The sequence below is a fragment of the Variovorax sp. Soil_C_19 genome (assembly GCF_057657255.1).
Window position 1 is genome coordinate 670,775 of sequence record NZ_JBDGIV010000001.1, and the last position, 110,566, is coordinate 781,340.

Consider the following 110,566-nt stretch of genomic DNA (forward strand, 5'->3'; position numbering starts at 1 on the left):
GTCGCCGCAGACGAGCGACGCCGATCCGCCGCAGCATTTTGATGTGGCCGACATCCTCCAGCTCGACCGCGCGGCCGCGATCATCGTGGCAACCTACCTCGCGGCGCTGCCGCGGCTCTGAAGAAGAGGCCCGCCGAGCGCGGCGTCAATGCCGCCCGCGCGCGTCCACGGGCCAGATGGCCACCAGCGTGTCGCCATCGAACACATGGTAGGCGTCGTGCAGGTTGACCGTGGGATCACAGTGCGGCGTGACGAACTCCACCCGGGCGCCAAGCGCGGGCCGCTCGCCGGCGAACAGCAGCTTGCCGTGCTCGTCGCCGAAGAAGGCATAGCGGCTGGCCGGGTCGGCGCCGCGCGCCACCAGGGGAACGCCGCTGTCGGTGGCAAAGCACTTGGTGCCGCCGTCCACCGTGACCCAGTCGGCCGCATGCGTGCTGACCACCGCCGTCTGCACGAACAGCGACACCTCGAATGGAGCGGGCTGCCCGGCACCGCCGAGCACCTGTGCGTACTCGGCGTCCATGAACACATAGGAGCCCGCCTGCAGTTCCGTGAATGCGTCGCGCCCGGCGTCGAGGTCGTGCGTGCCGGTGCCGGCGCCGGTCACGATCTCGAAATGGATGCCGATGCGCCGCGCCTCCGCCACGATGTGCGCGATGTCCTCGCGCAGCCCGGCGGCTGCGGCACTGCGCTGCTCGCGTGCGACGATGTGCTGCAGGTTGCCGGCATAGGCCTGCAGTCCGCGCAGCTTGAGCCGCGGCTCCGCCATGACGTGGCGCGCGAGTTCGAGCACCTGCGCTTCGTCGGCGGCACCGGTGCGGTTGTAGCCGGCGCCGTAGTCGACCAGCACTTCGAGCGGATGCGGCAGGCCCAGCGTGGCCGCCGCGAGGTCGGCGGCGTTTCGCGGGTCATCGACCACGACCATCATGCCACCGGGGCCCGCGAGCCTGGCGAGCCGGACCAGGCGCGCGATCTTGCTGGGCGTGACGGCCGGCGAGGTGATCAGGACGTCGGGGATGCCCGCCCTGACCATGACCTCCGCCTCGCCGAGCGTGACGCAGCTCACGCCGACCGCGCCTGCTGCCACCTGGCGGCGCGCGATCTCCACCGACTTGTGCGTCTTGACATGCGGCCGCAGCGCGACGCCACGCGCCTTCGCGAAGGCGGCCATGCGCTCGATGTTGCGCGACAGGGCGCCCAGGTCGACCAGCAGAGCCGGCGTGTCGAGCGACAGGCGGCCGCCGGCCAGGCCGATCAGGGGCGTGTTGACTTGCTGCGTCTCAGGGGGCATGGCGCACCTCGTTGGTGAAATCGGGAGAGCCGGCGTAATGTTGTCGCGGCGCGGCCGGCGAAATGATCGCACTGAAAGCGCGGCGTGTTTCAGCTTTCGCGCGCCGAAGTGTGCCGGCGGCCGCGGCGCAGCGCCAGCCACCACAGCAGCGCCGCATTGATGCCCCAGCTGCCCGCCAGCAGCAGCAGCGCGGCCTGTGCCACGCCCGGCGCAAGGTCGAGCGTCAGCAGGCCGAGCGACCAGGGCAGGCCGCCCGCGATGGTGGCGAGCATGGCGATTTCGCTCTCGGGAAACATCGCGCACGCCACGATGCCGGCCACGCCCGCGGCCGTGTAGGTGAGCGCGGCCATGCGCCAGCAGGAAGGGAGGGGCGATCGCGCGTCGGGGGCGTCGGCGGTGTGCATGGCGCGACCTTGGCAGGGCGCGATCCCGCCGTGCGACAGCCGCCTGCGCGAGGCGCTGTAAGCCTTCAGGCGGGCAGGCGCGAAGAGCGGCCGACACGCCCGACCCAGCGCCTGAGCCAGTTCGTCATCGGCAGTTCCACCAGCTTGTAGAGCAGGAACGAGAACGCGACGGCGGCCACGCACCCCGCCAGGGCGATCAGCAGCACCGCGACGGCCGAATGCTGCAGCCCCGTGAGGCGCACGGCGATCGGAATCAGCACCAGGACGAACGGATGGAACAGGTACAGCGAATACGAGCTGTCGCCGATCCGCAGCATCCAGGGAGCGCCGCGCCAGAGCGGTCCGGCCAGCACGATGCCCAGGAACATCATCGCCACCGGCACCAGCAGCACGAAGCCGCGCAACGGCGAGTTCGACATCCCGCCCTCGACGGCCGCGAAAGCCAGCACCGTGCCGACCAGCAGGAGCAGGGCGGACAGGCCCCGGTTCGGCCGCAGCCATCGCTTGTGGAAGGCGACGCCGGTCAGCACGCCGGCCGCGAACTCCACGAACAGCGAGAGGTTGAGCACCTTCGGATCGATCGCCATCACCGGCCCCGCGATGGCGATCGCCAGCAGCAGCGCGCAGGCGACCACCGCGCGTCGATCGGTCGCCATCGGCAGCGCGACCAGGCCCCACAGGATGTAGAACAGCACCTCGTAGGTGAGGGTCCAGCCGTTGTTGACGAGGTACGGCGCCACCGTGGGCCACAGCAGGAAGGACGCGGCCACGTCGGTCGGCACGCTCGCGTTGCTGTTGATGAGCCCCGGCTTCACCAGGAAGATGGCCAGCGCCATCAGCGTGAGCCCCCAGTACAGCGGGAAGATCCGCACCAGCCGCTTCTCGAAGAACTCGGCATGTGTCGCCGGCTTGTGCACCGTGACGAAGTAGATGATGAAGCCGCTGATCATGAAGAACAGATCGACACCGACGATGCCGAAGTCGAAGGACGGGATCGCCCCGTTCGACAGCGCGGCGGCCTTCTGCGCGGCATGGTGCACCACCACGAGCAGCGCGGCGATGCCCCGTCCGGCCTGGATCGACTCGAGGTAGCGAGAGGGGTCTTCGACGATGGCTTGGGATTTCACCGGAGCTGGGCCCCTTGCGGGACCGGGGTTGTTGTGGTTGTTGCTGCCGCTGCGGCGGCGGCGGCCAGGGCTTGCTGGATGCGCGCGCGGCGCAGCCGGCGGTTCTGCACCCGCTCGGCCTGCTGCACCAGAGCCATGGCCGAGAAGATCAGCGGGCTGACCATCGCGAAATGGCGTGCGAAGGAACCGAAATCGGGCTCGAAGATGCCTTCGACGATCAGGAAGGACAGCGGTGCGAGCGCGACCTTGCCGGCCTGGATCATCCGCGGGTCGGTCGATTTCACGCCCTTGACGATTGTCCGGATCATCCAGATGTAGGTGAAAGGCATGATCGCGATGAATGCCAATTGCCCCACCGAGCCAAATCGCAGCAGTTCCAGCGGAAATGCCAGGCGGAAATAGGTGATCAGCGCATTGAGGGCTTGCGCAATCGGGTTTTCGGAGGCGATCACGGCCTGGATGATCGTGCGGGACCCCTCGGCGCCTATTTCGCGGTTTTCGTTCACCTGCGAGCGCGCGAAATCAAGGGAAACGCCGAGCGCAAACTGAAAGATCAGCGCCATGGCGATATAGACCAAAAGAATCAATAAGACCAGGCGAAATACGGTGAGTCGGCTGCGCAGCAGCCAGAGCCCGACCCACACGGCGCTCACGAGCAGCCAGTATTTGCGCACCATCCAGCCGTAGAGCGTTGCGGTGGCGAGCCAGACCCAGCCGAAGCTCGAACTTCGCGCCGCGAGCACGCAAATCAGCACCACGGTCGCCGACAGCATGTCCTTCGAGAGCACCGATAGAAAAATGGCCCGGATGAAGCCCCAGCCGAGTGAAACCAGGAACACCCCGAGCGTGACGCGCCGGAACTGCAGCAGCGGGATGATCGTGAGCGCCACGCTCAGGATCGCGCCCGCAAGCGGTGCGGTGGCGGCGCTGAGGCCGGCCGATTCGAGCAGAAAAGCGCTGCACGCGTATGAATTGCGTTCCTCCACCGTGGTGGAAGTCAATTGGCAGGCGTCCTCGCCGAAAAAGCTCAGCAGCGTTTCTTCGTCGGGGAAAGTCGCGGCCGCCGTGTCATGGTAGGCAAAAGGTATGACGCCGACGACGATGGAGAAGAAAATGAAAATGAGCGCCGATATGCCAGGGTTCACCGGCTTTCCGCGGACGGTCAGGATCGCTAATTTCATTGGTTCGGGAAGGACGGCGCGCACCTGATTGGCGGCCAGAAAGGATACACGGGCTTTGCAACATGCATGCCGCGTTGCACACGTTTACACCGAGGCCAATTCGCCACACTCGATGTGACCGCATGCAATAGCTGCACGCGTTTGCGTCGTTGCAATTGGAATTGAACACGCGCGCGGACGCGCGAGCAGCTTGCCGAATTGAGGAATCCGTGCCGATGAACGAAAGAGGGAGGGGGAGAGGTGGCCTGCCCGGAGGGGATCGAACCCCCGACAACCTGCTTAGAAGGCAGGTGCTCTATCCAACTGAGCTACGGGCAGATTCCGGGCCGGACAGAAGCGAAAACGAGATACGAGAAGAAAACTTGGTCGGGGCGAAAGGATTCGAACCTTCGACCCTCTGGTCCCAAACCAGATGCGCTACCAGGCTGCGCTACACCCCGACAAGCCTTCCATTCTAGCCCGGATATATAGCGATCAGCGACGCTCGTACTGCGTCTTGCCAAAAAGAATTTCGCGTTCCTTGTCACCGGTGATCGGCTGGCGCAGGTCGGCCAGCACCTTCACGCCACGCTGCACGGCGGGGCGGGCCTCGATCCCGTCGAACCAGGCCTTCAGATGCGGATAGTCGGTGAGCGTGATGCCCTGCTTCTCCCAGCTGCGCAGCCACGGGAAGATCGCGATGTCGGCGATCGAGTAGCTCTTGCCCGCGATGAAGCGGTTCTTCGACAGCTGCCGCTCGATCACGCTGTAGAGGCGCTTGGCCTCGTTGCTGTAGCGCTCGATGGCGTAGGGGATCTTGTCGGGCGCATACATGCGGAAATGGTGCGCCTGCCCGAGCATGGGGCCGACGCCGCCCATCTGGAACATGAGCCACTGCAGCACGTCGTAGCGTTCGCGGTCGCCCGTGGGCAGGAACTTGCCGGTCTTGCCCGCCAGGTAGACCAGGATGGCGCCCGATTCGAAGAGCGAGATCGGCTGGCCGTCCGGACCTTCGGGATCGGTGATCGCCGGGATCTTGTTGTTGGGACTGATCGCGAGGAAGTCGGGCGCGAACTGGTCGCCCTTGCCGATGTTGATCGGGTGGGCGCGGTAGGGCAGGCCGCACTCCTCCAGCATGATGTGAACCTTGTGGCCGTTGGGCGTGGGCCAGGAATAGACGTCGATGGTGGGCGAAGCGGACATGTCGCGGCTCTCCGTTATGCGGGTTGTGATTCGGAAAAGGCAGCATAGCCGCGCCGGACAGTTCGATGTCGCAGAGGGGCTTGCCCGCCGGCCGGCGCAGCGCCGTCGTCAGGCCACGGCGGAGGCGGACGAGAGGTGCTGGTGGATCAGCGCCACCACGGCCGCACCTTCGCCGATCGCGCCGCCCACGCGCTTGACCGAGCCCGAGCGCGCATCGCCGACCGCGAAGACGCCCTGGACGCTCGATTCGAGCGCCGCGGCCGGCCGTGCCGGAAAGCCGCCGCTCGCCGCATCGCCGGTCCGCACGAAGCCGTGCTTGTCGACCGAAACGCCGCAGCCTTCGAGCCAGCCGGTCTCGGGCTCGGCGCCGACGAACAGGAAGATGTTGCGCGCGTCGCAGTCGTGCTCCTGGCCGGTGGCCCGGCAGCGCCAGGTCGCGCCGGTGAGGCCTTCGTCCGGTCCGCCGTTGAGCTTTACGAGTTCGGTGTGTGGATGCAGCTCGATGTTCGGCGTGGCCTCGATCCGGTCGATCAGGTAGCGCGACATGCTCGCGGCCAGCGAGGGGCCGCGCACCAGCACGTTGACCTTGGCCGCATGGCGCGACAGGAACACCGCGGCCTGGCCGGCGGAATTGCCGCCACCGACGAGCGCGACCTCCTGCTGCGCGCAGAGCTTGGCTTCGATGGCCGAGGCCCAGTACCAGATGCCGCGCCCTTCGAATTCGGCGAGCCGGGGTACTTCGGGCCGCCGGTAGCGTGCGCCGCTCGCGATGACGACCGTGCGGGCCTCGATGGCGCGGCCGTCGGTGAGCGCGATGCGCAGGCTGCCGTTCGCGTTGTCGCGCGTGCAGTCGAGCGACACGGCCTTGGCCGGAATCAGCATGTCGACGCCGAACTTCTGCGCCTGCACGTAGGCGCGGCCCGCGAGCGCCTGGCCCGAAATGCCGGTGGGAAAGCCGAGGTAGTTCTCGATGCGCGCACTGGCGCCGGCCTGTCCGCCGAACGCGCGGCAGTCGAGCACGATCACGCGCAGCCCTTCCGACGCCGCATACACCGCGGTGGCCAGCCCGGCTGGACCTGCGCCGACCACGGCCACGTCGAACACCTCGTCGCGCGGCGCGGTGTCGAGCATGCCGAGGCAGCGGGCGAGCTCGTCCTCGGAAGGATTCACCAGCACCGAGCCGTCGGGGCACACGGCGAGCAGCTTGCAGGCGCCGTACTGTTCGAGCAGCGCCGCGGCGTCGGGGTCGTCGGCCGCATCCACCAGGTGGTAGGGGTGCCCGTTGCGGCGCAGGAAGTTCTCGAGCCGTGCCATGTCGGGCGAGGCCGGCTGGCCGATCAGCACCGGCCCGCTCGCGCCCGATTCGATGAGGGCCACGCGCCGCAGGATCAGCGCGCGCGTGATGCGCTCGCCCAGGTCGGCTTCGGCCACCAGGAGCGCGCGCAATTGCGCGGGCGGCACGAGCAGCGCCTCCACGTCCTCGTCGGCATGGCCGTCGACGAGCGCGGGCTGGCCGCTCAGCTGGCCCACTTCGGCGAGGAATTCGCCCGGTCCCTGGCGCACGATCGGCACCACGTGGCCCAGGCCGTCGCGTTGCGTGACAGCGACCACGCCGCGCAGCAGCACGAACATGCCGGGGCTGGTTTCGCCGGCGGTGAAGAGACGCTCGCCGCGCGCGAAGCGCTGCACCGTGCCGAAGCGCGCCACGCGCGCGACTTCGGCGTCGCTGAGCACCGGAAAGGCCTGGTGAAGGCGGTTGTCGAAACTGCTGCTGCTTGTGTTGTTGCTGGTTGCGGCTGTCGCCATGTCGGACGCTCCATGTCGGGGAACCCGCATTAAACCTTCAAGCAAGGCCATTCATGCGCTGTAACACGGTCATGCAAATGCCATGCCGTTGACATGCCGGTTTCACCGCGGGTGCCGAGACTCCGTCGCAGAAAGGGTTCCCCATGAAAGAACTGCCCAATCCGACGTTCCCGCTTTCGCAGATCGGCCTGCGCGCCGCGCTCTGGCCCACGCCCGGCCTTCCGCGCGTGCCGGTCGCCGAGGTGCCCGCCGCCATCCTGGTGCCGCCGGTGGTCGATGCGAAGCAGGGCATCACGGTGGGCTGGGCACGCCACCTCGACGACGTGCGCGCCGCGCAGCGCCTGCGCCACGAGGTGTTCGTCGGCGAGATGGGCGCCCGCGTGAGCACGCCGCTGGCGGGCCACGACATCGACCTGTTCGACGATTTCTGCGAGCACCTGCTGGTGCGCGATGCACTGACACAGCAGGTGATCGGCACCTACCGCGTGCTCACGCCGGCGCAGGCCCGGCGCGTCGGCAGCACCTACAGCGACACCGAATTCGACCTGACCCGCCTGCGCGACCTGCGCGAGCGCATGGTCGAGCTCGGCCGCAGCTGCGTGCACCCGGCGCATCGGCAGGGCGGGGTGATCCTCGCCCTGTGGGGCGCGCTGGCGGGGTTCATGCACCGCAACAAGCTAGACACGATGATCGGCTGCGCGAGCATCCCGATGTCGCACAACGGCGTGACCAGCGGCGACGCCGCGGCCAGCATCTGGCGCCAGCTCTCGGCCACCCACATGGCACCGATCCAGTACCAGGTGCAGCCGCGCCTGCCGCTGCCGGTCGAGCGGCTCGACAGCGCGCTTGATGTCGAGCCGCCTGCACTCATCAAGGGCTACCTGCGCCTCGGTGCCAAGGTGCTGGGCGCGCCGGCCTGGGACCCGGACTTCAACACCGCCGACCTGCCGATGCTGATGCGCATCGACGACCTGCCGCCGCGCTACCGCAAGCATTTTCTCGGCGCATGAAGCCAGCGGCGATCCGGCCCGAGGGAGGGCCGCCGGGTTCCTCGCCCAGCCTGGCGCCGGAGGCGGGCGGACCGCTGGCGTCACGGGTGCGTCACGAAACCGTCACGAACGACGGTGACACTGTCATATTCCCGTCTTCATGTACTGCCGTGCCGCTTGCCCCAGAATCATTGCCCATGGAATCTGTTTCCGCTGGCCCGCCAGTCGCGGCTTCGGCATTCAAACTCCTCGACCGCGACCACAGCATCCTGTCGTTCAACGAGCGCGTGCTCGACTGGGCGCACCGGCCCGAAGTGCCGCTGATCGAGCGCCTGCGCTACCTGTGCATCGTGTCGTCGAACCTCGATGAATTCTTCGAGGTCCGTGCCGCGCCGCACCTGATCGCCAGCGGTGCCGGCGACCGCAAAGGCGTCTACACCGTCGGCTCGTTCGAGCGCCTGGCCGAAACCGCTCATGCGCTGGTGGCGCGCCAGTACGCGCTGTACAACGACGAGCTGATGCCAACCTTCGCGACGCACGGCATTCACATCATTTCGCACGGCGAGCGCAACGCCGCGCAGCGCAAGTGGGTCAGCGAGTATTTCGAGCGCGAGGTGCGCCCGCTGCTGATCCCGGTGGGCCTCGATCCGGCGCATCCGTTCCCGCAAGTGGCCAACAAGTCGCTCAACTTCATCGTGCGGCTCGGCGGCAAGGATGCCTTCGGGCGCGAGAACCCGATTCAGATCGTCAAGGTGCCGCGCGTGCTGCCGCGCGTGATCCGCATGCCGGCCAAGGTGTCGGAGGGCAAGACGCTGTTCGTGGCGTTGTCCAGCGTGGTGCGCGCGCACCTGTCCGGCATGTTCCCCGGCCGCGAGGTGGGCGACTTCTCGCAGTTCCGCGTCACGCGGCATTCCGATCTCGCGGTGGACGAGGAAGACGTCAAGAACCTGCGCACCGCGCTGCGCCAGGGCCTGCAGCACCGCCACTTCGGGCAGGCGGTGCGGCTCGAGGTGTCGGCCAGCTGCGCGGAGTCCCTGGCGAGCTTCCTGCTGGCGCAGTTCAACCTGCCGCCGCAGGCGCTCTATCGCGTGCACGGGCCGGTCAACCTCGCGCGGCTGACGCAGCTGATCGACCTGCTCGAAGAGCCGCAACTGCGCTTTCCGCCTTACGCCGCCTCCTATCCGGTGACGCTGTCGCCGGCGCAGTCGTTCTTCGAGCGCCTGCAGCGCGGCGACGTGCTGATCCATCAGCCCTTCGAGAGCTTCGACGGCGTGCTCGCCTTCCTGCGCGAGGCGGTCGACGACCCGCAGGTGCTGGCCATCAAGCAGACCATCTACCGCACCGGCCCCGACTCCGAACTGATGGACCTGCTGCGCGAGGCCGTGCGCAAGGGCAAGGAAGTGACGGTGGTGGTGGAGCTCAAGGCCCGCTTCGACGAAGAGGCCAACATCAACTGGGCCGAGATGCTCGAATCGATCGGCGCGCAGGTGGTGTATGGCGTGGTCGGCCTGAAGACGCACGCCAAGATGCTGCTGGTGACGCGCCGCGAGGGCAAGCAGATGCGTCGCTATGGGCATCTCTCGACCGGCAACTACAACCCGCGCACCGCGGGGCTCTACACCGACATCAGCCATCTCACGGCCGATCCACTCTTGACGGCTGACATGGAGGCGGTGTTCGTGCACCTGGCCAGCCAGAGCCGGCTGCCGAAGCTCAACCGCATGTGGCTTGCGCCCTTCGACCTGCACCGCAACCTCGTGGCGCAGATCGACGCGCTCGGCGTGGCGGCGGCTGCCGGTGAGCCCACGCGCATCGTCGCCAAGATGAATGCGCTGACCGACGAAGAACTGGTCGCCGCGCTGGTGCGCGCCGGGCAGAACGGCGTGAAGATCGACCTCATCGTGCGCGGCGCCTGCACGCTGCCGGCGCAGGTGCCGGGGCTGACCGACAACATTCGCGTGCGTTCGGTGATCGGGCGCTTCCTCGAACACTCGCGGGTCTTCTATTTCCGCAACGGCGAGGACGAATCGCTCTACCTGTCGAGCGCCGACTGGATGAACCGCAACATGATGCGGCGCATCGAGCTGGCCTGGCCCGTGACCGACCCGAGCCTGCGCCAGCGCCTGATCGACGAATGCCTGGTGGCCTACCTGCACGACGGACGCGATGCCTGGGACCTTGGCGGCGACGGCGTCTACACCCGCGTCGACCGCGACACCCACCCCGGGGAGGCCGGCGCCTCGCGCGCCATCGAGGCGCACGGGGCGCAGACCGCGCTCATGAACCGGTACGGCGCGCGTGGTGGGCACGCCGAGGCCTCCGGCAGCTGACGAAGACCGAAAGGCGATGACCATGGACCTGATCTTCTGGCGCCATGCCGAAGCCGACGACTGGACCGAGGGCTGCGACGACCTGCAGCGTTCGCTGACTGGCCGCGGCGAAAAGCAGGCCAAGCGCATGGCCAGTTGGCTGGACCGCCAGCTGCCCGACGGCACGCGCATCATCTGCAGCCCGTCGCGGCGCTGCGAGCAGACTGCGCTGGCGCTCGGCCGCAAGTACAAGCTGCGTTCGGAGCTCGCGCCCGACACCACGCCCGACGCTTTGCTGAGCGCGGCGGGCTGGCCCAACGGCAAGTCGGTCGTGCTGATGATCGGCCACCAGCCCTCGCTCGGCCAGGCCATCTCGCTGCTGCTGGGGCTGAAGCAGGACAGCTGCCCGGTGCGCAAGGGCTCGGTGTGGTGGATCCGCACGCGCGAGCGCGATGGCGATGTGCAGACGGTGGTGGTCACGGTGCAGTCGCCCGAGCTGCTCTGAGTTGGTGGGGCGCGTGATCTGCCCCAATATGTAAACTAATTCACCAATTTCGCGGGGACGCGGCACGGTTATGTAGGCACAATGGCCGTGCCGGATGCATTTAGAAACATATGCATCTATAACTTACAACTACAAGGCGATTGCGCAGCAAGCGCCTTGTGTGCCGCGGAATTCCGGGCAGGCGGGTGAGCAGGCTGTACAGCCGCCTTTCACCCGCGAATGCCCATGAAAGCGCTTGTGCCGCTGCTGGCCGCAGCAGTCCTTCTCCTGTCGGGATGTGCCGCCACGCGCCCCCCCGAGCCCGCCCCGCAGGTTCGACACGACGCGACCCGCACCGTCACCCGGATCGAACTCGTCTACAACGACGAAGACCTGCTGAATGTCATGGACGGCGGCGGTTCCGCCATCGTCGGATGGGCGGGTGTCTTTGGCCCGGTCGGCACGCTCGTTGCGCTCGGCGTGGAGGTCGGCACCCGCGTCACGCGGGCCGATCGCATCGAACGCCGCACTGGGGAGTTCACCACCCGTGTGAAGCAGGGCGGGGCGGTGCCGCTGAATCGGCATTTCGCCGACCTGGTGGCGGCACGCCTGCGGGCCAGTGGCCGAGAGGTCAAGTTGACGCCGGTCGCTCGCGTCGACAGGCCGGACGACGTGTTGCAGGCGCCGGGGTTCGAGCCCACCCCTGGCTACAGCACGCTCATCATGCGGGTTACCACGACCTACGGCGCGGCCGACATGACCTCGAGCTACAAGCCCTTCGTCGCGATCGAGCAGGCGCTCAAGAACGAGCAGCAGGCGGTGCTCCACCAGACCACTCACACCGCCGACCTCGAAGAGCCGGCCTTCCTGGCCTACGACGGCCTGCTGCAGGACACGGCCAAGGCCCAGGAGGGCCTGCGGCGCGGGCTGTCGCAGATCCTCTGGCTGGCCTACGCCGGCATGTTCGGCGACGATGCGCTGCCCCGTCTTGCCCAAGCCGATCCGAAATAAGACTGCGCGGGGCCGGCAGGGCGCTCGTTCTAGCTGAGTTCGATGCGCCAGTTGCTGGTTTTTTGCCACGCCAGCACTTCTTCGCGCAGCAGATGCGCGGACTGCGGATAGGCCTCGGCCCAGTCTGGCGCGCACGCGATCGTGAACGCCCGTGCGCCCAGCGCCGCCAGATGCAGCGCTTCGGCGTCGGGGTCGCGGCGCGCGTGGCACAGGATGACGGCCAGCCGCAGCGACAGCAGCTGCATCACGAAGGTCTCGTCATCGAGTGCCGCCTCGAGCTTGCGCAGCTTGCCGCGCTGGCCCAGCACCAGTTGCGCCAGTGCATGCAGTTCGTTGACCGCGAAGCCGGGCGCGTCGGTGTTGTCGAGGATGTAGGCACCGTGCTTGTGGTAGTCGCTGTGCGACACCAGCGTGCCGATCTCGTGCAGCTGCGCTGCCCAGCCGAGCTTGCGCAGCGCGCGCCCGGCGCGGCTGCCGGTGCTGCCGCCCCGGGCTGCGGGCATGAGCTGCACGAACAGCGCCGCCGCGGTGTCGCCCACGCGCCGTGCCTGTGCCGCATCCACCGCGAACCGGCTGGCCAGCCGCGCCACCGTGGCCGTGCGCATGTCGGCCACGCTCTCGTCGCGCTCCAGCAGTTCGTACAGCACGCCGTGGCGCAGCGCGCCCTGGGCGACCTTCATCTGCTCGATGCCGAGCAGGTCGAACACGGCGCGCAGCACGCTCACGCCGCCGCCGATCACGGCCTTGCGGTCTTCGCGCATGCCGTCGATGCGCAGCCGGTCGGTGCTGCCGGCCTTGAGCAGGCGGTCGACGAGCCAGTCGAGCCCTTCGCGCGTGACGAGCCCCGGCTCGCCGCCGGCCGCGGCCAGCATGTCGCCCACCGCGCCGATGGTGCCGGAGGCGCCATAGGCCACGTCCCAGCGGTCGCGGCCGTAGCCGGAGAGCGCATCGTCGAGCACCGCCTTGGCGGCCACCTCGGCGGCGCGGAAGGCGGCGGGCGTGAAGAGCCCTTCGGCGAAGTGCTTCATCGACCAGGCGACGCTGCCCACGCGGTAGGACTCCACCAGCTCGGCCTCGAGAGCGCGGCCGATGATCATTTCGGTGGAGCGCCCGCCGATGTCGATCACCAGCCGCCGTTCGCGGTCGGAGGCATCGGTGTGCGGCAGCATGTGCGCCACGCCCTGGTAGATCAGGCGCGCTTCCTCGCGGCCCGGGATCACGTCGATGCCGAACCCCAGGATGGTGCGCGCACGCAACAGGAATTCTTCTCGGTTGCGCGCCTCGCGAAGCGTCTGCGTGGCCACGGCGCGCACCTGCGAGCGCTTGAAGCCGGCCAGCCGCTCGCCGAAGCGGGCCAGGGCGTCCCAGCCGCGCTGCATGGCTTCGGGTGTGAGGTTGCGGGCGCTGTCGAGGCCGTTGCCTTGGCGCACGGTTTCCTTGAGGTATTCGGTGCGGTGGATCTGGCCGTGGTCGACCTGGCCGATTTCGAGCCTGAAGCTGTTCGAACCGAGGTCGACAGCGGCGAGGCGGGTGCCGTTTTGCATGTAGTTCTGTGAGAGGAGCAGTGACATGGATCGTAGCGCCGTATGGCGCGCCGAAGGTCCACGGCGGGCATCGGCAGAGGCTAGGCGTGACAAATGACGGTTCCGTGACAGCGTCACATGCGCCAGGGGAGAGCAACCGCTTTTTCCCTCGACAGCGAGGTGTCACACCGATGTCACACAAGCTTTTTAGAGTCCGTTCCAAGCCCGAAAGGGACTACTTCTTACTTCTAAAGGACGCCTTTGATGAATACGACCTTCAAATTCGCCGCCGCCGGCCTCGTGACCGCGCTCTTCGCCCATGTGCCCGCCTTCGCGCAAGACGTGACCGGCGCCGGTGCCAGCTTCCCGGCACCGCTCTATGCCAAGTGGGCCTCCGATTTCAACAAGGCCACCGGCGTCAAGATCAACTACCAGTCGGTGGGCTCGGGCGCCGGCCTGAAGCAGATCGAGGCCAAGACGGTCGACTTCGGCGCTTCCGACGCGCCCCTGAAGGACGAGGACCTCCAGGCCAAGGGCCTGATGCAGTTCCCCACCGTCATCGGCGGCGTGATCCCCGTGGTCAACATCCAGGGCATCAAGCCCGGCGAGCTGAAGCTCAACGGCCAGGTGCTCGGCGACATCTACCTGGGCAAGATCACCAAGTGGAACGACCCCGCCATCAAGGCGCTGAACGGCTCGCTGGCCCTGCCTGACGCCACCATCGCACCGGTTCGCCGTGCCGACGGTTCGGGCACCAGCTTCCTGTTCACCAACTACCTGAGCAAGGTCAACGCCGAGTGGAAGACCAAGGTCGGCGAGGGCACGGCCGTCAACTGGCCGACCGGCGCGGGCGGCAAGGGCAACGAAGGCGTCGCAGCGTTCGTGAACCGCCTGCCGAATTCGATCGGCTACGTCGAGTACGCCTACGTCAAGCAGAACAAGATGACCTACGCCCAGCTGCAGAACGCGGCCGGCAACTTCGTCTCGCCGGAAGCCGATGCCTTCAAGGCCGCCGCTGCCAACGCCGAGTGGAACAAGAGCTTCTTCCAGGTGCTGACCAACCAGGCCGGCAAGGACGCATGGCCCATCACCGGCGCCACCTTCATCCTGATGCACAAGGTGCAGGACAAGCCCGCCAATGCCACCACGGTGCTGAAGTTCTTCGACTGGGCCTACAAGAGCGGCGACAAGACGGCCGACGACCTCGACTACGTGCCGATGCCCGACAACGTGAAGGCCACGATCGCCAAGGCATGGGGTGAAGTGAAGGACGCATCGGGCAAGCCGGTCGCATCCAAGTAATTCCAACCATCACAGTCCAGGACGGCGCACCGTGAGCAACAGAACGCTCGACGGTGCGCCGCTTTCGTCATTGCCGGAGCGACCCGTGTCATCCACTTTCCCTGCTTCCGCAGCCGCGCTCGACCGTTCAGGCGATCGTGCGCGAACCAACCCGCCACCGGCCAAGGCGCCGCGTTCCGGTCCCATGGCCGACCGCCTGTTCGGCTGGGCGGCCAAGGGCGCCGCGTTGCTGACGCTCGCGATGCTGATCGGCATTTTGCTGTCGCTGATTGCCGGCGCATGGCCAGCGATCGCGAAGTACGGCCTCGGCTTCCTGACGAGCAGCGTGTGGGACCCGGTGAAGGACGAGTACGGCGGCCTGGTCATGATCTACGGCACGCTGGCCACCTCGCTCATCGCACTGGTGATCGCCGTGCCGGTGAGCTTCGGCATCGCGCTTTTCCTGACAGAACTTTCGCCCAACTGGCTCAAGCGCCCGCTGGGCACAGCCATCGAATTGCTCGCCGCCGTGCCGTCGATCGTCTACGGCATGTGGGGCCTGCTCGTGTTCGGCCCCATTCTTTCCACTTATGTGCAGCAGCCGCTGCAGAAGCTGTTCGAGGGCGTGCCATACCTGGGCGCCCTGGTGTCCGGCCCGCCCGTGGGCATCGGCATCCTGTCGGCCGGCATCATCCTCGCGATCATGATCATTCCGTTCATCGCCTCGGTGATGCGCGACGTGTTCGAGGTGACGCCGCCGCTGCTCAAGGAGTCGGCCTACGGCCTCGGCTCCACCACCTGGGAAGTGGTTTCCAAGGTGGTGCTGCCCTATACCAAGGCCGGCGTCATCGGCGGCATCATGCTCGGCCTCGGCCGGGCGCTCGGTGAAACGATGGCCGTCACCTTCGTGATCGGCAACATGAACCAGCTCAACTCGCTGTCGGTGTTCGAGGCGGCCAACAGCATCACATCGGCACTCGCCAACGAGTTCGCCGAAGCCGGCGCCGGCCTGCACCAGGCTGCGCTGATGTACCTCGGCCTGGTGCTGTTCTTCATCACCTTCGTCGTGCTGACGCTGTCGAAAGTGCTGCTGGCCCAGATGAAGAAGAGCGAAGGAACCAAGTCGTGAGCAGCACCGCACAGAACCTCCTCAACGCCAAGGCGTTGGCGGAAACGCGCCAGGCCAGATTCGCCTCGCGCAACCGCGTGAACAAGGTCGCGCTGACGCTGTCGCTCGCGGCGATGGCGTTCGGCGTCTTCTGGCTGGTCTGGATTCTCTGGGAAACGCTGCGCCTGGGCATCGGCGGCCTGGCGCTCGCCACCTTCACCGAGATGACGCCGCCGCCGAACGAGGCGGGCGGCATTGCCAACGCGATCTTCGGTTCGTTCGTGATGGTGATGATGGCGACCTTCGTGGGCACGCCCATCGGCATCATGGCCGGCATCTACCTGGCCGAGTACAACCCGAAGGGCTGGCTCTCGTCGGTGACGCGCTTCGTCAACGACATCCTGCTGTCGGCACCGTCGATCGTGATCGGCCTGTTCGTGTATGCCGTCGTGGTCGCGTACTTCAAGACCTTCTCGGGCCTGGCCGGTGCGCTGTCGCTGGCGCTGATCGTGATTCCGGTGGTGATCCGCACCACCGAGAACATGCTGCAGCTGGTGCCCCCGGGCCTGCGCGAAGCGGCCTATGCGCTCGGCACGCCGAAGTGGAAGGTCATCCTGAGCATCACGCTGCGCGCCGCGCGCGCCGGTGTGGTGACGGGTGTGCTGCTGGCCGTGGCACGCATCGCCGGCGAAACGGCACCGCTGCTCTTCACCGCGTTGAACAACCAGTTCTGGACCGCCGATGTGAGCCAGCCGATGGCCAGCCTGCCGGTGACGATCTTCAAGTTCGCGATGAGCCCGTACGAGAACTGGCAACAGCTGGCCTGGGCCGGCGTGTTCCTGATTACCGTGGCCGTGCTCGCCCTCAACATCCTGGCGCGAGTACTGACGCGCAACAAATTCTGATCCAACAAGTAGCCACCATGCCAAACACCGCCGCACAACCGTCGCGCTCGAAGCTCTCGGTCAAGGACCTGAACTTCTACTACGGCAAGTTCCACGCGCTCAAGGGCATCAACCTCGAGATTCCCGAGAACAAGGTCACGGCCTTCATCGGCCCGTCGGGCTGCGGCAAGTCGACCCTGCTGCGCACCTTCAACCGCATGTTCGAGCTCTATCCCGAACAGCGCGCGGAAGGCACCATCGCGCTCGACGGCGAGAACCTGCTCACCTCCAAGCAGGACGTCGCGCTGATCCGCGCCAAGATCGGCATGGTGTTCCAGAAGCCCACGCCGTTCCCGATGTCGATCTACGACAACATCGCCTTCGGCGTGAAGCTGTTCGAGAATCTCTCGGCCAGCGACATGGACGACCGCGTGGAGTGGGCCCTGAAGAAGGCCGCGCTCTGGACCGAAGTGCGCGACAAGCTGCAGCAGAGCGGCTCGGGCCTTTCGGGCGGCCAACAGCAGCGCCTGTGCATTGCGCGGGGCATCGCCATCAAGCCCGAGGTGCTGCTGCTCGACGAACCGTGCTCGGCGCTCGACCCGATCTCGACCGCGAAGATTGAAGAACTGATCGCCGAACTCAAGAGCGAGTACACCGTGGTCATCGTCACGCACAACATGCAGCAGGCCGCACGCTGCAGCGACTACACCGCCTACATGTATCTGGGCGACCTCATCGAGTTCGGTGCCACCGAGCAGATGTTCTTCAAGCCGCAGCGCAAGGAGACCGAGGACTACATCACCGGCCGCTTCGGTTAAGTCAAAGGAGACAACATGACCGAGAAACACCTTTCCAGCCAGTTCGACAGCGAACTCAACGGCGTCTCGTCGCGCGTGATGGAGCTCGGCGGCATGGTCGAATCGCAGATTCACCAGGCCGTGTACGCGCTGCTTCAGTTCGACCCCGAGGCGGCCGATCGCGTGATGGAGACCGAAGTGCGCGTGAACGCGATGGAGATCGAGATCGACCGCGAGCTGTCGTCGATCATCGCGCGGCGCCAGCCCACGGCGCGCGACCTGCGCCTCTTGATCGCCATCTCCAAGACCACCGCCAACCTCGAGCGCGTGGGCGACGAGGCCCACAAGATCGCGCGCATGGTCAAGTCGATCATCGAGAGCGGCTCGGCCCGTGCGCTGCCCTCGAACGAGCTGCGCATCGCCGCCGACCTGGCCTCGGGCCTGCTGCGCACCGCGCTCGACGCGTTTGCGCGCCTGGACACGGCCGCGGCGCTGTCGATCCTCAAGGACGACGACCTGATCGACAAGGAGTTCGACGGCTTCGTGCGCAAGCTGGTCACCTACATGATGGAAGATCCGCGCACCATCTCGGCCAGCCTCGACCTGCTGTTCCTGGCCAAGGCCATCGAGCGCATCGGCGACCACGCGAAGAACATTGCCGAATTCATCATCTACATCGTCAAGGGCGCCGATGTGCGGCACACTTCGATGCAGGAAATCGAGTCGGCGCTTCAATGACCCACCCCCGTTCCTTGCTCACTTCGTGTAGCCGACTCCCCCCTCAAGGGGGCAACACCAGCGGCCCGGCAAAGCCGGTTCCGCGGTGTTCCCCGCCTAGGCCATTGGGCGCGGGGGCTTGTGCAGCATTTCAATCTCTCTCATGAAGAAGCCACGAGTCCTGATCGTTGAAGACGAATCCTCGATCGCCGAGCTGATCGCGGTCAACCTGCGCCACAACGGCTTCGAGCCGATCTGGTCGGAAGACGGCGCCGCAGCCCAGCGCGAGATCGACGCCTTTCTGCCCGACCTGATCCTGCTCGACTGGATGCTGCCGGGCCAGAGCGGCCTGCAGCTCGCACGCCAGTGGCGCAAGGATGCGCGCACCAAGGGCATCCCGATCCTGATGCTGACCGCGCGCGGCGACGAGCCCGACAAGGTCGCGGGCCTCGACGCGGGTGCCGACGACTACATCACCAAGCCGTTCTCCACGCAGGAAATGCTCGCCCGAATCCGGGCCGTGCTGCGCCGCCGCGCGCCCGAGGTCGTGACCGAGCGCGTCGAGATCGGCGAACTGGTGCTCGACACCGCGACGCACCGGGTCACCTGGCAGGGCAATGCACTCAAGGTGGGCCCGACCGAATTCAAGCTGCTCGCCTACCTGATGCAGCATGCCGAGCGCGTGCACAGCCGCGCGCAGCTGCTCGACAAGGTATGGGGCGACCACGTCTACATCGAGGAGCGCACGGTCGACGTGCACGTCAAGCGCCTGCGCGAATCGCTCGGTGCGGCTTCGCCGATGGTCGAGACGGTGCGCGGCGCCGGCTATCGTCTGACCGCCCAGGTCACGGTTTGAGCCGGCGCGCCGTTCGCTCCGGCCACGGGCGCGGATAATCGCGCGCCATGCCGTTTCGCATTGCCACGTTTCTGCTCGCGTCCCTCCTGGTCGGGGCGGGTGTCGGCGCGGTTCTCGGCTGGAAGTACTGGTGGCTCGGCGCCTGGCTGGGCGCGGTGCTGTGGCTCGGGCTCGACGCCTGGCGCGCAGAACGACTGCTGCGGGTGCTGCGCAACGATGCCGCCGGCCTGCCCACGCGCGGCCCGGGGGTCTGGGGCGAATTGGCGGAGCGCATCCGCAAGCTGCTGCGCGAGCGCGAGCAGCAGACCCGGCAGGCTGAAGAACGGCTACAGGAGTTCCTTGCGGCGATCCAGGCTTCGCCCAATGGCGTGATCCTGCTCGACGAGCAGGGCCGCATCGAGTGGTGCAACCAGACGGCCGCCGGCCAGTTCGGCATCAACGCCGAGCGCGACCTGCTGCAACACCTGGCGAACCTGGTGCGCGACCCGGCTTTCGTCGCCTACCTGGCCTCGTGGAACTACAGCCGCGACGTGGTGATCGATGCCTCGGGGGCCGGACCCGCGCAGCAGCGCAGCCACTCGATCCGGCTGTCGGTGCAGGTGCATCCCTATGCGGGCAACCGCCGCATGCTGCTCACGCGCGACATCACCGCGCTCGAACAGGCCGAGGCGATGCGGCGCGATTTCGTGGCCAACGTCTCGCACGAGATCCGCACGCCGCTCACGGTGCTCGCGGGCTTCGTCGAGACGCTGCAGAACCTGCCGCTCGACGCCGAGGAGCGCGCGAGGTACCTCGCACTCATGAGCCAGCAATCTCACCGCATGGAAACGCTGGTGAATGACCTGCTGACGCTGTCGCGCCTCGAAGGCAGCGCGCCGCCTTCGGGCAGCCAATGGGTCCGCATGCGCGCCTTGTTCGCGCAGTGCGAGGACGAAGGGCGCGGTTTGTCGGGCCGGCTCGCGCCGCTCGGGCACCGGCTCTCGTTCGAGCTCGGTGCGGAATCCGAGATCTCGGGTGCGCCGACGGAGCTGCAGAGCGCGATGTCGAACCTTCTGACCAATGCCATCCGCTACACGCCCGGCGGCGGCGATGTGGCGGTGAGCTGGCGGCTGCTGCCCGACGGGCGCGGCGAATACGCGGTGCGCGATACCGGGCCCGGCATCGCGGCCGAGCACCTCCCGCGCCTGACCGAGCGCTTCTACCGCATCGACCGCAGCCGCTCGCGCGAGACCGGCGGCACCGGCCTGGGCCTTGCGATCGTCAAGCACATCGCACAGCGGCACGGGGCCGAACTGCGCATCGAAAGCACCGTGGGCAAGGGCTCGCGTTTTGCGCTGGTGTTTCCCGCCAGCCGGGTGCGCGAGGCGCGGCTGCTGGCGAAATCGCCTACGAGCCCATCGGGCCCATCGAGCGCCGCATCGTCCAGCGCAGCAGCGCGCCGAACAACAACGCCGTGACCGCGAGCGCACCCGCGCTCATGAGCCAGAACGCCAGCGGCGACTGCATGGCGGGCCACGGACCCAGGCCTCGGTAGGCCAGCAGGTAGCTGCCGCCGAGCCCGACACCCCAGAGCAGCGTGCAGTAGATGGCGAGCGGCATGAAGGTGACGCGGTAGCTTCGCAGCACGAACACGCACAGTGTCTGCAGCGCATCGGCGAAATGGTAGGCCGCCACCACCAGCAGCAGCGACGCGGCCAGCGCGGCCACGGCGGGGTTGTCGGAATACACCTGCGCCAGCTTGAAGCGCAGCGCCACCATCGCGCCCGCGAAGAACAGCGCGCACAGGGCGGTGAGTTCGAAGCCGAGGCGGCAGGCGCGGCGCGCCCGGTGCGCCTGCCCGGCGCCGAGCCAGAAGCTCACTCGCGCGCTGGTCGCGATGGCCAGCGAGAGCGGCACCATGTAGGCTACGGCCAGCAGGTTCGACGCGATCTGGTGTGCCGCTGCCGCCGCGGTGCCCAGCCGTGCAATGAACAGCGCCATCAGCGTGAACGAGGTCACTTCCACCAGCACCGCGAGGCCGCCGGGAATGCCCAGGCGCGCGAACTGGCGGATCTGCTGCCAGTCGGGCCGCTCGATGCGCTCCCAGAGCTGGTAGCCGCGGTAGAAGCTGCTGCTGCGCAACAACCACGCTGCGCATCCGAGCATCGCCCAGTTCACGAACAGCGTGGCCCAGGCGCAGCCCACCAGGCCCATCGCGGGCAGACCGACGCCGCCGAAAGTGAACCAGACCGAGAGCGGCAGCTTCACGGCCAGCGAGCCGATCTGCAGCCAGGTCACGACCTGCGGCTTGCCGAGGCTCTGGCTGAGCGTGCTGAACAGGCGGAACAGCAGCGCCGGCGGCAGCGCGAACGCGAGCACCGCCAGGTACGCTTCCACCACGGCGCGCATCGCGGGCGGCACCTGGGTCCATTGCAGCACCGCACCGGGAAAGAGCAGCACCGCCATGCCCACGGCGATGGCGATGGCCGCCAGGTAGAGCGACTGCCGCACCGAGCGGCCGACCTCGCTGGGACGGCCAGCGCCGTGGAGTTCGGCCCACACCGGCAGCAGGGCCTGCAGCACGCCCATGAGCGACACGAACACGCTGATGAAGATCGCCGAGCCCACCGACAGCGCGGCGAGCGCGCCTTCGGCATAGCGGCCGGCGACGATGGTGTCGGTCACGCCGAACGCCATCACCGCCAACTGGCCGACCAGCACCGTGCCGGCGTGCCGTGCGATCAGACCGCGTTCGCCGATCACTGGGCGGGCGCGATCTTCTGGTAGAGCAGCAGGTCGTCGCTCGCGCTGCTGGGGCGCCGCAGGGTGCCGCTGAACCGCCAATGCTCCAGCGGCACGATGGTGTGCAGCCGGGTGATGACGTCGGGGCTCACGAGCAGCCAGGGGCAGTCGGTGCCGAGCAGCAGCGGGCGCAGGTTGAAATGACCGTGATGCCTGAGCGCCGCGATGTGCGCGCGGCTGAGCGCCAGCTCGGCCACGCAGACCGGCTGGCCGACGCGCTCGGTCACCGCGCGCACCTGTGGGACATAGCTGCGCGCATAGTCGATCGAAGGCAGCCACAGCGTCATCAGCAGCATCCAGCACAGCGCGGTGCCGCCGGCCGGCAGCACCAGCGTCTTCCAGAGTGCCGCGCGGTGGCGCCCGGTGCGCCAGCGCACCAGCCAGCACCACGCGATGGTGGCAGCCAGCGCCAGCACGAACGGAACGAGCGCGAACTCGGGCACGAAGCCGGGCACCAGCCGCGACACGCTCGCTGCGGGCTTTGGCGGCACGCCGGTCTGCATGGCGATCCAGTAGATCCAGCCGAGCACGGCGAGGCCGCTGAAGAACAGCACGTTGAACCAGTCGATCAGCGCGGCAGCGCTGCGCCTGAAGGTCGGTAGCGCAAAGGCCGCGAGCGTGGCGAAAGCCGGCAGCGCCAGCAGCAGCGAGCGGTCGGAGTAGCTCGTGGTCAGGGTGGCAGCCAATGGCACCAGCGCGAACCAGAAGGGCAGCGCCACGTGGCGCGCGGTGAGCTGGCGGCGCCAGCGCCAGAGCGTCCAGAGGGCCAGCGGCCAGACCGGCCAGGTGAACCAGACCAGCAGCTTGGCATGGCTGCGCAGGTCGCCGAGCACCGATGCGCTGTTGGAATGATCGCCCGGCAACTCGATCTTCCATTGCAGCAGCCCCAGCCCCACGGCCAGCGCCGCCGCCGCAAGCGAGACGCCGGCTGTCGCCGCGAGCGCGCCACGCGTGTAGCCGGGGCTTTCGTCATCGTCGGCGTAGGTCGGCGCGGTCTTGCGCGCGGTGCGCCGTTCGTAGGCCATGAACAGCGCGCTGCCCGCCGCCAGCGCCAGGCCGATCGTGGGGCCGCCGCTCAATGTCATGCCGACGGTGCCGACGACGAGCGCGATCGTCGGCCCAACCCGGCGGTACGGCAGCGCGGCGACGCCGTAGAACAGGTGCGATGCGAAATACAGCTGCGCCAGGGCCGGCGTGGTTTCGTGGCCGAGCTGCGCCAGGCCCAGGCAGGCGATCAGCGCGAGCAGGCCGCCGTCGGCAATGGCGCGTGCGTAGTCGGTCGGCCGTGCTTCGCCGCCGAAGGCGAAGGCCACAGGCTGGGCGCGCGACGTGCGGGCCAGGTAGTAGACGGCGTACCAGGTGGCGGTGAAGGTGCCCCAGAGCATCAGCGCGAAGACGAAGCGCACCGCGAAGTCGGGGTGCACCCACGCGGGCGCGATCTTGATGGCCCAGGCGCCGATCCAGTAGGGGATCAGCGCCGGCGTCTCGGGCCGCAGGCCGAGCAGCATGGGATCGAACCAGCGCGCGATGCCTTCGGTGCTGGCGGCGAGTTCGGCCATGTAGCCGAAGGCCGAGATGTCCGCGCTCTTCCAGGGGCCGCGCCCGACGAGGCCCGGCAGCAGGTAGGCGGCGCACAGCAGCAGCAGCGCCACGCGCGGCAACCGGCGCACGGCGCTCTGGGCAACGATCGCAGGAGTGGGCTGGTTCACGTACGAAGTAGGGCGGCAGTCGTCGACAAGAAAAAGGGCAGCGCGGTAAACCGGGCTGCCCTCGATGCGAAAGCGCGTGCCTTACTTGGAAGCAGCGCCAGTGGTCTTGCCGAAGCGGTTGCGGAACTTCTCGACGCGACCGCCCATGTTGTCGACCGACTTCTGCGTGCCGGTGTAGAAGGGGTGCGATTCGCTCGTGGTGTCGAGCTTGAACAGCGGCAGTTCGCGGCCGTCGTCGGCCTTGGCCATTTCCTTGGTGTTCGCGCACGAACGGGTCACGAACTTGAAGCCGTTCGACATGTCGACGAACAGGATTTCGCGGTAGTTCGGGTGAATGCCTTCTTTTGCCATGGTATTTCCTTTGGGGTCGATGCGAGAGCCACAAGACGCCTGGGCCGGCACACGCCGGGTCGACGACCGTTCCGTCGAGCTTGACGGAATCGCAGGGCAAGACGCCCGGCTGCACTTTTCGCGGAGCCAGCGATTATCGCATACTGGGCGCTTTCAGCGGAAGACGCCCCGATGACCTCCAGAATGCTGCGCGCCGGCCTCGTCGGCTACGGTTTCGCCGGCCAGACCTTTCATGCGCCCGTGCTCTCGGCCGTGCCGGGGCTCGAATTGGTGGCGGTGGCGAGTTCGCAGCCGCACAAGGTCCAGGCCGACTGGCCCGGCGTGGCCGTGGTGCCCGACGTGGCGGCGCTTGCCGCGCGCGCGGACATCGACCTGGTGGTGGTGGCCACGCCGAATGCCCAGCACCATCCCGTCGCCCGGACGGCGCTCGAGGCCGGCAAGCACGTCGTGGTGGACAAACCCTTCACGCTCGATGTGGCCGAAGCGCGCGACCTCGCATCGTTGGCGGAGCGCAACAACCTGGTCCTGTCGGTCTACCAGAACCGGCGCTTCGACGCCGACTTCCTCACGCTCAAGGACCTGCTCGCCGCCGGCGAACTCGGCCGACCGGTCTACTTCGAATCGCACTTCGATCGTTTCCGTCCCGAGGTCAGGGCGCGCTGGCGTGAACAGGCGGTGCCCGGCGCCGGCCTCTGGGTCGACCTGGGTGCGCACCTAATCGACCAGGCGGTGCAGCTGTTCGGCCGCCCGGACACGCTCCAGCTCGACACGGCTGCGCTGCGGGACGGCGCCGTGGTCGAGGACTACTTCCATGCAGTGCTGCGCTACGAGGCGGGGCCGCATGCACCGTTGCGCGTGGTGCTGCACGCCACCACGCTCGCGGCCCATGCCGCGCCGCGCTACATCGTGCACGGCACGCGTGGGAGCTTCGTCAAGCATGGCGTGGACACGCAGGAAGACGCGCTGCGCGCCGGCCGGCGTCCGCCGGGTGAGGATTGGGGCGCCGACCCGCTCGACGGCGAACTCACGGTGCCCGGTGCCGATGGCATCGCGCGCATGCGCAGGGTGCCGACACGGCCCGGCAACTATGCCGACTACTATGCTGCGGGGCGCGACGCGATCCTCGGCCACGGCCCCAACCCCGTTCCGCCCGAAGAAGCCGTCGCGCTCATGGAGCTGCTGGCGCTCGGCACGCGCAGTGCCGCCGAGGGCCGGGCGCTGCGCACCTGAAAGAAAAATGCCCGCGAGCAGCGGGCATTCTTCCGGGGCAGCGAGCAGCTAGCCGCCGCGACGCATCATGTCGAAGAACTCGACATTGGTCTTCGTCGCCTTCATGTTCTTGAGCATCAGCTCCATCGACTCGATCTCGTCCATGTTGTACATGAGCTGGCGCAGGATGCGGGTCTTCTGCAGGATCTCGGGAGCCAGCAGCAGCTCTTCGCGGCGCGTGCCGCTGCGGTTGAGCTGGATCGAGGGGAACACGCGCTTTTCGTAGAGGCGGCGGTCGAGGTGGATTTCGGAGTTGCCGGTGCCCTTGAACTCCTCGAAGATCACTTCGTCCATGCGGCTGCCGGTGTCGATCAGCGCGGTGCCGATGATGGTCAGCGAACCGCCTTCTTCCACGTTGCGCGCCGCGCCCAGGAAGCGCTTGGGGCGCTGCAGCGCGTTGGAGTCGACGCCGCCGGTGAGCACCTTGCCCGACGAGGGCACGACGTTGTTGTAGGCACGGGCAAGGCGGGTGATCGAGTCGAGCAGGATCACGACGTCCTTCTTGAGCTCGACCAGGCGCTTGGCGCGCTCGATGACCATTTCGGCCACGTGCACGTGGCGCGCCGCGGGTTCGTCGAAGGTCGACGCGATGACTTCGCCCTTGACGGTGCGCTGCATCTCGGTCACTTCTTCGGGCCGCTCGTCCACCAGCAGCACCATCATGTGCACTTCGGGATAGTTGGCGCTGATCGCGTGGGCGATGTGCTGCATCATCACCGTCTTGCCGCTCTTGGGCGGCGCCACGAGCAGGGCGCGCTGGCCCTTGCCAATGGGGGCGATGATGTCGATGACGCGGCCGGTGATGTTCTCTTCGCTCTTGATGCCGTCGCGCTCGAGCTTCATCTGCACCTTGGGGAACAGCGGCGTCAGGTTCTCGAACATCACCTTGTGCTTGTTCTGCTCGGGCGGACCGTCGTTGACCTTGTCGAGCTTGGTCAGCGCGAAGTAGCGCTCGCCGTCCTTGGGCGTGCGCACCTCGCCTTCGATCATGTCGCCGGTGTGCAGGTTGAAGCGGCGCACCTGGCTCGGCGAGATGTAGATGTCGTCGGTGCTGGCGGTGAAGCTGGTGTCGGGGCTGCGCAGAAAGCCGAAGCCGTCGGGCAGGATTTCGAGCACACCGTCGGCGAAGACCTGCTCGCCGGCCTTGGCGCGTTTCTTGATGATCGCGAACATCAGCTCCTGCTTGCGCATGCGGCCGACGTTTTCGATTTCTAGAGCCTCGGCTTGCTTGAGGACTTCAGACACGTGGAGTGCCTTGAGTTCGTTTAAGTGCATGGAATGACCCCTCGCGGGGTAATCGATCGAACAAACGGGGGGAGGTTTGATGTGCGGCGAGAGTTGCCGCACAAACCGGGGAATTCGACCGGACCTGAATGATCCGGTGATCTGCGGGAGATTATGACAGGAAAAAAAGCGCAAGGGCCAGCGCGTTGCGCGCTGGCCGCCCGAAATGCATCAGGCGAGTTGCTGGTCGATGAACGCGGTGAGCTGTGCCTTGCTCATGGCGCCGACCTTGGTGGCGGCCAGCTGGCCGTCCTTGAACAGCATCAGCGTGGGGATGCCGCGGATGCCGAATTTGGCCGGGATGTCGCGGTTCTCGTCGACGTTCATCTTCGCGATCTGCAGCTTGCCTTCATAGGCGGTCGAGACTTCGTCGAGGATCGGGGCGATCATCTTGCACGGGCCGCACCATTCGGCCCAGTAGTCGACCAGCACGGGCTGGCTGGACTTGAGCACGTCGGCTTCGAACGAGGAATCGGAGATGTGTTTGATCAGGTCGCTGGCCATGGATGTGTCCTTGTGCGCGGAGAGGTTTCGGTGCAGCTAAAGTGCTGGTCATTGTGACAGAAACCAAGGGGCGGCGTGGCTGGCGGAACGCTATCGCGCCGATAGCAAAAGCCCTTGGTGCGACGCTCTTCCCACGCTTTCCCCACGCTTCAAACCCCCCGAGAGAACATGAACGAAGGACACTCCGTCCAGGCCCTGTGGTGCGACCCCGCCGACGGCGTGATCGCGCGCATTGCGCGCGTCGTCGCCGAGCGCGAGCTGCATGCGGCGCGCACGGTGGTGCTGGTGCCTTATGCGCAGCTCATGGGCGTGGCGCACGCGATGTGGTCGCGCTGCGGCCATGCCGGCTTTGCGCCCCGCTTCGAGACCACACGCAACTGGGCGCGCAGCCTCGAGGGCTTCCTGCCCACCGGCTACGACATTGCCTTCGACATGGCGCGCGATCTCGTCACCGCCCAGGCGCTGCTGTCACAGGCCGGCTTTGCCGCCGAGCGTTTCGCGCTGGCGGGGCGCGTGGTCGAGCTGGCCTACCAGCTCGCACCGCTCGCGGCCGCGGCATCGCCCGAGGCGCGCGGCGGCGAATGGGCGCAGCGCGCGGCGCGCGTGGCCGAAGCGGGCAGCGAGTCGGAGTGGTTCCGCCTCGAGAGCGCGCTGGTCCGCGTGGCCGTGGCCTGGGCGGCCAATTCGGGCTACGCCACCGACGTGCTGCTGCGCGACGGCGTGCGCACGCGGGTCGATGCGCTGATCGCGCTCGAGGGCTTCCAAGCCGATCCGCTGACGCAGACGTTGTGCGGCCTCTGGGGTGATCGCGCGGTCCACCTGTCGCTGGTGCCCGCAGCGTCTGCGGCCACGGCGGTCCGCGCGCATGTGGCTGTCGATGCCGAAGACGAGGCTCAACTCGCGGCCGCTTGTGTGCTGCGGCACCTGGCCGAGGGCCGCGCGCCCGTCGCGCTGATCGCGACCGACCGCGCGCTCACGCGCCGCATCGGCGCGCAGTTGCAGGCCCGCGGCGTGGTGGCGCACGACGAGACCGGATGGAAGCTGTCGACCACGCGCGCCGCCGCCGCCCTGATGAGCGCGCTGCGCGCCTGCGCGCACGATGCCGGCAGCGACGCCGTGCTCGAATGGCTCAAGAGCGGAGCCGATGGCGATGCGATGGCCGTGCAGGCGCTCGAGGCGCGGCTGCGGCGCGAAGGCGTGCGCGAATGGTCGGCCTGGTGCGCGCAGGTGGCGCGCAGCGAGAAGCCGCAGGACGTGGCCTTGCTCGCGTTCACCGAAGGCATCGAAGGCCGCCGCATGGCCATGGCCCGGGCGCGGCCGCTGGCCGACTGGCTGCGCGCGCTGCGCGAGCTGCTCGACGCCGGTGGCCAGTGGGCGCCGCTCGCGGCCGACATGGCCGGCGCCAAGGTGATCGCCGCGCTCTGGCTCGATGCCGACGCGCACGGCGAAGAGGGCGATTTTCCGGGCGGACGCCACACGCTCGCCGAGTTCACCGCCTGGGTCCGCGACGTGCTGGAAGACGCGAGCTTCGTGCCGCCCGCGGGCAGCGAGCTGCCGCAGGTCGTGGTGCTGCCGCTGCACCAGCTGCTGGGCCGCACCTTCGCCGCCGTGGTGATCCCCGGCTGCGACGACCGGCGCCTGCCCGCATCGCCCGAACCACCCGTCAACTGGAGCGCCGCGCAGCGCGCCGAGCTGGGGCTCGCCGCGCGCGAGACGCTCGAGGCTGCGCAGCGCTCGGCCTGGGCCGCGGCGCTGTGCAATCCCTGCTGCGAAATGCTCTGGCGCCAGTCGGACGCCAGCGGCGAACCGGTCCGCCCGAGTCCGCTGGTGCAGGCGCTGCAGCTCGACCACGCGCTGCAGCCTGGCGACGATCCGCGCCTGCCGCGCGAGGTCGCGCTTGACCCGACCCCGTGTCCGACACCCTCGGGCGCACTGTTGCCGCTCAAGAACATCTCGACCAGCGTCTACGAAGACCTGCGCCGCTGTCCGTACCGCTTCTTCGCCTTGCGCCAGCTGGGACTGCGCAGTGCCGACGAGCTCGACGCCGAGATCGACAAGCGCGACTTCGGCAACTGGCTGCATGCGGTGCTGGGCCATTTCCATGACGCGCTCAAGACCGCGCCCACCAGCGAGCTGCCGGAACGCGTGGCGCTGATCACCGCAGCGTCGGAACGCGCCACGCGCGAGTTCGCGCTCTCGGACGCCGAGTTCCTGCCGTTCGCCGCGGCCTGGCCGGCGGTGCGCGACGGCTATCTTCAATGGCTGGCAGGCCACGAGGCGAGCGGCGCGGTGTTCGACGAATCCGAGCCCTGGAAGGAACTGCCGCTCGGCAACCTGCAACTCGTCGGCCGGCTCGACCGCATCGACCGGATGCCCGGCGGCCAGGCCTTCGTGATCGACTACAAGACCGAGTCGGCCGCGGTCACCAAGGAACGCGTGAAGGACCCGGCCGAGGACACGCAGCTCGCGTTCTATGCGGCACTGCTGGCCGACGACACGCTGCGCGCGGCCTACGTCAATGTCGGCGAGAAATCGTCGGGCACGCAGACGGTCGAGCAGCCGCTCGTCGGGCCGGCGCGCGACGTGCTCGTGGCCGGCATCCTCGACGACTTCACGCGCATCGCCGAGGGCGCGCCGCTGCCGCCGCTGGGGGAGGGCGCCGTGTGCGAGTACTGCGCGGCGCGCGGCCTGTGCCGCAAGGATTTCTGGGCCGATGCGGCACCCATCGTTGCAGGAGGCCGTGTATGAACGATGCCGCCTACGAACACAACGGCCGCCACGTCACGCGCGAGGCGTTCTACACCGTCGCCTGTGATCCGCGGCGCTCCGTCGCGGTCGAGGCCTGCGCCGGTGCGGGCAAGACCTGGATGCTGGTCTCGCGCATCCTGCGCGCGCTGCTCGAGGAGGGCGACTCGGCCTGCGAGCCGCACGAGATCCTCGCGATCACCTTCACCAAGAAGGCGGCCGGGGAAATGCGCGAGCGGCTCGACCAGTGGCTCGAACAGTTCGCCGAGCGCAACCCCGAGGAGCTGATGCGCGAACTCGTGGTCCGCGGTGTAGCGCCCGATGCCGCGCTGGCCGCCGTGCCGCGCCTGCAGGGCCTCTACCGGCGCCTGCTCGAAGGCGGCCGGCCGGTGCAGTTCCGAACCTTCCATGCCTGGTTTGCGGGCCTGCTGCGCAACGCGCCGCTCGCGGTGCTGCGCGAACTCGGGCTGCCCGCGAACTACGAACTGCTCGAGGACGATGCCGAGGCGCGTGCACGCACCTGGCGTCCGTTCTTCGAAGCCGTGACGGCCGACCGGCAGGCATTGGCCGACTATTACGCCGTGGTCGCGACCTATGGCCGCTCGCAGACCGCCAAGGCGCTCGGCGAGGCGCTCACGCGACGCGTCGAGTTCTCGCTGGCCGACCCCGCCGCGGCGGTGGAGCCTTTCGGCGTGCGATTTTCATCGCTCGCGGGACTCGACGAGCCGACCGACGCGCTGCGCGGCGAGTCGGCCCGGCGGCGCTGGCTCGACCGCGCCGCCGCGCTCGGCCGCGAGGCCAACAAGACGCCGCAGAAGGCGGCCGAGGCGATCATCGACGTGTTCGGCACCGGCGAGCCGGCGCGCGATTCGCTCGCGGCCGCGCTGTCGCACCTGCGCAAGAACTTCTTCGTCGCGACCGAAGACCGCCTCAACAAGAACCTGCAGAAATTCCCCGCCGCGCAGGAGGCCGAAGCCGAACTGCAGACGCTCTGCGCCGCGCAGGCGCAGCATGCGGCCTGGCTCTACCAGCAGCGCATGACGCGGCTCACGCGGCTGCTGGTGGCGGCCTTCGCCGACGTCAAGCGCGCCCACGGCTGGGTCGACATGAACGACGTCGAGCAGGCCGCGCAACTGCTGCTGGGCCAGTCGGCGCTCTCGGGCTGGGTGCAGGAGCGGCTCGATGCGCGCGTGGCGCACCTGCTCATCGACGAATTCCAGGACACCAACCCGCTGCAGTGGCAGGCGCTCTACGGCTGGCTCAGCGCCTACACCGGCGCCGGCGGCAGCGCGCCGCGCGTCTTCATCGTCGGCGACCCGAAGCAGAGCATCTACCGCTTCCGCCGTGCCGAGCCACAGGTGTTCATCGCCGCGAAGAAGTTCGTGCGCGAGGGCCTGGGCGGCGAGCTGCTCAACTGCGACCACACGCACCGCAACGCGCGCAAGGTCGTCGGGTTGGTCAATCAGGCCATGCTCGTCGCGCAGGATGCAGGCGAGTTCGATGGCTACCGCGCGCACACCACCGAACGCCAGGACGAAGGCGAGCTGCTCAAGCTACCGCCCATCGAACGCGATGCGCTCGAAGCAGCCATGGCCCAAGCCGGGCCACCGCCCGACGAAGGCATGCTGCATTGGCGCGACAGCCTCGTCACGCCGCGCGTGCTGCCCGAGGAGCAATTGCTGCAGAAGGAATGCGAGCAGGCCGCGCGCTGGATCGCGCAGTGCATTGCCGACGGCACCGCGCCGCGGCAGATCATGGTGCTCGCGCGCCGGCGCAGCCGCCTCGCGGCCATGCAGGACGCGCTGCGCAGCCTTCACATCCCCGTGCAGCAGCCCGAGAAGAACGAACTGCACGACGCGCCCGAGGTGCAGGACGTGGTGGCGCTGATCGATGCGCTGGTCTCGCCCGCGCACGACCTCTCGCTGGCGCGCGCGCTCAAGTCGCCGCTCTTCGGCATCGACGACGACGCGCTCGTGCAGCTGGCGCTGCGGCAGCGCGAGTTGCCGTCGGTGAGCTGGTTCGGACTGTTGCAGAAGGGCGAGAACCTGCCGCAGGCGCTGGTCGAGGCGGGCATCCGGCTCAAGCGCTGGCAGCGCTGGCTCGTGAACCTGCCGCCGCACGATGCGCTCGATGCGATCTTCCACGACGGCGACGTGCTGGCGCGCTTCGGCGCCGCCATGCCGCCGGCCATGCGGCAGGGCGCGCTCGCCAACCTGCGCGGCCTGCTCGCGGCCTCGCTCGAGATCGATGGCGCACGCTTCACCACGCCGTATGCACTGGTGCGTGCGCTGCGCGCGGGCGGGGTCAGGGCGCCCTCGGTGGCCGCGCCCGACGCGGTACAACTGCTCACGGTGCATGGCGCCAAGGGCCTCGAAGCCGACACCGTGCTCATGCTCGACTGCGACGCGCCGCCGTCGCGTGCGCAGACCATGGGCGTGCTCGTCGAATGGAAGGGCAGCGACAGCGCGCCGACGCGCTTCGTGTTCCTCGCGAGCGAAAAGACGCCGCCGGGCTGCGCCGCCACGCTGCTCGACGAGGAACAGCAGGCGCGCCACCGCGAGGAGCTCAACGGCCTCTACGTGGCCACCACGCGCGCGCGGGAGCGGCTGGTGCTGTCGTCGGTGCGCCCGGCGCGCGCCAACGAGGGCAGCTGGTGGACGCGGCTCGCGCCGGCCTGCACGCACGTCGAGGCCGACGAGCCGGTCGCCGCGCTGCCGCTCGAGACGCCGACGGGCAGCTTCGTGCTGAAGCAACTGCCGCTGCTGCCAGCCGGGCTTTCCGCGCCGGCAGCCGCCAGGAAGGCAGCGGCCGCCACGGCCGATGCGCGCGCTGCCGCGTTCGGGCAAGCCATGCACCGCCTGCTCGAATGGGCCGTGCCGGGCGAGGCGCTGCCGGCTGCGCATGTGCGTGCCGTGGCGCGCGAATTTATGCTCGAGCCGCAACAGGCACGCGGCGCGGCCGTGCTGGCCGAACGCATCCGCGCGGGAGCCGGCGCCTGGGTGTGGGACGATCGGAGGATCGACTGGCACGGCAACGAGGTCACGCTCGTGCACGAAGGCGAAACCCTGCGCATCGACCGACTCGTGCGCGAGCGCGACAGCGGCGCCTGGTGGATCCTCGACTACAAGTCGGCCGCGCGTCCCGAGCGGGATGCGCTGCTGATCGCACAGATGCAGCGCTACCGCGCGGCAGTGCAACATGCCTATCCTGGTGCCACGGTGCGCGTCGCGTTCCTCACCGGGCAGGGCGAACTGGTGAATCTCGAATGACTGTTTCTCCCACCGTCGCCGTCATTGGCGGCGGACCCGCCGGCCTCATGGCGGCCGAAGTCCTGAGCGCTTCCGGCGCACAGGTGCACCTGTACGACGCCATGCCCTCGGTGGGCCGCAAGTTCCTGCTGGCCGGCCGGGGCGGGCTGAACCTCACGCACTCGGAGCCCTTCGAGGTGTTCGTGACGCGCTTCGGCGAACGGCGCGCGCAGCTCGAACCGATGCTCGCGGCTTTCGGTCCGCAGCAGGTGCGCGAATGGGCGGCCGGGCTTGGCATCGACACTTTCGTCGGTACCTCGGGCCGGGTGTTCCCGAGCGACATGAAGGCGGCGCCGCTGCTGCGCGCGTGGCTGCACCGCTTGCGCGCGGCGGGGGTGCAGCTCCACATGCGGCATCGCTGGGGGGGTGAGGGGGCATTCGATGCGAACGCGTTGCGCTTTGCCACGCCCGCTGGCGAGGTCATGGCCAAGGCGGATGCCGTGGTGTTGGCGCTGGGCGGCGCGAGCTGGGCCCGCCTGGGTTCCGACGGCGCGTGGGCACCGTGGCTGCAGGCACAGGGCGTGGCGGTGGCGCCGCTGCTGCCCGCCAACTGCGGCTTCGACGGCGCAGGCTGGAGCGAACATTTTTCGAGCCGCTTCGCGGGGCAGCCCTTCAAGTCGGTCGCGATCGCTTTCTCCGACAGTCAGGGGCGCCACTTCGCCCGCAGGGGCGAGTTCGTCGCCACGGCCACGGGCATCGAAGGCAGCCTGGTCTATGCGGCGTCGGCGCTTCTGCGCGACGAGATCGCCGCGAACGGCACTGCGACGTTGCTGCTCGACTTGCTGCCCGACCGCAGCGCCGAGCAGGTGCTCGCTGCGGTGAAGCATCCGCGCGGCGCGCGTTCGCTGAGCAGCCACCTCAAGAGCCGCCTCGGCATCGAAGGCATCAAGTCGGGCGTGTTGCATGAAGTGCTGAGCAAGGAAGCGATGCAGGACCCGGTGCAGCTCGCAGCCACCATCAAGGCGGTGCCGCTGAAGCTGGTCGCGACGCGGCCGGTCGACGAGGCGATCAGCACGGCGGGCGGGGTGCGCTTCGATGCGCTTGATCCGGCGCTGATGGCAACGGCATTGCCCGGTGTGTTCGCGGCAGGGGAAATGCTCGACTGGGAGGCGCCGACCGGCGGCTATCTGCTGACCGCGTCGATGGCGAGCGGGGCGGCCGCGGCGCGTGGCGCGCTGCGTTTCGTTTCACTCGCGTGAGTGATGAAACGAGCGGCTGAAGAAGTTGACGAGCCTTACCCCTGGCACTGACTACGCAGTTAGGGCTGCTTGGTTCCCCACCTGACCCGGTTGGCCACTTCACCATGCAGGGAGGCCCGTCAGGGTCGATTCTAACCGCGTGAACTTGCCCCCGCCGCGAGGGCGTGAATGCGATTTCGGTGGCACCGTGCGGTAACAAGCGTGAAGTCGCCGGTCCGCGGCTTTTAGAATGCCCCCAATGTCCTATCTCGTGCTCGCTCGCAAGTTCCGTCCCAAAACCTTCGGTGAGATGGTCGGCCAGGGGCACGTGGTGCAGGCGCTCGAGAACGCGCTGACCACGCAGCGCCTGCACCACGCCTATCTCTTCACCGGCACGCGCGGCGTGGGCAAGACCACGGTGTCGCGCATCCTGGCCAAGTCGCTCAACTGCCAGGGGCCGGACGGGCAGGGCGGGATCACGGCCACGCCCTGCGGCGTGTGCCAGGCCTGCAAGGACATCGACTCGGGTCGCTTCGTCGATTACACCGAACTCGACGCGGCCTCGAACCGCGGCGTGGACGAGGTGCAGTCGCTGCTCGAGCAGGCGGTCTACAAGCCGGTGCAGGGGCGCTTCAAGGTCTTCATGATCGACGAAGTGCACATGCTCACCAACACCGCGTTCAACGCGATGCTGAAGACGCTCGAGGAGCCGCCCGAATACCTCAAGTTCGTGCTCGCGACCACCGATCCGCAGAAGGTGCCGGTCACGGTGCTGTCGCGCTGCCTGCAGTTCAACCTGCGACCGATGGCGCCCGAGACGGTGCTCGAACACCTCACGAGCGTGCTGCAGACCGAGCAGGTGCCGGCCGAACCGCAGGCGCTGCGCCTGCTGGCGCGCGCCGCGCGCGGATCGATGCGCGATGCGCTCTCGCTGACCGACCAGGCGATCGCCTTCGGCAATGGCGAGCTGGTCGAAGCCGGCGTGCGCCAGATGCTCGGCAGCGTGGACCGAGGCCATGTGTTCAAGCTGATCGAGGCGCTGGCGCTGGGCGACGGCCGGACGGTGGTCGACACCTCGGAGGCGTTGCGCGTCGACGGCATGTCGGCGGCTTCGACGCTCGAGGAAATGACGGCGGTGCTGCAGGCCATGGCGGTGCTGCAGGCGGTGCCCTCGCGCGCCGAAGCGGCCACCGATGCCACCGATCCCGACGCGGTCGACACCGCGCGCCTTGCGGCCCTGATGCCGGCCGACGAAACGCAGCTGCTCTACAGCCTCTGCCTGCACGGCCGCGGCGAGCTTGGCCTGGCGCCCGACGAGTACGCCGCCCTCACGATGGTGTTGCTGCGCTTGCTGGCGTTCAAGCCGTCAGCGGGCGCTGCCGCCACCCCGGGCCCTTCGGCCTCCGCGGAAAAAAAAACTCTGAATGACGCCCCGCGCGCGGCTGCGGCCCCCGTGGCTGCACCGCCGCTGCGCCAGATCGCCGATGCCCCGGCGCCCGTGCCGCCGCCCGCTGGCACCCCGGCGGTGCAGCGCCTGACGGTGGTCAGCGAGCCGGTCCGGCGCCACGAACCCCGGCCGCCGGTGCCCGCAGGGGCGGTGCCGGTGGAGGGCGAGGCCAAGGTGGTCGCAGTGCCGATGCGCGTGCAGCCGCCGCCGGGCCAGCGCGATGTGCCGCGGCCCGAGGCGCAGCGCGGCCCCGCGGCGCCGATCCCGCCGAGCGAGGACGGCGACTTCTGGCATACCACGGTCACGCAGATGGTGGCGGCCGAAAGCATCAGCGCGCTCGCACGCGAACTCGCGCTGCAGTCGCAGCTCGTGGCGCGCGACGTGGACCAGTGGATACTGCGCGTCGAACGCGAACTGCTCAACCAGCCGTCGGCGCGCGAGAAGCTCACCGATGCGCTGGCCGCGCTCGGGCACGGCGTGAAGCTCGCGATCGAGATCGGCGCCGTGGTCGACAGCCCCGCACGCCGCAACAAGCAGGCCGCCGACGAGCGGCAGCGGGTCGCCGAAGAGGCCATCCGCAACGACCCCGAGGTGCAGATGCTGATGCGCGAATTCGATGCGAAGATCGTGCCCGGAACGCTCAAGCCGGCCTGACCCGGCCGCATCGGCGCACGACGCACCGGGCGCTCACTCACTTATCCTTTCTTCATTCATTCATCCCAACCATTCAGGACCAACGATGTTCAACAAAGGACAACTGGCCGGCCTCATGAAGCAGGCGCAGGCAATGCAGGACAACCTCAAGAAGGCCCAGGAAGAACTGGCCACCATCGAGGTCGAAGGCGAGTCGGGCGCGGGCCTGGTCAAGGTCGTGATGACCTGCAAGCACGACGTCAAGCGCATCACGATCGACCCGAGCCTGCTGGCCGACGACAAGGACATGCTCGAAGACCTGGTGGCCGCCGCCTTCAATGCCGCGGTGCGCAAGGCCGAGGAGACGAGCGAGCAGAAGATGGGCAAGCTGACGGCCGGCATGCCGGGCCTGCCGCCCGGCATGAAGCTGCCGTTCTGAGCCACGGATGGCCGACGCCAGTTCGCTCGACGCGCTGGTCGATGCATTGCGCCGCCTGCCGGGTGTGGGGGTCAAGTCGGCCTCGCGCATGGCCTTCCATCTGCTGCAGCACGACCGCGAGGGCGCACAGCTGCTGTCGCGCGCCTTGCAGCAGGCGGCCGGCAGCGTGCGCCACTGCGAGCGCTGCAACACCTTTACCGAAGCGCCGGTGTGCCATGTGTGCCTCGACCCGCGACGCGACGCGACCAAGCTCTGCGTGGTCGAGACACCGGCGGACCAGGCCGCGCTCGAACGCACCAATGCGTTCCGTGGCTACTACTTCGTGCTGATGGGAAAGCTCAGCCCGCTCGACGGTATCGGGCCGAAGGACATCGGCTTGCAGAAGCTGTTCGAGCGGGCGCTCGACGGCACGGTCAGCGAGGTCATCCTGGCGACCAACTTCACGGCCGAAGGCGAGGCCACCGCGCACGTGATCGGCGAAACGCTGAAGCAGCGCGGCCTCAACGTCACGCGGCTCGCGCGCGGCGTGCCCGCCGGCAGCGAACTCGAATACGTGGACCTCGGCACCATCGCGCACGCGCTGGTCGATCGTCGATAGCAAGCAGCCGCCGCTGCGCAATGAAGACAACCCCATGACCTTCTCGTCTCTCACCATCGCCTACTGGTGTGTCTTCATCGCCTGCGGTTTGCCGTACCTCGCCGCATGGACCGCGAAGGCCGGCAGCTTCGGCCCGCACGACAACATGCATCCGCGCGACTGGGCGAGCAAGCAGAGCGGCTGGCGCGCGCGTGCCAACAGCGCCCAGGCCAACAGCTTCGAGGGCCTGCCGTTCTTCATCGGCGCGGTGATCATCGCGCATCAGCTCGGTGCCGCGCAGGCTCGGCTCGACATGTTCGCGGCGGCCTACGTGGTGCTGCGGCTCGCCTACATCGCGCTCTACATCAAGGGCCTCGGCGGTGCACGCAGCGCGGTGTGGGCGCTGGGTTTCCTGGTCAACATCGCGATCCTTTTTATCGCGCCGTAAGAGGGCCTCGGCCCGCTCTGCAGAGGCCTCGTTAGAGGCCTTCATGCTTACGTGGAAACCCGCACGGGATGACCCCGATGCCGAGCGCAGGCACGCGCCCCTAAGCTCGATTCAATTCAAGAATCCAAGAGCCCCGCAGGACCGCGCCATGCTTCATCGCAGAACCCTTATCACCGCATCCGCAGTCGCTGCCGCCTCGGTCGCACTGCCGCGGGTCTTTGCGCAAGCCAAGCTCGAGAAGACGAAGATCTCCATTGCAGTCGGTGGCAAGGCGGCGTTCTACTACCTGCCGCTCACCATTTCCGAACAGCTCGGCTACTTCAAGGCCGAAGGGCTCGAGATCGAGATCTCTGACTTTGCCGGCGGCGCGCGTGCGCTGCAGGCGGTGGTCGGCGGCTCGGCCGACGTGTGTTCCGGTGCCTACGAGCACACCATCAACCTGCAGGCGAAGAACCAGTTCTTTCAGGCCTTCGTGCTGCAGGGTCGCGCACCGCAGATCGCCGTGGGCGTGTCGACCAAGAACATGGCGGGCTACACGGGCATCGCGGATCTCAAGGGCAAGAAGATCGGCGTCTCGGCACCGGGCTCGTCGACCAACATGGTGGCCAACCTCGTGCTGTCGCGCGGCGGCCTCAAGGCCAGCGACGTGAGCTACATCGGCGTGGGCGTCGCGGCAGGGGCGCTCACGGCGCTGCGCTCGGGTCAGATCGACGCGATCAGCAACACCGACCCCGTCATGACCATGCTCGAGCAGAAGGGCGACGTGAAGATCATCAGCGACACGCGCACGCTGAAAGGCACGCAGCAGGTATTCGGCGGCCCGATGCCCGCGGCGTGCCTCTATGCGCCGATGGACTTCGTGCGGAAGAATCCCAACACCTGCCAGGCGCTGGCCAACGCGATCGTCCACGGCCTCAAGTGGCTGCAGACGGCGGGGCCCGGCGACATCATCAAGACGGTGCCCGAGACCTACCTGCTCGGCGACCGTGCGCTGTATCTCGCCTCGTTCGACAAGGTGCGCGAGTCGATCGCCACCGACGGCCTGGTGCCCGAAGAGGGCCCCAAGACCGCACTGGCTGCGATCGCGAGCTTCGACACCGCTGTGAAGGCCGACCGGATCGACCTGGCGAAGACCTACACCAACGATTTTGCAAAGCGCGCGAAGGACAGGTTCAAAGCCTGATTTCGAACGCCTTCGCGACCCGGCTCCGGCCGGGTTTTTTCTTGCGGTGCCCGGCACCAGAAATTTGCCCGACATGTCCGACCACGCACTCGAGCTTCTTTCGATTCACTGCATCTTCCATTCGCGCGACGATCCCGGCCAGCGCTACACCGCGGTGGCCGACACCACGCTGCGCGTGCGCGCTGGCGAGTTCGTCTCGGTGGTGGGACCGACGGGATGCGGCAAGTCGACGCTGCTCAACGTGGCCGCGGGGCTGCTCGCGCCGTCTTCGGGCACCGTGAAGGTGTTCGGCCAGACGCTTGCCGGCATCAATGCGCGCGCGGGCTATATGTTCCAGACCGAGGCGCTGATGCCGTGGCGCAATGCCATCGACAACGTGATGGTGGGGCTGCAGTATCGCGGCGTGCCTGATGCCGATGCACGTGAACAGGCCGAGGCATGGCTTTCACGCGTGGGGCTCTCGGGCTTCGGCGATCGCTATCCGCACCAGCTCTCGGGCGGCATGCGCAAGCGCGTGGCGCTCGCGCAGACGCTGGTGCTCGACCCGGACATCCTGCTCATGGACGAACCCTTCAGCGCGCTCGACATCCAGACGCGTCAGCTGATGGAGAACGAAGTGCTCGATCTCTGGAATCTCCGCAAGAGGGCGGTGCTGTTCATCACGCACGATCTCGACGAGGCGATCGCGATGAGCGACCGCGTCGTGGTGCTCTCGGCCGGCCCGGCCACGCACCCGATCGGCGAGTTCGAGATCGACCTTGCGCGGCCACGCAACGTGGCCGAGGTGCGCACGCACCCGCGCTTCGTCGAGCTGCACACGCGGATCTGGGAGGTGCTGCGCGACGAGGTGCTGAAGGGCTATGCGCAGCAACTGAGAAAGGCCGCATGATGTCTCGCTTCGGCCTGAACGAACGCAATGCGCGCTTCTGGCAGTTGATGCTGCTGGTGGCGCTTCTCGCGACATGGCATCTCGCGTCGCGCAACCAGCAGATCGCCTTCTTCCTCGGCGAGCCGGTGCAGGTGGCGGGGCGCATCTGGAGCTGGTTCCTGCCGTTCGCTGTGCCGCCGAACCCGCTGTTCCCCGACGGCCTGAAGGGCAACGCCGACATCTACCGCCACCTGGGCACCACGCTGCTCGAAACGGTGCTGGCCTTCGGCATCGGCACGCTGCTCGGGCTGGCCTGCGGACTCTGGCTCGCGCTGGCGCCCACTGCGAGCCTCATCCTCGATCCGTACATCAAGGCGGCCAACTCGATGCCGCGCGTGATCCTGGCGCCGATCTTCGCGCTGTGGTTCGGCCTTGGCATCTGGAGCAAGGTGGCGTTGGCGGTGACGCTGGTGTTCTTCATCGTCTTCTTCAACGTCTACCAGGGCGTGCGCGAGGTGAGCCCGGTGGTGCTGGCCAACGCGAAGATGCTCGGCGCCAACCAGCGGCAACTGCTGCGCACCGTGTACCTGCCGAGCGCTACCAGCTGGGTGTTCTCGAGCCTGCACACCTCGGTGGGGCTGGCGTTCGTAGGGGCGGTGGTCGGCGAGTACCTGGGCTCGGCGCGCGGGGTGGGGTACCTGATCCTGCAGGCCGAAGGCACCTTCGACGTGAACACGGTGTTCGCGGGCATCGTGGTGCTCACGGCCTTTGCGCTGCTGCTCGATGGGCTGGTCGGCTGGATCGAGAGGCGCCTCATGAAATGGCAGCCGCGCAGCGGCGAGACAGAGAAGCTGTAAGCGGGGAACAGAGGCCGGATTGACCGCTGCCAATGCAAGTCAACTACCGGATCTGTCTACTTCTTCACGCTGCTGAATTCATGTAGCCCTTTAGACTTCATGGGTTCGGCAACGGACGTCGAGGCTGCGCCACCGCGTGCAGCCATTGCCGTCCACGAGTCCGACGCCCTTGCTGACGGCCCCGTCGCCGCGTCCCCGGACGCGCACACGACAGGCGTGCTGCCACATCGGGCCTCCTCGCTGCCGTTCCATTCGACCGCCATATCGCGCCGGAAGCCCGTGCTTCCCGCCGCCGCTCCAGGATGTCCCTGGACGGCGAGGCCGGTCACCAAGGGAAAAAAACATGCAACTCATCGTCTCGGCCGGATTGATCCTGGCCATCGTCCTGTGGGGCATCGTCGCGCCCGCCCACCTGGGCGCCGTGTTCGACGGCGCACTGGCCCTCATCACGCACAACTTCGGCTGGTTCTACCTGTGGGTGGTGCTGGGCCTGGTCGTGCTCGCACTGGTATTGGCATTCAGCCGCTTCGGCGATTTGAAGCTCGGTGCCGAAGACGAAGAGCCCGAGTTCTCCGTCGGCGCCTGGTTCGCGATGCTGTTCGCCGCGGGCATGGGCATCGGCCTGGTGTTCTGGGGCGTGGCCGAGCCTGTCTCGCACTACGGCGCACCGCCGCCGGGCATCGCGGCGCACACGCCCGAGGCCGCGCATGCGGCCATGCGCTACAGCTTCTTCCATTGGGGCGTGCACCCCTGGGCGGTGTACAGCGTGGTCGCGCTGGCGATCGCGTTCTTCCAGTTCCGCCGCGGCGGCTCGGCGCTGGTCAGCACGGCCGTCGAGGCGCTGCCCTGGGCGCCGATGAAGCACCTGGGGCCGGTCGTCAACGTGCTGGCCGTGATCGCGACGGCATTCGGCGTGGCGGCCTCTCTCGGCATGGGCGCGCTGCAGATCAACAGCGGCCTCAACGCGGTGTTGGGGTTGCCGGTGGGGCAGGGCTCGCAGCTCGGAATCATCGCCGTCACCACGGTGCTGTTCCTGGTTTCGGCCGTCAGCGGCGTGGGCCGCGGCATCAAGTGGCTGTCGACCTTCAATCTCGTCCTGGCTGCGTTGCTGGCCATGGCCGTGTTCATACTCGGGCCGACGGTGGCCATCATCGACACGCTCACGACCACGCTGGGCACCTATGCGAGCGAATTCGTGCGCATGAGCCTGCGCATGACGCCGTTCCGCGACAGCGGCTGGGTCGGGGGGTGGACCATCTTCTACTGGGCGTGGTGGGTTTCATGGGCGCCGTTCGTGGGCCTGTTCATCGCCCGCGTGTCGCGCGGGCGCACGGTGCGCCAGTTCATCCTCGGTACCGTGGCCGCGCCTGCCGCAGCGGCCTTCCTGTGGTTCTCGGTGTTCGGCGGCGCAGCACTCAACATGGAGATCATCCAGCACCTGCCGATCGCCGACGCCGTCAAGGCCGACGTCTCGACCGCGCTGTTCGCGATGTTCGACCAACTGCCGCTGGGCACGCTGATGTCGGGCCTGGCGACGGTGCTGGTGGTGGTGTTCTTCGTCACCTCGGGCGATTCGGCGGTGCTGGTGCTGGGCATGATGACCAGTGGCGGCGACCCGAACCCGAGCGCCCGCGTGAAGATCACCTGGGGCCTGCTGGTCGCCGGCATTGCCGCCAGCCTGCTGCTGGCCGGCGGGTTGAAGTCGGTGCAGACGGCGACCATCGTGTTTGCGCTGCCGTTCACCGGCGTGATCGTGCTGATGGCGATTTCGTTGTGGCGCGGCCTGAGCGAAGATTACGAGGCCGAGCGCCTGCGAGAACGCGCGCTGCGCCAGCGCATGCGCGATATCGTCGAGCATCAGCCCGGTCTGCGCTGACCAAAGGAGCCGTACCGTGACACTCGAATTGTTTGGCGCATTTGGCAAGGGATTCCTGTTCGCTTTTGCAACGCTGCTGCCGATCCTGAATCCCGCGGCGACGGCGCCCATCTTCCTCGGCCTCACCGAAGGGGCTTCGGCACCGACGCGCGCGCTGCTGGCCCGGCGCATCGCACGCAACGCGTTCTGGCTGGTGCTGGGCGCAATGCTGGTCGGGGTCTACGTGCTGGAGTTCTTCGGCATCTCGCTGCCCATCGTGCGCGTGGGCGGCGGCCTGATCGTGGCGGCCAATGCCTGGCGCATGCTCTCCGCCTCACAGCCCGCCAGTACCAGCCAGAGCGCGCTGGCCGAGGCCTACACGCCCGAGATGGCGAGCCGGCAGGCCTTCTATCCGCTGACGTTCCCGATCAGCTGCGGCCCAGGCTCGATCGCGGCCGCGATCACGATCGGCGTGTCGCTGGCCGGGCCGCGGCTGTCGTTCACGCTCGCGCGCACAGGTGGTGCGGTGCTGGCGCTGGTGGCGGTCGCGGTGCTGATGTACCTGGCCTTCCGCTATGCGCAGCGCCTGCTGCGGCCTTTGGGCGAGGCGGGCGCTGTGATCTTCCTGCGCCTGTCGGCCTTCATCCTGCTGTGCCTGGGCGTGGAGATCGTGTGGGACGGCGTGCACGAACTGGGCGTCGAGCTCCTGCGTGACGCGCGGGCTGCGAGCTCCTAGCGCTTCTTCTTCGCCGACGCGCCACTGCGCGGTGCGACCGGTCGCTTGCTCGCCGGCCGTGACTTGATCATGTTGCCGCGTGCTGCCACGGGCTTTACCGCGCTGTTGCCGCGTTTAGCGACCCGGCCGCCCACCGCACGCTTGGCGCCCGAGCCGACATGGGCGCCGCGTGCGGCACGCACGGGCAGGTACACCACCACGCTTTCGCCGCGCTTGAACGCATGGTTGACCTTGACGTCGTTCCAGTCGGCCACGCTGGCGGACTGCAGCCTGTAGCGGCGCGCGATGCTCGCGACACTGTCCCTGCGGCCGGCCTTGACGGTGGTGCGGCGGGTGATGATCTCGGGCTGGAAGCTCAGTTGGCCGGTCTGGGCCACCACGGCGGTCACGTCTTCCTTGACGCGGGCGCCGCGCGGCACGATGAGCGTCGAGCCGGCCCGGATCAGCATGCGCGGCGGAATGTTGTTGAGCGCGCGCAGGTCGGCCTCGCTCATGCCCGCACGCTGCGCCGCGTCGGCCACCGTCATCGTGCCGGGCACGACCCAGGCGGTCCAGCTCGCATACTGGCCCTGCGTGTAGGCGTCGAAGTTGCGCTGGAACACCGCTGCGTTGTCCCAGGGCAGCAGGATCTGCGGCGTGAGCGCGGCGATCAGCACCGGCTTGTGGGCGGCAGGATTGAGCGCACGGAAGTCTTCGATGCGCACGTCGGCCAGCTTGGCCGCGAGTTCCACGTCGAGGTCGCGCGTCAGCGTGACGGTCTGGAAATACGGGTGGTTGGGAATCAGCGGCAGTTCGGTGGCGAAGGCCTGCGGATTCGCGACGATGTTCTTCACCGCCTGCAACTTGGGCACGTAGTAGCGCGTCTCGTTCGGCATCGAGAGATCGCTGTAGGTGGTCGGCAGGCCGAGGCGCTGGTTCTTCGCGATGGCGCGGCTCACGCTGCCTTCGCCCCAGTTGTAGGCAGCGAGCGCCAGCTGCCAGTCGCCGAACATGCCGTAGAGCTTCTGCAGATAGTCGAGTGCCGCGCGGGTCGAGGCAACCACGTCGCGCCGGTCGTCGCGGAAGAGGTTCTGCTTCAGGTCGTAGTCGTTGCCGGTGGCCGGCATGAACTGCCACATGCCCGCCGCACGTGCGCTCGAGACGGCTTGCGGGTTGAAGGCGCTTTCGATGTAGGGCAGCAGTGCGAGCTCGGTCGGCATGTTGCGCCGCTCGAGCTCTTCGACGATGTGGAAGATGTACTTGTTCGAGCGCTCGGCCATGCGCTGGATGTAGTCGGGCCGGGTGGCATACCACTGTTCGCGGTCGCGCACGATGTCGCTCTCGAGGTTCGGCATCTTGAAGCCGCGGCGAATGCGATCCCACATGTCCGCAGGCGGCGCCAGCGTGACGACACTCTGCGAATGGGCTTCGCTGCTCGTGATCGGCGTGAGCGGGCCGCCGGGGAAGACCGGTGCCGCGCTGCGCGACGCGGCGGCGCCGGCACCTCCGGCAGTGGCATTCTGGTTGGCGGCCGTGGAGGAAGAAGAGCCGGTGGTGCCCGCGCACCCCGCGAGCAACAGGGAGCCTGCTAGGCAGACGGCAGCGATAAATTTCATCGGAAATCGTTTTTCCATTGGCGCAGCGCTGCGAACACCTCGGCTTCGGCCGCATTGGCGGAAAGCTCGGCATGTTCGCGCACCGCTTGGAGCACAGTGGCTTCGCGGCTGCGAAGAAATGGGTTGATCCGGCGTTCGGTGTCGAGTTGCGCGGGCAGCGTGGGCTGCCCTTGCGCGCGCAGGCTTTCGCAATGCGCGATGTACTGAGTCAGATCGGTGTTGGCGGGTTCCACCGCCTGCGCGAAACGCAGGTTAGAAAGTGTGTATTCGTGGGCGCAGCAGACGCGGGTGTCGCCCGGCAGCGCCGCGAGGCTGTCGAGCGATGCGAGCATCTGTGCAGGCGTGCCCTCGAACAGGCGTCCGCAACCGCCGGAGAACAGCGTGTCGCCGCAAAAGAGCAGCGGCGTGCGGCCTTCGCCGGCCGGAAGAAAGTAGGCAATGTGCCCGGCCGTGTGGCCCGGCACGTCGATGACCGCGAAACGCAGCCCGAGCACTTCGGCGCTGTCGCCATCGTGCAGCGGCTGGAAGGGTTCGGGAATGCGCTCGCGCGCGGGACCGAACACCGGTGCGCCGGTCGCAGCGTGCAGCGCGGCCACGCCGCCGGTGTGATCGGCGTGATGGTGCGTGACTAGAATCGCGGCGAGCTGCAGCTTGTCGCGCGCCAACGCGTCGAACACCGGTTGAGCGTCGCCCGGGTCCACCACGATTGCGTGGGGCCCGTCCTGCAGCATCCAGATGTAGTTGTCGGCGAAGGCGGGCAGCGGAACAAGGGTCATGAGCGGTCAAATTATAGGTTTGCAGGATTGGTTCGCGACCCCCCCTGGCCGCTATCTTCTGGCGTGGGAACAGGCTCAGTTCGACGAAGCCGTGGCGGACATCTTCGGCTATCACGCGCTGCAGCTCGGCGCTGCCGAGGTCGATGCCCTGAGCACCAATCGCATGCCGCACCGCTGGCTCGCGCTGGCCGAGCCGCACGCAGAGCACAAGGCAGCGCTCATCACCGACTTCGCCGCGCTGCCGTTCGCGGCCAACAGCCTCGACCTCGTGGTGCTGCCGCATGCACTCGAGCTGAGCCAGGACCCGCATGCGACGCTGCGCGAAGTCGAGCGCGTGCTGGTGCCCGAAGGCCGTGTGGTGATCTGCGGCCTGAACCCGACCAGCCTCTGGGGCATGCGCCAACGCCGCGCGCACCTCTACCGCAAGCTCGGTTTCGGCGAATTGTTTCTGCCCGAGGGCGGCGAGTCCATCGGCTACTGGCGCATGCGCGACTGGTTGCGGCTGCTGAGCTTCGAAGTGGAGTCGGGCCGTTTCGGCATCTACCGGCCCGCGGTGCGCAGCGAAGCATGGCTCGAGCGCTGCCACTGGATGGACACCGCGGGCGAGCGCTGGTGGCCCATCTTCGGCGCGGCGTACTTTCTGGTGGCCGTCAAGAGGGTGCGCGGCATGCGCCTGCTGAGCGCCGACTGGCGCCGCGCCGCGGCGCGCGCCACCGCACCGGTTCCCATCGCAGGCAAGATGCACAGCACCACCGGTCAGCCGGTCGAATACCGAAGAACAGAGAGAAGGAAAGAAGAGTCTTGAACGAAGTTGTGATCTACACCGATGGTGCATGCAAAGGCAACCCCGGCCCCGGCGGCTGGGGCGCGTGGCTCAAGTCGGGCCCCACCGAGAAGGAGCTGTTCGGCGGCGAACTCAACACCACCAACAACCGCATGGAACTCACCGCGGTGATCGAGGGCCTGGCCGCGCTCAAGCGGCCCTGCAAGGTCATCCTCTACCTCGACAGCCAGTACGTGCGCATGGGCATCACCGAATGGATCCGCGGCTGGAAGGCCAAGGGCTGGCTCACCTCGACCAAGCAGCCGGTGAAGAACGTCGAACTCTGGCAGAAGCTCGACAAGCTCGTGGCCGAGGGCGGCCACGTGATCGAGTGGCGCTGGGTCAAGGGGCATTCGGGCGACCCCGGCAACGAGCGCGCGGACATGCTCGCGAACAGGGGCGTCGACAAGGCGCTGGGCCGAAGAGCCTGAGGCTGTCTCGGCTTCGGGGTGGACTAAATCACCCCTTCGAACATCATCACGTCGACTTCGTCCCCCGCGGCCACGTCGCCCTGGGCGTGGTGCAGCACCACGAGTCCGTTGGCCTCGACCATCGAACTCAGCACGCCCGAGCCCTGGTTGCCGGCAATGCGGACCTCGGGCAGCGCGCCGGCGACGGCCTGAACGAAGCCGCGCTGGTATTCGGTGCGGCCGGGCTTCTTGCGGATGGCGCTCGCGGCGCGCGCGCGCAACATGGGTGGCGGCGCGGCGGCGGTGTCGTGGCAGCCCATCATGCGCAGCAGGGCCGGCCGCACGAAAGCAAGGAAGGTGACCATCACCGCCACCGGGTTGCCCGGCAGGCCGAAGAGCGCGGCGGCGCCGCGTCCTGCCACAGACTGCTGGCGTGGGATGAGGCCGACCGCCATCGGCCTGCCGGGCCGCATGGCGATGCGCCAGAACGCCATGTCGCCGAGCTGCTGCATCACGGCGCGCGTGTGGTCGGCCGCGCCGACGCTGACGCCGCCGCTGGTGATGATGGCGTCGGCCTGGTCGGCGGCCCGCTGCAGCGTGTCGGCCAGTGCGGCCGGGTCGTCGCCGACGAGGCCGAGATCGATCACTTCGCAACCGAGCCGCGTGAGCAGGCCGAACACCGTGTAGCGGTTGCTGTCGTAGACCGCGCCTTCGCGCGGCGGCTCGCCAAGGCTCAGGATCTCGTCGCCGGTGGAGAAGTACGCCACCCGCAGCCGCCGCAGCGCGGGCACCGATGCGATGCCGAGGCTTGCGACCATGCCGAGCGCGGCGGGTGACAGCCGTTCGCCGCGGCGCAGCGCGGGCTGGCCCTGCATCAGGTCCTCGCCCGCGAAGCGGCGGTTGTCACCGCGGCGCAGCACCCGGGCCGGAAAGCTCACGCGCTCGCCGTCGATCTTGCAGAACTCCTGCGGCACCACGGTGTCGAGCCCTGCGGGCATGACCGCGCCGGTCATGATGCGGACGGCCTCGCCGGCTGCGACCGTGCCACGCCAGGCTGCACCCGCGAGTGCAGTGCCCACCACGCGAAATTCGACCGAGGCGTCGATCGGCGCGTCGGTCGGCAGCGCGGCGCCGTCGAATGCAAAGCCGTCCATTGCGGAGTTGTCGTGCGGCGGCACGCTGACCGGCGAGACGATGTCTTCGGCCAGCACCCGGCCGAGCGCCTCGCGCAGCGGCACCGGTTCGGTTTCCTTGACGACGGCGGGCGCGACCAGTTGCGTGAGGAAGGACTGGACGCCTTCGACGCTCAGGGCCTGGGGGTCGTAGCCCGCGAGGGCGGAGGCAATGTCGGCGATGCGGCTCATCGGTTCTCGAGGGCGTGCAATTCGGCCAGCGTGTTGGCGTTGAAGAAAGCGTCGGGCGCATCGCCCGGCCGGTCGAAGGGCACGAGCACGGTGCGATGCTGCGCGGTCCAGGCGTCGATCTTGCGCCCGCCCGCGTGCGTGAACTTCACGAGGCTCTCGAGCAGCGTGGTGCGCAGCAGGCAGAACACCGGCTGTGGCCGCAGCACTGACGCTGCGCCGGGCTCGGGCGCAGCTTCGGGCGCGCTGACCATCGCGATCTCGGCGTCGTCGGCCGCCATGGCCTCGGACAAGCGGCTGGCCAGGTCGAGCGGAAAGAGCGGCGTGTCGCACGGCACGGTGAGCAGGTAGGGCGTCTCGCAGCGCTCGAGCCCGGTCAGGAAGCCCGCGAGCGGACCCGCGTAGTCGGCCAGGCTGTCGGGCCAGACCGGCACGCCGAAGGATTCGTAGGCCGCGAGGTTGCGGTTGGCGTTGATCATGACCTCGCCGACCTGCATGCCCAGCCGCAGCACCGCATGCATCGCGAGCGGCGAGCCGTTGAAGTTCTGCAGGCCCTTGTCGATGCCGCCCATGCGCGAGCCGCGGCCGCCGGCGAGCAGCAGTCCGGTGATTTCGCCGGGGGGAATGTTGGTGTTGTCAGGTGTGGGGTTCATCCGCCGATGTAGCTCATTTCGACGCGCCGCGGCGCCCGGTCGCCGGCGTCGTGTTCGCCGCTGTCGGGGCCGCGTAGCGCGCGCAGTTCGGAATAACGGTCGGCGCGGCCCTGCCAGATGTGGCCGATGGCCGAGCCGATCTCCTCGTCGCTGGCCGTGCCGCGCAGCAAGGGGCGCAGGTCGTGGCCCGCGCTCGCGAAGAGGCACAGGTAGAGCTTGCCTTCGGTGGACAGGCGCGCGCGGCTGCAGTCGCGGCAGAAGGCCTGCGTCACGCTGCTGATCACGCCGACCTCGCCGCCGCCGTCGGCATATGCCCAGCGCTGCGCCGTTTCGCCGGCGACGCTGGGGTCGAGCGGCACGAGCGGGAACTCGGCCGCGATCCGGGCGATGACGTCGGCCGAGGGCAGCACCTCGTCCATGCGCCAGCCGTTGGTGGCGCCCACGTCCATGTATTCGATGAAGCGCAGCACCACCTTGCCGCCGTGATGGTCGCGGAAGTAGCGCGCCATCGGCAAGATCTCTTGCTCGTTGGTGCCGCGCTTGACGACCATGTTCACCTTCAGCGGCCCGAGCCCGGCCTCCTGGGCAGCCTCGATGCCGGCCAGCACGTCGGCAACCGGGAAGTCGACGTCGTTCATGCGGCGGAACACCGCGTCGTCGAGGCTGTCGAGGCTCACGGTCACGCGCTTCAGGCCGGCATCCGCCAGCGCCCGGGCCTTGCGCCGCAGCAGCGAGCCATTGGTGGTGAGCGTGAGTTCGAGCGGTTCGCCGTCGGGCGTGCGGAGTTCGGCGAGTTGCCCGATCAGCACCTCGATGTTCTTGCGCAGCAGCGGCTCGCCGCCGGTGAGGCGGATCTTGCGCACGCCATGCGCTGCGAACAGGCGCGCGAGCCGGGTCATTTCCTCGAAGCTCAGCAGTGCGCTGTGCGGCAGGTACTGGTAGTCCTTGTCGAACACGTCCTTCGGCATGCAGTAGCTGCAGCGGAAGTTGCACCGGTCGGTCACGCTGATGCGCAGGTCGGTCAGCGGCCGGCCCAGCTGGTCGAGCAGGCTGCCCGTGGCGGGCACGGCGATCTCCGGCACCGAGACGGCGGGTCGCGCGCGGCCGACTTCGGAAAGCGGAATGACGGTGGTGCTTCGGGTGTTCATGGGGCTGGAGCCAATTTACCCGATCGGGGCAGGGGCAGGGCCGGCAAGGGCTACTTGAGTACCGCGGCGTAAACCATGTTGCGCAGCAGGCTGCGGTAGTGCTGGCGGTGTTTTGGTGACTGCAGCATCAGCACCACGAAGAGTTCGTTCTTCGGGTCGACCCACATGTAGGTGCCGCCCGCGCCGCCCCAGTTGTATTCGCCGGCCGCCGACGGGTAGGGCGCCTCGCCGTCGCTGCGGCGCACCGCGAAGCCCAGGCCGAAACCGTAGCCCGGGCCCGGCAGGTAGAGCGGGCCGGGGACGATGCCGGCGCCCGCGTTCGAGTGGTCGGCGGTCATCAGCGCCAGCGTGCGGGGGCCGAGGTAGCGCTTGCCATCCAGCGTGCCGCCGTTCAGCAGCATCTGCAGGAAGCGCGCGTAGTCGCTCGCGGTCGACACCAGCCCGCCACCGCCCGATTCGAACCTGCGCACCATGCGCGGGTCGTTGAGTTCGGCTCCTACGCCGAAGCTGCGGTCGGTCGGCAGCGGCTCGGCGATGCGGGGCTGGCGTGCCGCTTCGGGCACGTAGTAGCTCGTGTCCTTCATGCCGAGCGGGTCGAACAGGCGCGCCTTCTCGAACTGGTAGAGCGACTGGCCCGAGACCACCTCGACGAGCCGGCCGAGGATGTCGGTCGAATAGCTGTAGTCCCAGGTTGTGCCGGGCTGGTAGGCCAGCGGCAGCTTCGCGAGCCGCTGGGAGAACTCGGCATTGTCGGGATCGCCCGCGCCGAGGCCGGCCTCGTTGTAGGCGCGCTTGACGAGGCCCGGACCGAAGAAGCCGTAGGTCAGGCCCGAGGTGTGGCGCATCAGGTCCTGCACCGTGATCGGCCGGCGGGCGGGCACGGTCTCGAGCACGGGTTTGCCGTCGGCACCGGGCTTTTCCACGCCGACGGTCATGCGGGCGAACTCGGGCAGGTACATCGAGATCGGATCGTCGAGCTTCAGGCGCCCGTCTTCGACCAGCATCATTGCCGCCACCGTGGTGATGGGCTTGCTCATCGAATAGATGCGGAAGATGCCGTCGCGCGGCATCGGCGTGCCAGCCGCCGGATCGAGCGCGCCGACCGGCTCGAACCACGCCACCTTGCCCTGGCGCGCCACCAGCAGCACGGCGCCCGGGATCTTTCCGGCGGCCACATCGGCCTTGAGCCGGTCGGTGGCCATCTGCAGGCGCTCAGTGGAAAGGCCGACCTGCTCGGGCCGCGCGGTGGGCAGCGACTGCGCCGAGGTCAGCTGGCCGGCCGCGAGGCTCAGGCCCACGAGGGCCGTGCGCAGGCCGCATGCGAAGAGGAACTTCATCGTCGTTGTCTCCTGGATGTTCTTTGCCGCGGGGCAGTGTATCGGCGCAGCGGCTGGACGAGCTTGATGAGAATTACTATCATTCTCCTGCCTGACTACGCAGCAATCCGCATCGACGCAAAGGGCTCTTTTCAAGGCAGAAGGGCTTGCGAACCGTGTTTTTCCCCATGTTGCCGCTTGGCGATCTCTCGTTGCGCCAACGGATCGGCCTGGCGATCGTTGCCGCGGGTGTGCTCGCGCTGACCGTGCGCTTCTGGCAGTTCGTCGCGGGCGATCCCATCGCATCGAGCGCGCTCGCGGGCGGCCTGGTCGCCGCACTGGCCACCGCGCTCGGCACGCTGCCGGTGCTGTTCTCGCAGAAGCTCCCCGACCGCCTGCAGGACACGCTGTTCGGCTTCGGCGCGGGCGTGATGCTCGCGGCCTGCGCGTTCTCGCTGATCATCCCGGGGCTGGAGGCGGCGAAGGCGGCGCAGGTCTTCGGCGGCGGCGCGTGGGCCGCGGGCGGCGTGATCGGCGCGGCGATCCTGCTCGGCGGCGCGGCGCTGATGCTGCTCGACCGCGTGCTGCCGCACGAGCACTTCATCAAGGGCCTCGAAGGGCAGGGCGCGCACCGGCTGCGGCGCACCTGGCTGTTCGTGTTCGCGATCGCGCTGCACAACCTGCCCGAGGGCCTGGCTATCGGCGTGGGTTACGCGGCCGGCAACGGCGTGCAGGCGGACGCGCTGGCCACCGGCATCGCGATCCAGGACGTGCCCGAGGGGCTGGTTGTCGCCGTGGCGCTGCTCACGGCCGGCTACCGGCGCGGCTTTGCGGTGGCCATCGGCATGGCTTCGGGGCTGGTCGAACCCGTGGGTGCGGTGCTCGGCGCCGCCGCCGTCGGCCATTCGGCCGCGCTGCTGCCCTGGGGCCTGGGCTTCGCGGCCGGTGCGATGCTGTTCGTCATCAGCCACGAGATCATTCCCGAATCGCACCGCAAGGGGCACGAAAGCTTCGCGACCAGCGGGCTGATGCTCGGCTTCGTGCTGATGATGCTGCTGGACACGGCGCTGGGCTGAGTGTCCGGCAGCGGCTGGCTTCAGCCGTGCTTGATGGCCACCGTCTTGAGCGTAGTGAAGCCGTAGAGCGCCTCGAAGCCTTTTTCGCGGCCGTAGCCCGACGACTTCACGCCGCCGAAGGGCAGCTCGACGCCGCCGCCTGCGCCGTAGTTGTTGATGAACACCTGGCCGCTGCGCACGCGCTTGGCCATGCGGAACTGGCGCGCGCCGTCGGCGGTCCACACGCCCGCCACCAGCCCGAACTGGGTGGCATTGGCCAGTGCGACCGCTTCGTCCTCGTCGGCGAACTGCATCGCGGCGAGCACCGGGCCGAACACCTCTTCCTGCGCCAGCCGGTGGTTCACCGGCACGTCGCGCAGCAGGGTGGGGGCCTGGTAGAAGCCGGTTTCAGGCGCCTCGTCGACCACGACGCCCTGCGCCACCATCGGAATGCCGGCCACCTGGGCGTCGCTCAGGAAGTCCCACACGCGCTGCTGCTGGGTCTGGCGGATCAGCGGGCCGACGTCGAGGTCCATGGCGGCGGGGCCGACGCGCAGCGCCTCGAAGGCATGGCCGAGGCGCTCGAGCAGCGGCTCGTAGATGCCGCGCTCGATCAGCACGCGCGAACCGGCCGAGCAGGTCTGGCCTGCGTTCTGCACGATGGCATTGATGAGCACCGGAATGGCCGCGTCGAGGTCGGCATCGGCAAAGACGATCTGCGGGCTCTTGCCGCCGAGTTCGAGCGTGACGGGGCAGTGCCGCTCGGCCGCCACCTGCTGGATCAGCGTGCCGATCTTCGGGCTGCCGGTGAAGCTGATGTGGTCGATGCCGGCGTGTCGCGCGAGCGCATCGCCCACTTCGTGGCCGTAGCCGGTGACGATGTTGATCGCGCCCGCCGGAAACCCGACCTCGGCCGCGAGTTGGGCCACGCGGATCAGCGACAAGCAAGCGTCTTCGGCGGGCTTGACCACGCAGACGTTGCCCGCCGCCAGCGCGCCGCCCACGCTGCGCCCGAAGATCTGCATCGGGTAGTTCCAGGGAATTACGTGACCGGTCACGCCGTGCGGCTCGCGCCAGGTGAACACGCTGTAGCCCTCTTGGTAGGGAATGGTTTCGCCGTGCAGTTTGTCGCAGGCGCCCGCATAGAACTCGAAATAGCGCACCAGCGCCACCGCGTCGGCGCGCGCCTGCTTCACGGGCTTGCCGCAGTCGCGCTGCTCGATATAGGCAAGCTCGTCGACATGCTCGGCGATCTTCTGCGAGAGCTTGTGGAGCAGTCGGCCGCGGTCGGCGGCGCTTACCTTGTGCCAGACGCCTTCGAAGCAGGCGCGGGCAGCGCGGACCGCGGTGTCGATGTCGTCTGCATTGCTGCGCTGGATTTCGTCGAAAGGCTGGCCGTCGGAAGGATCGAGCACCGGCAGGGTGCGGCCCGAAGCGGACGGAACGTTGGCGTTGGCGATGAAGTTGAGTTGCATGGGGCGGGATTTTGCGCGAAGCGGCGCGGCGCCGCCGGGCGCGGGCGTCATCTCGCGCGACAGCATGAAACCGGCGCGGCCTCGCGTGCGTACCTGTACAACGACGCACATACAAAACAGAACGAGCGGGATCTTCATGACGACAGGCTGGAATCGACTTTGGCGCGCGGCGCTCGCGGGGCTGCTGCCCGCGCTGCTGGCCGCCTGCGGCTCGCTTCCGCCGGTTCGCGAGCGGCCGGCGGAACATGCGACTGCGCCCGACCCGGGCACCGTGCTGGCAAGGATCGCCGCGGCCTCGACGCCGCCGGGCGGGCACTCGGGCTTCCGGCTGATGCCGCTCGGCGTGTATTCGCTCGATGCGCGTGTGCAGCTGGCGCAGCGCGCCCAGCGCTCGCTGGTGGTGCAGTACTACCAGCTGGAGAACGACGCCACGGGACGCCTGCTGATGCGCGCCCTGCGCGAGGCCGGCGCGCGCGGGGTCAAGGTGCGCCTGCTGGTCGACGATCTCTACACCGCCAAGAGCCAGCAATTACTGCTGGCGCTGTCGGACGCGCCCAACGTGGAGGTGCGGCTTTTCAATCCGTTCTGCTGCGGCCGCGGCGGGCTGCTGTCGCGCTTCGCGGCGTCGCCGCACGAGATCGTGCGGCTCAACCATCGCATGCACAACAAGCTGTTCATCGCCGACGGTGCAATGGCGGTGGTGGGCGGGCGCAACATCGCCGACGCCTATTTCATGCTCAGCGAGGCACAGAACTTCATCGACATGGACGCGCTCGCGGTCGGCAAGGTGGTTGCGCAACTCGAATCGATCTTCGACGCCTACTGGAACAGCCAGCAGGTCTGGCCCGTGGCGGAGATCGTGCGCGGGGAGGGCGGCCGCACGCCGACCGGCGCCGACTTCGACGCCGCGATCGGCATGGCGGCGCCGCCGCCTCGGATCGTGTTGCCGTCGGCCGACGTGCTGGGCTATGGACCGATCTCCACAGAGCTGGACGTCGGGCGCATGGGGCTGTTGTGGGGCGAGGCACGCGCGATCGCCGATCCGCCGACCAAGCCGACGACCATGACGGCCAAGGAAGCCATTGCCACCAGCGTGACGATGCAGGTGTGGACGCTGCTGATGGATGCCAAGGTCCAGGTCGACCTTACCTCGCCTTACCTGGTGCCCGGCGAAGGCGGCATGGCGGCCTTCGAGGACCTTGCGCGGCGCAAGGTCAAGCTCACGCTCCTCACCAATTCGCTGGCCGCCAACGACGAGCCCCTGGTTCACACGGGTTACGTGCGCTACCGTGAGCGGCTGCTCCGAAGCGGCGCCGACCTGTACGAGCTGAGCCCGCAGCGCAGGCTGGCGGGCGATCGCTCCGGCATGTTCGGCAAGTCGCTCGGGCGGCTGCATTCGAAGACCGCCGCGATCGACGGGACGCGCATCTTCGTCGGCTCGATGAACCTCGATCCGCGCTCGGCGAGCCAGAACACCGAGATGGGGGTGGTGGTCGACAGCCCGCAGCTTGCAGGCGAGATGCTCCGGGTCATCAACATCAGCAAGCTGCAGAGCGCCTACCGTCTGCGTCTTGCCAAGGACACCGGTACGCTGCAATGGCTCACGACCGACGGCGAGAAGGAAATCGTCCTGACCGCTGAGCCGGAATCGGGCTTTTTGCAGCGGTTCTACAACATGCTCATCGCGCCCCTGGTGCCCGAAATGCTGCTGTAGCCAGCAGCCCCACCGGCGGGGCAGGCACTTGCATAGGCGTATGCTGCCCCCAGATGCAAACCATGAACACGACCCAAAATCCGTCTCCCAAGACCGATCTGGCAGTGACCCACGTGCTGGCTCAACTGCTGGAGCGACTCGAGCACAGCGCCGTTCCCGTTGGCGCCGAGCAGTACCGCTCGGTCGTCGAGCACCTGGTGCAGGAATTCAGCGACATCGAGCCCGGCGCCGAACTCGGCCGCCTGCTCGACGCTTATCCGGCCGCCGCCGAGGTGTACGAGAACCTCAACTACCAGCATGCCGGCCTCTGCCGCTCGGGCCTCGACGCGGCGCTCGCCGCCGAAGTCATCGCCAGCAAGGCCATCGAGCGCGCCAAGCGTCTCGCCATCGAACCCAGGAAAGACGAAGCCAATGGCCAAAGCTGAGGTCAAGACCGCCGTCGTCGAAGACGGCCTGCGTTACAAGTCCAAGACACCTGGATCGCCGTTTCGCGCTTCGGCGTCGTTCAGCGGCGCCACGATGTCCTGCTTCATGTGCGGCAAGCATCGCGTGCGCTCGCAGTTGCGCACGCGCCAGGTGCTCGGCAAGTCGCAGACCGTCTGCGCGCCGTCATGCAAGGCGCTCGACGAATCCTTGGGTTGACTGCCTCCTAGCAGCCGCGGGCGGCACTGCCGCGACATGCCCCGCGCGAGCATTGCGGTTCTTCTTCCAAATCGAACGTGTTGGATATACAGTTAGACACAATTGATGCATTTCATTGCATCCATCAAAAGTTCTAACTCAACGACGGTCATGATTCTGGAATCGAGTCGAGGGCGCATTGCGCCATCCGACGCGCAAAGGACCTGCAATGAATAAATCGCGCCATGTGGTCATGCAGGTCGTCCGACGTTCGTCGGGCAGCGCAACGCACCATGTCGAATTCGCCATGGACGACATCTTCGCCGAGCGCCTGCGGCAATTGCGTTCGCTCGTTCCGCCGCTGGGCAGCCTCAACAGGCAGCGTGACCTGGTGATCGACAAGGTGCGGGTGCGGCTGCCCAACGCGGTGTGGCGCAGCGGGCGCGAGATCGACCAGGGGGTCGAGGGCTCCTGCATCGTCATTTCGTCCGAAGGCGCGTTCAATTGCGGTGGCAAGGACCGCCAGACGCGCGAAAAGCTCGTGACCTACAACTTCTCGATTTCGCGTTTGATCGAATTGCATGCCGAGCGTCCTGAGGGCGAAACGCTCTACATTCGCGACGGAACCTTCGCGAACGACGAGCCGGCCGAATCGGCCGCGGGGGGCTGGGTGGCGTCGCTGCACGAACTCGAAGCTGTGATGCGGGTGCCGGATGCCCCTTCGGACTTCGACACGTTGCACGACCTGGGCCTGCGCCCCGAGCAGAGCGCGGACACCCCCACGCGCGGCGCCATCTTCTACTGAACTACAGCCGCCGCGCCGGCGGCAGCGCCGACTGGCGTGTACTGCGCGCGGTTGTCCTCGAGCCAGCGCGCCGCGAGGCTGCTGTCCTGCTGCGCCGGGTGGAAATCAGGTCGGAAGTAGCTGCGCCAGGCGCGCCAGTTGCTGCGCAGCAGCCCGCCCCGGCCGAGCAGCACGCGCGCCGCGCTCTTCCAGGTCGCCCATTTCCAGAGTTGCCCCTCATGGCGCAGGTTGTCGACCGTCTGGCGCAGCAGGTCGCCGAGAAACATCACCGTCACGCGGCGGAACCAGCGCGTGCGCCAGGCATCGGAGCCGGCCGCGGCCTGGTAGATGTCGAAGGCGACCGTCTTGTGCTCGAGCTCTTCGGCGCTGTGCCACAGCCACATGGTGCGCAGGCGGGGCTCGGCGCCGTCCAGCACCTCGGGATGGACCAGCAGCCATTCGGCGAACATGGCCGTGAAATGCTCGGTCGCGGCGGTCACGGCCAGTGCGTGGCGGGGATCGGCACCTTCCATCAGCGCCAGCCGCCGGTTGGCACGCTCGGTCCAGCGGTCCACCAGGCCCTGGTTCTGCAGGTGCCCGTTGAAAAGCGCGTGGATGCGCCGGTGCGTGGCCTCCTGCCCGATGAAGCCGCGCACTTCTTCGCGGTGCTTGTCCTGCAGATCGGGTGGCAGTGCTGCGACAGCGTCCCGTACCGCATCGATGAAGAACTGCTCGCCGAAGGGGAAGCTCATCGACAGCGCATTGAAGAAGGCGGTGGAGAATGCATCGCCGCCGCACCAGTTGCGGCCGAACGGCGTCTGCAGGTCGATCAGGAGGCGGCGAACGACGAGTGCGGTCATGAAACCATCCTTGGAAAATAAGTTGGTACATGTGCGTACCAATAGTCTGATGGTGCCGGCGATAACTGGTACGGTCAAGTACCAATGCGTAGGAAAATGTGCAATCCATGAGCAGCATCGCATTTGAAGAAGCGTCTCCGGCGGTCCCAGACAGTGAGTCGGGGCACTATGGCCGCTTGCTCGAAGGCATGGCGCGCGCAGTGGCGGCCAAGGGCTATGCGGACACGACCATCGCCGACATCGTCCGGGAGGCGGCAGTTTCCCGGCGCACCTTCTACGAGCACTTCACGACCAAGGCCGAATGCCTGGTGGCGCTCTACGAGGCGGCGAGCAAGCTCGCTCTGCGGGCGGTCAGCGAAGCCTTCGATCCGGCGCAGCCCTGGCACGCGCAGGTGGAGCGCGCGATCACGGCGTATTTCCAATACCTCGCGCAGGACCCACTGCTGCTGCGCACGCTGTTCGTCGAGATCCTGGGCCTCGGCATGCCCGGCCTGGCAGCCAGGCGCCGCGTCAATGCCGAGATCGCGCGCTTCATCCAGGACGCGATCAACGGCAGCGGTGGCGCCAAAGGCGGGCCGGCCGCGCACCTGACGGGCGAGATGGCCATGACGGTCGTCGGCGGCATCAATGAACTGGTGCTCCAGGCGATCGAAGAGGACCGCGTGGGCGACCTCGAGCGACTGGTGCAGCCGGCCACGCGCCTGGTGCGGGCGGTGGCGGCGGAGAGCGCGCGCTGAACGGCGCGGCGCGGCGGCAGGCTCAGATCGGCTGGCGCTGCGCCGGGTCGTAGAAGAACTGCTCCTCGGCGATGCGCTCGCCATCCCAGCGCTGCCAGGCGAGCTCTTCCATGCGCATGGTCTTGCCATTCTTGAAGTGGAACTCGAACACCCAGCGGATCACCACGTGGCCGCCATTCACGAACACGGGCCGCACGCAGGTCGAGGCCACCGACGCGGTGCGGTCGAGCACCGCCTGCTCATGGGCGACGAGCGCGCTGCGGCCGCGCCGGGGCTCGGCCTGGTTCTCGCGCATCGTCGCGTCTTCGGTGTAGTAGTCCTCTATCGCCTGTGCATGGGCGCCGCCCTGCACAGCGGCGATGAAGGACTCGAGCCGTTCTGGCGTAGGCATCAGCTGTGGAACTTGACCACCAGCGGCACGATCAGCAGCGCGACGATGTTGATGATCTTGATCAGCGGGTTCACCGCGGGGCCGGCCGTGTCCTTGTAGGGGTCGCCCACGGTGTCGCCCGTAACGGCCGCCTTGTGCGCCTCGGAGCCCTTGCCGCCGTGGTGGCCGTCCTCGATGTACTTCTTGGCGTTGTCCCATGCGCCGCCGCCCGTGCACATCGAGATCGCGACGAAGAGGCCGGTGACGATGGTGCCCATCAGCAGGCCGCCCAGCGCCTTCGGTCCGAGCAGCAGGCCGACCAGGATCGGCACCACCACCGGCAGCAGCGAGGGGATCATCATCTCCTTGATCGCCGCGCCGGTCAGCATGCTCACGGCCTTGCCGTATTCGGGCTTGCCGGTGCCTTCCATGATGCCGGGGATGTCGCGGAACTGGCGCCGCACCTCTTCGACCACTGCGCCGGCTGCACGGCCGACCGCTTCCATCGCCATGGCGCCGAACAGGTACGGGATCAGGCCACCGATGAAGAGGCCGACGATCACCATCGGGTCGCTCAGGTTGAAGCTGATGTTGAGCCCGAAGCTCTCGAGCTTGTGCGTGTAGTCGGCAAAGAGCACCAGCGAGGCGAGGCCCGCCGAGCCGATCGCATAGCCCTTGGTCACCGCCTTGGTGGTGTTGCCGACGGCATCAAGGGGATCGGTCACGGCGCGCACGCTGTCGGGCAGGTCGCTCATCTCGGCGATCCCGCCGGCGTTGTCGGTGATCGGGCCGTAGGCGTCGAGCGCGACCACGATGCCGGCCATGCTCAGCATGGCGGTCGCGGCCACTGCGATGCCGTACAGGCCGGCGAGCCAGTACGAGGCCATGATGGCCACGCAGACGCAGATCACCGGCCACGCGGTCGAGCGCATCGAGACACCGAGGCCCGCGATGATGTTGGTGCCGTGCCCGGTGGTGGAGGCCTGCGCGATGTGCCGCACCGGCTTGTACTGGGTGCCGGTGTAGTACTCGGTGATCCATACCAGCGCGGCCGTGAGCGCCAGGCCCACGAAGCAGGCGCCGAACAGCTTGAGTTGGCTGCCGGTCGGAGCCACGGCATTGTCGGGAATCAGCCAGGCCGTGACGAACCAGAACGCGATCAGCGACAGGATGCCCGCGACCGCCAGGCCCTTGTAGAGCGCCGGCATCACGTTCGTCATGCCCGGCGAGGCCTTGACGAAGAAGCAGCCAATGATCGAGGCGATGATCGACACGCCGCCCAGCGCCAGCGGATAGAGCACCGCGTTGACCGGCGCAGCGACGATCATCAGCGAACCCAGCACCATGGTGGCGATGAGCGTGACCGCATAGGTCTCGAACAGGTCGGCCGCCATGCCGGCGCAGTCGCCCACGTTGTCGCCCACGTTGTCGGCGATCACGGCCGGGTTGCGCGGATCGTCCTCGGGGATGCCCGCCTCGACCTTGCCCACCAGATCGGCGCCGACGTCGGCGCCCTTGGTGAAGATGCCGCCGCCGAGCCGCGCGAAGATCGAGATCAGCGAGGAGCCGAAGGCGAAGCCGATCAGCGGGTTCAACAGGACCGAGAGGTTGCGGTCGGGCGTGAGGTTGCCGTTGCCGGCCAGGAACCAGTAGAAGACCGAGACGCCCAAGAGCCCCAGCCCGACCACCAGCATGCCGGTGATCGCGCCGCCGCGGAACGCGACGTCGAGCGCCGGGCCGATGCCCTGGGTGGCCGCCTGCGCGGTGCGCACGTTGGCGCGCACCGAGACGTTCATGCCGATGAAGCCGCAGGCGCCCGAGAGCACGGCGCCGACCACGAAGCCAACGGCCGTGGTCACGTCGAGGAACAGGCCGATGAGGATGGCCAGCACCACGCCGACCACCGAGATGGCGGTGTACTGCTTGGCGAGGTAGGCCGAGGCGCCGGCCTGGATGGCGGCCGCGATCTCCTGCATTCGGGCATTGCCCGGGTCCTTGGCGAGGATCCAACTTCGGGCCCAGAAACCGTAGCCCACGGCCACGAGGCCGCAGACGATGGCGAGGATGAGGGGGGCGTTGCCGATCATGCTTAGCTTCTCCATTCGTTCGTTGTGACTTGTGGAGACGGAAAGCGCAGGCCCGGGCGTGCGTGCAACGCGTACGGGACTGAGTTTTCCGCCGCGTTGCTTCCTCGAAGCTCGCTGCACCTGGGTGCGGAGCCGATTGGCCAACGACGGCAATTTACAGGCAAAAGCGCAAACGTGTGCGACCGGTCCGTGACGCGGAAAGTAAACTTCGGGTTTGTCCCCATCCCTCAGATACTTTCCAACTACTCGACAACGACATGGCCTTCGACAAAGTTTCCCCCGGCAAGAATGTTCCCGATGACTTCAACGTCGTGATCGAGATCCCCATGAACGCCGACCCGATCAAGTACGAGGTCGACAAGGAGTCGGGCGCGATCTTCGTCGACCGTTTCATGACGACCGCCATGTACTACCCGGCCAACTACGGCTATGTGCCGCAGACGCTGTCGGGCGACGGCGACCCGGTCGACGTGCTGGTGATCGCGCCATACCCGCTACTGCCCGGCGTGGTCGTGCCGTGCCGCCCGCTCGGCATCCTCCTCATGGAGGACGAGGCCGGCGTCGACGGCAAGGTGCTTGCCGTGCCGACCGACAAGGTGCTGCCGATCTACAGCCACTGGAAGTCGGTCGACGACGTGAACCCGATGCGCCTGAAGGCCATCAGCCACTTCTTCGAGCACTACAAGGACCTCGAAGTGGGCAAGTGGGTCAAGGTGATCGGATGGGAAGGCATCGACGCCGCCCGCAAGGAAATCGTCGACGGCATCGCCAGCTACAAGAAGTAGCCGCAGGCGCTCCTGCGAGGCCGCGCCGTTTCAGGCGGCCTTGAACGGACTGCGCTCGCCCAGGTGGTCCATGTAGTTGTCGATGCCTTCGCCTTCGCGCTCGAGAAAGCGCTCGACCGCATCGGCAAACGACGGATGGGCGAGCCAGTGCGCGCTGGTGGTCTTCACGGGCATGAGGGCGCGGGCCATCTTGTGCTCGCCCTGGGCACCGCCCTCGAAACGGCGCACGCCGTGTTCGATGCACCACTGCAGCGGCTGGTAGTAGCACGCCTCGAAGTGCAGACAGTCGACGCGTTCGAGCGCACCCCAGTAACGGCCGTAGGCCACCGTGGCCGCGCCATCCGACTGTGTGGCCAGCGCGATCAGGCTCGACGCGATCGGCCGTCCCTCGCGTTCGGCCACGAACAGCAGCCAGGCGCCGGGCATGGTGTCGGCCATGCGCTGGAAGAAGTCGCGCGTCAGGTAGGGCGGATTGCCGTGCTCGCGGTAGGTGCGCGCGTAGCAGCGGTAGAAGAAATCCCAATCGGCCGGCGCGATGTCGGCGCCGCGTGACCAGCGGAAGGTCACGCCCGCGTCTGCGACCTTGCGCCGCTCCTGGCGGATCTTCTTGCGCTTGTCATGCGACAGGCTCGCGAGAAAAGCATCGAAGCCCGCATAGGCCGCGTTGGTCCAGTGGAACTGCACTGTGTTGCGCAGCATCAGGCCCGCCTCGGCACACGCGGCAATGTCGGCGTCGGCACCGAACAGCAGGTGCAGCGACGAGAGCCCTTCCTGCTTGCACCATGCGACGAGCGCCTGCACCAGCAAGGCACGGCTCGGCGCATCGCGCGCGAGGAGGCGGGCGCCGGGCACCGGCGTAAACGGTACCGCCACCACCGCCTTGGGATAGTAGGCCAGCCCATGCTGCTCGTAGGCGTTGGCCCAGGCCCAGTCGAACACGTATTCGCCGTAGGAATGCGCCTTGACGTAGACCGGGCAGGCCGCCATCAGCGCCTTGCCGCGCCAGAGGGTCGCGAAGCGCGGCGACCAGCCGCTTTGGGGCGAGGCGCTGTCGCTCTCGTGGAGGGCTGCGAGGTATTCGTGGCGCATGAAGGGCGACGGCTCGTCCTGGCTGGCGAGCAGTGCGTTCCACTCGGTCGGGCTCAGGTCCGACGGCGTCCCCAGCACCCGAATGACATAATCGTTCAAGCGTTTTTTCTTCCTTGCGTATGACGCGTTACCCTATCACCAGCCAGTTCAACGAAACCGCCGGAGCGCAGAAACCATGAAGCAGATCACCGCCATCGTCAAACCCTTCAAGCTGGAGGACGTGCGCGAGGCTTTGGCCGAAGTCGGTGTCACCGGCCTCACGGTGACCGAGGTGAAGGGTTTCGGTCGCCAGAAAGGCCACACCGAGCTCTACCGCGGTGCGGAGTATGTGGTCGATTTCCTGCCCAAGATGAAGGTCGAGGTCGTCGTGAACGAAGGCGACGTGGAGCGCTGCATCGAAGCCATCGTCAGCTCGGCGCGCACCGGCAAGATCGGCGACGGCAAGATCTTCGTCACGGACGTGGAGCGCATCGTGCGCATCCGTACCGGCGAAGAAAACGAAAACGCGGTCTGACCGCCTGCCCGCTGGCCGGCGCCTCGCTCAGAGGTTTTCAGCCAGGCGGTCGTCGCGCGGGTGCAGCGGCACTTCGGCGCGCAGCGCCGTCAGCAGTTGGGCGGCGTCGGTGCCGGTGCGGATGAGTTCCATCTGCCATTCGCCCATGAAGCCTTCGCGCACGCTGTGCGCCAGAAAGCCCAGCAGGCCGTCGTAGTAGCCCGCGGTGTTGAGAATGCCCGTGGGCTTGTCGTGGTAGCCGAGCTGGCGCCAGGTCCAGATCTCGAACAGTTCCTCGAAGGTGCCGATGCCGCCGGGCAGCGCGATGAAAGCGTCGGCGCGTTCGCCCATCATCGCCTTGCGCTCATGCATGGTGTCGACCACATGCAGTTCGTCGCAGAGCGTGTTGGCCAGTTCCCTGTCGACCAGCGCCTTGGGGATGATGCCGACGACGCGGCCGCCGGCATCGCGGGTGGCTTCAGCCACGGTGCCCATGAGGCCGGTTCGTCCGCCGCCGTAGACCAGCTGGCCGCCGTGGCGGCCGATCCATTGGCCGACGGCTTGCGCCGCTTTCGAGAACTCGGGCCGCTCGCCGGGGCGCGAGCCGCAATACACACAGATCGAAAATTCAGGGGTCGTCATCGCACCATCATGCCTCGGACAGCGGGCGCTTTCATGACGCGAAGCGCTGCCACAGCGCGGCCAGCCAGATCGCCCCGCAGAGCGTGAGCGACAGCAGCACCGCGGCGCTGCCCATGTCCTTGGCGCGCTTGGAGAGGTCGTGCCATTCGGGTCCGATGCGGTCGATCGCGGCCTCGACCGCGGTGTTGAGCAGCTCGACGATCATCACCAGGATGGCGCTGCCCGCGAGCAGCGCCACCTCGACCCAGCTGCGGCCGAGCCAGAAAGAGGCGGGAATCATGACGATCGCCATGATGGCCTCTTGCCGGAAGGCCGGCTCGCTCCAGCCCGCCCGCAGCCCGTGCAGCGAGATCAGCGTCGCATGCCACACGCGTTCGAAGCCTTTGCGGGCCTTCTGCGGGTTGACGGCGGGGTCGGGAAGCTTGGATTCGGGCAAGGCACTCATCGGCGGGGGAGGGGCTTGGAAGTGACGAGCCGCGTGCCGGCCCAGGCGTCGTGCCAGAACTGGCGTTCGGGATGGAAGCGCGCCAGCAGGGCCCAGACGGCGACCCATCCGAAGAGCAGGACCATCGTCTCGGCCGCAGGGACGCCCAGGAGCGGATGCAAGGTCAGTGGCGGTAGCAGCCAGATCCAGCTCAGCAGGTAGCGTACGAAGGCGCGCAACTGCGTCACCGAGCGGCCTTGCTTGTCGACGATCCGAATGTTCCACGTCTTCATGCCAAGCGTCTGCCCCTTGGACCAGAACCAGACGAAATAGACGCCAAAGACCACGAAAAGATAGGCCAGCAGCAGCGGGCGGCGCGTCTCATCCATGGCGTTGCGCATCTGGCTCAGCGCGCTGAAAAGCCAACCAGCCATCATCGCCACAGCGAACAGCAGCATGCCCTCATAGAGCCAGCATGCCATTCGCCGCCACAGGCCGGGCACTTTCGAAAGAGGAGCGCTGGACGAAGGATCTGCGGAGGATGAGGAGGGATTCGATTCCGAAGTTTCGGAAGAATTTGGAGCCATCGAAGCCTTGGGATTCAGGGAGGCGAAGGCTGCTCGACGGCGGGGCCTGCGGGAGTGGACGGTGAAGGCACGAGCACTTGCGCCTCGGCCGGGATGGGTTGGGAGGCCGCGCTGCGGCCTTCGGAAGAGGATGGGGCCAGGACGGCCGCCGCCGGCATTGCGACCGGCGCGGGCGAAGACGGCGGCGCCAGCAGGATGCGCGGCGTGTGCTGTCCCGTGGGCGTGACGGCCGGCACCACGACGAGCTTCTGGGCCGGAACCGGCCGCACCGGGATCGCGGCACCATGCGGCCTGGCCGGCGCGCGTTCGGCGAGCCGGCGTTTCTCGTCTTCGCTCAGCGCCTGGTACTGCTCCCACTTGGCCTTGCGCTCGTCGGCCGGCACGCGCTTCACTTCGGCGAAGTTGAGTCGCGCCTGGGCGCGCTGCCGGTTGCTCAACGCGGTCCATTCGATCATGCGGCTGTGCAGCGTGGTCTGGTCATCGGCCGACATCTTCGCGTAATTGCGTGACAAAGCGAGCCACTTGCGCTTGTGCCCGGCATTCAGTGCGTGCCAATGCGAGGCAAGCGGCTGAAGGGCCTCCTGCTGTTCGGCCGTGAGCTCGCTCCAGGCGGGGCGGGTGGTCTGCGCCGTTTTTGCGGTGGCTACCGACGCGGCCTGCGTGGTGTCCCGTCCCCGGCTGGACGATCCGTCCAACGACTGGGCGCCAGCCGACGTCAGCCCGAAGACAGCGATGGCGAGCACGCCCACCCAAACGCCCGCGCCCGTCTTGTGCGGGCGCAGGGTGCTGGGCGCAGGGGCGCGGAAGGCAAGGGGACGTCGCATGCGGGTTTCGGGGAGGTCGGTCAGTCGGAGCCGCCACCTGACTTGAGGAACTGGGCAAAGCCGGGGTCCGTGTAGGCCGCCGGCGGAAGGTCGTCGGTCAGCAGGGCGGAATCGACCTCCGCGAGTTCGCTCGCACGGTCCTCGTCCTGCATCGCACTGATGGCGATCAGGCCCGCGACGAGCGCGACCAGAGGCACCACCGAGCCGATGCGGGTCCACCAGCCGCCGCCCATCGTGGCCACATGGCCCGACTGCATGACTGCGGGAGAGGTGCGCAACTGCGGCGCCTGCTTGCGCGCCGCGACGGCTTGCGCCCGCGCCACGCGCAGTCGCTCGCCGATGTCGTGCGGCAGTTCGTGGTTGCCCTCGGACAGGCGTGCAGCCACAAGCCGGCCGAAGCTGTCTTCGGCGGCGACGGAAGAGTTTGGAACTTTGGTGTTCATAGCGAAATTCCCTTGGCTTTGAGCGCTTTGCTCAAGGCGTGCACGGCGCGCGAACAGTGGGTCTTGACGCTGCCCTCGGAGCAGCCCATTGCAGCCGCCGTTTCCGCCACGTCCATTTCTTCCCAGTAACGCATCAGGAAAGCCTCTCGTTGACGGCCCGGCAAAGCCGCGATCTCCTGCTCGATCTCGCGGAAGATCTGCGCGCGCCGGGTCGTGTCCTCGGCACTTTCCGTCTCTCTGGAGTCGGTCGGGGAGACGAAGTTCTCCAGCAGGTCGAAATCGCCGTCCTCGCCGGCGGCCTCGAAGTCGCCGAGGTTGGAGAACAGCGCGCGGCGGGTCTTCTGCCGGCGGAACCAGTCGAGCGTGCAATTGGAAAGAATCCGCTGGAACAGCATCGGCAGCTCCTGCGGCGGCTTGTCGCCGTAGTGATGCGCCAGTTTCATCATGCTGTCCTGCACGATGTCGAGTGCCGCCTCCTCGTCCCGCACGTGATAGACCGAGCGCTTGAAAGCACGTCGTTCGACGCTCTTCAGGAAGTCGGAAAGTTCTTGTTCAGTGGCCAAGCGAGAGGGGACGCCGCAGGCGCCGCATGGGGAATGGGGTGTCTGGAAGCGCTTGTGTTTTTTCTGCGCGAATTATGCCTTCGCATGTTTTTCGTCCGCCGGCTCCGGCGAGGGCGGCAGCATCGATGTCATAATCCGCATTGCAATTCAAACGGCAAACGGGTCACGGTCCGGCGGAAAATCAGTCCGCCCATGGCTTTGGCCTCAAGTCCTGGCGCGGCCTCACAAGGGCTGGCAAGGGGCACCCAAGGTATTTCGTTCCCGAAATAGACAAAGGTTCATCATGGAAATCTCCAAGGCGGAAATTCTCTCCGCAGCCGCCGCGTCCTCCGGCGCCGGCAACGCACCGCAAGAACTCATGGGCGCTGAAGTGCTGGTCAAGGCACTGCAGGCCGAAGGCGTTCAGTACGTCTGGGGTTACCCCGGCGGCGCCGTTCTCTACATCTACGACGCGTTCTACAAGCAGGACACGATCCAGCACGTGCTGGTGCGCCACGAGCAGGCCGCCGTCCATGCCGCCGACGGTTATGCGCGCGCCACGGGCGACGTGGGCGTGGCGCTGGTCACCTCGGGCCCGGGCCTGACCAATGCGGTCACCGGCATCGCCACCGCCTACATGGACTCGATCCCGATGGTGATCATCTCGGGGCAGGTGCCGACCGCGGCCATCGGCCTCGACGCCTTCCAGGAATGCGACACCGTGGGCATCACGCGTCCGATCGTGAAGCACAACTTCCTCGTCAAGGACCCGAAGGACCTCGCGCTGACGATGAAGAAGGCCTTCCATATCGCGCGCAGCGGCCGGCCCGGCCCGGTGGTGGTGGACGTGCCGAAGGACGTTTCCTTCAAGAAAGTGGTCTACACCGGCTATCCCGACAAGGTCGAGATGCGTTCGTACAACCCCGTGCGCAAGGGCCACGGCGGCCAGATCCGCAAGGCGCTGCAGCTGCTCTTGAACGCCAAACGTCCGTATATCTACACGGGTGGCGGCGTGCTGCTGGGCAATGCCTGCAACGAGCTGCGCACGCTGGTCGACATGCTCGGCTACCCGGTTACCAACACGCTGATGGGCCTGGGCGCCTATCCCGCCAGTGACCGCAAATTCCTGGGCATGCTGGGCATGCACGGCACCATCGAAGCCAACAACGCGATGCAGAACTGCGACGTGCTGCTCGCCGTGGGCGCGCGCTTCGACGACCGCGTGATCGGCAACCCGAAGCACTTCGCGCAGAACGAGCGCAAGATCATCCACGTCGACATCGATCCGTCGAGCATCTCCAAGCGCGTGAAGGTCGACATCCCGATCGTCGGCGACGTGAAGGACGTGCTCACCGAGCTGATCTCGATGATCCGCGAAAGCACCACCAAACCCGATGCCGGCGCGCTGGCCGACTGGTGGAAGACCATCGAGGCCTGGCGCGACCGCGACTGCCTCAAGTACGACCGCAACAACAAGGACGTGATCAAGCCGCAGTTCGTCGTCGAGACGCTGTGGAACATGACCAAGGACGCGGACACCTACATCACGTCCGACGTGGGCCAGCACCAGATGTGGGCCGCACAGTACTACCGCTTCGACGAGCCGCGCCGCTGGATCAATTCGGGCGGCCTGGGCACGATGGGTGTGGGCATTCCGTACGCCATGGGCATCAAGCTCGCGAAGCCCGATTCGGAAGTGTTCACCATCACCGGGGAGGGCTCGGTGCAGATGTGCATTCAGGAGCTTTCCACCTGCCTGCAGTACAACACGCCGATCAAGATCTGCTCGCTCAACAACCGCTACCTGGGCATGGTGCGCCAGTGGCAGGAGATCGAATACTCCGGCCGCTACAGCCACAGCTACATGGATGCGCTGCCCAATTTCGTGAAGCTCGCCGAGGCCTATGGCCACGTCGGCATGCTGATCGAGCGTCCACAAGACGTGGAGCCGGCGCTGCGCGAGGCGCGCAAGCTCAAGGACCGCACGGTGTTCATGGATTTCCGCACCGACCCCACCGAGAACGTGTTCCCGATGGTCAAGGCCGGCATGGGCATCACCGAGATGCTGTTGGGCTCCGAAGATCTCTGATCCTCGGCGCATTCGCTTAACTTTTTACTGACGAATCTATTGTCCGTCGAGCCCGCGCATTACCGTGCGTGGGGGAGGGCGGCGAGAAGAGGAGTCACGCAAACATGAAACACATCATTGCAGTGCTGCTGGAAAACGAGGCCGGTGCTCTTTCCCGCGTGGTTGGCCTGTTCTCGGCCCGTGGCTACAACATCGAATCGCTGACCGTCGCACCCACCGAGGATGCGAGCCTGTCGCGCATGACCATCGTCACCGCCGGCTCCGACGACGTGATCGAGCAGATCACCAAGCACCTCAACCGCCTGATCGAAGTCGTCAAGGTTGTCGACCTGACCGAAGGCGCCTACACCGAGCGCGAGCTCATGATGGTGAAGGTGCGTGCGGTCGGCAAGGAGCGCGAGGAGATGATGCGCATGGCCGAGATCTTCCGCGGCCGCATCATCGACGTGACCGACAAGAGCTACACGATCGAACTCACCGGCGACCACGGCAAGAACGACGCCTTCCTGGAGGCGATCGACCGCAGCGCTATCCTCGAGACCGTTCGCACCGGCGCGAGCGGCATCGGGCGCGGCGAGCGCATCCTGCGGGTCTGACCCATGGCAAAACGGAGCTCGGTCGCTGCCCGTTCGGGCTGAGCTTGTCGAAGCCCCCGCGCGAGCGGGGACTGCATTGAGCCCTTCGACAGGCTCAGGACGAACGGCACAACAACACACTGCAACCCGCACATCTATCTGGAGAACATCATGAAGGTTTACTACGACAAGGACGCCGACCTCAGCCTCATCAAGGGCAAGACGGTCGCCATCATCGGCTACGGCTCGCAGGGCCACGCGCACGCGCAGAACCTGAACGACAGCGGCGTGAAGGTCGTGGTCGGCCTGCGCAAGGGCGGCGCGTCGTGGGACAAGGTCGGCAAGGCCGGCCTGCAGGTTGCCGAAGTCGCCGATGCGGTGAAGTCGGCAGACGTGGTCATGATCCTGCTGCCCGACGAGCAGATCGCCAACGTCTACAAGAACGACGTGGCCCCGCACATCAAGGAAGGCGCTTCGCTGGTCTTCGCGCACGGCTTCAACGTGCACTACGGCTTCGTGCAGCCGCGCGCCGACCTCGACGTGTGGATGGTCGCTCCCAAGGCGCCGGGCCACACCGTGCGCAGCACCTACACCCAGGGTGGCGGCGTGCCCCACCTCGTGGCCGTGCACCAGGACAAGAGCGGCAAGGCCCGCGACCTCGCACTGAGCTACGCCACGGCCAACGGCGGCGGCAAGGCCGGCATCATCGAGACCAACTTCCGCGAAGAGACCGAAACCGACCTGTTCGGCGAGCAGGCCGTGCTGTGCGGCGGCACGGTCGAACTGATCAAGGCGGGTTTCGAGACGCTGGTGGAAGCCGGCTACGCGCCCGAGATGGCGTACTTCGAATGCCTGCACGAGCTCAAGCTCATCGTGGACCTGATCTACGAAGGCGGCATCGCCAACATGAACTACTCGATCTCGAACAATGCCGAGTACGGCGAGTACGTCACGGGCCCGCGCATCGTGACCGACGAGACCAAGAAGGTCATGAAGCAGGTGCTGAAGGACATCCAGACCGGCGAGTACGCCAAGAGCTTCGTGCTCGAAGCCGCCGCCGGCCAGCCTGCGCTGATCAGCCGCCGCCGCCTGAATGCCGAGCACCAGATCGAGGTGGTCGGCGAGAAGCTGCGCGCCATGATGCCCTGGATCAAGAAGAACAAGCTCGTGGACCAGACCCGGAATTAAGCCCACCCCCAGGCTACCCTGCTTCGCAGGTCCGCCACCCCCTCGAGGGGGCACAAAGGCTGTCGAGTTTTCTCGATGGCCTTTTTCTTTTTGGGGGACGGAGTGCCCGGTAACGCTGAACTACACTTTGCCCCCATGCATGACGACACGCCCCTGATGCCCATCGAGCCGAAGAAGCGGCGCAAAGGCATCTACATCCTGCCGAACCTGTTCACGCTCGCAGCGTTGTTCGGGGGTTTCTATTCGGTTGTGATGGCGATGAACGCGCGATTCGACCTCGCGGCGCTCGGCGTGTTTGCCGCGATGATCCTCGACAGCCTCGATGGCCGCGTGGCGCGCATGACCAACACGCAGAGCGCGTTCGGCGAGCAGATGGATTCGCTCTCCGACATGGTGTCGTTCGGCGCGGCGCCTGCGCTGATCGCGTACGAGTGGTCGCTCAAGGGGCTGGGCCGCTGGGGCTGGATCGCGGCCTTCGTGTATTGCGCCTGCGCGGCGCTGCGGCTCGCGCGATTCAACGTCAACACCGGCGTGGTCGACAAGCGGTGGTTCCAGGGGCTTCCGTCGCCTGCGGCGGCCGCGCTGGTGGCCGGCTTCATCTGGCTCATGACCGAATGGGGCAAGCGCGGCGGCGAGGTGCTGTACCTCTCGTGGACCCAGATCACCTGGATCACCTTTGCCTTCACGCTCTATGCCGGCCTGTCGATGGTGACCAACGCGCCGTTCTACAGCTTCAAGGACATCCAGATGAAGAAGAGCGTGCCCTTCGCGGTGATCGTCCTCATCGCGCTCGGCATTGCCGTCATCAACATCCACCCGCCGACGGTGCTGTTCGGGCTGTTCGTGGCCTACGGCCTGAGCGGCTACGCGGTCTATGCGTGGCGCAAGGCCAAGGGGCAGCCGGCAAGCGTCATCAGCACCTCGACCGAAGAGCCCGACGAGCGCGGCTTGCATAACTGATGCAGGCTTGTGCTACATTCACAATCCTCATGACCAAGATTTCGCTGCTGGCCCTACTAGCCCTCCCTCACGGGCGGAGACGGTAGCGCACGCGCAAATCCCTCACCACGGCCCGTTCGCACCAGCAACGGGCCGTTTGTCATTTGGGGTTGCTGGTTGATCGCCAACCATCACAGAGAAATCGACATGCTCAAGCAACCTCAAGCCAAATACCGCGCATTCGCCCCGATCGGCCTCAAGGACCGCACCTGGCCCGATGCCGTGCTGACCAAGGCCCCGATCTGGCTGTCGACCGACCTGCGCGATGGCAACCAGGCGTTGGTCGAGCCGATGGACATCGCGCGCAAGATGCGCATGTTCGAGACGCTCGTGGCAATCGGCTTCAAGGAAATCGAAGTCGGCTTTCCCTCCGCCTCGCAGGTCGAGTTCGACTTCGTCCGCAAGCTGATCGAGGAAGACCGGATCCCCGACGACGTCACGGTCCAGGTGCTCACGCAGGCGCGCGACCACCTCATCGAGCGCACCTTCGAATCGCTCAAGGGCGCGCCGCGCGCGATCGTCCACCTCTACAACGCCGTGGCGCCCGTGATGCGCCGCGTGGTGCTCGGCATGGACGAAGACCAGATCGTCGAGCTCGCGAGCAGCCATGCGCGCATGTTCAACGACTTTGCCGCGATGCAGCCGGGCACGCAGTGGACCTTCCAGTACTCGCCCGAGATGTTCTCGGGCACCGACGTGGTGTTCTCCAAGCGCGTGGTCGATGCGGTGACCGAGGTCTGGGCGCCGACGCCCGAGCGCAAATGCATCGTCAACCTGCCCACCACGGTCGAGCATTCCACGCCGAACATCTTTGCCGACATGATCGAGTGGATGCACCGCCACCTCGCGCGCCGCGACTCCATCGTGCTGTGCGTGCATCCGCACAACGACCGCGGCACCGGCACGGCCGCCGGCGAACTGGCGCTGATGGCGGGTGCCGAGCGCATCGAAGGCTGCCTGTTCGGCAACGGCGAGCGCACCGGCAACCTCGACCTCGTGAACGTGGCGCTCAACCTCTACACGCAGGGCGTGTCGCCGAACCTCGACTTCTCGAACATCGACGAGATCCGCGCGACGGTCGAGCACTGCAACCAGATCCCGGTGCATCCGCGCCATCCGTATGTGGGCGACCTGGTTTACACCTCGTTCTCGGGCTCGCACCAGGACGCGATCAAGAAGGCCTTCGCCGCGCGCAAGGAGGGCGACATCTGGGACATGCCCTACCTGCCCATCGATCCCAAGGACGTAGGCCGCAGCTACGAGGCGGTGATCCGCGTGAACAGCCAGTCGGGCAAGGGCGGCATGGCCTATTTGCTCGAGTGCGAGTACGGGCTCGAGATGCCCCGCCGCCTGCAGATGGAGTTCATGCAGGTGGTGCAGCGCGCGATGGACGTCGGGGGCAAGGAACTCACGGCGGCCGACCTCTGGCAGCTGTTCGTGCGCGAATACGGCATCGAGACGGCACGCTCGCTGCAGCACCGCGTGATCGAGGAGGAAGGCGAGGGCGCCTCGGTCGTCTTGCGCGGCGACTTGCCGTGGGACGGCGAGACCCTTGCGATCGAAGGGCGGGGCAACGGTCCGATCGACGCCTTCACGCAGGCGCTGAGCCAGGCCACCGGCCACACGGTGCGCGTGATGGATTACCACCAGCATGCGATCGGTGCGGGTGCCGATGCCAAGTCGGTGGCCTACCTCGAACTGCGCGTGGACGAGTCGCAGACGCTGTTCGGCGTGGGCATCGACGCCAACGTGATTTCGGCCTCGCTCAAGGCCATCGTCTCGGGCGTGCGGCGGGCACGCGGGCGCGGCGCGCACAGCGCACAATCGGCGGTTGAGCTCGCCTGACGCGAACACCGCCGTCCGCGCAAGGTGCCAATGAACGAAGAAGGAGATCCACGATGACCGACCAGCTCATTATTTTCGACACCACCTTGCGCGACGGCGAGCAGTCTCCCGGCGCCTCGATGACGCGCGACGAGAAGATGCGCATCGCCAAGCAGCTCGAGCGGCTCAAGGTCGACGTGATCGAGGCCGGATTCCCGGCCAGCTCGAACGGCGATTTCGAGGCCGTGAAGGCGATTGCCAATGCGATCAAGGACGCCACCGTGTGCGGCCTGTCGCGCGCCAACGACCGCGACATCGCGCGTGCGGCCGAGGCACTGAAGGGCGCGGCACGCGGCCGCATCCACACCTTCATTGCGACCTCGGCGCTGCACATGGAAAAGAAGCTGCGCATGTCGCCCGACGAGGTGCACGAGCAGGCGCGTCTCGCGGTGCGGTTCGCGCGCAACCAGGTGGCCGACGTCGAGTTCAGCCCCGAGGACGGCTACCGCAGCGATCCCGATTTTCTCTGCCGCGTGCTCGAGACCGTGATCAATGAAGGTGCCACCACCATCAACGTGCCCGACACCGTCGGCTACGCGATTCCCGAGCTCTACGGCAACTTCATCAAGATGCTGCGCGAGCGCGTTCCCAACAGCGACAAGGCGATCTGGTCGGTGCATTGCCACAACGATCTCGGCATGGCGGTGGCCAACTCGCTGGCCGGCGTGAAGATCGGCGGTGCGCGCCAGGTCGAATGCACGATCAACGGCCTCGGCGAACGCGCAGGCAACTGCTCGCTCGAGGAGATCGTGATGGCCGTGAAGACGCGCAAGGACTACTTTGGTCTTTCGCTCAACATCGACACCCAGCACATCGTGGCCGCGAGCCGCATGGTGAGCCAGACCACCGGCTTCGTGGTGCAGCCCAACAAGGCCGTGGTGGGCGCCAACGCCTTCGCGCACGCCTCGGGCATCCACCAGGACGGCGTGCTCAAGGCACGCGACACCTACGAGATCATGCGGGCGGAAGACGTGGGCTGGACCGCCAACAAGATCGTGCTGGGCAAGCTCAGCGGGCGCAACGCCTTCAAGCAGCGCCTGCAGGACCTCGGCGTGACGATGCAGAGCGAGGCCGACATCAACGCCGCCTTCCTGCGCTTCAAGGAGCTGGCCGACCGCAAGTCCGAGATCTTCGATGAAGACATCCTCGCGCTCGTCAGCGCGGAGGAACTGTCGAACGTTGGCGAGCAGTTTGCTTTCGTCTCACTCGCGCAGCACTCCGAGACCGGCGAACGTCCGCACGCAAGGGTCGTCTTCACGGTCCAGGGCAAGGAAGTCACCGGCGAATCCGATGGCAACGGCCCGGTCGATGCATCGCTCAAGGCGATCGAATCGCATGTCCGCAGTGGCGCGGAGATGGTGCTTTACTCGGTCAATGCGATCAGTGGCTCGACAGAAAGCCAAGGAGAAGTTACAGTTCGGTTACAAAATGCGGGCCGAGTGGTGAATGGCGTTGGGGCAGACCCCGACATCGTCGTCGCATCTGCCAAAGCTTATTTGAGCGCGCTCAACAAGTTACAGAGCCAAGCTGAGAAAGTGTCTGCGCAGGGCTAGGTTTACGGGTCGTCCTTGATGTCGAATGAAGAAAAGGATGCAAGTAACTGATATTGCGTGTCTTTTTTGATTTCGATACACTGCGGTTCTCATTTCGCCGCTGGAGATATTCCCAATGCCTGAAGCCCGTCTCCGCCGAGTTTCCAGCCAGCGGTTCCTGCCCGCCGTCAAAGCCCTCGCCGTCGCGTTTTGCGCCACGGCGTTTTTGCTGTCCGGTGCGCAGGCCGCCAAGAAGGAAAAAACGGTTGCCGCCAAGACCGCCGTGGCCAAGAAGGCCCGCGGCGCGGCACCGGCACAAGTCAAGTCTGCCAAGGCGTCGCGTGGCGCCAAGAGCCGCAGCGAGAAAGTCGTTCGTGGCGGCCGCAACGTGGTCGCCAGCATCCGCAAGAAGAACGGCAAGACCGTGGTGGCCGTGCAGCGCCGCTCGCTGGTCCGTGTCGAAACGCCCGCACGCCAGTCCTTCGGCCAGCTGGCCGGCCTGCACAGCGTCGAGGACGCGCTCGACCTGAAGTCGAGCGTGGCGCTCGTGATCGACCAGGACACCCATGAAGTGCTGTTCAGCAAGAACGACCATGCCGTGCTCCCGATCGCGTCGCTCACGAAGCTCATGACCGGCCTGCTGATCAGCGAAGCCCATCTGCCGAACGACGAACTGATCACCATCACCCAGGACGACGTCGATACCGAAAAGTGGAGCCGCTCGCGCCTTACCGTCGGCACCACGCTCACGCGCGGCGAACTGCTTCATCTGGCGCTGATGTCGAGCGAGAACCGGGCGGCGCACGCCCTGGGCCGAACCTACCCGGGCGGCCTCGCAACCTTCGTGAGCGTGATGAACGCAAAGGCGAAGATGCTCGGCATGAAGGACACGCGCTACGTCGAGCCCACGGGCCTGTCGAGCCGCAACCAGGCGAGCGCCCAGGACCTGGCGCTGCTTGTCAGCGCCGCCTACGCCGATGCGACGGTGCGGGCGCTCTCGACTTCGCCCGAGTACCAGGTCGAGGTCGGTAACCGCGTTCTGCAGTACAACACCACCAATCGCCTGGTGAAGAGCCCCGACTGGGACATTGGCCTGCAGAAGACGGGCTACATCTCCGAGGCCGGCCAGTGCCTCGTGATGCAGGCCAAGGTGGCGGGACGCAAGCTGATCATGGTGTTCCTGGATTCGGCCGGCAAGTTCAGCCGCATCTCCGACGCCGAGCGCGTGCGCCGCTGGGTCGAGGCCACGCAAGCCTCGAGCACGCCCGCTGCTTCGCGCAACGCGCACATCCTCCAGGCCGCCGGCTGATCGTTGCCGGCGTCCCGGCGCGGCTGCGGCCGCGCGCGGAGGCTCAGGCGACGGCTGAAGAGCCGGTGCCGCCGCCGATCGAAGGCCCGTTGGCCGCGTCGGTGCTCTTGTAGCCCAGTGCTTCCGAGATCTCGTGCGCGGTGGCCTGCAGCTTGGGCAGCCATCCCTCGTCGAGCCGGTCGGCGGGGGCGGAAATCGACAGCCCCGCGACCAGCTTGCCCTGGTCGTCGTAGATGCCGGCGGCCATGCAGCGCACGCCCAGTTCCAATTCTTCGTTGTCGCGCGCGATGCCGTACTGGCGCGCCTTCGACAGCTCGCGTTCGAGCGCGGGCAGCTGCGTGATGCTGTTGCGCGTGTGGCCCGACAGGCCGGTGCGCGTGGCGTAGCTGCGCACGCGCTGCGGATCGTCGGCTGCAAGAAACAGCTTGCCGGTCGAGGTGAGATGCAAGGCTGCCCGCCCACCGATGGCGCGGACCACCTGCATGCCCGAGCGTTCGCTGTACGAGCGCTCGATGTAGACGATCTCGTCGCCCTGGCGCATGCTGAGGTTCACCGGCTGCTGGGTGATCTTGTGCAGCTCGCGCATCGGGCCGAGTGCCGCGTCGCGCACGTTGAGCCGGCCTTTGACGAGGTTGCCGAGCTCGAGCAGCCGCATGCCGAGGCGGTAGCTGCCTGCCTCGGGGCGGTCGACGAAGCGGCCGACCGCGAGGTCGTTGAGGATCCGGTGCGTGGTGGAAGGGTGCAGGCCCGTTTTTTCGCTGATTTCCTTCAGCGAAATGGCCTCCTCGCGCGAGGCGAGCACGTCGATCAGCGCGAACATGCGCTCGATCACCTGGATGACTGGAACGGCAGGAGCGTCGGTTTGGTTTTTTCTCATGGCGCGATGCGGTGTGGACCGGGCGCCATTTTACCTTGTGAAATCAGAAGGCGCTTGCCACTGTCCGTCGATCAGCAGCTCGTGCGGTGCGAAGCGCGCCTTGTAGTTCATCTTGGCGCTGCCCTCGATCCAGTAGCCGAGATAGACGTGGGGCAGGCCCAACTTACGTGCCTGCTCGATCTGCCACATCACGCTGAAGGTGCCGTAGGCGGTGGACCGGGCGGCGCGGTTCTCGGGTTCGTAGAAGGTGTAGACCGCCGAGATGCCGTCGTTCAGCACATCGAGGATCGACACCATCCGGAGCGCACCCACGCTGCCGTCGGGCGACAGCTCGCGGAATTCGACAAGCCTCGAATTGACGCGGCTCTGCAGCAGGAACTGGGTGTACTGGTCGATGCTGTCGTGGTCCATGCCGCCGCCGGCGTGGCGGCCGTTCTGGTAGCGAAGGTAGAGCTGGTAGTGCTCGGGCACGAAGCACAGCTTGAGCACCCGCGCCTGCAGGTTCTGGTGCTGCTTGACGGCGCGCCGCTGGCTGCGGCTCGCGCGGAAGTCGTCGACCCGCACGCGCAGCGGGATGCAGGCCCTGCATCCGTCGCAATATGGCCGATAGGTGAACATGCCGCTGCGCCGGAAGCCGCTCAGCACCAAGTCGGAGTAGGCGTCGTTGTGGATCAGGTGGCTGGGCGTGGCCACCTGCGAGCGGGCCTGCCGGTCGGGCAGGTAGCTGCAGGGGTAGGGCGCCGTCGCGTAGAACTGCAGCGTGTGAAGCGGGAGATCCTTGAGGTGCGTCACGGCGTTCCGGAGGGTCGTGCGGAAAGGAGTTCTGCCCAGTATACGGGCTCGAAAAGCCATCGTGGGCCCTGCCGTTGGCGTGCCCGTGCCACGTGCGCCACGAAGCGCTGGCGGGTCATTTCGCGTGCGCCCAGGCTCGCGAGGTGCGACGTATTCTGCTGGCAGTCGATCATCTGCACGTCGTAGCGGCGGCACAGGCTCACCAGCGCCGCGAGCGCGATCTTCGACGCATCGGGGCGGCGCGTGAACATCGATTCGCCGAACACCGCGCGCCCGAGCGCCACGCAGTAGAGGCCGCCCGCGAGCTCGCCGTCGATCCAGGTTTCCACACTGTGCGCGTGCCCGGCCCGGTGCAGCCCGATGTAGGCCTGCACCATGTCGGGAACGATCCAGGTGCCCGACTGGCCCACGCGCGGCGCCTGTGAGCAGGCCTGGATCACGGCCGCGAAATCGTGGTCGATGCGGATCTCGCAGCCGGGCGTCTGCGCGAACCGCGCCAGCGTCTTGCGCAGCGACCGGTGCAGCTTGAAGTCGGCCACCTGCAGCACCATGCGCGGGTCGGGGCTCCACCAGAGGATCGGCTGGTCGTCGCTGAACCAGGGGAACACGCAGCGGCCGTACGCCTGCACCAGCGTGTCGACGTCGAGCGCGCCGCCGGCGGCGAGCAAGCCGGGGACGGGGTCGGTCGCACCCCAGGCCGATGCCGGATCGGGCAGTGCATCGCCGGGTTCGAGCCATGGCAGTTGTTGCATGCCCGTAGATATACACGGCTTCGCACGGGTTTCAGGCGCAGAGGGGAAAATGCCGCCTTCGAGGCCGGCAGCAAACGATGGTGGCCATCGTTCTACGTTCGTTCTAGGTTGTCCACCCAATCGTGCGCGACTATCCGAAGCCCATATAGTGCAGCCTCCACCGCACCCAGATGCCAGCCAACCGCCCAGACCTGCGCGGCAGCCAAGAGGACCACTTGACCACTGAATCCCATCCCACGCGCTTCGGCAGCGGCCACGCGGTCCGCCGCCTAGAAGACGAAAGCCTGTTGGCCGGTGCCGGCCGCTACACGGACGACGTCACGCTGCCCGGCCAGTCGCACCTCGTGTTCCTTCGCTCGCCCTATCCACATGCGCGCATCGTGTCGATCGACACGGCCGCTGCCGCAGCCATGCCGGGCGTGCTGCGCGTGTTCACCGGGGCCGAACTCGCCGAGGCCGGCGTCCAGCCGATGCCGGGCGCCGCGGGCTTCAAGCGCGCCGACGGCAGCGACTGCGCCAGCCCACCGCGCCGGGCCATGGCGCATGAACGGGCCCGCTTCGTCGGCGAGGCCGTGGCGGCGGTGGTGGCAGAGTCGTTGCGCGAGGCGCGCGATGCGGCAGAAGCGGTCGTGGTCGACTACGAGCCGCTGCCGATGGTGGTCGATCTTGCCAGCGCCAGCGCCGAGGGCGCGCCGCTGCTGTGCGAGGAGGCCACCGGTAACGTTGCCGCGGAAATGCGCCATGGCAGCAGCGATGCCGCCGCGGCCGCTTTCGCCGAGGCGGCGCACGTGGTGGGTCTCGACGTGGTCAACCAGCGCGTGGTCGCGCTCACCATCGAACCGCGATCCGTGCTCGCCGCGCCCGACGCCCAGACCGGCCGGCTGACGGTGCGCATGAGCACCCAGATGCCCTCGGGGGTGCGCGACACGATCTGCGGCGCCCTCGGCCTTGCCAAGGAGAAGGTGCGCGTGGTGGTCGGCGACGTCGGCGGCGGCTTCGGCATGAAGACCGGCGCCTACCCCGAAGACGTCGCGGTCGCGTTCGCCGCGCTCCAGACCGGCCGTCCCGTGAAGTGGGTCGCCGACCGCAGTGAGGAGTTTCTTTCGAGCGCGCACGGGCGCGACATCCAGGCCCGGGCCGAACTCGCGCTCGACACCGAAGGCCGCATCCTCGCGCTGCGCATCCGCACGCTGGCCAACGTCGGCGCCTATGCCACCGGCACCGGCGTCGCGATCCAGCTACTGATCGGTCCCTGGGTGCAGACCAGCGTCTACGACATCCAGACCATCGATTTCCACTTCAAGGCGGTGCTGACGAACACCGCCCCGACGGGGGCTTACCGCGGTGCCGGCCGCCCCGAGGCGATCTTCACGATCGAGCGGCTGATGGACGAGGCCGCGCGCCAGACCGGCATCGACCGCATCGCGCTGCGCCGGCGCAACTTCATCCGCCCCGAGCAGATGCCCTACAGGAATCCGATGGCGCAGACCTACGACACCGGCAAGTTCGAATCGGTGATGGACCAGGCGCTGGCGCTGGCCGACTGGAGCGGCTTCGAGGATCGGGCGGCCGAGTCGGCGCGGCGCGGCATGCACCGCGGCCTCGGCATCGCCACCTTTCTCGAATGGACTGGCGGCAACGTGTTCGAGGAGCGCGTCACCGTATCGGTGCAGGCCGACGGCGTGATCGAGGTGTTCTCTGCCGTTAACGCGATGGGCCAGGGCATCGCCACCTCGCTGGCGCAGCTTGCGGTCGATGCCTTCGGCGTGCCGATCGAGAAGGTGCGCGTGGTGCTCGGCGACACCGACCGCGGCGACGGCTTCGGCAGCGCCGGATCGCGCTCGCTCTTCACGGGCGGCTCGGCGGTGCGCATCGGCGCCGAACGCACCATCGACCGCGCGCGCGAACTCGCGGCGCAGGAATTCGAAGCCGCCATCGACGACGTCACCTACAGCCGCGGTGCCTTCAGCGTGGCCGGTACCGATCTCTCGCTCGACCTGTTCACACTCGCGGGCCGGCAACCCGGGCGCGAGATCTTCGTCGATTCGACCAGCAGCGTCGCCGGCCCGACCTGGCCCAACGGCTGCCACATCTGCGAGATCGAGATCGATCCACCCACGGGTGAGATCAGCGTCGTGGCCTACAGCTCGGTCAATGACGTCGGCCGCGTCATCAACCCGATGATCGTACGCGGCCAGCTCGAAGGCGGCGCGGTGCAGGGTATCGGCCAGGCGCTGTACGAGCAGGTGGTGTACGACGAGGAAACCGGCCAGCCGCTCACCGGCAGCCTGATGGACTACGCCGCCCCGCGCGCGGACATCGTCGGCGCGATGTTCCAGATGGAAATGGACGAATCGACGCCATGCGCGAACAACCCGCTCGGCGTGAAGGGCGTGGGCGAGCTCGGCACCATCGGTGCCACGCCCGCCATCGTCAATGCGGTGGCCGATGCGTTCGCGCGCAACGGCTTCGCATCTAGCGCGCCGCGCCTGCACATGCCGCTGAGCCCGGCGCGTGTGTGGCAGGCGATGCACACGGTGGACTGACAGCCGTCCCACACGGCAGCCGGCGGCGTCCCGAACCATGCGCGTCACCAACGAGCTGCAGACCGCCAGCATCCGCGTCTCGCGCTACAGCTGCGATGCGGGGCCGGGCGCCAAGGCCTTCGCTGAAATGCACACCGGCCATTCCGTGTCGTATGTGCGGCGCGGCAGCTTCGGCTACCGCGCGCACGGCCAGGCCTACGAGCTCGTCGCGGGCTCGGTGCTGGTGGGCTGCCCGGGTGACGAATACGTCTGCACGCACGACCACCATGCGTGCGGCGACGAGTGCCTTGCTTTCCATTTCTCGCCCGGCTTCGTCGACCTGATCGGTGGCGACCGGACCGTCTGGCGCACTGCCGGCTTGCCGCCGGTGGCCGAACTCATGGTGCTCGGCGAGCTCGCGCAGGCTGCGGCCGACGGACAGGTCGACGCCGCGCTCGACGAGCTCGGCATCTGGTTCGCACGCCGCTTCGTCGAAGTCGTCTCCGGCGGCGGCAGGAAGGTTGCCAGAGACGAGAGCGCCGCACCGCGGGACCGCCGGCGCGCCGTCGACGCGGCGGTGTGGATCGATGCCCACGCGCACCGTGACATCGGGCTCGACAGCGCCGCGGCCGAAGCGGGCCTGAGCGCCTTTCATTTCCTGCGGCTGTTCTCGCGCGTGCTTGGGGTCACGCCGCACCAGTACCTCGTGCGTGCGCGACTGCGCCATGCCGCGCGACTGCTGGCCGATAGCGAAGACCGCACGATCACCGAGGTGGCGCTCGATGTCGGCTTTGCCGACCTGAGCAATTTCGTGCGCACCTTCCACCGTGCTGCGGGTGTGTCGCCAAGCGGATTCCGCAAGGCCGCGCGCGGCGACCGCAAGATTCTCCAAGACCGGATCGCTGCACTGCTCGACGATGACCGCCTGATCCACCCATCGAACAGGAAGCCATCTCATGTGCCACGCCATCCGACTGAAGCCCGCTGACCACGCCACGAGCGGCCACAACGCGCGCCTTGCGCGGCTCTGAAGCGAGCCGCACCATGGCCACGATCTACAAGGAATTCACCGTCGAAGCCGATGCGGCCCAGGTTTGGGACGCGCTGCGCGACTTCGAGGCGGTGCACACGCGGCTCGCGCCGGGTTTTCTCACCGCCTGCACCATCGATGCAGAGGGCGCGCGCATTCTCGGCTTTGCCAACGGCCTCGTCGCGCGCGAGGTGCCGGTCGGGCTCGACGATGCGCAGCGCCGGCTGGCCTACACCGTGACCGGCACGAAGGCCGCGCACCACCATGCGTCGGCGCAGGTGTTCGAGGCAGGGCTGGGTCGTTCGCGCTTCGTCTGGATCACCGACGTGCTGCCCGATGCCATGGTGGCCTACATCGAGCCGATGATGGTCGACGGCTGCACAGCCATGAAAGCTGCGCTCGAAGGGCGCACCGCCGCCGTCCCGCCCGCCTAGAAGTCCTCGAGCGGCAGCCCGACGTAGTTTTCCGCCAGCGCGGTGGAGGCCGCCTGCGAATGCACCAGGTAGTCGAGCTCGGCCTCCTGGATCTTCTGGCCGAAGGCGCCGGTCTCGGGAAAGCGGTGCATCAGCGAGGTGAACCACCACGAGAAGCGCTCGGCCTTCCAGACGCGGCGCAGGCAGAGGTCGGAATAGCGGTCGAGTGCCGAGGCCGATTTCTCGCCGTAGAAGATCTCGAAGGCGCGCGACAGGTAGCCCACGTCCGCGGTCGCGAGGTTCAGCCCCTTGGCACCGGTCGGCGGCACGATGTGCGCCGCATCGCCGGCGAGGAACAGCTTGCCGAAGCGCATCGGCTCGGCGACGAAGCTGCGCAGCGGCGCGATGCTCTTCTCGAGCGAAGGGCCGGTCACCAGCCGCTCGCGTGCTTCGGGATCGAGCCGCGAACGCAGCTCGTTCCAGAACGCCTCGTCGCTCCAGTTCTCCACCCGCTCCTCGGTCGGCACCTGCACGTAGTAGCGCGAGCGCGTGGCACTGCGCATGCTGCACAGCGCGAAGCCGCGTTCGGTGTTGGCGTAGATCAGTTCGTGCGACACCGGCGGCACGTCGGCGAGCACGCCGAGCCAGCCGAAGGGATAGATCTTTTCGTAAGTCTGGATCGCCCCCGCCGGCACGCTCGCGCGGCTCACGCCGTGGTAGCCGTCGCAGCCCGCAATGAAGTCGCAGGCGATCTCGTGCTGCTGGCCGTCTTTTTCGTAGCGAACGCGCGGCCGGCCCGCGTCGAAGTCGTGCAGGCTGACGTTGGCCGCGCTGTACACGGTGGTCAGGCCTTCGGCCTCGCGGGCGGCCATCAGGTCGCGCGTGACCTCGGTCTGGCCGTACACAGTGACCTGCTTGCCGCCCGTGAGCCCGTGCATGTCGATGCGATGCCGCGCACCCTTGAACAACAGCTCGATGCCTTCGTGCGGCAGCCCTTCGGCGTGGGCGCGTGCGTCGACCCCGGCCCGTGCCAGCAGGTCCATCGTGACCTGTTCGAGCACGCCGGCCCGGATGCGGCCGAGCACGTAGTCGCCGCTCTGGCGCTCGACGATGATGTTGTCGATGCCGGCCTTGAACAGCAGCTGCCCGAGAAGCAGGCCAGCCGGGCCCGCGCCGATGATCGCGACCTGTGTGCGCATGTACGTGTCTCCAGTGGAATGCCAGGAGCGTAGGGCGTCCACCGGCAGGCGTGCGTGCGCCGCGCGAGGCTCTGTGCGATCATGCGACCGGCTGCGCGATCATCGCGCAACACTTCGAAGAAACCACTGATGACCATCGCCAAAGCCGACTTCATCGAGGGCATCGCCAAGGGCATGGCCGTGCTGGAGAGCTTCGACACCGAGCGCCAGCGCCTCAACGCCACGCTGGCCGCCGAGCGCGCCGGCCTCACGCGCGCGGCCGCGCGGCGGCACCTGCTCACGCTCGCGCACCTCGGCTATCTCGAGACCGATGGCAGCTACTTCTGGATGGCACCCAAGGTGCTGCGCTTCTCGGGCAGCTACCTGGCTTCGTCGCGGTTGCCGCGCGCGCTGCAGCCCACGCTGAACCGGCTTGCGTCGCAGACCGGCGAGTCGTTCTCGGCCGTGGTGCTCGACGGCGAAGAAGTGGTCATCATTGCGCGCAGCGGCAGCTATGGCTCGCCGACCCGCGTGCTCGCCTACGGCCTGCACCTGGGCGCCCGGCTGCCGGCCCATGCCACGTCCACCGGCCGTGTGCTGCTCGCGGCCATGCCGTCAGCGCAGTTCACGCAGTGGCTCAAGGGGCGACTCCTCGCGCGGTTGACCCCGCACACCACCACCCAGGCGCGCAGCCTGCGCCAACTGGTCTCGCAGGTGCGCAAGGACGACTGCTGCTTTGCGAGCGAGGAGCACGAGCTCGGCGTGCAGGCGCTCGCGGTGCCGCTGCGCGACATGCAGGGCCACACGGTGGCTGCGCTCAACGTGGTGCTGTCCGGCACGCGCTACCAGGAAGAGGCGCTGCGGCGCGAGATGCTGCCGCTGCTCTTCGAGGCGGCGCGCGAGGTCAGGGCGTTGCTCTGATCACGGTGCGCCGATGAACTTCCGCGCGGGCCTCGCCTCGAATCGCAACAACCGGACCTCACCATGCGACTCCTGCTCCTCGAAGACGACGTGATGATCGGCGAGGCCGTGCTCGACCTGCTGCGCACCGAGCAGTACGCCGTCGATTGGGTGAAAGACGGCGATGCGGCCGAGACGGCACTGCGCACCCAGCAGTACGACCTGGTGCTGCTCGACCTCGGCGTGCCGCGGCGCGACGGACTCGAGGTGCTGCGCAATCTGCGCGCGCGCAAGGAGCGCATGCCGGTGCTGATCGCCACGGCGCGCGATTCGGTGCAGCAGCGCATCGAAGGGCTCGATGCCGGCGCCGACGACTACGTGCTCAAGCCCTACGACCTCGACGAGCTGCTGGCGCGCATCCGCGCCTTGCTGCGCCGCGCTGCGGGCCGGGCCGAACCGGTGTACGAGCACATGGGCGTGAGCATCAACCCGGCCACGCGCGAGGTCTCCGTCGGCGGCCAGCCGGTGGTGCTCTCTGCGCGCGAGTGGGCGGTGCTCGAGCCGCTGATCGCGCGGCCCGGCATGGTGCTCTCGCGCGCCCAGCTCGAAGAAAAGCTCTACAGCTGGAAGGACGAGATCAGCAGCAATGCGGTCGAGGTCTACGTGCACGGCCTGCGCAAGAAGCTCGGTGCCGAATTCATCCGCAACGTGCGTGGCGTCGGCTACATGGTGCCGAGACTATGACTCTCCCCCAGGCTTCGCGCACTTCGTGTCGCTTCTCCTTCCCCCTCGCCGGGGGCAACACCAGCGGCCCGGCGAAGCCGGCTCCGCGGTGTTCCTGGCCTGGGCCTCGGCTGTTTCGAACCGCGCGCTCGTGGATCTGCTTGGCGCAGCGATGATGAGCGTGCATCGGTTTTTTGGCTCCCTGCGTGCACGCCTGCTGTGGTTCCTGCTCGCGGCGATCGTGCTCGCGGCAGGCGTGCAGGCGCTGGCGGCCTACCGCACCGTGCTGCGCGAGGCCGACGAGATCTTCGACTACCACATGCAGCAGATGGCGCTGTCGCTGCGCGCCGGGCTGCCGCCGAGCGCGGCCGTGGGCGGCATCGGCAGCGGCGAGCAGAACTTCGAGTTCGTGGTGCAGGTGTGGACTGCCGACGGCGTGCGCATCTTCGAGTCGGCCGAGCAGGCGGCGCTGCCGCAGCTCGCGGTGCTGGGCTTTGCCGAGGTGCGCGCGCGCGGCAATACCTACCGCGTGTTCTCAATGCAGACCCGCGGCCTCGTGATCCAGGTGGCGCAGGACATGGCCGCGCGCCGCAGCATGGCGGGCGCGCTGGCGCTGCGCACCATTGCGCCGGTGGCGCTGATGGCGCCGCTCCTGATGCTGGTCGTCTGGTGGGTCGTGAGCCGGTCGCTCGCACCGGTGGCACGCGTGCGCGGGCAGGTGGCCTCGCGCCAGGCCGACGATCTTTCGCCGGTGAGCGAGGAAGGGCTGCCCGACGAGGTGCGCCCGCTGGTGCAGGAGCTCAATCTCTTGTTCGGCCGCGTGCGCCATGCCTTCGATGCGCAGAAGCACTTCGTCGCCGATGCCGCGCACGAGCTTCGCTCGCCGCTTGCCGCACTCAAGCTGCAGGTGCAGGGCCTGCAGCGTGCGCCCGACGCAGCCACGCGCGAACTCGCAGTGAGTCGGCTGGTGGCCGGCATCGACCGCGCGACGCGGCTCGTCGAGCAGATGCTAGCGTTGGCGCGCCACGAGGCGAGTATGGCCGCAGGCGCGAAGCCCGAACCGGTCGACCTGGCCGAGGTCGCGCGGCTCGCCATCTCCGATGCGATTGCGGCCGCACAGGCCAGGCGCATCGACGTCGGCATTTCCCATGCCGACGCGGCCGTGGTGCCCGGCCAGCCCGAGGCGCTGCGCATGCTGTTGCGCAACCTGGTCGAGAACGCCGTCAAGTACACGCCCGAAGAGGGCAGGGTCGACGTGGCGGTGACGCAGCGCGGCGATGCCGCCGTTGAACTCAGCGTGGACGACAGCGGCCCGGGCCTGCCGCTCGCCGAGCGCGCGCGCGTGCTCGACCGCTTCTACCGCGCGGGCGAGCCGCAGGCGCCCGGCAGCGGCCTCGGGCTTTCGATCGTCAGGTCGATCGCCGAGCTGCACGGGGCGCAGGTGGCGCTCGACACGTCGCCGAGCCTGGGCGGTCTGCGCGTGGTGGTGCGCTTTGCCAAAGAGGGCGCCGCCCGCGTTTAAGCGGCGCTTAAGCCAGCGCAACGACATTCCTTTCATCGCATCAGCGTCTCGACGCAATGAAAGGAACCGATCCATGAACACCCGACTGACTTCGCCCCGTGCCCTGGTGCTCGCCCTGGCCACCGCGGGCGTGATCGGCGCCGTGGGCGCCGGCGCCTACAGCAGCGCGAGCGCCCTGAACGCCGCCACCGCCACCAATGCCGCCGCACCCGCGGCCATGGTCACGCTGCCGGATTTTTCCACCATCACCTCGCGTGACGGTCCCGCGGTGGTCAACATCAGCGTGACCGGCAGCGCGAAGGCCTCCGACGCCGAAGCGGCGGCCGGGATGCAGGGCATCGATCCCGACGATCCGATGTTCCAGTTCTTCCGCCACTTCCAGGGCCAGCCGGGCCCGCGCAGTGCCCCGCGCGACGTGCCGGTGCGCGGCCAGGGCTCGGGCTTCATCGTGAGCGCCGACGGCATCATCATGACCAACGCGCACGTGGTGAAGGACGCGAAGGAAGTCACCGTCAAGCTCACCGACCGGCGCGAATACCGCGCCAAGGTGCTCGGCACCGACGAGAAGACCGACATCGCGGTGCTCAAGATCGACGCGAAGAACCTGCCGACGCTCGCGCTCGGCAGCACCAAGGACCTGAAGGTCGGCGAATGGGTGCTGGCCATCGGGTCGCCGTTCGGCTTCGAGAGCACGGTCACGGCGGGCGTGGTCAGCGCCAAGGGCCGCACGCTGCCCGACGACGGCTACGTGCCGTTCATCCAGACCGACGTGGCGGTGAACCCCGGCAACTCGGGCGGCCCGCTGCTCAACACGCGCGGCGAGGTGGTCGGCATCAACTCGCAGATCTACAGCCGCAGCGGCGGCTACCAGGGCCTGTCGTTCGCGATTCCGATCGACGTGGCGGTGCAGGTGAAGGATCAGATCGTCGCCACCGGCCGGGCCACGCACGGACGCCTCGGCGTGGCCGTGCAAGAGGTGAACCAGGCTTTCGCCGATTCGTTCAAGCTCGACAAGCCCGAAGGCGCATTGGTCTCGAACATCGAGAAGGGCGGCCCCGGCGACAAGGCGGGCCTGAAGGCGGGCGACGTTATCCGAAAGGTCGATGGGCATCCCATCGTCGCGTCGGGCGATCTGCCGGCTGCGATCGGACAGCGGGCGCCGGGTACGAAGGTCACGCTCGACGTGTGGCGCCAGGGCGAACCCAAGGCGCTCAGCGCCACGCTCGGCGATGCAAGCGACAAGCAGACGAAGGTCGCCGCCAACGACAGCGCCGCCGGCCAGGGCAAGCTGGGCCTTGCGCTGCGGCCGCTCGCACCGGAGGAAAGGCGCAGCGCCGCCGTCGACGGCCTGCTGGTCGAGGACGTGACCGGCCCCTCCGCGGCGGCGGGCGTGCAGGCCGGCGACGTGCTGCTCGCGATCAACGGCACGCCCGCCAAGAGCGTGGACCAGGTGCGCGAGGCGGTCGCGAAGGCCGACCGATCGGTGGCGCTCCTGATCCAGCGCGGCGACGACAAGATCTTCGTGCCGGTGCGGCTCGGCTAAGGCGAGGCTTGCGTTGCGGCTGCGGCATCCGCCGCGCGCTGCAGCCGCGCCGCGACCTGCGCCAGGTGCGTGGCCAGTTCGGGCGGCGACTCGATCTCGAACGCGTGGCCGAGGCAAGCGAGCCAGACCGCCAATGCATCGAGCGAATTGCCTGCCGTCTCGATGCGCGTGTGGTGCGGCCCCACCGCCTCGGGCACGCCCCCGACCCACGACAGCTGCGGCGCCAGTACGGCGAGCGGTGCATGCACCAGCACCCGTGCATGGTGCAGGAACGGCGCCACGGTGAGCGCATGCTGCATGTACGCCTCGATGTCGCCATGGGGCAGCCTGCGTGCCGTGAAGCGGGCGCCGGTCGGCGCCGGATCGACGATGCGGTCGAGCCGAAAGGTGCGCCAGTCGGCGCGCGCCGTGTCCCAGGCCAGCAGGTACCAGTGCTGCCCGGTCTGGACCACGCGGTGCGGCTCGGCCGTGCGGGCACTCGCGGCGCCCTGGTGGTCGCGGTACGCGAAGCGCAATTCCTGCCGGTCGGTGCAGGCTTCGGCGAACAGCGAGAGCGCTGTCATGCGCACCCGCGACCGGCTTCGCATGACCGGCACCACCGCGCCACGCACGCTGTCGAGCCGTTTCTGCAGCCGCGGCGGCATGAGCTGCTCGAGCTTGGCCAGCGCGCGCAGTGCGGCGGTCTCGATGTCGCCGCGCGCGCCACCGCCCGGATTGCCGAGGCCGAGCGCTACGGCGATGGCTTCTTCGTCCTCGAGCTGCAGAGGCGGCAGCGAGGCCCCCGCGCCCAGGCGGTAGCCGCCGGCCACGCCGGACGTGGAGTCGACGGTGTAGCCGAGGCTGCGAAGCCGGTCGACGTCTCGCCGCAGCGTGCGCTCAGTGATGTCGAGCCGGCCGGCCAACTCGGCACCGGCCCATGAACGTTGCGCCTGGAACAGCGACAGAAGGCGCAACAGGCGTGCAGAAGCGGACAGCATGGCCCGATCATGCCTGCGATCGAGGACAGAAAGTGTCCGCAATAGGCCGTAGCCTCCGTGCTTCTCTCTTTCACACGAGGACACGCCATGAAGAAGACCTATAGCGGAAGCTGCCACTGCGGCCAAGTGCAATTCCAGGCCGACATCGACCTGGCCGCGGGCACCGGCAAGTGCAACTGCTCGATCTGCACCAAGGCACGCGGCTGGGGCGCGATCGTCAAGCCCGGCGCCTTCCGGCTGCTCGCGGGCGAACAGGAACTGTCGGTCTATCAGTTCGCTACGCACAGCGCCGAGCATCTTTTTTGCCGCCATTGCGGCATCCGCCCGTTCGGGCGCGGCAACGTGCCCGAGATCGGCGGCGCCTACGTGAGCGTCAATGTCGCCTGCCTCGACGATGCCACCCCGGTGGAGTTGGCCGAGGCGCCGGTGATGTACATGGACGGTCGCCACGACAACTGGTTCGAAGCGCCGGCCGAAACCCGGCACCTCTGAAGCGCGCGGCTCAGGAGGGCTTGTCGCCCGTGCCGTCGTCGCACGCCTTCTGCGCGTCGAGTTCGTCCTTGATCGAGCGGTTGCCGCGCAACGCGAGGAAGAGGGCGACACCGAGAACAAGGATTGCGATCACAGCCACGATGCCGCCGTCGAGCGCCCACCACCAGAACAGCCCGCCTGCGATGAGCAACAGCGCGATGATGAGAAATGATTTCAGTTGCATGGAGGCCGGGCCGGTAGTACGTAGGCGGTAATGTACGCGGCGTTACTGTTTGTGGCCCGGCCGGGGCCGCTGGGACTTACCCTCTTTTCGGCATTTCTCCAACTGCGCTAACGGTTCTCGCTGTCGTATTCGTATGAGAGCTCGCTCCATCCTTCGGGTGTTATGCGCTTGACCACTGCAGACTCGTAGTCCTCGAAGGCGCCGTGCAGGTCGAGCGGCGGCGAGATTTCCGCTTCCACACAGCCCGCCGCCTGGAGCACGGCAATGGCTTGGATCACCCCGCGATCGCGCACATGGAGCGGGAAGCTGGCCCGCTCGATCTCGAGCAGGTATTCGATCGGTGTTGCGGCGCCCATGTGCAAATAGTGATCAGAGCGATTTGGTACGGGCCCAGGTGTTGTCCGATGGCCCTTGTGCGGCCGGCCCTACAGATGTCGGCGGGAACCTGCCGGCCGCCTCATTTCCTGACCCCCGTCTTCCGCCATCCGCATCCAGCGGTGGTCGGTGTGCCTGCCCTCGTATTCCTTGTCGATCTCGTCGATGACCTGGTCGGCGTTCTTGGGATCGACGGCCGCAAGGATGGCATCGATCTTCGCTTCGATCCGGTCATCGCCCTCCTTGGATTGCGGCGAGCCGACCCACAGCAGGAAGGCCAGGCCCCCGATCTGCCAGATCAGCTGCAGGAACTCCGACTGCCAGTTCTCCAGCGTGTCGCGCCCCATCTGGAGGGCATAGCCGCTGAACTCGATTGCGTGGCCGAACTGCTTCTGCTCGTCCACATAGGAGAACCAGCCGAAGATCCAGTGGCCCACCAGCGAAATGAGGAAGAAGCCGAGGGTCACCCAGCCGTAGCCGTAGAGCTTCCAGATCGATTTGTTCTTCATTGTTGTTGTCCTTGCGATGTTGCTGAACACCGCCAGTCTCTCGCCGCGTCGAGCGCGGGTTGGAGGAAACAACCTGAACTTGTGCGCCGGGATTTCCTACGGCCCGCGAGGCGCTGGGGCGGTGTCGCCAACCGCTCGGCGCGCGCAGACCTCGAACCGCCATGCGGCGAGGCCAGCGGCAACGAGGCTCAAGGCCCACGACACGCCGAGGTACGCGTACATGAGAAAGGCCAGGCCAACCTTCAATATGGATGCCCAGATCGAGGTGTCGTCGCCAACCATGTAGAACTCGGCCAGCGCGATGACGCCCCACCACACGGGCAGCGGCAGCGCCGTGACGCACAGGCCGTAGAAGAGGGTGGCAGCCATCGGCCCGATGCGCCGCCGGGCGACGGCCATCTGCACGATCAGGAACAGCACGCCGCTCAACAGCAGGGGTGCGGCCAGGCCGAGAAGGATGCAGTAATCGAGGACCATGCCCGCACTGTAAATTGCCAGCGAGGCGGCGACGCCTGACGATGGATGAGCCGCCCAAATGAAAATGCCCCGCCACCTTTGGGGTAGCAGGGCATTCAGGAACCACGAGGGTTTGTTTTGGCTCCTCGACCTGGGCTCGAACCAGGGACCTACGGATTAACAGTCCGGCGCTCTACCAACTGAGCTATCGAGGAACAAGCCTCAGATTATAGCGTGGTTTTTTTGAGGTTTCGAGCAGGCGAATGTGGCCGCATAAATTTCTCCAGAATTTTTTTCGGGGCCCGCGGTCAGAGCGACACGCTGAGCCCGAGCCGCAGCGTGCGCGGCGCCCCGGGGAACAGATAGACGTGGCCGAACTGGTAGGGCGACTCCTTCCAGTAGCGCCGGTCGAACAGGTTGTCGATGGCGATGCTCCAGCTTGTCTGCATGCCGCGCACCCGGGTTTCGTAGCGCAGCGCGGCATCGACGCGGGTCCATGACGGCAGCACGATCGATCCGCCGGGCAGCACGTTGCGCCGGCCTTCGTGCGAGAGTTGTCCCAGTAGTTCGAGGCCCGGCACCGCAGCCACGCGGTAGGCGGCCTGCGCGCGCAGCACCTGCTTGGGCACGTTGGTGGGGCGTTGTCCGTTGGTGGCGGGCTCGTCGATGCTTCCATGGCGCTTGGCGTCGATCAGCGTGACGCTGCCGCCGAGCCGCCAGGGCCCGGCTGACCACTGCGCGCCGGCCTCGAGCCCGCGGTGCACCGCGCTGCCGTCGTAGCGGCCTTCGCAGGGCGTGGTGCCGAGCCGGTTGCAGGCGTCGAGGTTCGTCATCGGCCGGCGGATGTCGAACCAGGCGAGCTGCCAGTTGAACGTATCGGTGCCGCCCTTGAGCCCGAGCTCCCATTGGCGCGAGGCCAGCGCGGGCAACGCTTCGCCTGCATTGGCGTACTGCGATCCCTTGTTCGGCACCACCTGCGACTCCACGCCCTTGCCCCAGCTGGCATAGGCCAGGAGGCCGGGCTGGATGGCGTAGCTGGCGGCGACCCAGGGCGTGGTGATGCCGTCCCGGTAGCCCGTGGACCGCGTGCCATCGGTGCGGACGCTGTCGCGGTCGAGCCGCGTGTGGCGCACGCCGAGCCAGGTGGTGAAGCGGCTGTTCCAGCGGATCGCATCCTGCACCGAGAGCTCGGTCGAACGCTCGTCGCGGTTCGTGTTGGCGTCCGTCAGCGTCGGGTCCGGCGGCACCACGGCGGAGGCCAGGATGTTGCCGGTGCCGACGTAGTTGTAGGCCTGGTCCTGGAAGCGGTTGCGCACGCGGCTTGCAAGCAGGCCGAAGCCGAGTTCGTGCCGCACGCTGCCGGTGGTGAGGTTGCCCTTGAGGTTCAGGCTGCCCGCGGTCTGGGTGCGTCGTTCGTTCTCGCTGCGGAAGTCGTAGAAGTCGAAGCTGCCGTCGCTGCAGTAGCGGTCGTAGTTGCCTTCGGCGCCGCAGCCGAAGGCATAGGCCAACCGGTCGTCGGTCTTGAGGCGCTGCTGGCCGAGCTGCGCGCTCCAGCGCCAGTCGGCATTGAGTGCCTGGCTGAAGCGCACGCTGCCGGTCAGCGCGTCGAATTGCGAGGGCTGCGACCAGGGCTGGTTGTTCAGGTTGATCTTCGGGTCGACCGGTGGCGGCAGCGTGTGGCCGAGCAGGCTGAAGCCGTTTTGGCTCGGCTGGGTCTTGTGGCTGCGCTCGATCTCGAACTCGAGCACCGAATCGCGCGTGATGCGCCAGTCGGCCGCGAGCGCGAACAGGTTGCGGTGGCCGTCGAGGCTGTGCGCGTGCGGCTTGAGGTTCTCGCCCGCGACATTGAGCCGCCAGCCGAACTCGCGCCGCGTGCCGAAGCGCCCGCCCAGGTCGAGCGCGCCGAGCACGCTGCCGCGGCTCGTGGTCTCGATGCGCACGTTGCGCAGGTCCTGCTCGGTCGGGCGCTTGACCACGTAGTTGACCAGCCCGCCCGGCGCGCTGGTGCCGGCCTGGATGCCACTCGTGCCGCGCAAGATCTCGATGCGCTCCTTGTTGTCGAGCGCGATCGTCGTCTCGGCGCTGATCGGCAGGCCCTCGCGCCGGTAGTTGTAGCGGTTGTCGAGCACGAAGCCGCGCACGGTCAGGTAGTCCCAGTAGCCGGCAGAGTTGTAGGCGTCGGTGACCGAGGCATCGAACTGCGCCAGGTCCGACAGGCGGCGCGCGCCGCTCGCACGCAGTTGCGTGCTGTCGATCACGGTGGCGGAAAGCGGAAGCTCGCGCAGCGGCACGTCGCCGAAGCCACTGACCTCGGCCTGCGGCGCGGCGGCGCCTTCGACGACGGTGATCGCGGGCAGTTCGGTGGCGGCTTGCTGTGCCTGTGCGCCGCAGGTGCCGGCCAGCAGCCACAACGCTGAAACGGTGGCGGTCTTCATGCGGCGGCGCTGCCGAGGGCTGCCATCCATTGCGTCGCAATCGCCTCGGGGTCCTCGGCCGCGACCAGCGCGCGCACCACGGCCACCGAGCCGACGCCCGTGGCCAGCACTTCGGGCAGCCGCAGCGCGTCGATGCCGCCGATCGCCACCTGCGGGTAGCCGCGCATCAGCCGCGCGTAGGCAGCGAGGCGCGCCACGCCCTGGGGCGCGGTCGCCATCTTCTTGAGCGTGGTCGGGTACACCGCACCCATCGCGATGTAGCTCGGGCTCACCGCATCGGCGCGCACCATCTCGGCATAGCCGTGCGTGCTCACGCCGAGCCGCAGGCCCGAGTCGCGGATCTGCCGCACCTGCTCGGGCGCGAGCGCATCGAGGTCTTCCTGCCCCAGGTGCACGCCGTAGGCACCCGCCGCGATGGCGGCTTGCCAGTGGTCGTTGATGAAGAGCAGGGCGGCCGTGTCGCGTGCCGCGTCGACGGCGGCCTGCACTTCGCGCTCGACCGCCGCGGCGTCGTCCGACTTGAAGCGCAACTGCACCGTCGGCACGCCGGCACGCGCCATGCGACCCACCCATTGCGCGTCGGGCAGCACGGCATAGAGGCCGAGCCTGTCGGGGCAGGGCGCGAAGGCGTCGTCGCGCGCCGCGGGCGGAAAGGGGCGCAGGCCGAAGTCGGCCGGCGTGCAGGGCCAAACGTCGGCATCGAAGGCGCTTGTTCGCAGGGTCTGCGCCTGCCAGGCGCGCGCCAGGCATTCGGCGTCGACCTCGATGAAGCCGAGTGCGGTGCAGGCCTGCTTGGCGCCGCGGTACACCGGCGCGTCGGACGAGAAATGGCTCGCCGAGACGGGCGCGGCCGTGGCGGCGCCGAAGCGCAGGCCGTGGGCCGCGACGATCGCATGGGCGACGCTGCGCGCGTCCGGGGTGTGAGTGGTGGTCATGTTGCGTGGTGCCAGAAAGGGGTTCCGAGCACCGGCGTGCTCGGCTGGGCGGCGTCCTGCGCCGCCATCGCGCCCGCGCGGTGGGCGGCGCGGCCGGCCTGCACCGCGTCGGCAAAGGCGCCGGCCATGGCGACCGGGTCCTGCGCCAGTGCCACCGCAGTGTTGAGCAGCACGCCGTCGTACCCCCACTCCATGACCTGGCAGGCATGCGAGGGCAGGCCCAGGCCCGCATCGACCAGCATCGGCACGTCCAGCCGCTCGCGCAGCAGCTGCAGCGCGTAGGGGTTGACCGGCCCGCGACCGGTGCCGATGGGCGCGGCCCAGGGCATCACGGCCTGGCAGCCGACGTCGACCAGGCGCTGGCACAGGACCAGGTCTTCGGTGCAGTAGGGCAGCACCTGGAAGCCGTCGCGGATCAGCTGCGAAGCGGCATCGACCAGGTTCAGCGTGTCCGGCTGCAGCGTGTAGTCGTCGCCGATCAGCTCCAGCTTGATCCACGGCGTGTCGAACAGCTCGCGCGCCATCTGCGCGGTGGCGATCACTTCCTGCACGCTGTGGCAGCCTGCCGTGTTGGGCAGCACCGGCACCGCGAGCCGGCGCAGCAGCTCCCAGAAACCGTTGCCGAGCTCGCTGTTGCCAGAGCCCTGGCTGGCCGTCTGGCGGCGCAGCGAGGCGGTGAGCATGGCCGGCTTCGCGCGCTGCACCGCGGCTTCGAGCAGGTCGGGCGACGGGTAGCGCGCGGTGCCGAGCAGCAGCCGGCTCTGGAAGGTCTGGCCGTAGAGCACCAGCGGGTCGTTCGTGGTCATTTCTGTTGTCTCCATTCAACCGCCCGTGACCGGGCGGATCACTTCAATGCGGTCGCCGGCTTGCAGCGCGCGCGCCGCGTAGCCGGAGCGCGGCACGAATTCGCGGTTCACCGCCACGGCGAAGGGCGGCACGGCTTCGATCGCCGCAACGGCGTCCACCAGCGTGGCGCACTCGGGCAGTGCAAAGGGCTTGTCGTTGATCAGGACGTCGATCTTCATGGTGGTCAGGTCTCCAGGCCGAACTCGCGCGCGAGTGCAGAGTGCCCGTGCACGAGCAGTTCCATCGCGCAGTCGAGCATCGCCGGTGCGATCATGAATCCGTGGCGGTAGAGCCCGTTGATCTGCAGCACGCGCGGATGCGGCCGGCGGATCGCGGGCAGGTTGTCTGGCAAGGTGGGGCGGCATTGCGCGGCGATCTCGAGGATGCGCGCTTCTGCGAAGCCGCTGTGCACCGCATAGGCGGCGCTCAGCAGCTCGAGCGTGGAGCGCACGCTTGCGCTCGACATGTCGTCCGATTCGATCTCCGTCGCGCCGATCACGAACACGCTGCCGGGCTTGGGCGCGATGTAGAGCGGATAGCGCGGATGCACCAGCCGCGTGGGGCGCTTGAGCGCCACCTCGGGCGCATGCACGCGGATGACTTCGCCGCGCACGCCGCGCAGTTCGCGCCACTGCGGCCGCGCACCGAGGCCGCGGCAGTCGATCACTTGCTCGGGCTGGCCGGCTGCGCCCGGCGAAAAATCCTCGGGCGCGCGCGGCGACTGCCAGTGCAGTTCGACGGCTGGGCACGCCTGGAGCGTGGCGAGCAGCGCCGCCAGCAGCGCACGGTTGTCGAGCTGGCCTTCGCCCGGAAGGAACAGGCCGCGTGCAAAGCGCTGGCCCAGCGACGGTTCGAGTGCAGCGATGCCTGCGCCGTCGAGCGCCTGCATCGGTGCGAGCGCCGGCACGTCTTCGCCGGTGCGCGCCAGCACGCGCGAAAGCCGCGCCGCCTCGGCAGCGTCCTGCCGGTGCCAGAGCACCAGCGTGCCTTCACGTTGGAAGAACACCGGTTCGGCCAGCGGCGCCAGCAGCTCGGGCCAACGCGTGAGCGCGTAGTGGCCCATGCGCACGAGCGGCACCGGCGCCACGGCCGATTCGGCCAGGGGCGCGAGCATGGCCGCGGCCACGCGCGCGGCCGAACCTTCGGCTTGCGGGCCGCCGGCTTCGTGCAGCGCGACCTGGCAGCCGGCGCGCGCGAGCGTGACGGCGAGCAGCCGGCCCATCAGGCCCGCGCCGAGGATGGCGACCGAGCGGAACGGCAGTTCGGCCGTTGGCAGGGGGTTCACCATGGCCGAGCCCTTCCGCGTCGCCGATAATTTTCGGCATGACCCACCAAGCACCCACCGACGCGCCGCAAGCGCCCCTGCGCTATGCACGCGTGCTCTCGATCGCCGGCTCCGACAGCGGCGGCGGTGCCGGCATCCAGGCCGACCTCAAGACCTTCGCCGCGCTCGGCTGCTACGGCATGACGGCCATCACCGCGCTCACCGCGCAGAACACGCTCGGCGTCTCGGGCATCCATGCCGTTCCGCCCGCTTTTCTGAAGGCGCAGATCCAGGCCGTGGTGGAAGACATCGGCGTCGACGCCGTCAAGCTCGGCATGCTGCACGCGCCCGAGGTGGTCGAGGTTGTAGCCTGGGCCATCGACCACTACCGGTTGCCGAACGTGGTGCTCGATCCGGTGATGGTGGCCACCAGCGGCGACCGCCTGATCGCGGCCGAGACGGTGCAGGTGCTGGTGCGCGAGCTGTTCCCGCGTGCCGTGGTGGTCACGCCCAACCTCGACGAAGCCGCGCTGCTGGTCGGCCACGCCATCGGCGGCATCGATGCGCTCGACGGCGCTGCCGACGAACTGCTGGCGCTCGGTGCGCAGGCGGTGCTGCTCAAGGGCGGGCACCTGCCGGGCGAGGAGGTGGTCGACGTTCTGCTGCAGTCCGGCGGTGCGCGCCGCCGGCTCGCGTCGCAGCGCATCGCGAGCCGCAACCTGCACGGCACCGGCTGCACCTTGTCGTCCGCCATTGCGGCGCACCTGGCGCTCGGCCTCGCGCTGCCCGATGCGGTCGAGCGTGCACGCGGCTACATCCTTGGCGCGATGGCCGCGGGCGTGCAGGTGAAGACCGGTGCCGGGCATGGGCCGCTCAACCACGGTTTTGCGCCAGTGCCGATGCACCGCCTGCCGTGCCCGGCACCGGCTTCGGCCGGCTGATCCACGCCATCAAGAAAGTGGCCGCCAGCGTCGGCAGTGCCGAGCCGAACTGCGGCGCCCATTTGGCGCATGCGTGGTACGCCGCGATGCCGCCGATCCAGATCACCGCCGCACCCAGGTCCACCCGGCGCAGCGACGAAGCCACCGTCTGTCCCGTGCCGAGCCGGCCTAGGATCACGCCGTAGAGCGGCACGAACACCGAGCTGAGCATGAGCAGGAACGGTTCGAGCGAGTGCATCGGCAGCACCAGCGCAAGGCCCGTGCACAGCACGGCCAGCAGCAGGCCCCAGCGCCGAACGCTCCAGCGCGGCAGCAGGCTGTGGGTCGAGACCGAGCCCGAGTACACGTCGCCATAGGCGTTGTCGAGCTCGTCGACCAGGATGAGGCCGAGCGCCACCAGCCCGCCCTGCGCCAGCAGCAGCGCGGTCACGAGGCCGGTGCCGGGCTCGGCCACGCTCACCACCATCACGCCGAGCGCATAGCACCAGATGTTGGCGAGCGCATAGCCCAGCCAGGTGCCGCCGAAGGCGCCGCCCAGGCCGCGCCCGTTCAGCCTGCGCTTGCCGTGGCGCGCATAGTCGGCCACCAGCGGCAGCCAGGAGACCGGCATCGCGATCACCAGGTCGATCGCGCCGAAGAGCCCCATGCCGCCGTTGCCGGGACGAGACCAGAAGACGTCGAAGCCCCGAGCCTGGAGTTCGGCCGCGAACTGCCACGTGAGCCACAGCAGCGACAGCACCACCAGCGGCAGCCCGAAGCGGCTGACGAAGCGGCGCACCAGCTTCACCATCGAGCCCGCGAGCAGCGCAAGCAGCACCGCGCCCCAGAGCAGCGTGGCGAGCGCGCCGCCCAGGGCGCCGTCGAGCGGCAGCCCGAAGGCCTTGCCGGCGATCGCCTGCGTGCCCTCGCGCATGATCACCAGTTCGAAGGTGGTCCAGCCGACGAGCTGCACGATGTTCAGCAGCACCGGCAGCCGCGCGAAGGCGCTGCCGTAGGTGGCGTGCATCAGCCCTGCGCTGGCGAGCCCGCTCTCGCAGCCGAGGCGTGCGGTCCAGGCCAGCAGTGCGGCGCCGATGCCCGAGCCCACCACGATGGCGAGCGCGGCATCGCGCGTGCCCACGGCCGGCACCAGGTAGGCACCGACCTGCATCACCAGCAGCCCGACACCGAGGCTGAACCACAGCGCTGCATGGTCGTGCCAGCCGAAGACGCGCTGCGAAAGCGGCAGCGGCGTGAGCGCCTCGTTGGGCACGGGACCGGTTCCCGTGTGTCCGGTGTTGTTGTCGTCGTCGATGCGTGCCATCCGTTTGCTCCATGCAAAAGGTTTGGCAGGTGGGCGGTGTCCGGGCGGCGCGGGCCCCGCGCGAAGAAAGAACGCGAGTGGCCGCCAGACCAGCTTCCCTGCGCGAGGATTGCCTCGGGCTCGCCCGTCGGTCGACGGTGCGGGCCCCCGGTGAAACACCGGACAGGTTCAAAGGGACTTTCTCAGCCGGACGGCAAGCCGCCCAGCACCCCTAGCAAGCGCGCCACGGCAAGCCGCGACGCAGGGCGGAGTTTAGCCTCTGTCGACGGGCCGTGCCGGCCGCCGAGCGTGACGCAGGCCGGTATTTCCCCGGGGACGCCGGGCGGGAGACAATCCGTCCCGACGAGCACCGCCCCGCATGCCAGACCGATCCAGCCATCCCGCGCCAGAGACCACCGAGGCCGCCCCCGTGCGCCTGCGACGCTTCAGGGTCGACGTCGGCACCATCATCTGCCTGGTCGCGCTGGTGCAGTCGCTGCTGCTGGTGGCGCTCGGCTATTGGGGCGCGCAGCGGCTGGTGTCGCGTGTCGGCGCTTCGGCGCACAAGGTGAGCCACGACCGCGTCGAGGACAACCTGCTCGCGTTCCTGGCCAAGACCCAGGCGGTGGTGCATGCGATCGGCGATTCGCCGAGCCTGCATCCGCTCGGCGAGGACGGCGAGCGCAGCGCCGAGCTGCTCTGGACCATGCTGGAGGAGGCCACCGAGCTCGACAGCATCGGCGTGGCCAGCGACGACGGCCACCTGCTCATGGCCGAGCGCTATCCCGAAACCGCGATCCGCAAGGTGGTGCGCGACAGCGGCTTCAGCACCGAGACCTGGGAGTTCAAGCCCTCGCCCGACGCCGAAGGCGGCAGCGCACGCGAGCGCTTCGCCACCCGACGCATCGAGGCCTTCCGCAGCGACCACGACGTGACCGAGCGCGACTGGTACAAGCGCGCGCTGGAGGCGCCGCTCCCGGTGTGGACGCCGCCGTTCCACCTGGCCGAGGACGAGGAGCTCGGCGTGAGCTACGTGCAGCCCGCGCAGCGCACCGACGACGAGGGGAACGTCCAGCGGCTGGTGGTGGTGGCGCACCTCTCGCTCGGGCACCTGTCGCGGTTGGTGCGCGCATTCGGCAGCCGCGGCCCCGGCGACAGCGTGCTGCTGAGCGACGACCACCATGTGCTCGCGCGCAGCGACCACACCGATCCCGTGCGCATGCTGAAGGCGCCCGAGGGCGGCATTCTCGGAGCGGTGGACGCCTACATGAAGGCCCACGGCATTTCGTACAACGTGGAGGACGAGAGCTTCTCCCTCGCGTACGAGGGGCGGCGCTACCGTGTGGAGGCCTCGCACATCGGCGCGACCGGCTGGGAGCTCATCAGCTGGGAGCCCGAGGACGCGCTGCTCGGCGACCTGAGGCGCCTGCTGCGCTGGGGCCTGGTGCTCACGCTGGTGTTCCTGGTGCTCGCGCTGCTCATCTCGCTGCGGCTGTCCAAGCTCGTGACCACGCCGATCGAGAAGCTCTCGCACACCGCGCGCCGCATCGGCCGGCTCGAACTCGACGATCTGCCGCAGGAGCACAGCCGAGTGCTCGAGATCCAGCACCTGAACCAGGCGCTCGACGACTCGGCGCGCAGCCTCAAGGCCTTCAGCAAGTTCGTGCCCGTGGGCGTGATCCGCCAGCTCATCGCCCAGGGCCATGCACTCGCGCCCAGCGGCTCGCCGCGCCGGGTGACCGCGATGTTCACCGACGTCGAAGGCTTCGCGGGCATCTCCGAGTCGCTGCCGGCCGATGTGCTGGTGGCGCAGCTGACCGAGTACTTCAACCTCGCGCAGCGCGTGTTCACGCGCCACGGCGGGGTCGTCGACAAGTACATGGGCGACGGGATCATGGTGCTCTGGGGCGCGCCGCTCGACCTGCCCGACGCGGAATACCGTGCTTGCATCGCGGCGCTCGAACTGCATGCCGAGATGACCCCGCTCAATCGCCGATGGCAGGCCGAGGGCCTGCAGGCCTTCCGCACCCGCGTGGGCATCCACACGGGCATGGTGATCGCCGGCGTGCTGGGCTCGAGCGACCGCCTTGCCTACACCGCGCTCGGCGACGTGATCAACGTCGCAAGCCGCATCGAGGGCGCCAACAAGCACCTGGGCACGCGCACGCTGGTGTCGGAAGCCACCCGTGCGGGCCTCGGCGACCGGTTGCCCACGCGCCGGATCGAGGGCCAGGTCGAGTTGCGCGGGAGGCAGATGCCGATGGTGCTGTACGAACTGCTAGAGGTCGAGCAGCAGCCGGGCTGAGCGGGCCCGCGAGCAGCAGGGCAGGAACCGGTCGTTTGCCGCCTGTTCGGCGGGCGTGAGATAGAGGTCGCGGTGCTCGATCTCGCCGGCCAGCACCCGCGTGAGGCAGGTGCCGCACACGCCCTGGGCGCAGGACAGCGGGATCTCGATGCCCTCGGCCGCGAGCGCGTCGGCCACGCTGACCGTGGCGGGCACGCGGATCACCCGGCCGCTGCTGCGCAGCGCGACCTCGAAGCTGCCTGCGTCGTCGCCGACCTGGGCGGCGCCCGCAAAGTACTCGAAGTGCACCTGCGCGTCCGGCCATTGGAGCGCGCGCGCGGTGGCGCGCACTGCGTCGAGGAAGCCCTGCGGTCCGCAGACGTAGAGATGCTTGCCGGGTCCCGGATGCGCGAGGGTGGCCGCGAGGTCGAGGCGCTGTTCGGGCGGTCCGTCGTCGTGGTGGAAGAACACCTTGCCTGCGAAAGCGCTGTCTTCCAGCCGCCGCCGGTAGGCCGTGCGCGCGGTCGTCCGGTTGCAGCAGTGCAGCGCGAAATCCGCATCCAGCGCGGCCAGCCGCTGCGCCATCGACAGCAGCGGCGTCACGCCGATGCCGCCGGCGAGCAGCAGGCTGTGGGTGGCGTCCTCGGCGAGCGGGAAATGGTTGCGCGGCGTGCCGATCTGCAACAGCGCGCCCTCGTTTACCGCGTCGTGGAGCGCGCGCGAACCGCCGCGCGAAGCCGCATCGCGCAGCACGCCGATCTCGTAGTGCGCGTCCTGCGCGGGCAGGTTGCACAGCGAGTATTGCCGCACCAGGCCGCCGGGCAGCGCCACGTCGATGTGCGCGCCCGGCGCGAAGGCCGGCAGCGGCCGGCCGTCGGCAGCGACCAGCCGGAAGCCGGCCACGCCCTCGGCTTCCATTGTCTTTTGCGCCACCCGCACCGGGATCGCGAGGTTCACTGGTGCACGAGGAAGTTGCCGGCCTCGAACTGCACCGGGGGCGCTGCGGGATCGAAGCTCACGCCGGCCGGGTCGCGGCCCTCGCGCAGCGCGTCGAGCTGGCGCTGCAGCAGCCGGCGCAGCATGACGATGCCGCGGTCCGAGGAGGCCAGGTGTTCCTCGGAATGCGCAGTGATCGCGCCCTGGCTCACCTGCGCCTCGTAGTCGCCCGGAAAGGCGCGGTGCTCGGCTTCGCTCAGTTCCTCCCACAGCTTGCCGTTCAAGCGCGAGCGCACACGGGCGAGATCGCCGGGGTTCTTCACCCGGCCCACGGTGTAGATCCGGAAGCTGTGGTCGTCGATCGGCAGCACCCAGCCGATGGACTCGACGCGCCCGAATTCCGCCACGCGCGGATTCGGCACCACCCGCAGCGTGGGCAGTACCGGGCCGGCCACGCGGCGGAAGACGCTGCCGTCCTCGAGCCGGCGGACCGAGGTGATCAGCACGCCGGTCTCGGTGCTCTCGAATTGCACTTCGGGCATCTGGCCCATCAACGCCACGAACTGCGTGCCGCTGAAGCTGCCGTGCAGCACCGGCACATGGAACGGATCGGCCACGTTCTCGTAGTGCTGCAGCCAGTTGCACGGAATGATCTGCGGCCCGCCGCCGCCAATGCTGTTGCCGTCGGCCTCCAGCGTCTCGCCCTCGCCGAGGGTTTCGAGGCAGTCGTACCGCGGCAGCACGGGCTTCTTCTCGGGCGGGCCGAGATAGGCCCAGACCAGGCCGTATTGCTCCTGCACCGGGTACCAGGGCTGGCGCACGCGCCCGCGGCTGCGTGCGCCGCCCTCGGGCTCGCAGGGTTGGTCGACGCAATGGCCCTCGACGTCGAACATCCAGCCGTGGTAGCAGCAGCGGATGCCTTCCTCCTCGACGCGCCCGTAGTAGAGGGAGGCACCGCGGTGCGCACAGCGCCAGTGCACCAGGCCCGGGCGTCCCTTCCTGTCGCGAAAGAGGATCAGGTCTTCGCCGAGCACGCGCACCTTGCGCGGCGTGTCGCTCGCGTCCGCGGCCAGGCCGACGGGGTGCCAGTAACGGCGCAGCAGCTCGCCCATGGGCGTGCCGGCGCCGACCTCGGTGAGCTCCGGCCTGTGGTGCGGTGGCTTCCGGCCGTAGGCGGTGCCGGTGTCGAACGAGATCGGCTGCCAGCCGGGGTCGGAGGTGGCGGCGGGGAGGGTGGGCGAAGCGGAAGGCGAGGTGGCAGAAGAGGTGGCGGAAGAGGGCATGGAATTGCTCATTCGGGCGTGACGCCTGCGGCCTTGATGAGGGCCGCGACGCGGGGGAAATCGGCCTTGTAGCTGGCGCGGAACTCGGCCGGCGTGCTGCCCAGCGGCTCGAAGCCGAAGCCGGCCAGGCGCTCCTGCACGTCGGGCATCTTCGTGATCTCGCGCAGCGCGGCCGACCACTCGTCGAGCACGGGCTGCGGCGTCTTCGCGGGCGCATACGCGCCGATCCAGCTGTCGAGGTCGAAGCCCTGGAAGCCCTGCTCGGTGAAGGTGGGCACGTCGGGCATCGAGCGCACGCGCTGGCGGCCGGTGATGCCGAGCACCTTGATGCGGCCGGCCTGCGCAAGGCCGCGCGCGGTCGACGGATTGGCAAAGGCCACGCCGAGCGACTCGCCGAACATGTCGTTGTGCGCCGCGGCCTCGGCCTTGTAGGGCACATGAACGAGCTCGATGCCGGCCTGGCGCGCCAGCAGTTCGCCGAACAGGTGCGCGTTCGAGCCGTTGCCCCAGGTGCCGTAGCTCAGGCCCGGATGGGCCTTGGCGTAGGCCACGAACTCGCGCACGTTAGAGAACGGCGCGGCGGCACGCGCGATCAGCATCGGCCCGCCCGTGGCGATCTGCGAGAGCGGCTCGAAGTCCTTTACCGGGTCGTAGGGAAGGCGCGGCTGCAGCACCACGTTGTTGATGTGCGTGAGCGGCAGCGTGAGAAGCACCGTGTAGCCGTCGGGCGCGGCCTTGGCCACGGCATCCGCCGCGATGGTGCCGCTCGCGCCCGGCCGGGCCTCGACGATCACCGGCTGGTTCCAGCGCGCCTTGAGCTTCTCGGCATAGATGCGCGCGATGGTGTCGATCGGCCCGCCCGCCGTGCCGAAGGGAACGATGCGTACGACACGCGCGGGAAACTGCGCGGGCTGCTGCTGCGCGAAGGCGGGGCCGGCGGCCAGTGCCGCGAAGCCCGCGCCAAGAATGCCGAGCGCGCGGCGCCGCGTGGCGTGCCGCGCACGCGGCGAGGGTCTGAACCGATTCATCGCAGGTCTCCAGTCATGATGTACTTGTGCGCTCGACGATACGGACAGCCCGCCCCACGGGCAATTCGAAGCTTTGGATATGAGATATGGCCCAACGTGATATCCGCAGCCTCGACGTCGGCATGCTGCGGACCTTCGATGCGCTGATGCGCGAGCGCAGCGTGTCGCGCGCGGCGACTCGCCTGTTCTTGAGCCAGCCCGCGGTGAGCGCATCGCTCAACCGGCTGCGCGACACCTTCGGCGATCCGCTGTTCACGCGCACCGCGCACGGCGTGGCGCCCACCGCACGCGCACAGGCGCTGGCCGGGCAGGTCGAGCGCGTGCTGGCCGATCTCTCGGCGATGCTCGAGCCCGGCGAGGGCTTCGATCCCGCGGCGTCGCAGCGCATCTTCCGCATCTCGGGCGGCGACTACGCGAGCCACCTGCTGCTGCCGCGGCTCGCAAACGAGCTCGTGGCATGCGGCTCGCGCGTGCGCATCTACTGGGAAACCAGCTCTTTCCTTACCCTGACCGAACGGCTGCGCAAGGGCGACTTCGACATCGCGGTGCTGCCGCGCCTGGCACCGCCGAGCGATTGCGAGTCGGCACTGCTGTACGAAGACCGCTACGTGGTGGCGGTGCGACGCGGGCACCCGGCCATGGCGCAAGAGGCTACGCTCGATGCCTTCTGCGCCTGGCCGCACGTGTTCCTGGGCTACGGGAGTTCGGCGCTCGACGACCTCATCGACCAGGTGCTGGCGCGGCTCGGACGCACGCGCACCATGAGCGTGGCGATGACCAGCTTCGGCCAGATCGTCGACCTGCTCGCCCAGACCGACCACGTGGCGGTGATGCCGCTGCGCGTGGCCGACCGCTTTCGCCACCTGCTCGCGGTGCATCCGCTGCCCTTCGAACTGCAGGGCTACCGTTCGGTGGTGTGCTGGAACCGGCGCTCCAATTCCGATGCCGGCGTGCTGTGGCTCAAGGACGCGCTGCTGCGCATCGGGCGCGACGCACCGGCCGAACCCGCCTCGCTCCAAGGAGAAGCCGCATGACACACGACATCGACCAGGCCCTTGCCGACGCGCACCGCCGCTTCGCCGAGGCCAACCCCGCAAGCCGGGCCCAGTTCGACGTACAGGTGCGCTACCTGCCCGGCGCCAACACCCGCTCGGTGCTGTTCTACGCGCCGTTCCCGCTCACCATCGCGAAAGGCGAGGGCGCGACGCTGTGGGACGCCGACGGCCACCGCTATGCCGACTTCATCGCCGAGTACACGGCCGGCGTCTACGGCCACTCGGCGCCCGAGATCCGCGACGCGGTGATCGAGGCCATGCGCAGCGGCATCAACCTCACGGGCCACAACCTGCTCGAAGGGCGCCTCGCGCAGCTGATCTGCGAGCGCTTTCCGCAGATCGAACAGCTGCGCTTCACCAACTCGGGCACCGAGGCAAACCTGATGGCGCTCACGGCCGCGCTGCATTTCACGGGACGGCGCAAGATCGTGGTGTTCTCGGGCGGCTACCACGGCGGCGTGCTGGGCTTCGGCGACAAGCCCCTGCCCACCACCGTGCCCTTCGACTTTCTCGTGCTGCCCTACAACGACACCGCGCTCGCCCAGGCGCAGATCGCGCGGCATGCGTCCGAGATTGCCGCGGTCCTGGTCGAGCCCATGCAGGGCGCGGCCGGCTGCATCCCGGGGCAGCCCGACTTTCTGCACGCCCTGCGCACAGCGGCGAGCGAAGCGGGTGCGCTGCTGGTCTTCGACGAGGTCATGACTTCGCGGCTCGGGTCGCAGGGCCTTGCCGCACATTTGGGCATCCGTGCCGACCTCACGACGCTCGGCAAGTACATCGGCGGCGGCATGTCCTTCGGGGCCTTCGGCGGTCGCGCCGACGTGATGGCGCAGTTCGACCCGCGCAGCGGCGCGCTCGCGCATTCGGGCACCTTCAACAACAACGTCATGACGATGGCCGCCGGCCATGCGGGGCTCACGAAGCTCTTCACGCCCGAAGCGGCCACTGCGCTGAGCGCGCGCGGCGAGGCGATGCGCGCGCGCCTCGATGCGCTCTGCGCGGAGGCGGGCGTGGCGATGCAGTTCACGGGCATCGGCTCGCTGATGAATGCGCATTTCGTGCGCGGAGAGGTGCGGCGCGTGACCGATCTCGCGGGCGTCGACGCCCGGCTGCGCCAGCTGCTGTTCTTCCACCTGCTCGAAGAGGGCATCTACACCTCGCCGCGGGGTTTCGTCGTGCTGTCGCTGCCGCTCGCCGATGCGGACATCGATCGCTACGCCGCCGCCATCGGCCGCTTCATCGCGCGGTACCGCGCGCTGCTGCTGCTGCCCGCGGGGCGCTGAGCGGTTGCTGCCTCAGTGTCCGGCGACGCCGAGCAGTTCGTGCAGGCGGGTGCTGGTGGTCGTGTACTGCAACGGAATCGCCTTGCCCGGGAACACGATCGCCGCGGCGGCCCAGGCGGCCAGCGTGGCTTCGTGGAAGCCGCAGACGATCAGTTTCTTCTTGCCCGGGTAGGTGTTGATGTCGCCCACCGCGAACACGCCGTGCTCGCGGGTCTGGTACTTCTCGGTGTCGACCGGCACCTGCTTGCGTTCGAGCTCGAAACCCCAGTCGGCGATCGGCCCGAGCCGCGGCGAAATCCCCAGAAAGGCGACCAGCGCGTCGAGCGGCAGGTCGACCGCGGCGCCGTCGGGCGTGGTGATCTGGAGCGTGCGCCCGTCGAACGCACTCGGCTGGCCCACCGCGAAGGCCAGCCGGCCTTCGGCCACCTGCGCGCGCAGTGCGGCGACCGTGGCCTCGTCGGCCTGGAAGCCGTCGCGCCGGTGCACCAGCGTGACCTGGCGCGCAATGCCCGCGAGCGCCATGGCCGCTTCGAGTGCGGTGTCGTCGCCGCCATTGACCACCACGGCCTGGCCCGCGAAGCGCTCCAGCGAATCGGGGTGATAGAAGAGGGCGGTGCCCTCGAACCTGGCAATGTTATCGAGCGCGATGCGCTTGGGCACGAAGGCGCCCACGCCGGCCGCGATGAACACCGTTTTTGCAAGAAAGGCCGTGCCGGCCGTGGTGGCCAGCAGCAGCCGGCCGTCGGCCTGGCGTTCGAGCGTGGCAACCTGCTCGCCGAAGTGGAACTGCGGCTTGAAGGGCGCCACCTGCGCGAGCAGCGCGTCCGCGAGGCCGCGCCCGGTGGTCACCGGCGTGCCGGGAATGTCGTAGATCGGCTTGCCGCCGTACAGCGCCACGCACTGGCCGCCCGCGGCGGGCTGCGCATCGACGATATGGCAGGGGATCTCGAGCAGGCCGAGCTGGAAGGCCTGGAACAGCCCGACCGGGCCGGCGCCGATGATCAGCGCGTCGGTCTCTGTCGGGTTCGGCATGCGGCGCAGGTCCCTGGTCTCAGTGGGGTCTCAGCGGACCAGTTCTCCGACCTTGTCGGTCTTGTCTTTCCACTCTTCGGCGTCCGGCAGCGCGGGCTTGCGCTTGGTGATGCTCTTCCAGCCGTCGGCCAGGGCGAGTTCGGCATTGAGCTTGATGAACGCGATCTGGTTGGCCGGAAGGTCTTCCTCGGCATAGATCGCATTGACCGGGCATTCGGGAATGCACACGGCGCAATCGATGCACTCGTCCGGATCGATCACCAGCATGTTGGGGCCTTCGCGGAAGCAATCCACGGGGCAAACGTCCACGCAGTCGGTGTATTTGCAGCGGATGCAGGCTTCGGAGACGACGTGGGTCATGGGCTTTTTCTAACGGCAATGGTCGGGGAAAACCCGTGATTTTAGGCGTTTACCGCTGCCGGCTGCACGAGCACGGCCGCGGCGGTCTTGTGGGTGGCGGTATCGACCAGCACCAGCGAGCCCAGCGCACGCGATTGCGTGAACGGCAGCACCGCCAGCGGCTGCTGCAGCGCCAGCACCACGTCGCCGATGGAATTGGCTTCGAGCTGCGCTGTAGGTTCGGATTCGAGCGTGGTGATGTTGACGCGATCGACGATGCGCGCCACCTTGGCCTTGACCCAGCGGTGGCCCTGCAGCGCCCAGTAGATCCGGCCCGCCACCAGGGGCTCGTCGTCGAGCCAGGCCACCGTCGCGGTGATCTCGCGCACCGGTTCGAAGGCGCCGGGCGCCAGCAGCCAGTCGCCGCGCGACACGTCGACCTCGCGGTCGAGCACGATGCCGGCGCTGTGGCCCGCATGCACCGCCTTCGGCGTGCGCGTGTGGCTCAGCACCTGGGCGACCGTTGCGGTCTGGCCGCTCGGCAGCACGGTCACACGCTGGCCAGGCTCGACATGGCCCGAGGCCACGCGGCCCCAGAACACGCGGCGGCCTTGGGAGGTGTCTGCGGAGGAAGAGAACTTTTCCACCCATTGCACCGGAAAGGCGAAGGGCACGGCCTCGTCCTGTACGGTGACCGGCAGTGCCTCGAGCAACTCGAGCAGGCTCGGGCCCTCGTAACCGACCCAGTCGGCATGCCGCGTGGCCACGTTCCAGCCCTTGAGCGCCGAGATCGGCACGATCCCCGCGACCTTCACGCCCGCGGCTTCCGCAAACGCGTTCAGCGCCGTCGAGATGCGTTCGAAGGCCAGCGCGGCGTCGCCGATGGCGTCGAGCTTGTTGACCGCGAACACGATCGACTGCACGCGCAGCAGGTGCGTGAGCAGCGTGTGGCGGCGCGTCTGCGGCAACAGCTCGCGCTTGACCACGGTGCCGTCCTCGACTTCGGCGGCCCAGGCCAGCTTGGTGGCATCGACCAACACCACCGCGGCGTCAGCGGCCGAGGCGGCCGTGACCATGTTGCGGGTGTACTGCTCGTGGCCCGGCGCATCGCCGATGATGAACTTGCGCTTGGCGGTCGAGAAGTAGCGGTAGGCCACGTCGATCGTGATGCCCTGTTCGCGCTCGGCCGAGAGGCCGTCGGTCAGCAGCGCCAGGTCGGTCTCGCCGCCGCGCTGCACGCCGGCCAGCTGGTCTTGCAGCACCGTCTTGCTGTCGACCAGCAGGCGCCCGATCAGCGTGCTCTTGCCGTCGTCGACCGAGCCGCAGGTGATGAAGCGCAGGGCGGTGCCGGTGTCGGCGGCGATGGCAGGGGATGCAGTCGTCGTGGTCATCAGAAATATCCGTCCTTCTTGCGCTTTTCCATCGAAGCTTCCGACGTCATGTCGTCCATGCGGGTCGCGCCGCGCTCGCTGACGTCGACCGACAGCGTCTCCAGCACCACATCGCCGGCATCGGCGGCCAGGCTTTCGACCGGGCAGGTGGTCGTGATGTCGCCCACGGTGCGAAAGCGCACGTCGCGCGTTAGCACCGTCTCGCCGTCGCGCGGCGGGGTCAGCGGCGTCACGGGCACCAGCAGGCCGCGGCGCTCGACCACTTCGCGCTTGTGCGTGTAGTAGATCGACGGCAGGCCGACCTGCTCGCGCTCGATGTACTGCCACACATCGAGTTCGGTCCAGTTCGAGATCGGGAACACCCGGAAATGCTCGCCCGGGGCGAGGCGCGTGTTGAACAGCGTCCAGAGCTCAGGCCGCTGGTCCTTGGGCTGCCATTGGCCGAAGGCGTCGCGGTGCGAGAAGATGCGCTCCTTGGCGCGCGCCTTTTCCTCGTCGCGGCGGGCGCCGCCGATCAGCGCGTCGAAGCGGAATTCTTCAATGGCTTCGAGCAGCGTCACCGACTGGTGCGCATTGCGCGATTCGCCGGGGTGCGCCAGGCGCACCGTGCCACGCGCCATCGAATCTTCCACG

Annotated in this window: 105 protein-coding genes, 3 tRNA genes and 1 other RNA gene (2 of these 109 cut by a window edge); 54 read left to right on the plus strand and 55 right to left on the minus strand. The window is 68.0% G+C overall.

Annotated elements, in window-relative coordinates:
- Positions 1–121, plus strand: the 3' end of a protein-coding gene (locus tag AC3A6R_RS03145; RefSeq protein WP_487863751.1) for a hypothetical protein. The gene continues 191 nt to the left of window position 1, outside the view; 121 of the gene's 312 nt are visible here — the last part of the coding sequence; the start codon falls outside the window, past its left edge; it ends in the stop codon at positions 119–121.
- A gap of 24 nt (positions 122–145) precedes the next feature.
- Here the strand turns inward: AC3A6R_RS03145 and AC3A6R_RS03150 are convergent, their stop codons facing one another.
- The 8 genes from AC3A6R_RS03150 to AC3A6R_RS03185 form a co-directional block, all read right to left on the minus strand.
- The gene (locus tag AC3A6R_RS03150; protein WP_487858857.1) at positions 146–1,291 is read right to left on the minus strand and encodes a DSD1 family PLP-dependent enzyme; all 1,146 of its coding nucleotides are present in this window, start codon (positions 1,289–1,291) and stop codon (positions 146–148) included.
- 89 nt (positions 1,292–1,380) lie between these two features.
- Positions 1,381–1,695: a hypothetical protein gene (locus AC3A6R_RS03155; RefSeq protein ID WP_487858858.1), complete on the minus strand. Its 315-nt coding sequence runs from the start codon at positions 1,693–1,695 to the stop codon at positions 1,381–1,383.
- A gap of 65 nt (positions 1,696–1,760) precedes the next feature.
- Positions 1,761–2,822, minus strand: coding sequence for an acyltransferase family protein (locus AC3A6R_RS03160; protein WP_487863752.1), 1,062 nt, complete (start codon positions 2,820–2,822; stop codon positions 1,761–1,763).
- Positions 2,819–4,003 carry a hypothetical protein gene (locus AC3A6R_RS03165; RefSeq protein WP_487863753.1) on the minus strand — a complete coding sequence of 395 codons (1,185 nt, stop codon included), beginning with the start codon at positions 4,001–4,003 and terminating at the stop codon, positions 2,819–2,821. Before AC3A6R_RS03165 ends, AC3A6R_RS03160 begins: the two co-directional genes overlap by 4 nt.
- Positions 4,004–4,244: 241 nt before the next feature.
- Positions 4,245–4,321: transfer RNA gene (locus tag AC3A6R_RS03170), tRNA-Arg, on the minus strand.
- A 45-nt stretch (positions 4,322–4,366) separates the two neighbouring features.
- Positions 4,367–4,443: transfer RNA gene (locus AC3A6R_RS03175), tRNA-Pro, on the minus strand.
- A 34-nt stretch (positions 4,444–4,477) separates the two neighbouring features.
- Positions 4,478–5,185, minus strand: coding sequence for a glutathione binding-like protein (locus AC3A6R_RS03180; protein ID WP_487863754.1), 708 nt, complete (start codon positions 5,183–5,185; stop codon positions 4,478–4,480).
- Positions 5,186–5,293: 108 nt separating this feature from the next.
- Positions 5,294–6,991 carry an FAD-dependent oxidoreductase gene (locus AC3A6R_RS03185; RefSeq protein ID WP_487858862.1) on the minus strand — a complete coding sequence of 566 codons (1,698 nt, stop codon included), beginning with the start codon at positions 6,989–6,991 and terminating at the stop codon, positions 5,294–5,296.
- 143 nt (positions 6,992–7,134) lie between these two features.
- Here AC3A6R_RS03185 and AC3A6R_RS03190 point away from each other — a divergent pair, with 143 nt between their 5' ends.
- From AC3A6R_RS03190 to AC3A6R_RS03205, 4 genes are all read left to right on the plus strand, one after another.
- Positions 7,135–8,001, plus strand: coding sequence for a GNAT family N-acetyltransferase (locus tag AC3A6R_RS03190; RefSeq protein WP_487858863.1), 867 nt, complete (start codon positions 7,135–7,137; stop codon positions 7,999–8,001).
- Positions 7,998–10,310: a polyphosphate kinase 1 gene (gene ppk1 / locus AC3A6R_RS03195; protein WP_487863755.1), complete on the plus strand. Its 2,313-nt coding sequence runs from the start codon at positions 7,998–8,000 to the stop codon at positions 10,308–10,310. The genes AC3A6R_RS03190 and ppk1 overlap by 4 nt, the downstream gene beginning before the upstream one ends.
- A 22-nt stretch (positions 10,311–10,332) precedes the next feature.
- Positions 10,333–10,794, plus strand: coding sequence for a SixA phosphatase family protein (locus AC3A6R_RS03200; protein WP_487863756.1), 462 nt, complete (start codon positions 10,333–10,335; stop codon positions 10,792–10,794).
- 225 nt (positions 10,795–11,019) lie between these two features.
- Positions 11,020–11,784, plus strand: a complete 765-nt coding sequence (locus AC3A6R_RS03205) for a hypothetical protein (RefSeq protein ID WP_487863757.1) — start codon at positions 11,020–11,022, stop codon at positions 11,782–11,784.
- Positions 11,785–11,813: 29 nt separating this feature from the next.
- Here AC3A6R_RS03205 and AC3A6R_RS03210 read toward each other — a convergent pair whose 3' ends face one another.
- Complete coding sequence (locus AC3A6R_RS03210) at positions 11,814–13,328, minus strand: Ppx/GppA phosphatase family protein (RefSeq protein WP_487863901.1); 1,515 nt, start codon at positions 13,326–13,328, stop codon at positions 11,814–11,816.
- 243 nt (positions 13,329–13,571) lie between these two features.
- On the opposite strand from AC3A6R_RS03210, the gene pstS reads away from it, so the two are divergent.
- The 7 genes from pstS (at position 13,572) to phoR (ending at position 20,407) form a co-directional block, all read left to right on the plus strand.
- The gene (gene pstS / locus AC3A6R_RS03215; RefSeq protein WP_487858867.1) at positions 13,572–14,609 is read left to right on the plus strand and encodes a phosphate ABC transporter substrate-binding protein PstS; all 1,038 of its coding nucleotides are present in this window, start codon (positions 13,572–13,574) and stop codon (positions 14,607–14,609) included.
- Between the two features lie 85 nt (positions 14,610–14,694).
- Complete coding sequence (pstC, locus tag AC3A6R_RS03220; protein ID WP_487858868.1) at positions 14,695–15,717, plus strand: phosphate ABC transporter permease subunit PstC; 1,023 nt, start codon at positions 14,695–14,697, stop codon at positions 15,715–15,717.
- On the plus strand, positions 15,714–16,601 hold the full coding sequence (gene pstA / locus AC3A6R_RS03225) for a phosphate ABC transporter permease PstA (RefSeq protein ID WP_487858869.1): 888 nt from the start codon (positions 15,714–15,716) through the stop codon (positions 16,599–16,601). Before pstC ends, pstA begins: the two co-directional genes overlap by 4 nt.
- Before the next feature lie 17 nt (positions 16,602–16,618).
- Positions 16,619–17,398, plus strand: coding sequence for a phosphate ABC transporter ATP-binding protein PstB (pstB, locus tag AC3A6R_RS03230; protein ID WP_487858870.1), 780 nt, complete (start codon positions 16,619–16,621; stop codon positions 17,396–17,398).
- A 15-nt stretch (positions 17,399–17,413) separates the two neighbouring features.
- On the plus strand, positions 17,414–18,115 hold the full coding sequence (gene phoU / locus AC3A6R_RS03235) for a phosphate signaling complex protein PhoU (protein ID WP_487858871.1): 702 nt from the start codon (positions 17,414–17,416) through the stop codon (positions 18,113–18,115).
- A gap of 142 nt (positions 18,116–18,257) precedes the next feature.
- Positions 18,258–18,950, plus strand: a complete 693-nt coding sequence (phoB, locus tag AC3A6R_RS03240) for a phosphate regulon transcriptional regulator PhoB (protein WP_487858872.1) — start codon at positions 18,258–18,260, stop codon at positions 18,948–18,950.
- Between the two features lie 47 nt (positions 18,951–18,997).
- Positions 18,998–20,407, plus strand: a complete 1,410-nt coding sequence (gene phoR / locus AC3A6R_RS03245; protein WP_487863758.1) for a phosphate regulon sensor histidine kinase PhoR — start codon at positions 18,998–19,000, stop codon at positions 20,405–20,407.
- Here phoR and AC3A6R_RS03250 read toward each other — a convergent pair.
- The 3 genes from AC3A6R_RS03250 to AC3A6R_RS03260 all read right to left on the minus strand — a co-directional run bounded on the left by AC3A6R_RS03250 (position 20,337) and on the right by AC3A6R_RS03260 (position 23,791).
- Complete coding sequence (locus AC3A6R_RS03250) at positions 20,337–21,692, minus strand: MATE family efflux transporter (protein WP_487863759.1); 1,356 nt, start codon at positions 21,690–21,692, stop codon at positions 20,337–20,339. The genes phoR and AC3A6R_RS03250 overlap by 71 nt on opposite strands.
- On the minus strand, positions 21,689–23,440 hold the full coding sequence (locus AC3A6R_RS03255) for a hypothetical protein (RefSeq protein ID WP_487863760.1): 1,752 nt from the start codon (positions 23,438–23,440) through the stop codon (positions 21,689–21,691). The genes AC3A6R_RS03250 and AC3A6R_RS03255 overlap by 4 nt, the downstream gene beginning before the upstream one ends.
- An 81-nt stretch (positions 23,441–23,521) precedes the next feature.
- On the minus strand, positions 23,522–23,791 hold the full coding sequence (locus tag AC3A6R_RS03260; protein ID WP_487858876.1) for a type B 50S ribosomal protein L31: 270 nt from the start codon (positions 23,789–23,791) through the stop codon (positions 23,522–23,524).
- A 171-nt stretch (positions 23,792–23,962) separates the two neighbouring features.
- Here AC3A6R_RS03260 and AC3A6R_RS03265 point away from each other — a divergent pair, with 171 nt between their 5' ends.
- Positions 23,963–25,021 (plus strand): oxidoreductase, encoded by a 1,059-nt coding sequence (locus AC3A6R_RS03265; protein ID WP_487863761.1) that lies wholly within the window; start codon positions 23,963–23,965, stop codon positions 25,019–25,021.
- A gap of 48 nt (positions 25,022–25,069) precedes the next feature.
- Here the strand turns inward: AC3A6R_RS03265 and rho are convergent, their stop codons facing one another.
- Together rho and trxA are read right to left on the minus strand one after the other, a co-directional pair.
- Positions 25,070–26,335 carry a transcription termination factor Rho gene (gene rho / locus AC3A6R_RS03270; RefSeq protein ID WP_487858878.1) on the minus strand — a complete coding sequence of 422 codons (1,266 nt, stop codon included), beginning with the start codon at positions 26,333–26,335 and terminating at the stop codon, positions 25,070–25,072.
- A 180-nt stretch (positions 26,336–26,515) separates the two neighbouring features.
- Positions 26,516–26,848 carry a thioredoxin TrxA gene (trxA, locus tag AC3A6R_RS03275; RefSeq protein ID WP_280816965.1) on the minus strand — a complete coding sequence of 111 codons (333 nt, stop codon included), beginning with the start codon at positions 26,846–26,848 and terminating at the stop codon, positions 26,516–26,518.
- A 168-nt stretch (positions 26,849–27,016) separates the two neighbouring features.
- Between trxA and AC3A6R_RS03280 the strand changes: the two genes are divergently transcribed.
- The 3 genes from AC3A6R_RS03280 to AC3A6R_RS03290 are packed head-to-tail and all read left to right on the plus strand — an operon-like array spanning position 27,017 to position 34,100.
- Positions 27,017–29,596: a PD-(D/E)XK nuclease family protein gene (locus tag AC3A6R_RS03280; RefSeq protein WP_487863762.1), complete on the plus strand. Its 2,580-nt coding sequence runs from the start codon at positions 27,017–27,019 to the stop codon at positions 29,594–29,596.
- On the plus strand, positions 29,593–32,862 hold the full coding sequence (locus AC3A6R_RS03285; protein ID WP_487863763.1) for a UvrD-helicase domain-containing protein: 3,270 nt from the start codon (positions 29,593–29,595) through the stop codon (positions 32,860–32,862). Before AC3A6R_RS03280 ends, AC3A6R_RS03285 begins: the two co-directional genes overlap by 4 nt.
- Complete coding sequence (locus tag AC3A6R_RS03290; RefSeq protein WP_487863764.1) at positions 32,859–34,100, plus strand: TIGR03862 family flavoprotein; 1,242 nt, start codon at positions 32,859–32,861, stop codon at positions 34,098–34,100. Before AC3A6R_RS03285 ends, AC3A6R_RS03290 begins: the two co-directional genes overlap by 4 nt.
- A gap of 24 nt (positions 34,101–34,124) precedes the next feature.
- Here the strand turns inward: AC3A6R_RS03290 and ffs are convergent.
- Positions 34,125–34,221, minus strand: an RNA gene (gene ffs / locus AC3A6R_RS03295) — signal recognition particle sRNA small type.
- A 117-nt stretch (positions 34,222–34,338) separates the two neighbouring features.
- Here ffs and dnaX point away from each other — a divergent pair.
- The 9 genes from dnaX to AC3A6R_RS03340 all read left to right on the plus strand — a co-directional run bounded on the left by dnaX (position 34,339) and on the right by AC3A6R_RS03340 (position 43,122).
- The gene (gene dnaX, locus AC3A6R_RS03300) at positions 34,339–36,180 is read left to right on the plus strand and encodes a DNA polymerase III subunit gamma/tau (RefSeq protein WP_487863765.1); all 1,842 of its coding nucleotides are present in this window, start codon (positions 34,339–34,341) and stop codon (positions 36,178–36,180) included.
- An 85-nt stretch (positions 36,181–36,265) separates the two neighbouring features.
- Positions 36,266–36,598: a YbaB/EbfC family nucleoid-associated protein gene (locus AC3A6R_RS03305; RefSeq protein WP_012747441.1), complete on the plus strand. Its 333-nt coding sequence runs from the start codon at positions 36,266–36,268 to the stop codon at positions 36,596–36,598.
- Positions 36,599–36,605: 7 nt separating this feature from the next.
- Entirely contained in the window at positions 36,606–37,196 is a 591-nt protein-coding gene (gene recR, locus AC3A6R_RS03310; protein WP_487858883.1) for a recombination mediator RecR, read from the plus strand.
- A 34-nt stretch (positions 37,197–37,230) separates the two neighbouring features.
- Positions 37,231–37,623 carry an MAPEG family protein gene (locus AC3A6R_RS03315; protein ID WP_487858884.1) on the plus strand — a complete coding sequence of 131 codons (393 nt, stop codon included), beginning with the start codon at positions 37,231–37,233 and terminating at the stop codon, positions 37,621–37,623.
- 148 nt (positions 37,624–37,771) lie between these two features.
- The gene (locus tag AC3A6R_RS03320) at positions 37,772–38,806 is read left to right on the plus strand and encodes an ABC transporter substrate-binding protein (RefSeq protein WP_487858885.1); all 1,035 of its coding nucleotides are present in this window, start codon (positions 37,772–37,774) and stop codon (positions 38,804–38,806) included.
- 73 nt (positions 38,807–38,879) lie between these two features.
- On the plus strand, positions 38,880–39,695 hold the full coding sequence (locus tag AC3A6R_RS03325) for an ABC transporter ATP-binding protein (protein WP_487863766.1): 816 nt from the start codon (positions 38,880–38,882) through the stop codon (positions 39,693–39,695).
- A complete protein-coding gene (locus AC3A6R_RS03330) occupies positions 39,692–40,531 on the plus strand; it encodes an ABC transporter permease (protein ID WP_487863767.1) in 840 nt (279 codons plus the stop codon). The genes AC3A6R_RS03325 and AC3A6R_RS03330 overlap by 4 nt, the downstream gene beginning before the upstream one ends.
- A 343-nt stretch (positions 40,532–40,874) precedes the next feature.
- Positions 40,875–42,407, plus strand: coding sequence for a BCCT family transporter (locus AC3A6R_RS03335; protein WP_487858888.1), 1,533 nt, complete (start codon positions 40,875–40,877; stop codon positions 42,405–42,407).
- A gap of 16 nt (positions 42,408–42,423) precedes the next feature.
- The gene (locus AC3A6R_RS03340) at positions 42,424–43,122 is read left to right on the plus strand and encodes a MarC family protein (protein ID WP_487858889.1); all 699 of its coding nucleotides are present in this window, start codon (positions 42,424–42,426) and stop codon (positions 43,120–43,122) included.
- Here the strand turns inward: AC3A6R_RS03340 and AC3A6R_RS03345 are convergent.
- Together AC3A6R_RS03345 and gloB are read right to left on the minus strand one after the other, a co-directional pair.
- Positions 43,119–44,717: a transglycosylase SLT domain-containing protein gene (locus AC3A6R_RS03345; RefSeq protein WP_487858890.1), complete on the minus strand. Its 1,599-nt coding sequence runs from the start codon at positions 44,715–44,717 to the stop codon at positions 43,119–43,121. The genes AC3A6R_RS03340 and AC3A6R_RS03345 overlap by 4 nt on opposite strands.
- The gene (gene gloB / locus AC3A6R_RS03350) at positions 44,714–45,493 is read right to left on the minus strand and encodes a hydroxyacylglutathione hydrolase (RefSeq protein ID WP_487858891.1); all 780 of its coding nucleotides are present in this window, start codon (positions 45,491–45,493) and stop codon (positions 44,714–44,716) included. The genes AC3A6R_RS03345 and gloB overlap by 4 nt, the downstream gene beginning before the upstream one ends.
- Between gloB and AC3A6R_RS03355 the strand changes: the two genes are divergently transcribed.
- Positions 45,492–46,298: a class I SAM-dependent methyltransferase gene (locus AC3A6R_RS03355; protein ID WP_487858892.1), complete on the plus strand. Its 807-nt coding sequence runs from the start codon at positions 45,492–45,494 to the stop codon at positions 46,296–46,298. The two genes, gloB and AC3A6R_RS03355, sit on opposite strands and share 2 nt — an antisense overlap.
- Positions 46,295–46,747, plus strand: a complete 453-nt coding sequence (gene rnhA / locus AC3A6R_RS03360) for a ribonuclease HI (RefSeq protein ID WP_487858893.1) — start codon at positions 46,295–46,297, stop codon at positions 46,745–46,747. The genes AC3A6R_RS03355 and rnhA overlap by 4 nt, the downstream gene beginning before the upstream one ends.
- A 23-nt stretch (positions 46,748–46,770) precedes the next feature.
- Here the strand turns inward: rnhA and moeA are convergent, their stop codons facing one another.
- Genes moeA through AC3A6R_RS03380 form a run of 4 tightly spaced genes read right to left on the minus strand, consistent with a single transcriptional unit; the run spans position 46,771 to position 51,225 of the window.
- Entirely contained in the window at positions 46,771–48,090 is a 1,320-nt protein-coding gene (gene moeA / locus AC3A6R_RS03365; RefSeq protein WP_487858894.1) for a molybdopterin molybdotransferase MoeA, read from the minus strand.
- Positions 48,087–48,740, minus strand: coding sequence for a molybdenum cofactor guanylyltransferase MobA (mobA, locus tag AC3A6R_RS03370; RefSeq protein ID WP_487863768.1), 654 nt, complete (start codon positions 48,738–48,740; stop codon positions 48,087–48,089). Before mobA ends, moeA begins: the two co-directional genes overlap by 4 nt.
- Positions 48,737–49,888 carry a GTP 3',8-cyclase MoaA gene (moaA, locus tag AC3A6R_RS03375; protein ID WP_487858896.1) on the minus strand — a complete coding sequence of 384 codons (1,152 nt, stop codon included), beginning with the start codon at positions 49,886–49,888 and terminating at the stop codon, positions 48,737–48,739. The genes mobA and moaA overlap by 4 nt, the downstream gene beginning before the upstream one ends.
- Positions 49,889–49,938: 50 nt before the next feature.
- Positions 49,939–51,225, minus strand: a complete 1,287-nt coding sequence (locus tag AC3A6R_RS03380; protein WP_487858897.1) for a serine hydrolase domain-containing protein — start codon at positions 51,223–51,225, stop codon at positions 49,939–49,941.
- A gap of 167 nt (positions 51,226–51,392) precedes the next feature.
- On the opposite strand from AC3A6R_RS03380, the gene AC3A6R_RS03385 reads away from it, so the two are divergent.
- A complete protein-coding gene (locus tag AC3A6R_RS03385) occupies positions 51,393–52,280 on the plus strand; it encodes a ZIP family metal transporter (protein WP_487858898.1) in 888 nt (295 codons plus the stop codon).
- 20 nt (positions 52,281–52,300) lie between these two features.
- Here AC3A6R_RS03385 and AC3A6R_RS03390 read toward each other — a convergent pair whose 3' ends face one another.
- Positions 52,301–53,734 (minus strand): aldehyde dehydrogenase family protein, encoded by a 1,434-nt coding sequence (locus tag AC3A6R_RS03390; protein WP_487858899.1) that lies wholly within the window; start codon positions 53,732–53,734, stop codon positions 52,301–52,303.
- 136 nt (positions 53,735–53,870) lie between these two features.
- On the opposite strand from AC3A6R_RS03390, the gene AC3A6R_RS03395 reads away from it, so the two are divergent.
- The 4 genes from AC3A6R_RS03395 to AC3A6R_RS03410 all read left to right on the plus strand — a co-directional run bounded on the left by AC3A6R_RS03395 (position 53,871) and on the right by AC3A6R_RS03410 (position 56,874).
- Entirely contained in the window at positions 53,871–55,448 is a 1,578-nt protein-coding gene (locus tag AC3A6R_RS03395; protein WP_487863769.1) for a phospholipase D-like domain-containing protein, read from the plus strand.
- Between the two features lie 53 nt (positions 55,449–55,501).
- Positions 55,502–55,873 (plus strand): hypothetical protein, encoded by a 372-nt coding sequence (locus AC3A6R_RS03400; RefSeq protein WP_487858901.1) that lies wholly within the window; start codon positions 55,502–55,504, stop codon positions 55,871–55,873.
- On the plus strand, positions 55,860–56,090 hold the full coding sequence (locus AC3A6R_RS03405) for a hypothetical protein (protein WP_487858902.1): 231 nt from the start codon (positions 55,860–55,862) through the stop codon (positions 56,088–56,090). Before AC3A6R_RS03400 ends, AC3A6R_RS03405 begins: the two co-directional genes overlap by 14 nt.
- A gap of 208 nt (positions 56,091–56,298) precedes the next feature.
- Positions 56,299–56,874, plus strand: a complete 576-nt coding sequence (locus tag AC3A6R_RS03410; RefSeq protein WP_487858903.1) for a hypothetical protein — start codon at positions 56,299–56,301, stop codon at positions 56,872–56,874.
- On the opposite strand, the gene AC3A6R_RS03415 is transcribed toward AC3A6R_RS03410, so the two are convergent.
- On the minus strand, positions 56,868–57,713 hold the full coding sequence (locus tag AC3A6R_RS03415; RefSeq protein ID WP_487858904.1) for a metal-dependent hydrolase: 846 nt from the start codon (positions 57,711–57,713) through the stop codon (positions 56,868–56,870). The genes AC3A6R_RS03410 and AC3A6R_RS03415 overlap by 7 nt on opposite strands.
- A gap of 107 nt (positions 57,714–57,820) precedes the next feature.
- On the opposite strand from AC3A6R_RS03415, the gene AC3A6R_RS03420 reads away from it, so the two are divergent.
- A complete protein-coding gene (locus tag AC3A6R_RS03420; protein WP_487858905.1) occupies positions 57,821–58,450 on the plus strand; it encodes a TetR/AcrR family transcriptional regulator in 630 nt (209 codons plus the stop codon).
- Between the two features lie 22 nt (positions 58,451–58,472).
- On the opposite strand, the gene AC3A6R_RS03425 is transcribed toward AC3A6R_RS03420, so the two are convergent.
- A complete protein-coding gene (locus AC3A6R_RS03425; RefSeq protein ID WP_487863770.1) occupies positions 58,473–58,841 on the minus strand; it encodes a nuclear transport factor 2 family protein in 369 nt (122 codons plus the stop codon).
- Complete coding sequence (locus AC3A6R_RS03430) at positions 58,841–60,907, minus strand: sodium-translocating pyrophosphatase (protein ID WP_487858907.1); 2,067 nt, start codon at positions 60,905–60,907, stop codon at positions 58,841–58,843. Before AC3A6R_RS03430 ends, AC3A6R_RS03425 begins: the two co-directional genes overlap by 1 nt.
- 257 nt (positions 60,908–61,164) lie before the next feature.
- Between AC3A6R_RS03430 and ppa the strand changes: the two genes are divergently transcribed.
- Positions 61,165–61,692, plus strand: a complete 528-nt coding sequence (gene ppa, locus AC3A6R_RS03435) for an inorganic diphosphatase (protein ID WP_487858908.1) — start codon at positions 61,165–61,167, stop codon at positions 61,690–61,692.
- Between the two features lie 30 nt (positions 61,693–61,722).
- Here ppa and AC3A6R_RS03440 read toward each other — a convergent pair whose 3' ends face one another.
- Positions 61,723–62,880, minus strand: a complete 1,158-nt coding sequence (locus tag AC3A6R_RS03440; protein ID WP_487863771.1) for a GNAT family N-acetyltransferase — start codon at positions 62,878–62,880, stop codon at positions 61,723–61,725.
- 76 nt (positions 62,881–62,956) lie between these two features.
- On the opposite strand from AC3A6R_RS03440, the gene AC3A6R_RS03445 reads away from it, so the two are divergent.
- Positions 62,957–63,295: a P-II family nitrogen regulator gene (locus AC3A6R_RS03445; protein WP_487858910.1), complete on the plus strand. Its 339-nt coding sequence runs from the start codon at positions 62,957–62,959 to the stop codon at positions 63,293–63,295.
- A gap of 27 nt (positions 63,296–63,322) precedes the next feature.
- Here AC3A6R_RS03445 and AC3A6R_RS03450 read toward each other — a convergent pair whose 3' ends face one another.
- The 6 genes from AC3A6R_RS03450 to AC3A6R_RS03475 are packed head-to-tail and all read right to left on the minus strand — an operon-like array spanning position 63,323 to position 66,757.
- Entirely contained in the window at positions 63,323–63,916 is a 594-nt protein-coding gene (locus tag AC3A6R_RS03450) for an LOG family protein (protein WP_487858911.1), read from the minus strand.
- A gap of 31 nt (positions 63,917–63,947) precedes the next feature.
- Positions 63,948–64,361, minus strand: coding sequence for a diacylglycerol kinase (locus AC3A6R_RS03455; protein ID WP_487858912.1), 414 nt, complete (start codon positions 64,359–64,361; stop codon positions 63,948–63,950).
- Positions 64,358–64,927: an RDD family protein gene (locus tag AC3A6R_RS03460; RefSeq protein ID WP_487858913.1), complete on the minus strand. Its 570-nt coding sequence runs from the start codon at positions 64,925–64,927 to the stop codon at positions 64,358–64,360. Before AC3A6R_RS03460 ends, AC3A6R_RS03455 begins: the two co-directional genes overlap by 4 nt.
- Positions 64,928–64,941: 14 nt before the next feature.
- The gene (locus AC3A6R_RS03465; RefSeq protein ID WP_487863772.1) at positions 64,942–65,751 is read right to left on the minus strand and encodes a DUF3106 domain-containing protein; all 810 of its coding nucleotides are present in this window, start codon (positions 65,749–65,751) and stop codon (positions 64,942–64,944) included.
- A gap of 20 nt (positions 65,752–65,771) precedes the next feature.
- Positions 65,772–66,194 (minus strand): DUF3619 family protein, encoded by a 423-nt coding sequence (locus tag AC3A6R_RS03470; protein WP_487858915.1) that lies wholly within the window; start codon positions 66,192–66,194, stop codon positions 65,772–65,774.
- On the minus strand, positions 66,191–66,757 hold the full coding sequence (locus tag AC3A6R_RS03475; protein WP_487858916.1) for an RNA polymerase sigma factor: 567 nt from the start codon (positions 66,755–66,757) through the stop codon (positions 66,191–66,193). Before AC3A6R_RS03475 ends, AC3A6R_RS03470 begins: the two co-directional genes overlap by 4 nt.
- A 283-nt stretch (positions 66,758–67,040) precedes the next feature.
- Here AC3A6R_RS03475 and AC3A6R_RS03480 point away from each other — a divergent pair, with 283 nt between their 5' ends.
- The 7 genes from AC3A6R_RS03480 (at position 67,041) to AC3A6R_RS03510 (ending at position 76,312) form a co-directional block, all read left to right on the plus strand.
- The gene (locus AC3A6R_RS03480; RefSeq protein WP_487863773.1) at positions 67,041–68,825 is read left to right on the plus strand and encodes an acetolactate synthase 3 catalytic subunit; all 1,785 of its coding nucleotides are present in this window, start codon (positions 67,041–67,043) and stop codon (positions 68,823–68,825) included.
- Between the two features lie 104 nt (positions 68,826–68,929).
- Entirely contained in the window at positions 68,930–69,421 is a 492-nt protein-coding gene (ilvN, locus tag AC3A6R_RS03485; RefSeq protein WP_487863774.1) for an acetolactate synthase small subunit, read from the plus strand.
- A 150-nt stretch (positions 69,422–69,571) separates the two neighbouring features.
- Positions 69,572–70,588, plus strand: coding sequence for a ketol-acid reductoisomerase (gene ilvC / locus AC3A6R_RS03490; protein WP_487858918.1), 1,017 nt, complete (start codon positions 69,572–69,574; stop codon positions 70,586–70,588).
- A 135-nt stretch (positions 70,589–70,723) separates the two neighbouring features.
- Entirely contained in the window at positions 70,724–71,548 is an 825-nt protein-coding gene (pssA, locus tag AC3A6R_RS03495; RefSeq protein ID WP_487858919.1) for a CDP-diacylglycerol--serine O-phosphatidyltransferase, read from the plus strand.
- Between the two features lie 186 nt (positions 71,549–71,734).
- Positions 71,735–73,432 carry a 2-isopropylmalate synthase gene (gene leuA / locus AC3A6R_RS03500; protein WP_487863775.1) on the plus strand — a complete coding sequence of 566 codons (1,698 nt, stop codon included), beginning with the start codon at positions 71,735–71,737 and terminating at the stop codon, positions 73,430–73,432.
- Positions 73,433–73,485: 53 nt separating this feature from the next.
- The gene (locus AC3A6R_RS03505; RefSeq protein WP_487858921.1) at positions 73,486–75,024 is read left to right on the plus strand and encodes a 2-isopropylmalate synthase; all 1,539 of its coding nucleotides are present in this window, start codon (positions 73,486–73,488) and stop codon (positions 75,022–75,024) included.
- Positions 75,025–75,139: 115 nt separating this feature from the next.
- A complete protein-coding gene (locus tag AC3A6R_RS03510; protein ID WP_487858922.1) occupies positions 75,140–76,312 on the plus strand; it encodes a serine hydrolase in 1,173 nt (390 codons plus the stop codon).
- A gap of 43 nt (positions 76,313–76,355) precedes the next feature.
- Here AC3A6R_RS03510 and AC3A6R_RS03515 read toward each other — a convergent pair whose 3' ends face one another.
- Genes AC3A6R_RS03515 through aat form a run of 3 tightly spaced genes read right to left on the minus strand, consistent with a single transcriptional unit; the run spans position 76,356 to position 78,733 of the window.
- On the minus strand, positions 76,356–77,189 hold the full coding sequence (locus tag AC3A6R_RS03515) for an IclR family transcriptional regulator (protein WP_487858923.1): 834 nt from the start codon (positions 77,187–77,189) through the stop codon (positions 76,356–76,358).
- Between the two features lie 30 nt (positions 77,190–77,219).
- Positions 77,220–77,981 (minus strand): arginyltransferase, encoded by a 762-nt coding sequence (locus tag AC3A6R_RS03520; protein ID WP_487858924.1) that lies wholly within the window; start codon positions 77,979–77,981, stop codon positions 77,220–77,222.
- Complete coding sequence (aat, locus tag AC3A6R_RS03525; protein ID WP_487863776.1) at positions 77,978–78,733, minus strand: leucyl/phenylalanyl-tRNA--protein transferase; 756 nt, start codon at positions 78,731–78,733, stop codon at positions 77,978–77,980. Before aat ends, AC3A6R_RS03520 begins: the two co-directional genes overlap by 4 nt.
- Before the next feature lie 215 nt (positions 78,734–78,948).
- On the opposite strand from aat, the gene AC3A6R_RS03530 reads away from it, so the two are divergent.
- From AC3A6R_RS03530 to AC3A6R_RS03540, 3 genes are read left to right on the plus strand one after another with little or no spacing between them, the layout of a single operon-like run.
- Positions 78,949–81,279: a xanthine dehydrogenase family protein molybdopterin-binding subunit gene (locus AC3A6R_RS03530; protein ID WP_487863777.1), complete on the plus strand. Its 2,331-nt coding sequence runs from the start codon at positions 78,949–78,951 to the stop codon at positions 81,277–81,279.
- 37 nt (positions 81,280–81,316) lie between these two features.
- Complete coding sequence (locus tag AC3A6R_RS03535) at positions 81,317–82,246, plus strand: helix-turn-helix transcriptional regulator (RefSeq protein WP_487858927.1); 930 nt, start codon at positions 81,317–81,319, stop codon at positions 82,244–82,246.
- Between the two features lie 56 nt (positions 82,247–82,302).
- Entirely contained in the window at positions 82,303–82,722 is a 420-nt protein-coding gene (locus tag AC3A6R_RS03540) for an SRPBCC family protein (protein ID WP_487863778.1), read from the plus strand.
- Here AC3A6R_RS03540 and pobA read toward each other — a convergent pair.
- Entirely contained in the window at positions 82,719–83,900 is a 1,182-nt protein-coding gene (gene pobA, locus AC3A6R_RS03545) for a 4-hydroxybenzoate 3-monooxygenase (protein WP_487863779.1), read from the minus strand. The two genes, AC3A6R_RS03540 and pobA, sit on opposite strands and share 4 nt — an antisense overlap.
- A gap of 129 nt (positions 83,901–84,029) precedes the next feature.
- Here pobA and AC3A6R_RS03550 point away from each other — a divergent pair, with 129 nt between their 5' ends.
- The 4 genes from AC3A6R_RS03550 to AC3A6R_RS03565 all read left to right on the plus strand — a co-directional run bounded on the left by AC3A6R_RS03550 (position 84,030) and on the right by AC3A6R_RS03565 (position 88,567).
- Positions 84,030–84,800: an IclR family transcriptional regulator domain-containing protein gene (locus AC3A6R_RS03550; RefSeq protein ID WP_487858930.1), complete on the plus strand. Its 771-nt coding sequence runs from the start codon at positions 84,030–84,032 to the stop codon at positions 84,798–84,800.
- 63 nt (positions 84,801–84,863) lie between these two features.
- Positions 84,864–85,523, plus strand: coding sequence for a response regulator (locus AC3A6R_RS03555; RefSeq protein WP_487863780.1), 660 nt, complete (start codon positions 84,864–84,866; stop codon positions 85,521–85,523).
- Between the two features lie 151 nt (positions 85,524–85,674).
- On the plus strand, positions 85,675–87,024 hold the full coding sequence (locus AC3A6R_RS03560; protein WP_487863902.1) for an ATP-binding protein: 1,350 nt from the start codon (positions 85,675–85,677) through the stop codon (positions 87,022–87,024).
- 73 nt (positions 87,025–87,097) lie between these two features.
- A complete protein-coding gene (locus tag AC3A6R_RS03565; RefSeq protein ID WP_487863781.1) occupies positions 87,098–88,567 on the plus strand; it encodes a DegQ family serine endoprotease in 1,470 nt (489 codons plus the stop codon).
- On the opposite strand, the gene AC3A6R_RS03570 is transcribed toward AC3A6R_RS03565, so the two are convergent.
- Positions 88,564–89,544 carry a helix-turn-helix transcriptional regulator gene (locus AC3A6R_RS03570; RefSeq protein ID WP_487863782.1) on the minus strand — a complete coding sequence of 327 codons (981 nt, stop codon included), beginning with the start codon at positions 89,542–89,544 and terminating at the stop codon, positions 88,564–88,566. The genes AC3A6R_RS03565 and AC3A6R_RS03570 overlap by 4 nt on opposite strands.
- An 87-nt stretch (positions 89,545–89,631) precedes the next feature.
- Here AC3A6R_RS03570 and AC3A6R_RS03575 point away from each other — a divergent pair, with 87 nt between their 5' ends.
- Positions 89,632–90,036 (plus strand): GFA family protein, encoded by a 405-nt coding sequence (locus AC3A6R_RS03575; protein ID WP_487863783.1) that lies wholly within the window; start codon positions 89,632–89,634, stop codon positions 90,034–90,036.
- A gap of 10 nt (positions 90,037–90,046) precedes the next feature.
- On the opposite strand, the gene AC3A6R_RS03580 is transcribed toward AC3A6R_RS03575, so the two are convergent.
- The 10 genes from AC3A6R_RS03580 to AC3A6R_RS03625 form a co-directional block, all read right to left on the minus strand.
- Complete coding sequence (locus tag AC3A6R_RS03580) at positions 90,047–90,259, minus strand: hypothetical protein (RefSeq protein WP_487858935.1); 213 nt, start codon at positions 90,257–90,259, stop codon at positions 90,047–90,049.
- A gap of 107 nt (positions 90,260–90,366) precedes the next feature.
- The gene (locus tag AC3A6R_RS03585) at positions 90,367–90,615 is read right to left on the minus strand and encodes a hypothetical protein (RefSeq protein WP_487863784.1); all 249 of its coding nucleotides are present in this window, start codon (positions 90,613–90,615) and stop codon (positions 90,367–90,369) included.
- Positions 90,616–90,684: 69 nt separating this feature from the next.
- Positions 90,685–91,143 carry a DUF6766 family protein gene (locus AC3A6R_RS03590; RefSeq protein ID WP_487863785.1) on the minus strand — a complete coding sequence of 153 codons (459 nt, stop codon included), beginning with the start codon at positions 91,141–91,143 and terminating at the stop codon, positions 90,685–90,687.
- Positions 91,144–91,239: 96 nt separating this feature from the next.
- On the minus strand, positions 91,240–91,620 hold the full coding sequence (locus tag AC3A6R_RS03595) for a hypothetical protein (RefSeq protein ID WP_487858938.1): 381 nt from the start codon (positions 91,618–91,620) through the stop codon (positions 91,240–91,242).
- 118 nt (positions 91,621–91,738) lie between these two features.
- Positions 91,739–91,814 (minus strand) — tRNA-Asn (locus tag AC3A6R_RS03600).
- A gap of 93 nt (positions 91,815–91,907) precedes the next feature.
- Positions 91,908–94,034 carry a TonB-dependent siderophore receptor gene (locus AC3A6R_RS03605; RefSeq protein ID WP_487863786.1) on the minus strand — a complete coding sequence of 709 codons (2,127 nt, stop codon included), beginning with the start codon at positions 94,032–94,034 and terminating at the stop codon, positions 91,908–91,910.
- The gene (gene thiE / locus AC3A6R_RS03610; RefSeq protein WP_487863787.1) at positions 94,031–94,969 is read right to left on the minus strand and encodes a thiamine phosphate synthase; all 939 of its coding nucleotides are present in this window, start codon (positions 94,967–94,969) and stop codon (positions 94,031–94,033) included. The genes AC3A6R_RS03605 and thiE overlap by 4 nt, the downstream gene beginning before the upstream one ends.
- On the minus strand, positions 94,966–95,775 hold the full coding sequence (locus AC3A6R_RS03615; protein ID WP_487863788.1) for a thiazole synthase: 810 nt from the start codon (positions 95,773–95,775) through the stop codon (positions 94,966–94,968). The genes thiE and AC3A6R_RS03615 overlap by 4 nt, the downstream gene beginning before the upstream one ends.
- Positions 95,776–95,790: 15 nt before the next feature.
- Complete coding sequence (gene thiS, locus AC3A6R_RS03620) at positions 95,791–95,994, minus strand: sulfur carrier protein ThiS (RefSeq protein WP_487858942.1); 204 nt, start codon at positions 95,992–95,994, stop codon at positions 95,791–95,793.
- Positions 95,995–95,999: 5 nt separating this feature from the next.
- A complete protein-coding gene (locus tag AC3A6R_RS03625) occupies positions 96,000–97,103 on the minus strand; it encodes an FAD-dependent oxidoreductase (protein WP_487858943.1) in 1,104 nt (367 codons plus the stop codon).
- 35 nt (positions 97,104–97,138) lie between these two features.
- Between AC3A6R_RS03625 and thiD the strand changes: the two genes are divergently transcribed.
- Entirely contained in the window at positions 97,139–98,020 is an 882-nt protein-coding gene (gene thiD / locus AC3A6R_RS03630; protein ID WP_487863789.1) for a bifunctional hydroxymethylpyrimidine kinase/phosphomethylpyrimidine kinase, read from the plus strand.
- On the opposite strand, the gene AC3A6R_RS03635 is transcribed toward thiD, so the two are convergent.
- Entirely contained in the window at positions 97,953–99,323 is a 1,371-nt protein-coding gene (locus AC3A6R_RS03635; protein ID WP_487863790.1) for a purine-cytosine permease family protein, read from the minus strand. The two genes, thiD and AC3A6R_RS03635, sit on opposite strands and share 68 nt — an antisense overlap.
- 358 nt (positions 99,324–99,681) lie before the next feature.
- Here AC3A6R_RS03635 and AC3A6R_RS03640 point away from each other — a divergent pair, with 358 nt between their 5' ends.
- The gene (locus AC3A6R_RS03640) at positions 99,682–101,607 is read left to right on the plus strand and encodes an adenylate/guanylate cyclase domain-containing protein (RefSeq protein ID WP_487863791.1); all 1,926 of its coding nucleotides are present in this window, start codon (positions 99,682–99,684) and stop codon (positions 101,605–101,607) included.
- Here the strand turns inward: AC3A6R_RS03640 and AC3A6R_RS03645 are convergent.
- Genes AC3A6R_RS03645 through AC3A6R_RS03655 form a run of 3 tightly spaced genes read right to left on the minus strand, consistent with a single transcriptional unit; the run spans position 101,581 to position 104,833 of the window.
- On the minus strand, positions 101,581–102,504 hold the full coding sequence (locus AC3A6R_RS03645) for a PDR/VanB family oxidoreductase (RefSeq protein WP_487863903.1): 924 nt from the start codon (positions 102,502–102,504) through the stop codon (positions 101,581–101,583). The genes AC3A6R_RS03640 and AC3A6R_RS03645 overlap by 27 nt on opposite strands.
- Before the next feature lie 35 nt (positions 102,505–102,539).
- Positions 102,540–103,805, minus strand: a complete 1,266-nt coding sequence (locus AC3A6R_RS03650; RefSeq protein WP_487863792.1) for a Rieske 2Fe-2S domain-containing protein — start codon at positions 103,803–103,805, stop codon at positions 102,540–102,542.
- Positions 103,806–103,813: 8 nt separating this feature from the next.
- On the minus strand, positions 103,814–104,833 hold the full coding sequence (locus AC3A6R_RS03655; protein ID WP_487858952.1) for a Bug family tripartite tricarboxylate transporter substrate binding protein: 1,020 nt from the start codon (positions 104,831–104,833) through the stop codon (positions 103,814–103,816).
- Positions 104,834–104,919: 86 nt separating this feature from the next.
- Between AC3A6R_RS03655 and AC3A6R_RS03660 the strand changes: the two genes are divergently transcribed.
- Positions 104,920–105,867, plus strand: coding sequence for a LysR family transcriptional regulator (locus AC3A6R_RS03660; protein ID WP_487858953.1), 948 nt, complete (start codon positions 104,920–104,922; stop codon positions 105,865–105,867).
- A complete protein-coding gene (locus tag AC3A6R_RS03665) occupies positions 105,864–107,171 on the plus strand; it encodes an aspartate aminotransferase family protein (protein WP_487858954.1) in 1,308 nt (435 codons plus the stop codon). Before AC3A6R_RS03660 ends, AC3A6R_RS03665 begins: the two co-directional genes overlap by 4 nt.
- A gap of 12 nt (positions 107,172–107,183) precedes the next feature.
- Here the strand turns inward: AC3A6R_RS03665 and AC3A6R_RS03670 are convergent, their stop codons facing one another.
- The 4 genes in view from AC3A6R_RS03670 to cysD are tightly spaced (at most 41 nt apart) and all read right to left on the minus strand, a layout consistent with a single transcriptional unit that may run on beyond the window.
- On the minus strand, positions 107,184–108,203 hold the full coding sequence (locus AC3A6R_RS03670) for an NAD(P)/FAD-dependent oxidoreductase (RefSeq protein ID WP_487858955.1): 1,020 nt from the start codon (positions 108,201–108,203) through the stop codon (positions 107,184–107,186).
- 30 nt (positions 108,204–108,233) lie between these two features.
- A complete protein-coding gene (fdxA, locus tag AC3A6R_RS03675; RefSeq protein WP_126746444.1) occupies positions 108,234–108,563 on the minus strand; it encodes a ferredoxin FdxA in 330 nt (109 codons plus the stop codon).
- A gap of 41 nt (positions 108,564–108,604) precedes the next feature.
- On the minus strand, positions 108,605–109,933 hold the full coding sequence (locus AC3A6R_RS03680) for a sulfate adenylyltransferase subunit 1 (RefSeq protein WP_487858956.1): 1,329 nt from the start codon (positions 109,931–109,933) through the stop codon (positions 108,605–108,607).
- Positions 109,933–110,566, minus strand: partial view of a sulfate adenylyltransferase subunit CysD gene (gene cysD / locus AC3A6R_RS03685; protein WP_487858957.1) — the 3' portion only. It continues 308 nt past the right edge of the window; only the last 634 of its 942 coding nucleotides appear in the window; its start codon lies off the right edge, out of view — the gene reads right to left on this strand; it ends in the stop codon at positions 109,933–109,935. Before cysD ends, AC3A6R_RS03680 begins: the two co-directional genes overlap by 1 nt.

Excerpts from the sequence above, each read along its gene's own strand:
- AC3A6R_RS03150 (WP_487858857.1), bottom strand. The coding sequence starts at position 1,291 with ATGCCCCCTGAGACGCAGCAAGTCAACACGCCCCTGATCGGCCTGGCC.
- AC3A6R_RS03155 (WP_487858858.1), bottom strand. The coding sequence starts at position 1,695 with ATGCACACCGCCGACGCCCCCGACGCGCGATCGCCCCTCCCTTCCTGC.
- AC3A6R_RS03165 (WP_487863753.1), bottom strand. The coding sequence starts at position 4,003 with ATGAAATTAGCGATCCTGACCGTCCGCGGAAAGCCGGTGAACCCTGGC.
- AC3A6R_RS03180 (WP_487863754.1), bottom strand. The coding sequence starts at position 5,185 with ATGTCCGCTTCGCCCACCATCGACGTCTATTCCTGGCCCACGCCCAAC.
- AC3A6R_RS03185 (WP_487858862.1), bottom strand. The coding sequence starts at position 6,991 with ATGGCGACAGCCGCAACCAGCAACAACACAAGCAGCAGCAGTTTCGAC.
- AC3A6R_RS03190 (WP_487858863.1), top strand. The coding sequence starts at position 7,135 with ATGAAAGAACTGCCCAATCCGACGTTCCCGCTTTCGCAGATCGGCCTG.
- ppk1 (WP_487863755.1), top strand. The coding sequence starts at position 7,998 with ATGAAGCCAGCGGCGATCCGGCCCGAGGGAGGGCCGCCGGGTTCCTCG.
- AC3A6R_RS03200 (WP_487863756.1), top strand. The coding sequence starts at position 10,333 with ATGGACCTGATCTTCTGGCGCCATGCCGAAGCCGACGACTGGACCGAG.
- AC3A6R_RS03205 (WP_487863757.1), top strand. The coding sequence starts at position 11,020 with ATGAAAGCGCTTGTGCCGCTGCTGGCCGCAGCAGTCCTTCTCCTGTCG.
- AC3A6R_RS03210 (WP_487863901.1), bottom strand. The coding sequence starts at position 13,328 with ATGCAAAACGGCACCCGCCTCGCCGCTGTCGACCTCGGTTCGAACAGC.
- pstS (WP_487858867.1), top strand. The coding sequence starts at position 13,572 with ATGAATACGACCTTCAAATTCGCCGCCGCCGGCCTCGTGACCGCGCTC.
- pstB (WP_487858870.1), top strand. The coding sequence starts at position 16,619 with ATGCCAAACACCGCCGCACAACCGTCGCGCTCGAAGCTCTCGGTCAAG.
- phoU (WP_487858871.1), top strand. The coding sequence starts at position 17,414 with ATGACCGAGAAACACCTTTCCAGCCAGTTCGACAGCGAACTCAACGGC.
- phoB (WP_487858872.1), top strand. The coding sequence starts at position 18,258 with ATGAAGAAGCCACGAGTCCTGATCGTTGAAGACGAATCCTCGATCGCC.
- phoR (WP_487863758.1), top strand. The coding sequence starts at position 18,998 with ATGCCGTTTCGCATTGCCACGTTTCTGCTCGCGTCCCTCCTGGTCGGG.
- AC3A6R_RS03260 (WP_487858876.1), bottom strand. The coding sequence starts at position 23,791 with ATGGCAAAAGAAGGCATTCACCCGAACTACCGCGAAATCCTGTTCGTC.
- AC3A6R_RS03265 (WP_487863761.1), top strand. The coding sequence starts at position 23,963 with ATGACCTCCAGAATGCTGCGCGCCGGCCTCGTCGGCTACGGTTTCGCC.
- rho (WP_487858878.1), bottom strand. The coding sequence starts at position 26,335 with ATGCACTTAAACGAACTCAAGGCACTCCACGTGTCTGAAGTCCTCAAG.
- trxA (WP_280816965.1), bottom strand. The coding sequence starts at position 26,848 with ATGGCCAGCGACCTGATCAAACACATCTCCGATTCCTCGTTCGAAGCC.
- AC3A6R_RS03280 (WP_487863762.1), top strand. The coding sequence starts at position 27,017 with ATGAACGAAGGACACTCCGTCCAGGCCCTGTGGTGCGACCCCGCCGAC.
- AC3A6R_RS03285 (WP_487863763.1), top strand. The coding sequence starts at position 29,593 with ATGAACGATGCCGCCTACGAACACAACGGCCGCCACGTCACGCGCGAG.
- AC3A6R_RS03290 (WP_487863764.1), top strand. The coding sequence starts at position 32,859 with ATGACTGTTTCTCCCACCGTCGCCGTCATTGGCGGCGGACCCGCCGGC.
- dnaX (WP_487863765.1), top strand. The coding sequence starts at position 34,339 with ATGTCCTATCTCGTGCTCGCTCGCAAGTTCCGTCCCAAAACCTTCGGT.
- AC3A6R_RS03305 (WP_012747441.1), top strand. The coding sequence starts at position 36,266 with ATGTTCAACAAAGGACAACTGGCCGGCCTCATGAAGCAGGCGCAGGCA.
- recR (WP_487858883.1), top strand. The coding sequence starts at position 36,606 with ATGGCCGACGCCAGTTCGCTCGACGCGCTGGTCGATGCATTGCGCCGC.
- AC3A6R_RS03315 (WP_487858884.1), top strand. The coding sequence starts at position 37,231 with ATGACCTTCTCGTCTCTCACCATCGCCTACTGGTGTGTCTTCATCGCC.
- AC3A6R_RS03320 (WP_487858885.1), top strand. The coding sequence starts at position 37,772 with ATGCTTCATCGCAGAACCCTTATCACCGCATCCGCAGTCGCTGCCGCC.
- AC3A6R_RS03325 (WP_487863766.1), top strand. The coding sequence starts at position 38,880 with ATGTCCGACCACGCACTCGAGCTTCTTTCGATTCACTGCATCTTCCAT.
- AC3A6R_RS03330 (WP_487863767.1), top strand. The coding sequence starts at position 39,692 with ATGATGTCTCGCTTCGGCCTGAACGAACGCAATGCGCGCTTCTGGCAG.
- AC3A6R_RS03335 (WP_487858888.1), top strand. The coding sequence starts at position 40,875 with ATGCAACTCATCGTCTCGGCCGGATTGATCCTGGCCATCGTCCTGTGG.
- AC3A6R_RS03345 (WP_487858890.1), bottom strand. The coding sequence starts at position 44,717 with ATGAAATTTATCGCTGCCGTCTGCCTAGCAGGCTCCCTGTTGCTCGCG.
- AC3A6R_RS03355 (WP_487858892.1), top strand. The coding sequence starts at position 45,492 with ATGAGCGGTCAAATTATAGGTTTGCAGGATTGGTTCGCGACCCCCCCT.
- gloB (WP_487858891.1), bottom strand. The coding sequence starts at position 45,493 with ATGACCCTTGTTCCGCTGCCCGCCTTCGCCGACAACTACATCTGGATG.
- moeA (WP_487858894.1), bottom strand. The coding sequence starts at position 48,090 with ATGAGCCGCATCGCCGACATTGCCTCCGCCCTCGCGGGCTACGACCCC.
- mobA (WP_487863768.1), bottom strand. The coding sequence starts at position 48,740 with ATGAACCCCACACCTGACAACACCAACATTCCCCCCGGCGAAATCACC.
- moaA (WP_487858896.1), bottom strand. The coding sequence starts at position 49,888 with ATGAACACCCGAAGCACCACCGTCATTCCGCTTTCCGAAGTCGGCCGC.
- AC3A6R_RS03380 (WP_487858897.1), bottom strand. The coding sequence starts at position 51,225 with ATGAAGTTCCTCTTCGCATGCGGCCTGCGCACGGCCCTCGTGGGCCTG.
- AC3A6R_RS03385 (WP_487858898.1), top strand. The coding sequence starts at position 51,393 with ATGTTGCCGCTTGGCGATCTCTCGTTGCGCCAACGGATCGGCCTGGCG.
- AC3A6R_RS03390 (WP_487858899.1), bottom strand. The coding sequence starts at position 53,734 with ATGCAACTCAACTTCATCGCCAACGCCAACGTTCCGTCCGCTTCGGGC.
- AC3A6R_RS03395 (WP_487863769.1), top strand. The coding sequence starts at position 53,871 with ATGACGACAGGCTGGAATCGACTTTGGCGCGCGGCGCTCGCGGGGCTG.
- AC3A6R_RS03400 (WP_487858901.1), top strand. The coding sequence starts at position 55,502 with ATGCAAACCATGAACACGACCCAAAATCCGTCTCCCAAGACCGATCTG.
- AC3A6R_RS03405 (WP_487858902.1), top strand. The coding sequence starts at position 55,860 with ATGGCCAAAGCTGAGGTCAAGACCGCCGTCGTCGAAGACGGCCTGCGT.
- AC3A6R_RS03410 (WP_487858903.1), top strand. The coding sequence starts at position 56,299 with ATGAATAAATCGCGCCATGTGGTCATGCAGGTCGTCCGACGTTCGTCG.
- AC3A6R_RS03415 (WP_487858904.1), bottom strand. The coding sequence starts at position 57,713 with ATGACCGCACTCGTCGTTCGCCGCCTCCTGATCGACCTGCAGACGCCG.
- AC3A6R_RS03420 (WP_487858905.1), top strand. The coding sequence starts at position 57,821 with ATGAGCAGCATCGCATTTGAAGAAGCGTCTCCGGCGGTCCCAGACAGT.
- AC3A6R_RS03425 (WP_487863770.1), bottom strand. The coding sequence starts at position 58,841 with ATGCCTACGCCAGAACGGCTCGAGTCCTTCATCGCCGCTGTGCAGGGC.
- AC3A6R_RS03430 (WP_487858907.1), bottom strand. The coding sequence starts at position 60,907 with ATGATCGGCAACGCCCCCCTCATCCTCGCCATCGTCTGCGGCCTCGTG.
- ppa (WP_487858908.1), top strand. The coding sequence starts at position 61,165 with ATGGCCTTCGACAAAGTTTCCCCCGGCAAGAATGTTCCCGATGACTTC.
- AC3A6R_RS03445 (WP_487858910.1), top strand. The coding sequence starts at position 62,957 with ATGAAGCAGATCACCGCCATCGTCAAACCCTTCAAGCTGGAGGACGTG.
- AC3A6R_RS03450 (WP_487858911.1), bottom strand. The coding sequence starts at position 63,916 with ATGACGACCCCTGAATTTTCGATCTGTGTGTATTGCGGCTCGCGCCCC.
- AC3A6R_RS03455 (WP_487858912.1), bottom strand. The coding sequence starts at position 64,361 with ATGAGTGCCTTGCCCGAATCCAAGCTTCCCGACCCCGCCGTCAACCCG.
- AC3A6R_RS03460 (WP_487858913.1), bottom strand. The coding sequence starts at position 64,927 with ATGGCTCCAAATTCTTCCGAAACTTCGGAATCGAATCCCTCCTCATCC.
- AC3A6R_RS03465 (WP_487863772.1), bottom strand. The coding sequence starts at position 65,751 with ATGCGACGTCCCCTTGCCTTCCGCGCCCCTGCGCCCAGCACCCTGCGC.
- AC3A6R_RS03470 (WP_487858915.1), bottom strand. The coding sequence starts at position 66,194 with ATGAACACCAAAGTTCCAAACTCTTCCGTCGCCGCCGAAGACAGCTTC.
- AC3A6R_RS03480 (WP_487863773.1), top strand. The coding sequence starts at position 67,041 with ATGGAAATCTCCAAGGCGGAAATTCTCTCCGCAGCCGCCGCGTCCTCC.
- ilvN (WP_487863774.1), top strand. The coding sequence starts at position 68,930 with ATGAAACACATCATTGCAGTGCTGCTGGAAAACGAGGCCGGTGCTCTT.
- ilvC (WP_487858918.1), top strand. The coding sequence starts at position 69,572 with ATGAAGGTTTACTACGACAAGGACGCCGACCTCAGCCTCATCAAGGGC.
- pssA (WP_487858919.1), top strand. The coding sequence starts at position 70,724 with ATGCATGACGACACGCCCCTGATGCCCATCGAGCCGAAGAAGCGGCGC.
- leuA (WP_487863775.1), top strand. The coding sequence starts at position 71,735 with ATGCTCAAGCAACCTCAAGCCAAATACCGCGCATTCGCCCCGATCGGC.
- AC3A6R_RS03505 (WP_487858921.1), top strand. The coding sequence starts at position 73,486 with ATGACCGACCAGCTCATTATTTTCGACACCACCTTGCGCGACGGCGAG.
- AC3A6R_RS03510 (WP_487858922.1), top strand. The coding sequence starts at position 75,140 with ATGCCTGAAGCCCGTCTCCGCCGAGTTTCCAGCCAGCGGTTCCTGCCC.
- AC3A6R_RS03515 (WP_487858923.1), bottom strand. The coding sequence starts at position 77,189 with ATGAGAAAAAACCAAACCGACGCTCCTGCCGTTCCAGTCATCCAGGTG.
- aat (WP_487863776.1), bottom strand. The coding sequence starts at position 78,733 with ATGCAACAACTGCCATGGCTCGAACCCGGCGATGCACTGCCCGATCCG.
- AC3A6R_RS03535 (WP_487858927.1), top strand. The coding sequence starts at position 81,317 with ATGCGCGTCACCAACGAGCTGCAGACCGCCAGCATCCGCGTCTCGCGC.
- AC3A6R_RS03540 (WP_487863778.1), top strand. The coding sequence starts at position 82,303 with ATGGCCACGATCTACAAGGAATTCACCGTCGAAGCCGATGCGGCCCAG.
- pobA (WP_487863779.1), bottom strand. The coding sequence starts at position 83,900 with ATGCGCACACAGGTCGCGATCATCGGCGCGGGCCCGGCTGGCCTGCTT.
- AC3A6R_RS03550 (WP_487858930.1), top strand. The coding sequence starts at position 84,030 with ATGACCATCGCCAAAGCCGACTTCATCGAGGGCATCGCCAAGGGCATG.
- AC3A6R_RS03555 (WP_487863780.1), top strand. The coding sequence starts at position 84,864 with ATGCGACTCCTGCTCCTCGAAGACGACGTGATGATCGGCGAGGCCGTG.
- AC3A6R_RS03560 (WP_487863902.1), top strand. The coding sequence starts at position 85,675 with ATGATGAGCGTGCATCGGTTTTTTGGCTCCCTGCGTGCACGCCTGCTG.
- AC3A6R_RS03565 (WP_487863781.1), top strand. The coding sequence starts at position 87,098 with ATGAACACCCGACTGACTTCGCCCCGTGCCCTGGTGCTCGCCCTGGCC.
- AC3A6R_RS03570 (WP_487863782.1), bottom strand. The coding sequence starts at position 89,544 with ATGCTGTCCGCTTCTGCACGCCTGTTGCGCCTTCTGTCGCTGTTCCAG.
- AC3A6R_RS03575 (WP_487863783.1), top strand. The coding sequence starts at position 89,632 with ATGAAGAAGACCTATAGCGGAAGCTGCCACTGCGGCCAAGTGCAATTC.
- AC3A6R_RS03580 (WP_487858935.1), bottom strand. The coding sequence starts at position 90,259 with ATGCAACTGAAATCATTTCTCATCATCGCGCTGTTGCTCATCGCAGGC.
- AC3A6R_RS03585 (WP_487863784.1), bottom strand. The coding sequence starts at position 90,615 with ATGGGCGCCGCAACACCGATCGAATACCTGCTCGAGATCGAGCGGGCC.
- AC3A6R_RS03590 (WP_487863785.1), bottom strand. The coding sequence starts at position 91,143 with ATGAAGAACAAATCGATCTGGAAGCTCTACGGCTACGGCTGGGTGACC.
- AC3A6R_RS03595 (WP_487858938.1), bottom strand. The coding sequence starts at position 91,620 with ATGGTCCTCGATTACTGCATCCTTCTCGGCCTGGCCGCACCCCTGCTG.
- AC3A6R_RS03605 (WP_487863786.1), bottom strand. The coding sequence starts at position 94,034 with ATGAAGACCGCCACCGTTTCAGCGTTGTGGCTGCTGGCCGGCACCTGC.
- thiE (WP_487863787.1), bottom strand. The coding sequence starts at position 94,969 with ATGACCACCACTCACACCCCGGACGCGCGCAGCGTCGCCCATGCGATC.
- AC3A6R_RS03615 (WP_487863788.1), bottom strand. The coding sequence starts at position 95,775 with ATGACCACGAACGACCCGCTGGTGCTCTACGGCCAGACCTTCCAGAGC.
- thiS (WP_487858942.1), bottom strand. The coding sequence starts at position 95,994 with ATGAAGATCGACGTCCTGATCAACGACAAGCCCTTTGCACTGCCCGAG.
- AC3A6R_RS03625 (WP_487858943.1), bottom strand. The coding sequence starts at position 97,103 with ATGGTGAACCCCCTGCCAACGGCCGAACTGCCGTTCCGCTCGGTCGCC.
- thiD (WP_487863789.1), top strand. The coding sequence starts at position 97,139 with ATGACCCACCAAGCACCCACCGACGCGCCGCAAGCGCCCCTGCGCTAT.
- AC3A6R_RS03635 (WP_487863790.1), bottom strand. The coding sequence starts at position 99,323 with ATGGCACGCATCGACGACGACAACAACACCGGACACACGGGAACCGGT.
- AC3A6R_RS03640 (WP_487863791.1), top strand. The coding sequence starts at position 99,682 with ATGCCAGACCGATCCAGCCATCCCGCGCCAGAGACCACCGAGGCCGCC.
- AC3A6R_RS03645 (WP_487863903.1), bottom strand. The coding sequence starts at position 102,504 with ATGGAAGCCGAGGGCGTGGCCGGCTTCCGGCTGGTCGCTGCCGACGGC.
- AC3A6R_RS03650 (WP_487863792.1), bottom strand. The coding sequence starts at position 103,805 with ATGCCCTCTTCCGCCACCTCTTCTGCCACCTCGCCTTCCGCTTCGCCC.
- AC3A6R_RS03655 (WP_487858952.1), bottom strand. The coding sequence starts at position 104,833 with ATGAATCGGTTCAGACCCTCGCCGCGTGCGCGGCACGCCACGCGGCGC.
- AC3A6R_RS03660 (WP_487858953.1), top strand. The coding sequence starts at position 104,920 with ATGGCCCAACGTGATATCCGCAGCCTCGACGTCGGCATGCTGCGGACC.
- AC3A6R_RS03665 (WP_487858954.1), top strand. The coding sequence starts at position 105,864 with ATGACACACGACATCGACCAGGCCCTTGCCGACGCGCACCGCCGCTTC.
- AC3A6R_RS03670 (WP_487858955.1), bottom strand. The coding sequence starts at position 108,203 with ATGCCGAACCCGACAGAGACCGACGCGCTGATCATCGGCGCCGGCCCG.
- fdxA (WP_126746444.1), bottom strand. The coding sequence starts at position 108,563 with ATGACCCACGTCGTCTCCGAAGCCTGCATCCGCTGCAAATACACCGAC.
- AC3A6R_RS03680 (WP_487858956.1), bottom strand. The coding sequence starts at position 109,933 with ATGACCACGACGACTGCATCCCCTGCCATCGCCGCCGACACCGGCACC.